96 protein-coding genes (1 of these 96 running past the window's edge) are annotated in these 115343 nt (G+C 40.7%); 38 read left to right on the plus strand and 58 right to left on the minus strand.

Annotated elements, in window-relative coordinates:
• Nucleotides 1-207 precede the first annotated feature (207 nt).
• The 9 genes from IE080_RS11760 to IE080_RS11800 all read right to left on the minus strand — a co-directional run bounded on the left by IE080_RS11760 (nt 208) and on the right by IE080_RS11800 (nt 7859).
• Nucleotides 208-897 (minus strand): hypothetical protein, encoded by a 690-nt coding sequence (locus IE080_RS11760; protein ID WP_189582570.1) that lies wholly within the window; start codon nt 895-897, stop codon nt 208-210.
• Nucleotides 898-1555: 658 nt separating this feature from the next.
• The gene (locus IE080_RS11765; RefSeq protein ID WP_229800610.1) at nt 1556-2284 is read right to left on the minus strand and encodes a DUF2326 domain-containing protein; all 729 of its coding nucleotides are present in this window, start codon (nt 2282-2284) and stop codon (nt 1556-1558) included.
• Nucleotides 2285-2371: 87 nt separating this feature from the next.
• Nucleotides 2372-3313: a hypothetical protein gene (locus tag IE080_RS11770; protein WP_189582577.1), complete on the minus strand. Its 942-nt coding sequence runs from the start codon at nt 3311-3313 to the stop codon at nt 2372-2374.
• Nucleotides 3310-3549 carry an ABC-three component system middle component 8 gene (locus IE080_RS11775; RefSeq protein ID WP_189582580.1) on the minus strand — a complete coding sequence of 80 codons (240 nt, stop codon included), beginning with the start codon at nt 3547-3549 and terminating at the stop codon, nt 3310-3312. Before IE080_RS11775 ends, IE080_RS11770 begins: the two co-directional genes overlap by 4 nt.
• Nucleotides 3542-4480, minus strand: coding sequence for an ABC-three component system protein (locus tag IE080_RS11780; RefSeq protein ID WP_189582583.1), 939 nt, complete (start codon nt 4478-4480; stop codon nt 3542-3544). Before IE080_RS11780 ends, IE080_RS11775 begins: the two co-directional genes overlap by 8 nt.
• Before the next feature lie 681 nt (nt 4481-5161).
• The gene (locus IE080_RS11785) at nt 5162-5767 is read right to left on the minus strand and encodes a Fic/DOC family protein (RefSeq protein WP_189582586.1); all 606 of its coding nucleotides are present in this window, start codon (nt 5765-5767) and stop codon (nt 5162-5164) included.
• Nucleotides 5760-5981: an antitoxin VbhA family protein gene (locus tag IE080_RS11790; RefSeq protein ID WP_189582589.1), complete on the minus strand. Its 222-nt coding sequence runs from the start codon at nt 5979-5981 to the stop codon at nt 5760-5762. The genes IE080_RS11785 and IE080_RS11790 overlap by 8 nt, the downstream gene beginning before the upstream one ends.
• Before the next feature lie 247 nt (nt 5982-6228).
• The gene (locus IE080_RS11795) at nt 6229-6387 is read right to left on the minus strand and encodes a VOC family protein (protein WP_308428171.1); all 159 of its coding nucleotides are present in this window, start codon (nt 6385-6387) and stop codon (nt 6229-6231) included.
• Between the two features lie 206 nt (nt 6388-6593).
• Nucleotides 6594-7859 (minus strand): M23 family metallopeptidase, encoded by a 1266-nt coding sequence (locus IE080_RS11800; protein WP_189582592.1) that lies wholly within the window; start codon nt 7857-7859, stop codon nt 6594-6596.
• A gap of 280 nt (nt 7860-8139) precedes the next feature.
• On the opposite strand from IE080_RS11800, the gene aspS reads away from it, so the two are divergent.
• Entirely contained in the window at nt 8140-9891 is a 1752-nt protein-coding gene (aspS, locus tag IE080_RS11805) for an aspartate--tRNA ligase (RefSeq protein ID WP_189582594.1), read from the plus strand.
• A gap of 195 nt (nt 9892-10086) precedes the next feature.
• The gene (locus IE080_RS11810; protein ID WP_189582596.1) at nt 10087-12954 is read left to right on the plus strand and encodes an outer membrane beta-barrel protein; all 2868 of its coding nucleotides are present in this window, start codon (nt 10087-10089) and stop codon (nt 12952-12954) included.
• 66 nt (nt 12955-13020) lie between these two features.
• Here IE080_RS11810 and IE080_RS11815 read toward each other — a convergent pair whose 3' ends face one another.
• Complete coding sequence (locus IE080_RS11815) at nt 13021-13587, minus strand: fasciclin domain-containing protein (protein ID WP_189582597.1); 567 nt, start codon at nt 13585-13587, stop codon at nt 13021-13023.
• Between the two features lie 125 nt (nt 13588-13712).
• Between IE080_RS11815 and pheS the strand changes: the two genes are divergently transcribed.
• Nucleotides 13713-14741, plus strand: a complete 1029-nt coding sequence (gene pheS, locus IE080_RS11820) for a phenylalanine--tRNA ligase subunit alpha (protein WP_189582598.1) — start codon at nt 13713-13715, stop codon at nt 14739-14741.
• Nucleotides 14742-14771: 30 nt separating this feature from the next.
• On the opposite strand, the gene IE080_RS11825 is transcribed toward pheS, so the two are convergent.
• The 5 genes from IE080_RS11825 to IE080_RS11845 all read right to left on the minus strand — a co-directional run bounded on the left by IE080_RS11825 (nt 14772) and on the right by IE080_RS11845 (nt 17985).
• Nucleotides 14772-15569 carry a phosphoglycerol geranylgeranyltransferase gene (locus tag IE080_RS11825; RefSeq protein WP_229800611.1) on the minus strand — a complete coding sequence of 266 codons (798 nt, stop codon included), beginning with the start codon at nt 15567-15569 and terminating at the stop codon, nt 14772-14774.
• Nucleotides 15529-15909 (minus strand): hypothetical protein, encoded by a 381-nt coding sequence (locus tag IE080_RS11830; protein ID WP_189582601.1) that lies wholly within the window; start codon nt 15907-15909, stop codon nt 15529-15531. Before IE080_RS11830 ends, IE080_RS11825 begins: the two co-directional genes overlap by 41 nt.
• Nucleotides 15902-16261, minus strand: coding sequence for a phage holin family protein (locus IE080_RS11835; RefSeq protein ID WP_189582604.1), 360 nt, complete (start codon nt 16259-16261; stop codon nt 15902-15904). Before IE080_RS11835 ends, IE080_RS11830 begins: the two co-directional genes overlap by 8 nt.
• 51 nt (nt 16262-16312) lie before the next feature.
• Nucleotides 16313-16924: a YkgJ family cysteine cluster protein gene (locus tag IE080_RS11840; protein ID WP_189582607.1), complete on the minus strand. Its 612-nt coding sequence runs from the start codon at nt 16922-16924 to the stop codon at nt 16313-16315.
• Between the two features lie 653 nt (nt 16925-17577).
• The gene (locus IE080_RS11845) at nt 17578-17985 is read right to left on the minus strand and encodes a GxxExxY protein (RefSeq protein ID WP_189582610.1); all 408 of its coding nucleotides are present in this window, start codon (nt 17983-17985) and stop codon (nt 17578-17580) included.
• A 235-nt stretch (nt 17986-18220) separates the two neighbouring features.
• On the opposite strand from IE080_RS11845, the gene IE080_RS11850 reads away from it, so the two are divergent.
• From IE080_RS11850 to IE080_RS11870, 5 genes are all read left to right on the plus strand, one after another.
• Nucleotides 18221-18961 carry an energy transducer TonB gene (locus tag IE080_RS11850; protein ID WP_189582613.1) on the plus strand — a complete coding sequence of 247 codons (741 nt, stop codon included), beginning with the start codon at nt 18221-18223 and terminating at the stop codon, nt 18959-18961.
• A 258-nt stretch (nt 18962-19219) separates the two neighbouring features.
• Nucleotides 19220-20776 (plus strand): SulP family inorganic anion transporter, encoded by a 1557-nt coding sequence (locus tag IE080_RS11855; protein ID WP_189582616.1) that lies wholly within the window; start codon nt 19220-19222, stop codon nt 20774-20776.
• Between the two features lie 69 nt (nt 20777-20845).
• On the plus strand, nt 20846-20950 hold the full coding sequence (locus tag IE080_RS11860) for an AraC family transcriptional regulator (protein ID WP_229800618.1): 105 nt from the start codon (nt 20846-20848) through the stop codon (nt 20948-20950).
• Between the two features lie 327 nt (nt 20951-21277).
• Nucleotides 21278-22597 (plus strand): VOC family protein, encoded by a 1320-nt coding sequence (locus tag IE080_RS11865; protein WP_229800612.1) that lies wholly within the window; start codon nt 21278-21280, stop codon nt 22595-22597.
• A complete protein-coding gene (locus IE080_RS11870) occupies nt 22582-23355 on the plus strand; it encodes a sulfite exporter TauE/SafE family protein (protein WP_189582619.1) in 774 nt (257 codons plus the stop codon). The genes IE080_RS11865 and IE080_RS11870 overlap by 16 nt, the downstream gene beginning before the upstream one ends.
• Before the next feature lie 27 nt (nt 23356-23382).
• Here the strand turns inward: IE080_RS11870 and IE080_RS11875 are convergent, their stop codons facing one another.
• Entirely contained in the window at nt 23383-24576 is a 1194-nt protein-coding gene (locus IE080_RS11875) for an ATP-binding protein (protein WP_189582623.1), read from the minus strand.
• A gap of 196 nt (nt 24577-24772) precedes the next feature.
• Between IE080_RS11875 and IE080_RS11880 the strand changes: the two genes are divergently transcribed.
• The 3 genes from IE080_RS11880 (at nt 24773) to IE080_RS11890 (ending at nt 27881) form a co-directional block, all read left to right on the plus strand.
• A complete protein-coding gene (locus IE080_RS11880) occupies nt 24773-25354 on the plus strand; it encodes a Crp/Fnr family transcriptional regulator (RefSeq protein ID WP_229800613.1) in 582 nt (193 codons plus the stop codon).
• 366 nt (nt 25355-25720) lie between these two features.
• The gene (locus IE080_RS11885; protein WP_189582627.1) at nt 25721-26944 is read left to right on the plus strand and encodes an MFS transporter; all 1224 of its coding nucleotides are present in this window, start codon (nt 25721-25723) and stop codon (nt 26942-26944) included.
• 103 nt (nt 26945-27047) lie between these two features.
• Nucleotides 27048-27881: a DUF4382 domain-containing protein gene (locus tag IE080_RS11890; RefSeq protein WP_189582630.1), complete on the plus strand. Its 834-nt coding sequence runs from the start codon at nt 27048-27050 to the stop codon at nt 27879-27881.
• A gap of 23 nt (nt 27882-27904) precedes the next feature.
• Here the strand turns inward: IE080_RS11890 and IE080_RS11895 are convergent, their stop codons facing one another.
• The 9 genes from IE080_RS11895 to rfbC all read right to left on the minus strand — a co-directional run bounded on the left by IE080_RS11895 (nt 27905) and on the right by rfbC (nt 36783).
• On the minus strand, nt 27905-29113 hold the full coding sequence (locus tag IE080_RS11895; RefSeq protein ID WP_189582633.1) for a tetratricopeptide repeat protein: 1209 nt from the start codon (nt 29111-29113) through the stop codon (nt 27905-27907).
• Nucleotides 29114-29176: 63 nt separating this feature from the next.
• Nucleotides 29177-30433: a pyridoxal-dependent decarboxylase gene (locus IE080_RS11900; protein WP_189582636.1), complete on the minus strand. Its 1257-nt coding sequence runs from the start codon at nt 30431-30433 to the stop codon at nt 29177-29179.
• Between the two features lie 26 nt (nt 30434-30459).
• Nucleotides 30460-31200, minus strand: a complete 741-nt coding sequence (locus IE080_RS11905) for a shikimate dehydrogenase family protein (RefSeq protein ID WP_189582639.1) — start codon at nt 31198-31200, stop codon at nt 30460-30462.
• Nucleotides 31197-32132, minus strand: coding sequence for a polyprenyl-phosphate transporter (locus IE080_RS11910; protein ID WP_189582642.1), 936 nt, complete (start codon nt 32130-32132; stop codon nt 31197-31199). The genes IE080_RS11905 and IE080_RS11910 overlap by 4 nt, the downstream gene beginning before the upstream one ends.
• A 51-nt stretch (nt 32133-32183) precedes the next feature.
• Nucleotides 32184-32954, minus strand: a complete 771-nt coding sequence (locus tag IE080_RS11915; RefSeq protein ID WP_189582645.1) for a phosphosulfolactate synthase — start codon at nt 32952-32954, stop codon at nt 32184-32186.
• Nucleotides 32955-32997: 43 nt separating this feature from the next.
• A complete protein-coding gene (locus tag IE080_RS11920; protein ID WP_189582648.1) occupies nt 32998-34395 on the minus strand; it encodes a tetratricopeptide repeat protein in 1398 nt (465 codons plus the stop codon).
• Nucleotides 34396-34526: 131 nt separating this feature from the next.
• Complete coding sequence (locus tag IE080_RS11925) at nt 34527-35486, minus strand: NAD-dependent epimerase/dehydratase family protein (RefSeq protein WP_189582652.1); 960 nt, start codon at nt 35484-35486, stop codon at nt 34527-34529.
• Nucleotides 35483-36232, minus strand: a complete 750-nt coding sequence (locus IE080_RS11930; protein WP_189582655.1) for a tyrosine-protein phosphatase — start codon at nt 36230-36232, stop codon at nt 35483-35485. The genes IE080_RS11925 and IE080_RS11930 overlap by 4 nt, the downstream gene beginning before the upstream one ends.
• Nucleotides 36232-36783 (minus strand): dTDP-4-dehydrorhamnose 3,5-epimerase, encoded by a 552-nt coding sequence (gene rfbC, locus IE080_RS11935; RefSeq protein WP_189582658.1) that lies wholly within the window; start codon nt 36781-36783, stop codon nt 36232-36234. Before rfbC ends, IE080_RS11930 begins: the two co-directional genes overlap by 1 nt.
• Before the next feature lie 104 nt (nt 36784-36887).
• Between rfbC and hflX the strand changes: the two genes are divergently transcribed.
• Nucleotides 36888-38159, plus strand: coding sequence for a GTPase HflX (gene hflX, locus IE080_RS11940; RefSeq protein WP_189582661.1), 1272 nt, complete (start codon nt 36888-36890; stop codon nt 38157-38159).
• On the opposite strand, the gene IE080_RS11945 is transcribed toward hflX, so the two are convergent.
• Genes IE080_RS11945 through IE080_RS11955 form a run of 3 tightly spaced genes read right to left on the minus strand, consistent with a single transcriptional unit; the run spans nt 38156 to nt 42201 of the window.
• Nucleotides 38156-39538 carry a methyltransferase RsmF C-terminal domain-like protein gene (locus IE080_RS11945; protein ID WP_189582664.1) on the minus strand — a complete coding sequence of 461 codons (1383 nt, stop codon included), beginning with the start codon at nt 39536-39538 and terminating at the stop codon, nt 38156-38158. The genes hflX and IE080_RS11945 overlap by 4 nt on opposite strands.
• A 39-nt stretch (nt 39539-39577) precedes the next feature.
• Nucleotides 39578-41098, minus strand: coding sequence for a P-loop NTPase family protein (locus IE080_RS11950; RefSeq protein ID WP_189582667.1), 1521 nt, complete (start codon nt 41096-41098; stop codon nt 39578-39580).
• Nucleotides 41098-42201: a vWA domain-containing protein gene (locus tag IE080_RS11955; RefSeq protein ID WP_189582670.1), complete on the minus strand. Its 1104-nt coding sequence runs from the start codon at nt 42199-42201 to the stop codon at nt 41098-41100. Before IE080_RS11955 ends, IE080_RS11950 begins: the two co-directional genes overlap by 1 nt.
• A gap of 62 nt (nt 42202-42263) precedes the next feature.
• Here IE080_RS11955 and IE080_RS11960 point away from each other — a divergent pair, with 62 nt between their 5' ends.
• From IE080_RS11960 to IE080_RS11970, 3 genes are all read left to right on the plus strand, one after another.
• Entirely contained in the window at nt 42264-42476 is a 213-nt protein-coding gene (locus tag IE080_RS11960; RefSeq protein WP_189582672.1) for a hypothetical protein, read from the plus strand.
• A 139-nt stretch (nt 42477-42615) separates the two neighbouring features.
• Nucleotides 42616-43689 carry a peptide chain release factor 1 gene (gene prfA / locus IE080_RS11965; RefSeq protein ID WP_189582675.1) on the plus strand — a complete coding sequence of 358 codons (1074 nt, stop codon included), beginning with the start codon at nt 42616-42618 and terminating at the stop codon, nt 43687-43689.
• Nucleotides 43690-43786: 97 nt separating this feature from the next.
• Nucleotides 43787-44326: a GNAT family N-acetyltransferase gene (locus tag IE080_RS11970; RefSeq protein ID WP_189582678.1), complete on the plus strand. Its 540-nt coding sequence runs from the start codon at nt 43787-43789 to the stop codon at nt 44324-44326.
• Nucleotides 44327-44384: 58 nt separating this feature from the next.
• On the opposite strand, the gene IE080_RS11975 is transcribed toward IE080_RS11970, so the two are convergent.
• A complete protein-coding gene (locus tag IE080_RS11975; protein WP_189582681.1) occupies nt 44385-45635 on the minus strand; it encodes a cystathionine gamma-synthase family protein in 1251 nt (416 codons plus the stop codon).
• Nucleotides 45636-45965: 330 nt separating this feature from the next.
• Complete coding sequence (locus IE080_RS11980; protein ID WP_189582684.1) at nt 45966-48779, minus strand: YCF48-related protein; 2814 nt, start codon at nt 48777-48779, stop codon at nt 45966-45968.
• Nucleotides 48780-48943: 164 nt separating this feature from the next.
• Here IE080_RS11980 and IE080_RS11985 point away from each other — a divergent pair, with 164 nt between their 5' ends.
• From IE080_RS11985 to IE080_RS11995, 3 genes are all read left to right on the plus strand, one after another.
• Nucleotides 48944-49597, plus strand: coding sequence for a Tll0287-like domain-containing protein (locus IE080_RS11985; protein WP_189582831.1), 654 nt, complete (start codon nt 48944-48946; stop codon nt 49595-49597).
• Between the two features lie 12 nt (nt 49598-49609).
• Nucleotides 49610-50644 (plus strand): WD40/YVTN/BNR-like repeat-containing protein, encoded by a 1035-nt coding sequence (locus tag IE080_RS11990; protein WP_189582686.1) that lies wholly within the window; start codon nt 49610-49612, stop codon nt 50642-50644.
• Nucleotides 50645-50817: 173 nt separating this feature from the next.
• A complete protein-coding gene (locus tag IE080_RS11995; RefSeq protein WP_189582689.1) occupies nt 50818-51558 on the plus strand; it encodes a 1-(5-phosphoribosyl)-5-[(5-phosphoribosylamino)methylideneamino]imidazole-4-carboxamide isomerase in 741 nt (246 codons plus the stop codon).
• A 48-nt stretch (nt 51559-51606) separates the two neighbouring features.
• On the opposite strand, the gene IE080_RS12000 is transcribed toward IE080_RS11995, so the two are convergent.
• From IE080_RS12000 to IE080_RS12025, 6 genes are all read right to left on the minus strand, one after another.
• Nucleotides 51607-53016 carry an efflux transporter outer membrane subunit gene (locus IE080_RS12000; protein WP_189582693.1) on the minus strand — a complete coding sequence of 470 codons (1410 nt, stop codon included), beginning with the start codon at nt 53014-53016 and terminating at the stop codon, nt 51607-51609.
• Nucleotides 53006-56185 carry an efflux RND transporter permease subunit gene (locus tag IE080_RS12005; protein WP_189582695.1) on the minus strand — a complete coding sequence of 1060 codons (3180 nt, stop codon included), beginning with the start codon at nt 56183-56185 and terminating at the stop codon, nt 53006-53008. Before IE080_RS12005 ends, IE080_RS12000 begins: the two co-directional genes overlap by 11 nt.
• A gap of 5 nt (nt 56186-56190) precedes the next feature.
• The gene (locus IE080_RS12010; protein WP_189582697.1) at nt 56191-57324 is read right to left on the minus strand and encodes an efflux RND transporter periplasmic adaptor subunit; all 1134 of its coding nucleotides are present in this window, start codon (nt 57322-57324) and stop codon (nt 56191-56193) included.
• A gap of 67 nt (nt 57325-57391) precedes the next feature.
• Nucleotides 57392-58633 carry a serine hydrolase gene (locus IE080_RS12015; RefSeq protein ID WP_189582699.1) on the minus strand — a complete coding sequence of 414 codons (1242 nt, stop codon included), beginning with the start codon at nt 58631-58633 and terminating at the stop codon, nt 57392-57394.
• Between the two features lie 4 nt (nt 58634-58637).
• A complete protein-coding gene (locus tag IE080_RS12020) occupies nt 58638-59714 on the minus strand; it encodes an aminotransferase class I/II-fold pyridoxal phosphate-dependent enzyme (RefSeq protein ID WP_189582701.1) in 1077 nt (358 codons plus the stop codon).
• Between the two features lie 187 nt (nt 59715-59901).
• Nucleotides 59902-63198, minus strand: coding sequence for a TonB-dependent receptor (locus IE080_RS12025; protein WP_189582703.1), 3297 nt, complete (start codon nt 63196-63198; stop codon nt 59902-59904).
• A gap of 352 nt (nt 63199-63550) precedes the next feature.
• Here IE080_RS12025 and IE080_RS12030 point away from each other — a divergent pair, with 352 nt between their 5' ends.
• From IE080_RS12030 to IE080_RS12040, 3 genes are all read left to right on the plus strand, one after another.
• On the plus strand, nt 63551-64231 hold the full coding sequence (locus IE080_RS12030; RefSeq protein WP_189582705.1) for a lysoplasmalogenase: 681 nt from the start codon (nt 63551-63553) through the stop codon (nt 64229-64231).
• Between the two features lie 356 nt (nt 64232-64587).
• Entirely contained in the window at nt 64588-65934 is a 1347-nt protein-coding gene (locus tag IE080_RS12035) for a PhoH family protein (protein WP_189582708.1), read from the plus strand.
• A 395-nt stretch (nt 65935-66329) separates the two neighbouring features.
• Entirely contained in the window at nt 66330-66629 is a 300-nt protein-coding gene (locus tag IE080_RS12040; RefSeq protein WP_189582711.1) for a hypothetical protein, read from the plus strand.
• A 37-nt stretch (nt 66630-66666) separates the two neighbouring features.
• Here IE080_RS12040 and IE080_RS12045 read toward each other — a convergent pair whose 3' ends face one another.
• The 8 genes from IE080_RS12045 to rimP form a co-directional block, all read right to left on the minus strand.
• Entirely contained in the window at nt 66667-67422 is a 756-nt protein-coding gene (locus IE080_RS12045; RefSeq protein WP_189582714.1) for a LytR/AlgR family response regulator transcription factor, read from the minus strand.
• 136 nt (nt 67423-67558) lie between these two features.
• Nucleotides 67559-68296 carry a LytR/AlgR family response regulator transcription factor gene (locus tag IE080_RS12050; protein WP_189582717.1) on the minus strand — a complete coding sequence of 246 codons (738 nt, stop codon included), beginning with the start codon at nt 68294-68296 and terminating at the stop codon, nt 67559-67561.
• Nucleotides 68297-68311: 15 nt separating this feature from the next.
• Complete coding sequence (locus IE080_RS12055; protein WP_189582720.1) at nt 68312-69364, minus strand: sensor histidine kinase; 1053 nt, start codon at nt 69362-69364, stop codon at nt 68312-68314.
• A gap of 89 nt (nt 69365-69453) precedes the next feature.
• Entirely contained in the window at nt 69454-72306 is a 2853-nt protein-coding gene (uvrA, locus tag IE080_RS12060; protein WP_229800614.1) for an excinuclease ABC subunit UvrA, read from the minus strand.
• 666 nt (nt 72307-72972) lie between these two features.
• Nucleotides 72973-73164 carry a hypothetical protein gene (locus IE080_RS12065; RefSeq protein WP_189582722.1) on the minus strand — a complete coding sequence of 64 codons (192 nt, stop codon included), beginning with the start codon at nt 73162-73164 and terminating at the stop codon, nt 72973-72975.
• 55 nt (nt 73165-73219) lie between these two features.
• Nucleotides 73220-76273, minus strand: a complete 3054-nt coding sequence (infB, locus tag IE080_RS12070; RefSeq protein WP_189582725.1) for a translation initiation factor IF-2 — start codon at nt 76271-76273, stop codon at nt 73220-73222.
• Nucleotides 76274-76335: 62 nt separating this feature from the next.
• Entirely contained in the window at nt 76336-77583 is a 1248-nt protein-coding gene (gene nusA / locus IE080_RS12075) for a transcription termination factor NusA (RefSeq protein ID WP_189582728.1), read from the minus strand.
• A 5-nt stretch (nt 77584-77588) separates the two neighbouring features.
• Entirely contained in the window at nt 77589-78059 is a 471-nt protein-coding gene (rimP, locus tag IE080_RS12080) for a ribosome maturation factor RimP (protein WP_189582731.1), read from the minus strand.
• 213 nt (nt 78060-78272) lie between these two features.
• Between rimP and IE080_RS12085 the strand changes: the two genes are divergently transcribed.
• The 5 genes from IE080_RS12085 to rodA are packed head-to-tail and all read left to right on the plus strand — an operon-like array spanning nt 78273 to nt 83733.
• The gene (locus IE080_RS12085) at nt 78273-79301 is read left to right on the plus strand and encodes a rod shape-determining protein (protein WP_189582733.1); all 1029 of its coding nucleotides are present in this window, start codon (nt 78273-78275) and stop codon (nt 79299-79301) included.
• Nucleotides 79302-79307: 6 nt separating this feature from the next.
• Nucleotides 79308-80141, plus strand: a complete 834-nt coding sequence (mreC, locus tag IE080_RS12090; RefSeq protein WP_189582736.1) for a rod shape-determining protein MreC — start codon at nt 79308-79310, stop codon at nt 80139-80141.
• The gene (locus IE080_RS12095) at nt 80134-80655 is read left to right on the plus strand and encodes a rod shape-determining protein MreD (protein ID WP_189582739.1); all 522 of its coding nucleotides are present in this window, start codon (nt 80134-80136) and stop codon (nt 80653-80655) included. The genes mreC and IE080_RS12095 overlap by 8 nt, the downstream gene beginning before the upstream one ends.
• On the plus strand, nt 80655-82454 hold the full coding sequence (gene mrdA, locus IE080_RS12100) for a penicillin-binding protein 2 (protein WP_189582743.1): 1800 nt from the start codon (nt 80655-80657) through the stop codon (nt 82452-82454). Before IE080_RS12095 ends, mrdA begins: the two co-directional genes overlap by 1 nt.
• Before the next feature lies 1 nt (nt 82455).
• Entirely contained in the window at nt 82456-83733 is a 1278-nt protein-coding gene (gene rodA, locus IE080_RS12105) for a rod shape-determining protein RodA (RefSeq protein ID WP_189582745.1), read from the plus strand.
• A gap of 5 nt (nt 83734-83738) precedes the next feature.
• On the opposite strand, the gene IE080_RS12110 is transcribed toward rodA, so the two are convergent.
• From IE080_RS12110 to IE080_RS12135, 6 genes are read right to left on the minus strand one after another with little or no spacing between them, the layout of a single operon-like run.
• On the minus strand, nt 83739-85076 hold the full coding sequence (locus IE080_RS12110) for a DUF58 domain-containing protein (RefSeq protein WP_189582748.1): 1338 nt from the start codon (nt 85074-85076) through the stop codon (nt 83739-83741).
• Nucleotides 85076-86077, minus strand: a complete 1002-nt coding sequence (locus IE080_RS12115; RefSeq protein ID WP_189582751.1) for an AAA family ATPase — start codon at nt 86075-86077, stop codon at nt 85076-85078. Before IE080_RS12115 ends, IE080_RS12110 begins: the two co-directional genes overlap by 1 nt.
• Nucleotides 86064-87278, minus strand: coding sequence for a DUF4350 domain-containing protein (locus IE080_RS12120; protein ID WP_189582754.1), 1215 nt, complete (start codon nt 87276-87278; stop codon nt 86064-86066). Before IE080_RS12120 ends, IE080_RS12115 begins: the two co-directional genes overlap by 14 nt.
• The gene (locus IE080_RS12125; RefSeq protein WP_189582757.1) at nt 87275-87985 is read right to left on the minus strand and encodes a DUF4129 domain-containing protein; all 711 of its coding nucleotides are present in this window, start codon (nt 87983-87985) and stop codon (nt 87275-87277) included. Before IE080_RS12125 ends, IE080_RS12120 begins: the two co-directional genes overlap by 4 nt.
• Before the next feature lies 1 nt (nt 87986).
• Nucleotides 87987-88826: a glycerophosphoryl diester phosphodiesterase membrane domain-containing protein gene (locus tag IE080_RS12130; protein WP_189582762.1), complete on the minus strand. Its 840-nt coding sequence runs from the start codon at nt 88824-88826 to the stop codon at nt 87987-87989.
• Nucleotides 88801-89781: a stage II sporulation protein M gene (locus IE080_RS12135; protein WP_189582765.1), complete on the minus strand. Its 981-nt coding sequence runs from the start codon at nt 89779-89781 to the stop codon at nt 88801-88803. Before IE080_RS12135 ends, IE080_RS12130 begins: the two co-directional genes overlap by 26 nt.
• A gap of 33 nt (nt 89782-89814) precedes the next feature.
• On the opposite strand from IE080_RS12135, the gene IE080_RS12140 reads away from it, so the two are divergent.
• Nucleotides 89815-90519 carry an RDD family protein gene (locus tag IE080_RS12140; protein ID WP_189582768.1) on the plus strand — a complete coding sequence of 235 codons (705 nt, stop codon included), beginning with the start codon at nt 89815-89817 and terminating at the stop codon, nt 90517-90519.
• Between the two features lie 169 nt (nt 90520-90688).
• Here the strand turns inward: IE080_RS12140 and IE080_RS12145 are convergent, their stop codons facing one another.
• Together IE080_RS12145 and IE080_RS12150 are read right to left on the minus strand one after the other, a co-directional pair.
• Nucleotides 90689-93415, minus strand: a complete 2727-nt coding sequence (locus IE080_RS12145) for a M14 metallopeptidase family protein (protein ID WP_189582771.1) — start codon at nt 93413-93415, stop codon at nt 90689-90691.
• Nucleotides 93416-93518: 103 nt separating this feature from the next.
• Entirely contained in the window at nt 93519-94658 is a 1140-nt protein-coding gene (locus IE080_RS12150) for a DUF8457 domain-containing protein (RefSeq protein WP_189582774.1), read from the minus strand.
• Nucleotides 94659-94699: 41 nt separating this feature from the next.
• Here IE080_RS12150 and IE080_RS12155 point away from each other — a divergent pair, with 41 nt between their 5' ends.
• The 6 genes from IE080_RS12155 to IE080_RS19645 all read left to right on the plus strand — a co-directional run bounded on the left by IE080_RS12155 (nt 94700) and on the right by IE080_RS19645 (nt 103854).
• Nucleotides 94700-95026, plus strand: a complete 327-nt coding sequence (locus IE080_RS12155; protein ID WP_189582777.1) for a 2Fe-2S iron-sulfur cluster-binding protein — start codon at nt 94700-94702, stop codon at nt 95024-95026.
• A 3-nt stretch (nt 95027-95029) separates the two neighbouring features.
• The gene (locus IE080_RS12160) at nt 95030-95614 is read left to right on the plus strand and encodes a thymidine kinase (protein WP_189582780.1); all 585 of its coding nucleotides are present in this window, start codon (nt 95030-95032) and stop codon (nt 95612-95614) included.
• Nucleotides 95614-96306 carry a DNA repair protein RecO gene (gene recO, locus IE080_RS12165; RefSeq protein WP_189582783.1) on the plus strand — a complete coding sequence of 231 codons (693 nt, stop codon included), beginning with the start codon at nt 95614-95616 and terminating at the stop codon, nt 96304-96306. Before IE080_RS12160 ends, recO begins: the two co-directional genes overlap by 1 nt.
• A gap of 205 nt (nt 96307-96511) precedes the next feature.
• Complete coding sequence (rho, locus tag IE080_RS12170) at nt 96512-98311, plus strand: transcription termination factor Rho (protein WP_189582786.1); 1800 nt, start codon at nt 96512-96514, stop codon at nt 98309-98311.
• A 162-nt stretch (nt 98312-98473) separates the two neighbouring features.
• Nucleotides 98474-101461 (plus strand): T9SS type A sorting domain-containing protein, encoded by a 2988-nt coding sequence (locus tag IE080_RS12175; protein ID WP_189582790.1) that lies wholly within the window; start codon nt 98474-98476, stop codon nt 101459-101461.
• Between the two features lie 248 nt (nt 101462-101709).
• The gene (locus IE080_RS19645; protein WP_189582792.1) at nt 101710-103854 is read left to right on the plus strand and encodes a T9SS type A sorting domain-containing protein; all 2145 of its coding nucleotides are present in this window, start codon (nt 101710-101712) and stop codon (nt 103852-103854) included.
• Nucleotides 103855-103947: 93 nt separating this feature from the next.
• On the opposite strand, the gene IE080_RS12185 is transcribed toward IE080_RS19645, so the two are convergent.
• The 3 genes from IE080_RS12185 to IE080_RS19505 form a co-directional block, all read right to left on the minus strand.
• Nucleotides 103948-104376, minus strand: a complete 429-nt coding sequence (locus tag IE080_RS12185; RefSeq protein ID WP_189582795.1) for a nuclear transport factor 2 family protein — start codon at nt 104374-104376, stop codon at nt 103948-103950.
• 361 nt (nt 104377-104737) lie between these two features.
• The gene (locus tag IE080_RS19500; RefSeq protein WP_229800615.1) at nt 104738-106072 is read right to left on the minus strand and encodes a prolyl oligopeptidase family serine peptidase; all 1335 of its coding nucleotides are present in this window, start codon (nt 106070-106072) and stop codon (nt 104738-104740) included.
• A complete protein-coding gene (locus tag IE080_RS19505) occupies nt 106065-106862 on the minus strand; it encodes a prolyl oligopeptidase family protein (protein ID WP_229800616.1) in 798 nt (265 codons plus the stop codon). The genes IE080_RS19500 and IE080_RS19505 overlap by 8 nt, the downstream gene beginning before the upstream one ends.
• A gap of 106 nt (nt 106863-106968) precedes the next feature.
• On the opposite strand from IE080_RS19505, the gene IE080_RS12195 reads away from it, so the two are divergent.
• Together IE080_RS12195 and IE080_RS12200 are read left to right on the plus strand one after the other, a co-directional pair.
• A complete protein-coding gene (locus IE080_RS12195) occupies nt 106969-108759 on the plus strand; it encodes an ABC transporter ATP-binding protein (RefSeq protein ID WP_189582798.1) in 1791 nt (596 codons plus the stop codon).
• 151 nt (nt 108760-108910) lie between these two features.
• Complete coding sequence (locus tag IE080_RS12200) at nt 108911-109513, plus strand: nitroreductase family protein (RefSeq protein WP_189582801.1); 603 nt, start codon at nt 108911-108913, stop codon at nt 109511-109513.
• Between the two features lie 550 nt (nt 109514-110063).
• Here the strand turns inward: IE080_RS12200 and IE080_RS12205 are convergent.
• Nucleotides 110064-110591 carry a DinB family protein gene (locus tag IE080_RS12205; protein WP_189582803.1) on the minus strand — a complete coding sequence of 176 codons (528 nt, stop codon included), beginning with the start codon at nt 110589-110591 and terminating at the stop codon, nt 110064-110066.
• A 63-nt stretch (nt 110592-110654) separates the two neighbouring features.
• On the opposite strand from IE080_RS12205, the gene gldD reads away from it, so the two are divergent.
• From gldD to guaB, 3 genes are all read left to right on the plus strand, one after another.
• A complete protein-coding gene (gene gldD / locus IE080_RS12210; RefSeq protein WP_189582806.1) occupies nt 110655-111236 on the plus strand; it encodes a gliding motility lipoprotein GldD in 582 nt (193 codons plus the stop codon).
• Nucleotides 111237-111366: 130 nt separating this feature from the next.
• Entirely contained in the window at nt 111367-111810 is a 444-nt protein-coding gene (locus IE080_RS12215; protein ID WP_189582808.1) for an ABA4-like family protein, read from the plus strand.
• Nucleotides 111811-111951: 141 nt separating this feature from the next.
• Nucleotides 111952-113430, plus strand: a complete 1479-nt coding sequence (gene guaB, locus IE080_RS12220) for an IMP dehydrogenase (protein WP_189582810.1) — start codon at nt 111952-111954, stop codon at nt 113428-113430.
• A gap of 251 nt (nt 113431-113681) precedes the next feature.
• Here the strand turns inward: guaB and hflC are convergent, their stop codons facing one another.
• Nucleotides 113682-114620, minus strand: a complete 939-nt coding sequence (gene hflC, locus IE080_RS12230) for a protease modulator HflC (RefSeq protein ID WP_189582812.1) — start codon at nt 114618-114620, stop codon at nt 113682-113684.
• Nucleotides 114617-115343: the 3' portion of an FtsH protease activity modulator HflK gene (gene hflK, locus IE080_RS12235; protein WP_189582814.1), read on the minus strand. 254 nt of this gene lie beyond the right edge of the window; the window shows 727 of its 981 coding nt (coding positions 255-981); its start codon lies off the right edge, out of view; its stop codon occupies nt 114617-114619. Before hflK ends, hflC begins: the two co-directional genes overlap by 4 nt.

The following is a 115343-nucleotide window of genomic DNA, read 5'->3' on the forward strand; positions in this document are numbered from 1 at the left end:
TGGTCAAGATCATCGGATTGATTGGTTAAGATGGTTTGGGCACAGCATTCGTTTAATCCCCATAGCTAAACCAGCTCTGAACAGCGCTACACTTCTGTCAACGGTTTGCATATGACTTGTGGCGGTTTCGAAGCGCTTTCCTGTCTCCCAAAACCAAAGCTAGCTACAAAGCGAAAACCTTGCTGGTAGCCGTTCACCCTCCATAAGCTATATGCGTTGTTGTAAAGCATTTTTATTTATTTCATTTTCAATCAATGATTTGAATTTTTTAAGTCCGTGTTCATATTTTTTGTTGTGCCAGTATCGTCCACCTGTTCCAGGATGGCATACAAATTCATATCTTACTCCTGATTCATATTTTGGAATTTTCCACCTCAATTTGTCCCAAGATAGTTTAGATACAAAAATTACTAAATCAGGTTCTATAATTTTCACAACTTCATTAATTGTTTTTGCTCCAATTGTATAGTCAATTGATTTACAAAAGTTCTTTATTGAATCCCCAGTTTCTGGTGCTGGTCTTTGAAAGCCATTCATAAAAGCTACGTTTGTCATAGCTCTAAATTCCTCAACTTTCATAAATTCAGACATTCGAGTATTCAGTTCTCTGAATATCATATGTCCAGCTGGTTTCCAGTTTCCTTTCAGTATGACCCTTGTGTTTATCCATGCAATTTCTTCATCGGATAAGTCCGCTTGTGTGGAACTATACCATTTTTCGGGATTTTTGCTTATTGTCGATTTTGGTGGTAAATAATGACTTTCAGCAATCAGCATTATTTTCGGTGAATTGTTTTTTCCGTAATTTTTCCCGACAAAAGGTAGCATTGAAGGAAACCTTTGATAATGGTCAATTTCATTCAGTTTACTATCAAAAATTTCAGTCGATTCGTTCATAGTTTGTTGGTTTGATTAAATGTTTTACAACTTACTTATCCACCTGAAAAACCAACCCATATACACCCTACGGAAAATCGTGAATTCTAATTTTTTCAGCCGTATTTTCAACTCCCTAAACCTACTAAATACCCTCCAACGAAAAAATACCCTGATCAGGGTATTTATTTAGTTTTTTTACATAGGTAAATGACTCATTCCTTTATCTCATAACAACATACGCCATGTTTTGAAGATTGTCAGTAAGGCCATGCTGTTGTCCCGGTGACGAATGATCTGTTTTACTTATGGATAGTGATCGTTTTTTACTCCATGCTTTCCGGTGGTAGTGCTACCCTAAAGTAACTCATAACTGATCAAAATAAAGTGGTCAGGATCATCGGATTGATTGGTAAAGATGGTTTGGGCACAGCATTCGTTTAATTCCCATAGCTAAACCAGCTCTGAACAGCGCTACACTTCTGTCAACGGTTTGCGGCTACCCGAAGGTGGCGATTTCGAAGCACTACACTGTCAACCAAGCATAACTTGTCCCGCAAAAGCGGGAAACTTTGATAGAAGCACGACTTGTCCCGATTTCTCGGGAAAGCTTGATTTAACCACTGAACCGCCACTTTTGGGTAGGTGCTGTTACCAGCTGGCGTTCTTGTGTCTTAAATCAAAAACTATGAAGAAACAATTTACCTGAATCATCTTTATCGTTTAGTTCCAAGCAAATTTCACTTTCCAAAAATTCATACTTCATACCAGATTCCTCTGTAGGAATGTCTGAGTCAATCAATGATAAAATGTATTGTAAATTGTAATCCCTACATATTTCCTTGACCTTGTTTAGTAAGCGTATCTTAATTCGATTGTCAAGACCTTCTAAAATACCATCATGATATACAAAACGGAAGAATGAGTTATTTGAATAATGTATTATTAATGAAAGGTCGAAAGCCATACAGAGCAACTTTTTATATGTAGTACCTTGTGCTTCCGAAGTTGTATTCAAATCACTCGGGTTTTGATAGTCAGCACTATATTCAATATTACCCTGCTTATTTTGTACAATAGATATAAGTGCATTGGCACCTAAAATATCTGTTATTATCGAGTTGAATATTCTATTGATGTCAGCGTGTTTCCTTTTATTTACTGCTTCACGGATTTCGTTAACAGATTTTTCCACACCCTGCTGAATTTTCGAAATTTCTTTTTCAATTTCTATAGACTGATCAACTGCGGCTATTTTATCTTTAATACGCTCTACTTCCGCCTCTATCTTTGATAAGTTCTTCTGATACTCTTTAAATTTGATATAAGAATCTTTCTCCGTAAGAAAAGATAGCTTCTCGCTTTTCTCCAATTCCAAAATCTTTAATTCTCTGTTAACAGAAATCAATTCAGCTTTAAGGGTTTGAAGATTTTCACTTAAATATCTTTTTCTGTCTCTTGAAATTGCTTCGTTAAACTTAAGTAAATCTGAAAACTATTTTTTAAGTTCGACCGGGAAAAGAAGTTGTGCTTCATTATGAAGTTTTTGGAGTTCTTCAATATTTATTTGTTCTGAAATATTTGCTAATGATTTTTCAATTTTATCGATGTCGTAAGCTATTCTATATCTATCAGTACTTAGTATTTGTATTTGGTTGTCTAGACTCTCAATGAGTTCTTTATTTATATATTGGTCTTGTTGGAAAAAATTAAATTTATCAATGGTTGATTTAGCTTCATTAACCTCCAGCTCTTTTATGTCTAGCAAACCAGCAAGTTTATCACGGTCATTTACATTAATCCTAGCTTCATCTTTTAAAATCCTGATGATTTCTTTTTTCTTGTCAATGTCTTCTTCTAGCGATAGTTTTTTAATTATCAAATTACTATCATAACCGAGCAATTCAAATACGAAAGGTTTCCAATCAATATGCTTTCCTTTAAATTTATCTAGTTTATAAACGTCTAAGTAGTCCTGTTGAGTTCTTAGAAAATAGGTAATAGACTTTCTATAGTCGTAGCTTGGTACAACATCAAATCCAAGATGTTCATTAAGTTTTTTTCGAGCTTTATCAAAGGCTAAGTTTTCGTCATCCCAATTCTTGGGAATTAAAAAGCCCTTAGTTTTTGTATCATTAATTTTAAAAGAAATTTTTGTATTCGTATCTATTTCTCGTTTTATAATCAAATAGCTGCCATTATTTAAAGCTAATTCACCGTAAAAAGCAACGCCATTAAAAATTTTATTCCCGAATATTTTTTTGTTAAACGAACCAAGGAGAATGAAATTAATTACGTGAATTAATGAGGTCTTGCCAAGATTATGGGTGTCTTTTTTCTTTTGTTTTTCAAATATTGTAGCAATAACAACATTGAATTCAGGTTCAAATTCAATATTCTTGAAATTTTTATTAGCATATATTTTTACAAGTTTCATCCTTGAATTGCTTTTATTGAATCTAACTTATCTACATACTCAATTTTGCCAAGCATAAAGAGGTACGATAGGGTGTATTCGTAATTTTCGGTAATGCCTTTTCCGATTTTATCGACAAGACTGCTTTTTAAATCATCATATTTGATAATTCCACTATCTAGTATTTCTTTCATCATTACTGCTGAAAGAAAGACAATTGAATATTTTATGTCGGTATGTTTATCTGGTCTAAGCATCTACTTTCTTTCCTATAAAACAATTACAATACATATAGTTGATAAAGACTCTTACTAACCTCTTCCTTCCTGAACCAAAAAACTCTTTGTTATTCGAAATGACATAGTCATATAATTCATCAAGCAACCTTTCGAAAGCAAAATAATCATTTTGATAGATTGTTATCTTAGCGTTAAGTTCGTCAACTAAATCATCAAACTGTTCTTTCAACGGCTTGTTTATAGGGTCTTTCAAAAAAGAATCTATTGATTCAAAATGAGAATAATGTCTTTGCATCACATTATCAAAATAATCTTTACTCAGTTTATTCAATTCATTTTTTTTCGCCATATCTACATAACTGAAGTCAACAATATTTTTGTCAAGCGGATCGGTTGATGGCAAATACTTGTGAAATGCCTCAATTACGCTTTTTAAATCACTTTCGTCAAATTGAAGTGGTCTCAATAAATCTTGAAGTTTTGCTTCTTTTACAATATCAGGATATGATTGAAGCCACATCTGAATTTTTTCATCTGCAATAATTACATTGGGAATCCCTGTATTAGCATCAATCAAATCTTCAATTTTTTCGTCTTGTTTGCCTGTAAGTTTTGAATTTGTAAACAATAGATAATACTCGATTTTATCAATTTCCTTAAGTCTTTCAATTGCTGGTAAAACTTCGTTTTTCAATCTTCGCTGAAAATCGCTATCTGAACAGCTAGCGTTAATTTTATTCGTATGTTTAGCTTGTATTACTATTTTACCCTCCCAAGGTTTTGATTCGCTTGGAAATAAATTTGCTTTCCCATTAAACTTAGCATCCCTGCCACCATCTGTCCCTTGTGCAAATGGAATAACGCCTTCGCCAAGAATCTTTCTACATAACAGTGTAGTTAAATTCTCAAATTCCTTATCGTCAAGGTCATATAATGGGTATTTTCTCATTTTTTGCTCAAAGTTAATTAATCCAATGTCCGTTTCATAAAATTATGTCCTTTTACACTTTTCACTTGTATTTGTGTGTTCTATAGGCTTGCTGGTAACTTACTTATATGTCTGAAAAACCCACCCATATACACCCTACGGAAGCTCGTGAAGTCTGATTTTTGCAGCTATGTTTTCATCTCCCTAAACCTACTAAATACCCTCCAACGAAAAAAATACCCTGATCAGGGTATTTATTTAGTTATTTTCATAGGTAAATGACTCATTTCTTTACTCATAACATCATACGCCATGTTTTGAAGATTGTCAGTAAGGCCATACTATGGTCCCGGTGACGAATGATCTATTTTACTTATGGATAGTGATCGTTTTTTACTCCATGCTTTCCGATGGAAGTTATACCCTAAAGCAACTGATAACTGATCAAAAAAAGTGGTCAAGATCATCGGATTCATTGGTAAAGATACTTCAGGGTATACCATCCACTCCAATCGTTTAATCCCCATAGCTAAACCAGCTCTGAACAGCGCTACACTTCTGTCAACGGTCCTCAGCTTGGAGACGGCGGGCATTCGGAGCCGTTCTCTTCCAGTCTACTCCTAACTTCTTAAAGATACTGATTTTCATAGTTACTCTGAACCGCCCGCTGTCTTCCAAGGTGATGTTATGCACTGTTCTTTTTCATTTTTTTGAGGCAATAAGTTCAAAAATCAATTCTTTCAATATTTCTAAATCACTCTCTATTGTTCCTTTCATATATCTTTCAAACACACTTTTATTGTCCGGAGGGTTTAGGTTCAGAATCAACCCTTTTTCCAAGGCCAATAACCTTAAAAACTCTCTTTGTGCACGTCCGTTACCTTCTCTAAAGGGATGAAAATAATTTACATTATCTAAAATTTCGGCTAACTTCTCTGCTAATTCTTTTCTTCTGTTTTTTCGAATTTTCTTGTAGTCAGCTATTAAAGAATTAATGTAGCTACTGGCATTATCAAAATGGGTGGTGGGAAAAAATTGTTTTCCATCTTTACTTATTTCCACAACCCTCTTTTTGCCAGCCCAGACATATATGTCTTGAAACAAATGCTTGTGAATATCAAAAAGGTTTTCAATTCCTTTAATCTTAATGGGATTGTTGTAAAGTTCCTGAAGTCGTTTTGTCACAGCTCCACTTTCAACAAAAAGTAATACATCTGGGTCTGTAATTCCCGGAATATTTTTTAAAATTCCTGTTTTTGGGTCTACATAAGTATAATCAAAATCTATGTACTTATAGGAATCAGACATAAGCCCTTTCTTCCGCAAACTTCACTAATTCACTTAATGAAATTTTTCCTGATACATAATCCCTGATTATTTCAACCCCTTTGGGCGTAGGTTTAAAACCCTCAAACATATTACTTCCCAAAGCATTTGCCGTGCTTTCTAATGTCTTTAAATCAGAAAATTTCACTCCCATTATCGTCAGGTTATTCCTATCAATTTCGATTGTAGCAAACATATATTTTGATTTTAAACCTTTTACGAATTTACAAAATTTCCGTCATTATATCCTTAGGTTCTTCTTTTTTAGAATAGTGCACAACTTAAATATATGTCTGAAAAACCCACCCATATATGCCCTACGGAAGCTTGCTAAGTCTGATTTTTCAGCCGTATTTTCATCTCCCTAAACCTACTCAATACCCTCCAACGAATAAATACCCTGATCAGGGTATTTATTTAGTTTTTTTACATAGGTAAATGACTCATTCCTTTGCACCTTTCGGTCTAACCAAAACCCAACGTTTTGACTCCGAAAGCATAGTGTCTTCGATTAAGTCAAAATGTAATTTTTGTGTATAAAATTCTATTGCCTTGTCATAGTCGTCCACAACAATTGCGATATGTGTCAAGTTCTGCTTCATTCTTCTATATTATTGTTGCCCGATAAGTACAATTCTCTAAAAAATGACTAGTCATTAAATTCTGTTGGGATTCCTCTGGTATTTGAATGTAAAACTAAAACCATTCATTCTCTGCTTCTCCGCTCCTAAGCACAAAAAATCCCCTGAAGCTTTTTAAACCTCAAGGGATTTCTTATAACTCTCAAACCAATAATCCAGCTAATCAATCAATTATCCGCTAATAATTTCTCTTCTGACTGAATAGGGATCGCTGCTAAGACTCCTAATTTCTCTGCTTTGACCAACTCGAAAGCTGCTCTATTGGCAGGAGCAATAGGCTCGGATGGAGGGATCTTCTCCTGCAACCAGTCCACCTGCTTCCCATTTTTCCAGAATCTGAAACATAAATGCGGTCCAGTAGCTAAGCCTGTGCTTCCAACAAACCCAATTACCTGACCTTGCTTGACACGGGTACCAGGCTTCATACCTGAGGCAATCTTGGACATGTGCAAGTATTGAGTGGTGTAAGTATCGTTGTGTTTGATTTTAACATAATTCCCATTAGCACTCGTAAAGCGTGCCTCTACCACTGTGCCGTCTCCAACTGTACGGATTTCAGTACCTTCTTTAGCAGCATAGTCCGTACCCAAATGAGGCTTGTAGCGCTTTTGAACAGGATGAAACCTGTTAAGACTATATTTGGATGAAATTCTTGTAAATTTAACTGGATCCCTTAAAAATGCTTTTTTGAAGCTATTCCCTTCCTGATCAAAGAAAGAAACCTGTCCGTTCTGCTCAAACGGAATGGCAAAAAATTCTTCTCCTTTATATTTGAAGTAAGCTACTTCAATTTCTCCATTACCTACAACAATATCATCTACTACTTTTTCCTGAAAAATCACCTTAAACTCATCTCCTTTTTGTAAGGTTTTAAAATCAACTGACCAACCAAATAAATCGGCAAATTGATCGACTACATCGTAACTGATCCCTAATCCTGTCATGTTAGATGATAAGTTGGATGTAATCGTACCTCCGATTTCTACCGGACGATAAGTTATCGGACGCTCTTCTTTGTAGATGGCTACTTCTTCAAAATTAATGACAACGTACTCCAATGGATTGGGCTCATAAATAAAAAATTGCGCTTGCGAAGAGTCTTTTGCCGCTAAGACGGTGAATTTTTTATTGTACGCGATACGACGAACATCAAAAACTTCCTTGGATTTCTTGGCGATTTCGTCGATGATTTGAAAAGGAATATTGAAAGGAGCCAAGAGAGAGGAAAGCGTTTCATTTTTCCCGACCACTCCTTCGATGACATCCAAATCCTTGGCATTAATGCCAAATAAAACCAGGTCTTCTTCCTCTTCTTCGTAAACTTCCAGTTCAGTTTCCTCAAGGATGGTATCGGAATATACTTGGTTGTAGAGATAATACCCTGCACCTAAGCATAGCACCAAAATCCCAGTGCTGATCCATTTTTTATTCATGTGTAGTATTGTTGGCTGCGGATGGAATTCAAAGAAATTTAAATTCCGTTCAAATAGCAAGTTTTTCAAGGTTTTTATACCTAACAATTTCAACGAAGGTTACGAAATAAAAATTGCCCAATGTTCTTTTGAAATCATTTGATGAACTAGAAATTTTGAAAAAAATCAATTGTTCGGAACAATGCTTACAAAAACCATAAGGATTCGGTCATAATTATTCATTTCTGTCGTATACTTGGCGACTTTGCTTATCTTTGTCGACTTAAAAAAATAAAAACAAATGCTACGAACACATACCTGTGGAGAATTGAGACTTGACCACGTAAACCAAGAGGTAACTTTAGCTGGATGGGTACAGCGTGTACGCAATAAAGGGGGGTTGATTTGGGTGGATTTGAGAGATCGCTACGGAGTGACCCAATTGATTTTTGAAGAAGGATCTACGGACAAAGCTTTATTGGAAAAAGCAGCTTCTTTGGGAAGAGAATTTGTCATTACCGCCACAGGTGTAGTCATTGAGCGTGCCTCAAAAAATGATAAAATACAAACAGGGGCAATTGAAGTAAAAGCTGCTAACCTAGAAGTATTAAATCCTGCCAAAGTTCCTCCGTTCATTATCGAAGATGATACCGATGGAGGGGATGAACTTCGCATGAAATACCGCTACCTTGACCTTCGAAGAAATGTAGTTCGTGAAAAGTTGCAACTCCGTCACCGCATGATGCAGGAGACTAGAAAATATATGGATGCTGCGGACTTTATCGAAGTAGAAACTCCTGTATTGATCAAATCTACACCGGAAGGTGCCCGTGACTTTGTCGTTCCAAGCAGGGTAAATCCGGGAGAATTCTATGCATTGCCACAATCTCCACAAACCTTCAAACAGTTATTGATGGTCAGTGGATTTGACAGATATTTTCAGATTGTCAAATGCTTCAGAGACGAAGATTTAAGAGCAGACCGTCAGCCGGAATTCACTCAGATTGACTGCGAAATGTCTTTCGTTTCCCAAGAAGATATCTTGAATACCTTTGAAGGCTTGACCAAGCATTTATTCAGAGAGGTGAAAGGCATCGAATTGGAAGAGGTGAAGCGTATGACCTACGAGGATGCGATGAAATTCTACGGGAATGATAAGCCTGACTTAAGGTTTGACATGAAGTTTGTGGAATTAACAAATGTTGCACAAGGAAAAGGGTTCTCCATTTTTGATGTTGCTGAATTGGTAGTGGGTATCTGTGCCAAAGGTGCTGGCGAATATACCCGCAAGCAAATCGATGAGATCACCGAATGGGTGAAGCGCCCACAGATTGGGGCAAAAGGTTTGGTTTATGTGAAATGCAACGCAGATGGAAGCTTCAAATCTTCTGTGGATAAATTTTACAATCAGGAAGACTTAAGTGCTTGGGCAAAATTGGCTGGTGCCGAAGCAGGAGATTTGCTATTGATTTTGTCCGGCGAAGCCAAAACTACCCGCAAACAACTTTCCGAGCTGCGCTTGAAAATGGGTGAGGATTTGGGCCTAAGGGATAGAAATGTATTCAAACCATTGTGGGTAGTTGATTTTCCTCTACTTGAGTGGGACGAAGAAACCCAGCGCTTCCACGCCATGCACCATCCATTTACTTCCCCTAAAGCGGAAGATATTCCTATGTTGGAAACAGATCCAGGACTCGTTCGTGCCAATGCTTACGACTTGGTCATCAACGGGGTGGAGATTGGCGGAGGTTCCATCAGAATTCACGACAGAGCAACCCAACAATTGATGTTCAGACACTTAGGATTCACCGAGGAGGAAGCACAAAAGCAGTTTGGTTTCTTAATGGAAGCCTTCGAATACGGCGCCCCTCCACATGGTGGTATTGCCTTTGGATTTGACCGTTTGTGTGCAATTTTTGGAGGCTCCGATTCTATCAGAGATTACATTGCCTTCCCGAAAAACAACTCCGGAAGAGACGTCATGATTGACTCTCCAAGTACTATTGCTGAAGAGCAATTACAGGAATTGTCCATCAAGGTTGCATTAAAATAAAAACACTTCCACTCAAAAGCCTAGTTTAGCACGAAAAGGATCCCCTATTCTCTAAACTAGGCTATTTTTTTGCAAATTTTCAACCTGCTTTTTATCCACTTAACATCTTTTTTATCCATTCAAAACTTAGCGATACAGGTGATTAAACTATTCATTCACTTCGCAGTCTAAATTCTAGTTCAATAATTCTACCAAATGAAAATTTCTACCACTATTAAATTTTTGTTCGTGCTTTTGTTCATCTATTCTTTTGATGTTCAGGCACAAAGACCCGGAGGAGGACAAGCCCCCATATTAAAAGGGAAGGTCATCGAAGGTGACAGCAAAGAAGGAATGATCGGTGCCAATGTCTTGGTAAAAACGGTAACCGATTCCTTGCTAGTATCCACCGTTACAGGTGTGGACGGAAGCTTTGAAATCGAGCGTCCAAGAATTCCATCCGTAAAAATTGAAATCTCTTTCCTGGGCTACCAGAAAATCACCAAAATCCATGAGCGAGGGCAATCCTTAGATTTGGGTACGCTTATTTTGCTAGAAGACTCCAAGCTTCTTGGTGAAGTAGTCATCGAGGGTCAAATCCCCGTAGGTGAAGTCCGTGGTGACACTACTTCCTTCAATGCCAATGCATTTAAAACACGTGAAAACGCAGATGCAGAGGAATTAGTAAGAAAAATCCCAGGTGTAACCATTCAAAACGGTGAAATCCAAGCCAAAGGAGAACGTGTAGAACGAGTAATTGTGGATGGTAGAGAGTTCTTTGGTTCGGATCCATTTTTGGCACTTAGAAACTTACCGGCAGACGTTATTGACCGGGTTGAAATTCTAGACCAACGCTCTGATCAATCCAGGTTAACTGGATTTGATGATGGTAACTTTTCAAGAACCATCAACATTGTCACGCGACCTGACAGAAGAAACGGTCAGTTTGGGCGTGTGTATGGTGGCTATGGAACTGATGGAAGATATTCCGCAGGTGGTAACTTCAACATGTTTAAAGGAAATAAGCGTATTTCCATCATTGGTCTATTCAACAACATCAACCAACAAAACTTCTCCTCACAAGATCTAGTAGGTGTTGGTGGCGGTGGCGGTGGTGGCCGAGGAGGCTTTGGAGGTGGTCGTCCTGGCGGTGGCGGTAACAACAACTTCTTGGTGGGGCAAGATCAAGGGATTATTACTACCAACAGCTTGGGGGTTAACTACTCTGATAAGTTCGGAGATAAAATGAACTTCACTGCAAGTTATTTCTTCAACTCCACCAACAATAACCTATTCAGATTGACTAATCGGGAGATTATCCTATCCGAAACCAACCGTCAGTTTTACGAAGAAAGTTTGTTTAATACCATCCGTAACAATAACCATAGAATCAATTCCCGTATTGAATACGATATCACCCCTAAGCATGCGGTGATTGTGACGCCTTCGATTAATTTCCAGAATAACAGCACCTTCAATGATCGGGATGCGATCACCCGTACAGGAGTCTTGGCGCCACTAAGTGCTACACGGTCAATCTCAGATGCACAGACAGATGGGTATAATATTTCAAACAATTTGGTTTACCGCTACAAGTTTGATAAAAAAGGAAGAACACTTTCTACTACCATATTTACTTCTTGGAATAAGCGTGATCAATTATCAGAATTGATTGCAGCCAATCAGGATTTCATCCGAGACATCCGTGATACCTTAAATCAGGAGACCATTGGGCTTTCTGATGGATTCAATTACAGAGCTACTTTGCAATTTACAGAGGCATTGAGTGAAAAATCCTTATTGACAGCTTCTTACCAAGTGGGTAACAACAAAACATCTGCCGATCAGCAGACCTTCGCTATGCTTCCGGAATTAGGAATCATGGTTTTGGATACAGCTTTGAGTAACGTGTTTGAAAACAGGTTCATCATCCAAAGACCAAGCGTAGGCTATAGCTACAATTATCAAAAGTGGAATATCAATGCCAGCATGGACTACCAGTATGCGGTACAGGAAAACGATGCTCTTTTCCCAGTGGAACGTACCTTCAATCAGTCTTTTAGCAACTTCTTGCCAAGCATGAACGCATTCTATAGAAACATGCAAACGGGTTTTTCCTTCCGCATGCGTTACAGAACATTTACGCAGGAGCCTTCTGTGAATCAATTACAAAACGTAATCAACAACCAAAACCAGTTAGCACTTTCAGTGGGTAACCCGGATTTGGGACAGGCGTTTTCACACAATATCTTCGCAAACATTTCTAAAATAAACTTAGAAAAATCAAGAACTTTCTTCATGTTTGGTACTTTCTCGGTGACGGAAAACTTTATCGGAAACAGTACCTTCATTGCACAAACAGATACCTTGATCAATGGGGAGGTACTGCTGAGACCAGGTAGTCAGATCTCAAGACCGGAAAACTTATCAGGTCAGTTCAGATCACGTTTGTTTTTGACCTATGGAGCTCCGATCAAAAAAATCAAGACGCAGTTTAACACTAACTCCAGTGTGTCTTACAACAGAACACCAGGTATTATCAATGATCAGAAAAACTTCAATGATAACATTGACCTTGCACAAGGAGTAACCTTTACAAGTAATATCTCTAAGGATGTGGACTTTACCTTGCAGACGACAGCAACGTATACCATTGTTAACAGCAGTTTGCAACAGAATTTGAACAACAACTTCTATGTTCAGAGCTCCAATATCCGCTTCTATTACTCTCCTAACGGTGGTAAATTATTCATTTCCAATACTGCTCAAAACAACTTGTTCAGAGGTTTATCTGCTGATTTGGATCAGTCTGTATGGTTGTGGAACATTGAGGCTGGTATGAGATTCGCTAAAAATAACAAAGCAGAATTAAAAGTAACTGTATTTGACCTATTGAATCAAAACAATGCGATTGCAAGAACTGTCACAGACGTGGCCATCGAAGATACCTTTACCCGCGTATTGAACAGATTTGCCTTATTGACTTTCTCTTACAATATTGGAAACTTCAGAGCAGAGCAACCCGCTCAAGGAGGACCAGGGGGCATGCGTGGCCCTTGGGGCGGCGGAAGCAGAACTTGGTAACCTATTACCCACAAACAAAAAAAGAGGCAAATTGCCTCTTTTTTTGTTTCATCCCGTTGGTTACAATCAACCTTTTGGTAAAACTACTGTGTCAACCACGTGAATCACTCCATTCGATTGGAATACATCAGCAATAGTTACTTTTGATTTTCCACCATTTTCATCAGAGATGTACAAGTCTTTGCCTTCCATCCATGCAGTCAACTTACCTCCCTGTACTGTTGTCAAGGTTGCTTTTCCGTTTCCTTTCTTAATTGCTTCAGCGATTTCTTTTGCTCCCATTTTACCAGCTACTACGTGATAAGTAAGAATACCTGTCAGAGTTTCTTTGTTCTCAGGCTTCACCAAAGTCTCAACTGTACCTGCCGGTAATTTTTCAAAGGCAGCATTGGTAGGAGCGAATACCGTAAATGGTCCTGCAGACTGCAAGGTCTCAACCAATCCAGCAGCCTGTACTGCGGCTACTAGCGTCGTGTGATCTTGGGAATTTACGGCATTAGCTACAATGTTTTTGGATGGGTACATGGGTGCACCACCTACTTCTACTGTTTTCTCTTTTTGACCAAATGCCTGACCTGCGGTGAATATACAAAAAGCGATCAATGCGGATTTTAGAAATGTTGTTGTTTTCATGATTTTTAAATTTTGTTGTCTGCAGGGAATTACGAGGTCTTGGATAAATCTGGATTTAGCAGCTATTAAAAAATGTTTTTCCAGTCAATTATTTTAGATTTGTGCTTTCTAAGAATGAAAGATCCATGGTTCAGGAGAAAGTAGATAAAATAAAGGAAGCAATTCGTGCTGCCTCGGCAAGCAACCAAGAACAGTTGGAGGCCTACCGTATGCAGTTTATCAGCAAAAAGAGTGTGGTAGGTGAGCTATTCGCAGAAATGCGAAATATTCCCAACGAGCACAAGAAAGCGTTTGGTCAGGTTGTCAATGAGGTCAAGGAACTAGCAGAGACAAAATTCAAAGAACTGATTGAGCATGTTTCTTCTGCTACCAAGCAATCTAAGTCCGCTGCTATAGATTTGACCCTGCCTCCTTCGAATATTGCTGTTGGAGGAATCCATCCTTTGACTGCCACCCGTCAGCGAATCATTGAGATATTTGAACGTATAGGTTTCAACCTTTCCGAAGGCCCGGAAATCGAAGACGATTGGCATAATTTCACAGCCTTGAATTTCCCTGAAAACCATCCGGCAAGAGAAATGCAGGATACCTTCTTCTTGGAGAAAAATCCGGACATTGCGCTTCGTACCCATACATCTTCCGTGCAAGTACGCGTGATGGAAAACCAAAAACCTCCGATCCGTACATTATCTCCAGGTAGAGTCTATAGAAATGAAGCCATCTCTGCCCGTGCCCATTGCATCTTCCATCAGGTGGAGGGGTTGTATGTAGATAAAAATGTTGGATTTGCTGACCTGAAAAACACCTTGTACCACTTTGCGAAAGAAATGTTTGGTAAGGAAACCAAGGTACGCTTTAGACCTTCCTTCTTCCCATTCACAGAACCAAGTGCAGAAATTGATATTAGCTGTCACTTATGTGGAGGAAAAGGCTGTAACGTCTGTAAAGGTACAGGTTGGGTTGAAATTGGTGGCTCAGGAATGGTAGATCCCAATGTCTTGGAAAACTGCGGGATAGACTCCAAAGAATACACAGGATTTGCCTTTGGGATGGGTATAGAACGTATCGCCATGCTGAAATATCAGATCAAAGATCTCCGATTATTTACTGAAAATGATGTGCGGTTTTTACAACAATTCCGCTCGCTGATATAACCAATCAAGCTCTCCACTGGGGAGCTTTTTTTAATTGGATGAGATCCGGATAGTGGTCAAAAAATCTCCAATTTCATGTAGCAGACCTGGATTGCTTGCGGCAGCATTGCCAATGACAACCACATCTGCACCTGCTTGATAGGCAGTTTTTACAGCAGTCAAATCCCGTAATCCTCCTCCCACCAGTAAAGGCGCCTGAATATGCTTTTTGAATGATTTAATCAATGATGCAGGCACTGGTTGATGCGCACCACTTCCCGCTTCCATGTAGAAGTACTGTAAACCTAGATATTTCCCGGCTAAGGCAGTGGCGAGCATCAATTCCGGTTTATCGGCCGGCAGTGGTAAGGTCTGGGAAATGTACTGAACGCTGCTATGATTCCCACCATCTATTAGCATATAACCGGTTGGAAGGACCTCCAGCGTTGTTTTGGCTAGTAAAGGGGCTACGGTCACATGCTGCCCGATCAGCAAATCCGGATTTCGGCCAGAAATCAGGGAAAGGAATAAGATTCCATCTGCCAACTCTGAAAACTGAATAGCATTCCCGGGAAAAATAAGTACTGGAATATCAGAAAGTACTGATTTGATGCTCCGAATGACCTGATCTAAATTTCTTTGTTGTACCAAACTCCCACCTACCAAAATAAAATCAATGGGCGCTTCTGTTAAACTGATCAGCAGCTCTTGAAAAGCTATCAAATCCCTCACATCATCCGGATCTATTAGCCAGGCAAGGCCTTTATTTCCTGTGAGGGCAAATGATTGGAGACTTTGGGCAATGGCATTAGGATTCATCTTCGCTTGGGGCCACAGAGTCTTGTTCATTCAAGCGCTTTATCAGAAACTCTCTCCCATAGTTCATGGCAATAGGAAGCAAAGCCATCCCTATCCTACCCATTAAGCCCGGTTGGTTTTTTTGAGTCAGGCGATGTTGCAGTTCTTCGTCAAGTAAGCCTTCCTTTTCTAAAACTTGAAGAACTTTCTCTGTTTTCTTTTTCTTTTTGGAGCCTAAAATTTTAACTGTAGCCGCAGCAATCATGGCTGAACCAAGTAATACAGCACCCATTTTGATGTAATCCCCGGATTCATTTCTTGCTATGGAAAGCTGCATCTTGAGTGTCTGCTCCAATTCTTCGGCTTTTTTCTGAAGCTCTTTGTTAGTCATCGTCTCTCGGGGTTTTGTTTTCTCCAAAAATAAATGCCCGCAAAAATGCCTTCAATGAGCGCCCAAATGATCGGGAATCTCTTGCCAGAAAGAAAATCAGAAATACAATCAGGTATAGAATTGCTACCAATAAAAAGCCTTTATAAGATGAGTACATCAAATCACTCAGATAAAAAGCGAGTGATAAACTCATGAATAAAAGGATCATAACAGAAAAAACACCCATCAGAACCAAGAGAAATATCCTAGTGAGGACAATGGAAACCTGCTCAGAGATTTCATTTTTCACCATATTGATCCTGACCTCAATGAGTTGCTTGATTGTCTGTACTATCTCAGAAATGTTGAACATGCGTCTTGCTATTGTTGGAAATTGAATACAATATACAGCAAAAATCGTGCATCAAAAAGTGTCGGTAGCCTCAGGTTCTTGGTTTTCCGTATAAAACTGATAGGTCAGTACTTTCTCAATGGCTTTTTGGATCGCCTGATTGATGGGCATTTGATCCGTGGTCAGCCCATGATCGATGTTGAATAATTGGGCATAATAGCCACTGCTGGATGGTAGATGCAGACCTTCATTGATAGCTTGAGCGGCTGTTTTAAACTGGGTCTGCTTTTGGGTTTTTATATTCTTGCAGGTGATGATTTCTTTTTGTCCGTGCTTATTTGTGCGATAGGAAGAACTAAAGAGACGGCAAATCATACCTCTATTGTGATAATCTGAGCAAAAGCCCATGGATCCATCTTCCGAAAAGCTTTTATATACGATACACCAATCATCCGCTGTCTTGCTTTCCAACAACTCAAGTGCTGCCTCGGCCTTTCCCTTATCATAGAGATCGAAGGCTAAGGGTATAAATTCCATCACTGTGGCACTTACTTTGGGATTGGAGCAACACTTCCCACAGCCACTGATACAGGTCAATTGGCTCACATCCATAAACGCTTTGACATCCTGATCCAATTGATCAAAAACCTTTCTCACTTCTGCTGATTTTTCCCTTAAGTTCATAGCTTTTAAATAAAAGTTTGCGAAGGTACAGAGAGTTTATAATATCTACAATAGCCTACCTTGAGCATACGCATAAATTGCTAGGAAGTTAATTTTCAGAAAATTATGATCAAAGATGTGATTTTTTTGTAACCATTAAGGGATTAAGGAAATTAAGACCCCTTAATGCCTCTTCACTTCTTAATGGTTTCTCTTTTATTAAAGAATTCCACTCCATGTTTTTTACCATGAAGGAATTAAGAGGTTTAAGTTTCTTCTTAATGACTCTTAACTCCTTAATGGTTTTTTCTCACCATTAAGGGATTAAGGAAATTAAGACCCCTTAATGCCTCTTCACTTCTTAATGGTTTCTCTTTTATTAAAGAATTCCACTCCATGTTTTTTACCATGAAGGAATTAAGAGGTTTAAGTTTCTTCTTAATGACTCTTAACTCCTTAATGGTTTTTTCTCACCATTAAGGGATTAAGGAAATTAAGACCCCTTAATGCCTCTTCACTTCTTAATGGTTTCTCTTTTATTAAAGAATTCCACTCTATGTTTTTTTTACCATGAAGGAATTAAGGGGATTAAGTTTTTTCTTAATGATTCTTAACTCCTTAATGGTTTTTTCTCACCTTTAAGGGATTAAGCTAATGAAACCTTTCTTAATAATTTACCCATCAGGAAGTTGCGCAAAGTATTCATTCACAAATGGTTTCTTGCTACGTGTAATGTTATCAGTAAAAAAATTTATCAAAAGCCCTTGAGGCTTCTTTAACAACTTCATATACGTCAATAATTGTGCTTCGTGGACTGGAAGGATATTCTCTATTGCTTTCAATTCTACTACAACCATTTTGTTAACTAGTAAATCAACCCTCAAATTAACCTCCATTTCTAAGGTATCATAAATCACAGGGACTCGCATTTGCTGATCAACTTCGTATCCTTTTTTAATAAGTTCATGCCTCAGACAGTGCTCATAAACACTTTCAAGCAATCCCGGCCCCAGTTCCTTATGGACTTTAATCGCTAACCCCACAATTTCGTAGGACAGCTGAGTTACCTCTCGTTTTGTCATAAGCAGCAGTATTTCTAAAAAACAATAAACTAATCACACCCATCAATTTAGTGATTTTTTTTGTAACCATTAAGGGATTAAGAAAATTAAGAACCCACTTAATGAACCTTAACTTCTTAATGGTTTCCCATCACGGAAAATTTAAAACTACTTTATGAAATCACCATAGTTTTTGCTATCATTGAAAGGTTAAAATCTTCTTCAGTACCTTTAATTCCTAAATGGTTTTCTAATCATGCGAAAATTTTTCATTTTTCTACTCACACTATTCATCAGTTTCCAAAGCTTCAGTCAATCCATTCTTTACTTGAACGAGTATCGCGTTCCAATTCAGCCTAGCAAAAAGTCCCCTGCCAGTTATTTTATGATTAAAACAGCTTCGGGCCTATCAGAACTGATCCTCACCTTCACGATGGATACAGTAAAAGTATTTGAAAAAAGAGAGGATAAAAATGAAGAAGGAACAGTCATCAAAAAAATTCAAACTGAATACACTGACCAAGGAGCATTAAAAGCTAGAACAGTGAAAGACTTGTTGACATCCACCAACTCCACTGAAACCTTTTTCCTCAATGGTCATCCAAAAAGTAAAACCACCTCAAAAGCAGGAACAATCGTAGAAGAACTGTACTTTGATGAAGATGGTCAGGAACTATCCAAGGCAACCAAGATCGCACCATTACCCAAAGGAAATATGCAAGGCTGGTATAAGTACTTGGCTAACAATATGCGAATGCCAGAAGATGTCAAAAGATCTGGTTTGAATGAAACAGTATATGTAAAGTTTGAGGTAGCCACCGATGGAAGTCTTGACAACATTCACGTATTGAACCCAGAAGAGGTCCATACCTCCATTTCCAAAGAAGCCATACGACTCCTTACAAAATATCCCCATCAATGGACACCTGGAACACTCAATGGAGTAGCCACTGCAATGGATATGATACTTCCATTGAGGTTTAAGTATGGAAACTAGCTGTTTATCGAAGCAAGTATCCCATAGCATATTCAAAAACAATCGATTACGTAAGCGCTATCTGAAATTTTTAAAACTTATATCGATAAAATTTAGAATAAAATTCTGTTTTGGCTTTAGATTGAGTAGTTTTGTAGCTTGTAATTAGCAGGTTAGGAACTAACATGCATGAAGTTATCTTGATTTCACCATCAAGCTTTCATCCTAACCTCTAATTTTTTCATTCGAAAAAGTTGCTTTCCCAAACCTATTGAATTCATGACACAATTATTTTACCGTCTATTTAAACCTACACAGGCAAATTTAAAAGATGAAGTTTTATCTGGTTTAACAGTGGCCTTAGCATTGGTGCCCGAAGCAGTTGCCTTTTCGTTGATTGCGGGTGTCAGTCCATTGATAGGTTTATACACTGCATTTATCATTGGATTGATTACCTCGATTTTGGGAGGAAGACCTGGCATGATTTCAGGCGCAACTGGGGCAATCGCCGTAGTAGTAGTTGCTTTGGTCGTATCTCATGGAGTTGAATATCTTTTTGCCGCTGTTGTTTTGATGGGATTGATCCAAATTGCAGTTGGCTTACTGAAGCTGGGTAAATTGATTCGCTTGGTGCCACATCCGGTAATGTTCGGCTTTGTCAATGGACTAGCTATTGTCATCGGAATGGCGCAGTTTGAGCAGTTCAAATTCACTACAGCAGCAGGTACTGTGGAGTGGATGACTGGGAATCCATTATATTTAATGATTGGTCTGGTGGGTTTGACCATGGTCATCATCAAGTTTTTCCCTAAAGTTACTACCGCAGTTCCTTCGGCATTAGTAGCTATATTAACCATTTCCGCAATTGTCATCTTCGGAGGAATTGATACCCGAACAGTGGGTGACTTGGCTTCTATCAGTGGTGGATTGCCTGAATTTCATATTCCGTTGGTTCCGTTCAATTGGGAAACCTTTATGATCATTCTGCCCTATTCTGCTATTATGGCTGGGGTTGGTCTGATTGAGAGTTTGTTAACCTTGACTTTAATCGATGAAATCACCGAAACCCGAGGACATGGAAATAAAGAGTGTGTCGCGCAGGGTGTCGCTAACCTGACTACTGGATTATTCGGTGGCATGGGAGGTTGCGCCATGATAGGACAATCGTTGATTAATGTGAATGCAGGAGGTCGTAACCGGATTTCGGGGATTGTGGCATCTGTTGGATTATTAATCTTTATCCTATTTCTTTCCAGCTACATTGAAATGATCCCTATGGCTGCATTGGTTGGCTTGATGTTTATGGTGGCTATCGGTACTTTTGAATGGGCTTCTTTGAAAGTATTCAGAAAAGTACCTTTTCATGATGTCTTAGTAATGGTAGTAGTTACCCTAGTGACAGTCTTCTTACATAACCTTGCCTTGGCCGTGTTGGTAGGAGTAATTATTTCAGCCTTGGTATTTGCTTGGCAAAATGCTAAAATGATCCGCACAAGAAAGCGTGTGGATGAAAATGGAGTGAAACATTATGAAGTATTCGGTCCTCTATTTTTTGCATCAGCTATGACATTCGGACAAAAGTTTGACCCCATCAATGACCCTGAGGAAATAGTCATTGACTTTGCTGAAAGCAGAATTGTGGATCACTCCGGAATTGATGCCATCCATAAGGTAACCGAGCGCTACCATAAAATGGGGAAAACCGTTTATATCCGACACTTGGATAGTTCTAGTAAAGTCCTTTTGAACAAAGCAGAAAAGATCATCAATGTAAATTACACCGACGATGATCCTTCTTTCAAGATTGTATTAGATGAAGAAAAAACGATGGTGTAGTTATTATCTCAATAAATGATTGAAGGCCTTAGGTGAAAGCTCAAGGCTTATTTTGAAAACATCAACCAAATCGCCGATTTACTTCAATTTAACGATGCCTCCTACTTCGTTAAGTTCTTTAAAAAACATACTGGGGAAACCCCACATCAGTTTAGGGGGAGGTATTTCGGATAAAAAAGATAGTTTCTCGCAGCGATCGCAACGATTAACGCAGGGCTCGCTGCGTGAAAATATTTAAATACCCCCCGCTGCGCTCGTTGCGAATTTCTTTGCGCTCGCCGCGTGAAATAGTTGAAAACCGAGGTGCTAAATGACCTCAAAGGTTAAACCCCCACCCATTTTTACCAAAATACCTGTATATACCTAGGTTATTTTTGTAATCGGTGAATCATCTTTAAGTTTTTCATCCATCAACCTATGTTTAAAAAATGCACCTGGTATCATTTGAACGTTAAGCATTCTCATTTTTTCATTAACTTCCTGTTTCAATCCATCCCCTTTATGAAAAATATTCTCTACTTATTACTCCTAAGCCTTTTGTTCAGCTGCCAAGCCCCCACTGAAAAAGCCAAACACTTGGGCCACATGCATGCTTTCATAGAAATGGTTGCTGCGGATGTGAAGCCCATTGCCCTAAGCGAACCCATGGACCCGAAAATGGTGGATAAACTATGGGAGGAAGTCATGACCATGGCGGAGAATGCGGGCGTTGGGGTATTTAGAGAACCTGAGCTTATTCAAACTTCCTTATTTCCTTCGTCTGTTGCTTCGGGAAAAGAAGTGCTGATTTTCCACAAAGAAAATTCTCTCGCAGCCTATTTGGATTTAAAAAGCGATCTCTCCAAACTCGACCCGGAGGCAGCGGCAAGAAGATTCGGGAGATTATTAGGCTATCCTTCGCATTACATCAACCACTTACTTTCCAAGAATACAGACTTTCAATCGCTGCCTGATTTCGGTATCCAAGCAACCAATATCTTCCTGTACTACAAAGACCTTGCAAATGCATCAGACTTTTATGGAAGTCTCTTGGGTTTGGAAAAAGTCACAGACTATGCATTTGCCAAAACCTTCCGCATCTCAACGGATGCTTACCTCACATTGGTAGACGAAGCTGTTGGCAGACATAAGGCGGATGAACCCAAAACTGTAGCCATCGCATTGTTAACCGACCAATTGCCCGAGTGGTATGCGTACCTGTTGGAAAAGAATGTTCCCATCAAATACACCTACAAACCAAAAACTGATAACGCCCACGATGGATTTGTGGCTATAGATCCAGAAGGTTACTTATTGGAATTTGAAACCTTCAAGCAGCATCCTGAAAATGAATTGCTGATGCCTCAATTGAAAAAATTTGAAGCACTTCCAACAACCAACCCTTCCATCGCAGCAGGTTTGGGTTTCTATGGAGCAGTATTTTGGACCTACTATGAGGACTTGCAAGAAGCAGATATCTTTTATAAAGAAAAAGTTGGCCTTCCACTAATCGTTGATCAAGGTTGGGCAAAAGTATATCAGGCATCGCAAACAGGATACATTGGTTTGGTAGATGAACGTAGAGGCATGCACAACTTTACCGAAAAAAAGGGAAGTAGTATAGCCTTTATAATGCAAGACTTAGAAGGTTGGTATGCATATGTTCAGGCACAAACTCCCTTCACTCTACACCGGGAATGGTATGAAGGTGCTGACAAGCGTTACCAAGCATTTGTTGGCATAGACACGGGAGGTTATTTCTTAGAATTTAATAGCTTCAATCCACATCCTGACAACGAAGCATTTCTAAAACTACTGCTGCCCGAATGGAAATTTTATTGATAGCCATTGCTGCATTTTTCACAGCTATTCTCACCTTCTTTTCAGGGTTTGGCTTGGGAACCATATTGACTCCTGTTTTTATGGTCTTTTTCCCAGTAGACCTCGCGATCGCCTTGACTGGAGTGGTTCACTTTTTCAACAATATCTTCAAGCTTTTATTGGTTGGAAAAAATGCAGATAAAGCTGTCCTGATAAGATTTGGAGTGCCTGCGGTGATCGCCGCTTTTGCAGGTTCTTGGGTTTTACTCAATATCACCAAATTGGATCCTTTATTCAGCTACGAGCTTTTTGGAAAGACCTTTTCGGTCGAGCCGATGAAGTTTATTGTCGCTATCCTTTTGATAATTTTTGCTTTGATGGACCTTATCCCATACTTTCAAAATTTTCAGTTTGGAAAAGAAAAATTGCCTTTCGGCGGATTTCTAAGCGGGTTTTTTGGAGGACTTTCGGGGAATCAAGGAGCACTTCGTGCAGCATTTTTGATTAAGGCAGGATTATCCAAAGAAGCATTTATCGGCACAGCAGTAGTCGTATCTACCTTTGTTGATTTTACCCGACTGAGTGTGTATGCTACACGCTTTGTAAGTACGGATTTAAGTGATAACCTGACTGTGGTAGTGACTGCAACCCTTGCAGCAATTACAGGTGCATACATTGGAAACAAGCTCTTGAAAAAAGTGACACTAAAATCTATTCAAATGACAGTAGCGATTTTACTGATTGTGTTATCCATCGCTTTAGGTGCGGGGTGGATTTAGAAAATGATTGCATTGATAGTAATCCTATCAATATAAGAAACCAAAAAGCCATAAAGGAATAGATTTCCCGACTGGATATTCAAGGTCATCTTTGACAAGCCAAGAGTTTTCAATTGCACTGACTTGCTTAGCATCTTTATTTTTACCTCCAATCTCAAAAATATATTTTCTATCCACCAAAAAATCACCTGCTTTTGGATATGAAATGGTATGGTTAACCCCCACTTGATTGTTAAAAAACAATTCTCTTACCGTACCGATTGCTGGAGATTCTTCCGAAAGTGCATACAACAGATTGGTATTTTCAAGAAATATTTTTTCAGGTTTTTGAAGAATTGCGGTACTGTTACCACTGCTTTGAAGAAGACTTAAAAGCCGCGCTTCCTCCAAAAAATACAGATAATTATTAATCGAATTTCTATGGATGCCCGTCTTCTCCGCAAGTTTATTAATATTAGGTTTAAAGGGCACTTGCTGCGCTACCACAAAAAGCAACTGTAACATTTTTTTTGCATGCCTAATATCGAATCCTTTCAGTTCGGCCATATCATATTCTACAATCAGCCGTGTTTGCTGCTTGATTCGTTGATAATACCCCAACTTATCTTCAGATTGATAAGGGTAGTAACCTTGCTTGAGATACTCTTGAAAATACCTCAAGGGCTTGAAATCAGTTGGGAAGTTGCTCCGAATACTTTCTTTTTCAAACAAAGGCTTTTCTAACTCAATAGAAGGTAAATCCAATCCATAAGTATATGTAAGATATTCACGGTAGGAAAGCCCTTTCAACTCATACATAAGCGCTCTCCTGCTCAAATCCCCTTCCTGCTTGGCGATATCAATAATGGATGAACCAGTAAAGATTATTTCTAAATCTCTATACCGATCATAAAGATTTTTGATTTCCTGTGACCATGTAGGATACTTATGCACCTCATCCAATACCAACAGTTTACCCCCCTGCTGATAAAATGTTTTTACTGTGTCAGTCAACCGATTCCCTGAAAAATATATATCATCCAAAGAAAAATACGCTTTCTGTGAAATCGGAAGCTGGGATTCTTTTAATCTCTGGAGTAAGAGCGTAGTTTTACCTGTTCCCCTGGCACCTTTGATACCTATCAATCTGTTTTCCCAATTAATTTGAGCAAAAAGATATCTTTTAAAGTCTAGAGAGACTTCATGAATCAATTGTTCGGAATTTAACAATAGCTCTTCCATAACTGTACATATACTTGTGCAAATATAAACATTTAACGCATTTATACTTGTGCAAAAAATAAATATTTTGCATATTTGAACATGCATTAGTTGAAAAGCCCTTCTTTACACACGATAGAAAACAGCTTTAAGAAAATCTGTTGAGTTTAAACCCATTAATCAGCTAAGCAATCCTAACAACAAAACCATCATCCCTTTGACAGAAGACTTTTCAACTTTGATCCACTACTTTGAAAGACTCCAAAAACTTTCACCTGCCTCTCAGGAAGCAATTAAGGCTATTTGTTCAGCTGTACATATTCCCAAAAACCAGGATCTCCAAGCCATTGGGCATACCTGTAAGACTATATACTTTGTCAAAAAAGGGATAGCCAGGATCTACTACTACAAGGATGGAACTGACATTACAGAATCCTTTGCCTTAGAAAACTCGCTGATTGCGAGGGTAGAGAGTTTGTTTACAGGTAAGCCCAGCAAAAAAGGCATTCAAGTATTGGAAGATGCTGATTTCATCGGAATTCATTCCCCTGCCTTGTTTGATTTATATGATGCTTTCCCTGAGATTGAGCGCCTGTTTCGGAAAATTTTTGAAGCTGCCTATGTAGATACCGTTAATCGAATAGAAAGTATTCAATTCCATACAGCCGAAGAGCGCTATCATGACCTTATAACCTCTTCGCCTGATATTTTACAACGTGTTCCCCTCAAGCACATAGCTTCTTACCTCGGAATCACCCAAGTCAGCCTAAGTAGGATACGAGCAAAAGGAGCCAGGTAACTTATTTCCCATCAAGTTCCTTCCGCGAGCCTACCCCCCACTTTGCGACAGCAAGCCCATCTGTGTCAATCCGTGATCATCACATTTACAATCTGTGTCAAAAAATCAATCTGGATACCTCTAAGATCTCAGGGCTACGCCCCTCTAATTCCCTAAAACTTAATCGTTACAAGGAAGTTATCAGGGCTACGCCCCTTTTACATTGGATTGCATAATACATTTCAAATCCCAAAAATCAACCCCAATTATCCTTTTTCATTTGATTTCCTTCCGAGTATTCCCCACCCTCCGAGAGCCTACTTTTTAACATATGTAAAAGGAATCCGATGCTTAGCTTAGGACCTTTGTGTTTCAATTCTGAAATACATGGAAAAAGTATCATTGGGCTTACGAGAAAACTGGAAACAATTCACCCTTTTAGTCATCATCAATGCCTTTGTGGGCGGGATGGTTGGTTTGGAGAGAAGTATCCTTCCCCAAATAGCAGAAGCCGAATTTGGCATTGCCGCAAAATCCGCCATTCTATCATTCATCATTGTTTTTGGTATAGTTAAAGCCGTTTCCAACTATTTCGCAGGGACATTTGCCAATACGATTGGACGGAAAAACCTCTTAACCATTGGTTGGCTATTTGGGATTCCTGTTCCATTTATTCTCATGTATGCTTCCTCCTGGGACTGGGTAGTGGCCGCTAATGTGCTGTTGGGGATCAATCAAGGTTTGGCTTGGAGTAGTACTGTGGTCATGAAAATAGACTTGGTGGGAGAAAAGCAGCGTGGATTTGCCATGGGACTCAATGAATTTGCCGGTTACTTAGCCGTGGCTGTTGTTGCTTTTTTGACAGGATACATAGCTTCTGAATATGGCCTACGTCCATATCCTTTCTATTTAGGGATCGGATTGGCCATACTCGGGTTACTCTGCTCAATTTTTTTGATCAAAGACACTCAAAAACACGTTCAGGCCGAAAATACTGTAAGTACCATCCCCCGTTTGGAAAACAGTTTTTGGGACACAACATGGAAGCACCCAAATTTAGGTTCAGTTACCCAAGCAGGATTAGTCAACAACTTAAATGACGGAATGGCTTGGGGCTTATTTCCAATTTTGTTAGCCAGCAAAGGCTTCAGTTTGGAAGCAGTAGGTATAGTAACCGCCACTTATCCTGCTGTATGGGGATTCGGGCAATTGATTACTGGAAAGATGGCTGATATGTATTCCAAAAAGGCATTGCTTTTTATCGGTATGCTTTTACAAGGGCTAGTGTTATTGATATTTCCCTGGGCTATTGACCTCTCCCATTATATCATATTATCCGCTTTATTAGGATGGGGTACAGCTATGGTATATCCCACATTTTTGGCGACTGTTGCTGAAAATACTCACCCAGAAGACCGGGCAGTATCTGTTGGGGTATTTAGGCTTTGGAGAGATTTGGGCTATGCCATAGGCGCAATCCTTACAGGAATTATTGCAGACAGACTAGGAATCAATTATGCGGTGTTTGTGATTGGAGTATTGACAATTTTCTCGGCTGGAGTTTTGGGGATTCGGATGAAAAAAACAATTTACCCCTCTGATTTTAAATAGTTTAAGCAAACTTCTTAGAGTCATTTAAGACCAAATAATGGTCAATAGGGAAGTATTTGGCATTTTTCTTGATTTGAGTAAAGCTCAACCAACTATATTACCTATGTTACAATTCAAAAAATTTAACTGGATTTTGGGTCTTTTAATGTTGCCTTTCTTGGCTTGTGATAGCCTAGACCGAGATGAGAGTATCTCTGAAGGTATGGCCAGAGTAAACGTTTTTCTTGTGGATGCACCCGCCGCTTTTGATGAAGTTTGGGTGGAAGTAGTAGCTGTAGAAATTTTACCTAAAGGTGGCCGAGAAGAAAACGAAAGTGCTTGGCTGAACTTACCCTACGAACGAAATAATGGTAAAATCAACCTCTTAACATTGACAGGAGGAAACTCCGAAAATTTAGGTGCTATTGAAGTACCAGCCGGAGAAATTTCCCAGATCAGATTGATCTTGGGTAATGACAATTACATTATTTCCAATGGACAGCGACTTAATTTAACTACACCAAGCGCCCAACAAAGCGGTTTGAAATTGAAAGTGGATAAACCAATCCAAGCAGGTGTAAGTTATGATTTGGTTATTGATTTTGATGTGGCACGATCTATTGTGAGGGCAGGTAATTCCGGACAGTTTATTTTAAGACCTGTCTTACGTGTTGTAGCAGAAGCTTTAGCCACTTTAGAAGGTACAGTATTGCCTTTGGAAGCAGGACCAGTATCTGTACAGGCAATTCTCGGACAGGATACCGTAGGTACCTTCACGAATGAAAATGGAATTTTTGTGATGAGAGGATTAAGAGAAGGAACGTACAATGTATTGTTGACTCCAAATGAAGACTTTGAACCTTTACTCTTAGAAGGATTGGTATTGACAGCGGGTGAAACCAAGCGATTGGAACCTGAACAATTAATCCCTGCAACAGAGGAAGTGGAAGGAGATTAATCCCAAACAATGCAGCAAGAGGCTCATGGACAGATACGCTCCTGAGCCTCTTTTGCTTGTATAACACCCAAACCTACAGCCTTGTGAAGGTCTTGGCAGGCATCTATTTTTTTACCCAATCGATACCTGGTTATCCCTCGCTGATAATAGGCAGGACCAAATGCAGGGTCCCAAACCAATGCCACGGAATAAAAAGCAATGGCCTGCTCCCATTGGTCATTTCTATACAATGCATTCCCCTTTCCAAAATTGGCACGTACATGAGTCGGATCTATCGCCAACACTTCTTCATAAGTTTTTACCGCTGCCTCCCACTGATCCAATTTTTCCATTACATACCCTAGGTTAAACAAGACCTCCACATCCTTGGGTTGAAGATCATTGGCCATGTTCAAATCCATGAAGGCCTCTTGCCAGTTTTCCTGTTGTATCCATTGAAAACCCCGTTGCTTATACGACAAATAAAAGTCAGGTTCATCCGCTATGGATTGGCTATACAATTCGACAGCCTTTTCCCAATCCCCCGTTTTCTGAGCCAATTCCGCCAAATACTGATGCGCAACTGGATGATAGGGATCCAACTCCAATGCCCTCAAAAAATACCCTTCTGCCAATGCTAGCTCTCCCATTACTTGATAAACCTTACCCAAATTAATGAGATAATCAGGCTGTCTGGGATTGAGCTTAATTGCCTCTGAAAATGATTGGATGGATTCTTGATATTCCTGCATCTGAAAAGCCACTAGGCCTAGCTGCATATAAATATGATCTTTTTTACCACTTTGCTGGGACACGATTCCTGTAATACCAGTCGCAAAAGTTGGTCGCTGATACAAAATAGTGGTAGTCTCCCGTGTAGGCATGGACAACAAACTTCTAAAATCGTTCTTTGCTAATTCATATTGCTTTAATTGAAAGCGTACCATCCCCCGATTAAAAATCCCCTCCGTGTGCATGGGGTCCAACTCCAAAAGAATATTCAAATCCGTCAAGGCACCTTCCAAATCCCCAGCCTTTTCAAATACCATAGACCGGTAAAAATACACTTCTGCAAAATACGGACGCTCTTGAATGATGCCGGTCAAAATTTCAAATGCATCAATCAGTTCACCTTCGTCTGAGAGCTTGAGCGCTTTTTCCATCTCTCGGTCCAAAGCTGCATATTGAGCCATAAGATTTCCATTCAAACAAAGAAACCCAAACATCAGCCAATATCTTAGCGTCGCACTCATGGTCCAATGTTACGCAATTTGAATCTGAAAAAAAAGAGGCACCATCCAGTGCCCTTTCCCTACTTATACTAATTTTTTTGTTTTCAGCTCACCCGCCAACTCCATCAGAAATGCATCAATTGTCCCTTGCTTCACATGTGGCATAACAACGATTTTATACCATTCTGCTTTTCCGTCATAAGAATTAGCTACGAGATAGTATTTATGCGCCAACTCCTCTGACATATACTTGGACTTGATCGCGATAATATTCAAATAGGGATTTCGAAAATACTGCACACCCATATTTTCCAACTTCTTACAGATGCGCTCGGTGCGGTCACATAGTGTTTCCATCTTATACTTCCAACCCTCCGAACCATGGATTTGTAAAATCATCCACATAGAAATGGCATTGGCTCCAGAACGGCTTCCACTGACGGTGTAATCTTTGCCCGGAATATATTTGGCCTCATCTGTCTTTACGTAATCAAAAAATCCTTTTCGAATCAAAAACAAACCCGTACCGTATGGTGTCTGTAGCATCTTATGCCCGTCAGCTGTAATGGAGTTCATGTAGGGATTTTGGAAGGTAAATCGGCTCGTGGGATTGGTAAACGGATAGATAAACCCTCCGTAGGCTGCGTCTACGTGAATTTTGAATGGGACATTCATATTGGTAAAAAAGTCCCCAAGCATATCAATATCATCCACTGATCCAAACATCGTAGTGGAAAGGTTAGCGATGACTATAAAGTATTTGATCCCCTCTTCGGTTGCCTGCTTGAATTTTTCTTCCAAGGAAGATAATAGAATCTCCCGAGTATCCATATCCACCTCCAACATGATATTGGTCAAGCCAAGGATATTCGCTCCCTTTGGCATGGAATAGTGTGCATCTTTGGAATAGACCAAAGCGATTTCTCCCAATCGGGCATCATATTCTTTTTGAAAATAATTACGGTACACCCACATAGCCTGAATATTGGCTTCCGTTCCTCCGGTGGCAACATAGCCATCTACAGAATCAGGGTCTCCATTAAAAATCTCTTCTGCTGTCAGCTTGATCAGCTCTCGCTCAATTTTCTGGGTACCTTCAAAAACCTCCAAAACAGATTCCTCACTTAGGGTATGCACACCAATATGATTAGGATTTCTCACCATTGCGGACATATAAGGAGCGTCTTGCAAAAAAGGAGCATCCGGATAAAACTCGGAAGTATCCAAATAGGTCCCCGGGATACCTAAGATTGGTCGGTCACCTCTGTAATCTAAATTTTTTTCTAAGGCATCAAATACACGAGCCTTTACTTGTTCGTGGGATAATTTTTTCCAATACATGGTAATTTTTTAAATGAATTGTAGAATCAGTTCCAAATTTTCCAGGCAGCTTCGGCCTGTAATTCGAGCATTTCCAATCCATTTTTTACCAATGCACCGCGCGCTTCCAAGGAGCGCATCAAAAATGTTTTTTCAGGATTATACACTAAATCATACACCTTATGCTTCGCCGTAATCCAATCAGGATTGATTTGAGGCATTTGCTCGGTGTTGGGATAAGTTCCAAGAGGGGTTGTATTGATGATCAACTCATGGGCATCTAAGAGTTGAGAATCTTGATTGAGCTGTTGGTAATCGACTCGGTTTTTTGAAGCATCTGCTGTACGGGATACTACCGTGTAGCTAATTCCTAAATCCTTCAAGGCTTGATTGACGGCTTTGGAAGCACCACCGGTACCCAGTACCAATGCTTTGGGCCGCTGACCTTCCAGCCAGACATCCAAGGAGTCCTTGAAGCCAATATAATCGGTATTGTAACCCGTAAGTTTTCCGTCTTTTATCTGTATACAATTCACTGCGCCAATTGCAGCACAAGCAGGATCCAAGGTGTCTAAAAAAGGTATTACTTGCTCCTTGTAAGGAATCGTGACGCTAAGACCTTCCAGATCAGGATTTCCCTTGAGAATTTCTGGAAAATCTGCAATCTGAGGAATTTCGTATAAATCAAACTGACAGTCAGCCAATCCTTCACGCTCAAACTTGGCGCTGAAGTATTTTTTGGAAAAGGAATGTCCCAAAGGATAACCGATCAATCCGAATTTTCTCATTTTCTATTGATATAATACGCTGCCCGCTCAATTCCTAAAACTAGGATGATGCCAGATGAAAAAGCAACGATCGCATACAAAAATAAGGATTCTTCTCCAGTTACGGCCAAGTAATTTTGAGGAAGGATATTTTCTGTCAAAAAAGGCTTTTGCACACCAGAAGATGACATTCGGTAAGAAATAACTTCTTTCCAAGGCCAAATCTTATTGATTGAACCCAACATAAAACCTGATAAAAGCGCAATCGTCAAGGCATGGAAGTTTTTCAATAACCAGGAAATTAAACGGCTAAATGAAAGTAAACCTACTACGCAACCTGTGGCAAAAACCGCCAATGTCAGCACATCCTTAGAAGATACTGCACTCAATACACGCTCATATTGACCCAATATCAGAAGTAGGAAACTACCGGAAATACCCGGCAGAATCATCGCACATATAGCAATAGCTCCTGCTATAAATACAAACCATGTGGCATCAGGAGTACTTGTAGGAGGCAAACCTGTAATCAGGTAAGCGACTACTGTTCCAATCAGCAACGCTGCAATCGAACCAATCGTCCACTGTTGAATATCTCGAAGGATGATGATCGCTGATATGATGATCAATCCACAGAAAAATGACCACAAGGGTATAGGATATTCATCCATCAAAAAAGTAATCACTTTGGATAAAGTGAAGATACTCGTCAGGATACCCGCAAGTAAAATAAGTAAGAAACCTCCGTTGACATGCTTCCAAACTTCTGTGAATTTCCCTTTCAGCAACAGCTGCAGGGCTGTTTTATCCACTGACTTAATGCTATCCAGGAGTTTTTCATAGATACCAGTAATCAAGGCAATAGACCCGCCTGATACACCCGGTACAATATCGGCCGCCCCCATGGACATACCCTTGAGAAATAACAATACAGAATTTTTAATTCCACTCATACGCGCAAAGAAAAGGCTTTCCGGCAGTACCGAAAAGCCTATCAAGATATTTTAAATTTTGTGAGTTCCTAAGAAATGATCAAAGGTATCGCCCCTCAATCCCAAACGGATAGTTTCCAACGGTATTAATTCATTGGGTGCAATATTCCCTAAATTTACATTCGCTCCCAAGAGCTTCACAAACCATACTTGCTGCTCTTTCTGTGGTGCTTCCCAAATGATTTTTTCTTCTGGAATTTTGGTAAGAATCTCCTCAACCAAGCCTTGTCTTACTTCCCCAGAATCTCGGAACAAACCAACGGTACCGCCTTCTCTAGCCTCACCAATGACCTTCCAGCTTCCTGCATCCAACTCATTTTGCATCTGCTCAATCCACTTGTACGGAGGAATGATTTTGGCTGCATCTTTAGATCCAACCTCTGATAATACGGTTACATCTTGAGCTAATGTGCGGATAAATTCACATTTTTTATCATGTGGCAAACTGATTGATCCATCAGATACTTCGGCAAACTGCAAGCCGTACTTATCCAAAACCTTTCTGTAATCTTCAAATTGACCACGGATGACGAATGCCTCAAACAAGGTTCCTCCAAAGTATACAGGAACACCAGCATCGCGGTAAATCTCAATCTTTTCTGCTAGATTTTTGGTCAGATAAGAAGTTGCCCAACCTAGCTTTACAATATCAACGTAGTCACTGTTAGCACTGAGAAAATTCTCTACTTCCCTGATGCTCAATCCTTTATCCATGACCATGGTAAAGCCTGATGCGCGTGGTTTTTCTGTTCGCACAGGGAGGTTTTTTAGAATGTAATTCATTCCAATATGTTTTGGTGAATAGACTTAAATTTACTGAGACACGTTACTTGTACTGAGAGATAATCTTGAAAATTGCCTTCTGCTGCTTAAGCTCGGGCATGAGTTCGAAGAGAATCGTGTGCCTTTCAAAGTCCAAAGTTAATGCATTTTCCAAATAATTAAAGGCTTCTTTGTATTTGCCGATTTTTAAGAGAAAAACAACCAAACGGTAGTACAACTCAGACTCTTCTGGAAGTTCTTCGATCCCTTCCTTCAAGACATCCATGCACTCTTCAAATCTATTTTGATCGTAGTAGATAATAGCCAAGTTGACATACGTCTCCATGATACCCGGCTCCAACTTGATAGCCTCCTCATAAGCTTCGGAGCTCGCTTGCAAATTGCCCAATTGATATTCTGCATCTGCTAAGCCCACCCAATAATTAGGATTCTCTCCGGTAATGGAAATAGCCTTCTTAAAATAGTGAATGGCCTCAAAAAACTTCTCTTTCTTAAGCATGCACATGCCTAGCCCAAACCAAGCATCATCGTATTCTGGATCAAGCTTTGCCGACTTTTTGAAATACTTGAATGCCATATCGATCTGATCGAGCTTTTCATAAGCAGCACCCATATAGCAACAGTTCTCGGCATTGGCACCTTCGCAATTGATGGTGTTTTGATAGGCTTCTAAAGCCAGGTCAAATTGCTGGGTGTTCATGTAGGCATTGCCTAAGTTGAAATAGGCACTGGCAAAGCTATCATCGATAATCAATGCATAGTCGTAGGCTTTGATCGCTTCATCATAGCGGCCCAAGCGATTATATACCACACCCAAGTTATACCAAGCACCAGCAGAATAGGGATCCTGATCGATAAATTCCTGATAAAACTGCAAGATTTCTTCAAAGGTTCCTTCCTCTTCGGTAATCATGGCCAACTGAAAAAGTGCATCTTCATGATTGATGCGGATTTTCACACACTCTTTGTAATAGTGAATGGCTTTTTCAGTATTGGATTCGGAGCGGTAAAGGTTACCCAGCAAATAAAACGCCTCCGCCTTATCATCTGCCAATGGTATAAAATCCTCCAACATTTCAATCGCTTCTTTTCCACTACCCGCCATCATCATGGCATTGGCATAGGCAAACACGATGTCCTCATTGTTTGGAGACAAATTATTGATGCTTTCCAAAAGCTCAAGACCTTCATCCAATTCATCGACAAAGATCAAACTTTGAGCCTTTAGAAGCTTTATTTCTACACTGTATGGAAATTTCTCTAGGGCGTAATCTGAGGCTTTGAGTGCCTTAACGAATTTTTGCTCTTCGAAATAGAAGCGAATAATATTCTCAAACTCTTCTTCTTCAAAATAGAGATCTAAATTCGACTTTTGGGAATTCTCAAACCTTTCTACGAGGTTTTTATCCTCTTCCCATTCATTTTCAAAGTCTCCTGTCATCGCAAGGGGTTTTGGTTTTCTTAAGATACCAAATAAATCACATCTCCAAAATCAATTGGCTAATATTTTTTTCAACCATCAGGTCGAAAAAAGCAATCATTGGTACCGCATATATCAACAAGGGAAAGGGTTTATTCGTTCGAAAGTGCCCAGTGAAAGGACTTTTCTAATGGTATAAACTCATAGGGAATCAAGGATTTGACTTTAGAGTTATCCATGATAACTTGAAGCTGGGACATCATGGCCACCTGCTTATTAAGAGGTGTTTTGACAAGGCCAAAAATTTTTCCAATTCCCTGAGTGAAAAGCGCTATTTTTAATAGAAAAGAAGTCACTGGTTTCGAAGGAGCTGTTTTTCCAAAGACTTTTGCCATAGTAGCAAAGAAATCCTTATAAGAAATGCTGTTTGCATTGAGAATTACTGATTCATTCCATACCTCTTTTTGAAAGAGTTGGAAGATCAAAGAAACCACATCGCGTACATCAATGTAATTAATCGTACCCAAGGGATAATAGCTCTTCTCAGTCAAGACATAATCATACACTTGCGCACTGGATCGCTGGTCTGAAATTTTGGTTAGAATCACCGAAGGATGAACTACTAAAGCCTGTAAGCCTTCCTGTACAGCTCTCCATACTTCCAAGTCACCAAAGTGCTTGGATACAGCATAGGGGGTATTCAAGGGAGAATTGATCCATTGCTGATTTTCATCAATGAGGTTTTGTTCCGGAGACTTTCCTAATGCAGCTACTGAACTGACATGAATGAGTTTTTTCACTCCTTTCTCCAGCATGGCATTGACCAAGTTAGCCGTCCCTTCCCAATTGACTTTATTCAACAGTTCGCGGTCTTTGTTATCAAATGAAACCAATCCAGCAGCATGAATCACCAAATCTATTCCTTTTAAAGCATCTTCCAAGCTAATTGGATCTAAAAGGTCTCCTTCATGCCATATGATTGGGAGGTTTTTCTCGATTAAGGAAAAATTGGCATTAGCTCTTTTCAGTCCATGTATTTGACCAACTTGACTAAATTTTTTGGCTAATTTACTTCCGAGAACCCCCGTAATTCCCGTAATCAGGATTTTCATAAAAACTTATTTAACACATTTTGCTGCTGAAGCTTTTCGTAGTATTTAGATTTTGGTAAACTCTCCAACATATCCAAATAACGATGATTGTGACAATCTGTTCCAAAGAATTTGACTTTTTTCTCATCTATTAGCATCTCAGCAAAGCTTTTAATCGGCTTGGAGTAAAACCCTGTCAATGAAAGAAGATTTATCTGAAAATAAACTTCTCTGTCAATCAAATCAGACAATAATTTTTTATCTTGAATAAGGTATTGATAACGTTCTGGATGAGCAAAAACTGGCTTATAACCACGCATTTCCATAGCAAAAAAAATCTCAAATAACATCTGTGGTTTATTAATGAATCCAGTTTCTACTAAAACATAGTTATTAGCAATAGGGAGAAGCTTTTCTCCATTTTGAACTTTATCCAAAAAAATTTCATCTAAATAATACTCAGCGGCAGCCGTTAATTCAACATTGATTTTTTCCATGATCAATGCCTCTTGAACCAATTTTAAACCTGCAATAATAGACTCAGGAGTATTTTTATAAAATTCAGACATTACATGAGGAGTCGTAATTATTTTACGCAATCCTAATTCATGCATTCGTCGAATCAAAGAAATTGATTCTTCAATAGTCTTTGCTCCATCATCAATTCCTGGAATCAGATGAGAATGAACATCTACCTGCATCCAATCCAATCGTAATGGTTCAAATTCGGCCTCTCTTTTTTTAATCAAGAAATTTAATAATCCCATTATAATCCACCTTCACTTAATATTACAAACTCTTCCAAAGTTGGCCAATTTTTATCTTTATCGGAAAGTATAGGTTCTGAAACTTTCCAATCAATTTTTAGTGCTGGATCACTCCAAAGTATACCACCTTCGCTATCCTTATTGTAGTATGATGAACACTTATATGAAAAAACTGCATCTTCCAAAACAGAAAACCCATGCGCAAACCCTTGAGGTATGTAAACCATGTTATGAACTTTAGAGTCGAGAACTTGGGAAAAGCTTTGCCCAAAAGTCTCTGAACCTTTTCTCAGATCAACAACCACATCTAGCACCTTTCCTGTTATTACTCTAACCAATTTAGCTTGGGAATGTAGCCCTTTTTGAAAGTGCAGACCACGTAGTGTTCCTGCTTTGGAAAATGACTGATTTTCTTGAACCCAAGAATTTTCTATACCTGCCTCTAAGAAAGCATTACTGCGAAATGATTCAAGAAAATATCCTCGATTATCTTCATACACCTGAGGATAAATCTCAATCAATCCTTTAATAGGGGTTTCAATGACTTTCATCTTTTTTTTTAATATTCAAATATAATAGCTTTTCAACTGAGGTTGATAAATTTGCGCGGAGAACTTGAGGAACTATTCCTTATTTGAAATCCTTATATTCATCTATGAACAAATATTCACGAAAAATACAAAAACTTTATGATACTGCCCCCAAGCAAGAAACAGCTGTTTTAGTGGCATTGATCAATCAAGGACAAACAGAGCAACAAGTCAATGAATATTTGGAGGAATTAGCTTTTTTGACTGAAACGCTTGGTGCAAAAACAGTATACCGCTTCACCCAACGAATGGAACGTCCAGATGTAAAAACCTTCGTGGGATCCGGTAAACTTGAGGAAATTCAATCCTATGTGGAGCACTTCCAAGTCAATATGGTCATTTTTGATGATGACTTGAGCCCATCCCAAATGCGAAACTTAGAGAATGAGCTCAAAGTCAAAGTCTATGATCGCTCTTTATTGATTTTGGATATTTTCCTGAATCGAGCACAAACAGCACAGGCCAAAACCCAAGTAGAATTGGCAAGATTCCAATACTTGCTACCACGCCTGACGAATATGTGGACTCACTTGGAACGTCAACGAGGGGGCACAGGAACCCGTGGTGGTGCTGGGGAAAAAGAAATTGAAACAGATAAGCGGGATATCCGAAATAAAATAACCTTGCTCAAAGAAAAACTCCGGGAAATTGAAAAGCAGGGAGTTACCCAACGTAAAGGAAGAAAAGGAATTGTCAGAGTAGCCTTGGTAGGCTATACCAATGTGGGTAAGAGTACCTTAATGAACCTGATGACCAAGGCAAATATCTTAGCAGAAAATAAGCTTTTTGCTACCGTTGATGCAACTGTCAGAAAAGTAGTCTTGGACAATATTCCATTTTTGCTTTCGGATACGGTAGGGTTTATCCGTAAACTACCGACACACCTAATCGAATCCTTTAAGTCAACCCTTGAGGAAGTGCGTGAGGCCGACTTATTGGTACATGTAGTCGATATTTCCCATCCGAGCTTTGAAGAGCATATTGCAGTAGTGCAACAAACGCTCAATGAAATCGGTGCAGGGGATAAAAGTATGCTTTTGGTATTCAATAAAATTGACCTAGTCCCACCAATGCCTTCTGAGGAGGAGCGCCTCCTCATGAGTGACATCGAATTGGAACAACAGCAATACCTGGATTTTGAGAAGCTTTCTGAGGCTTATGCCAAAAAGACTGGGATTGAGCCGGTATTCATGGCAGCACAAGAAGCCCTGCATATTGAAGAATTCCGAACAGCTTTAGTGAAAGAAGTTAAAAAGCAACACTTAAAAATCTATCCTCATTATTTGCAGGACGAAACCATTGATTGGAGTTCGTACTCGGATGAATCAGAGGTTTAAAGATTTCGAATTCTCCATTCTTTAGGATAATAATTATTGGTGCGGTTCCCGAGGTTTTTGAGCAAGCCTAAACTCAACCCTTGGTACTGCACCAATATCCATCCCTCTGGCAAACCTTCAATGATAAATTCTTCCTTTCGAAGATAATCCTGGGCTTGTGCGAGTGTTAACTCTTGTACCGCCAAGCCTTCTTTTGGTAAGGTACTCAGTGCCCACTCATGACTGGGTATCCACTGGCCTTTGTTGATTTTACCGAGCTCTATCCCTACATATTTGATATTTAAAAACTTACTCAAGTGCTCAAAATTGAGCTGATGTTTTTTGGGTAGGTAGAAATAACTGTCTTGTAAGCTGTAAAAAGCAGAATCCTCAGGAAGACTGATCAGGGAATGTAAGAGTTGCGCATCCGAAGCGGAAACTTGCTTGAGATGCGGATGTTTGAAATCCTTCATTCTCCTCGGACTTCCTATATAGGCATCTTCCGGCCTTTTGAAAACCACAATAAAAAATCCTTCTCCACGGACCTTATGCGGTAAAAACCGGTAACCATAAAAATTATCATCGGCACAAGAGATACTGACTTCTTCTATTCCCCAAGCAGGGTCCAAAGGAATCTGAACTGGTTTATAAGAAAACTCTTCCGTAATAAACTGTACAATTTCCTCATTTTCCTGAGCGTTGAAGGTACAGGTACTGTACAACAAATAACCTCCAGCTTTGACAAGTGCAGCCGCTTGGTCCATGATGCGTTGCTGCCGGAGTGCACACAAAGTAACATGATCTTGGGACCATTCTTGCATGGCCGCAGGATCCTTTCTAAACATGCCTTCTCCAGAACAAGGGGCATCCACCAAGACTACATCGAATAATCCTTCCAAATCCTGAAAATGCTCCGGATCGTTATTGGTTACCAAGGTGTTTCCAAGTCCCCATTTGATGATATTCTCCTTTAAAATGGAAGCCCTGCTTTTGATTACCTCATTGGCCACCAAAAAGCCTTCTTCTCCTATGTAACTGGAAAGCAAGGTGGATTTACCACCTGGTGCAGCGGATAAATCCAAAAACAAACCATCAGGACTGATAGCCTGACTTCTCAGGATATGATCGATAAACATGGAAGAGGATTCCTGTACATAGTATGCTCCTGCATGAAATAAAGGATCTAAGGTAAATGACGGTCTATCCTGTAAAAAATAACCATCCTCCACCCAAGGAATTTGTTGGGCAGAGGATGGTATATGAGCTGTTTTCCCAGGATTGACCCGAATAGAAACAGCCGGATCTTCCTGCAAAGCTTCGCAAAAGTTTTGAAATTCAGCTTCCCCAAGAGAAGCTTGCATGCGTTTTGAAAAGTCTGCTGGAAGTGGGAATGTTGACATGTGATGAGTTGATAAGACTGCGAAAGTACGCAATTTCACTTATTCATCATCCTCATCAAAATCATCCGAAGGATTTCCCATTTCAAACATGCTGCTAAACAAGTCTTTGAACTGCAATCCTGTATCCAGCATGCGCTTGCTCAATTGGCTGTATTCCGCAAGGCCGTGTAGCAAAAACTCCATGAAGAATTCTTTTTCTTTTTCGGCTAATCTTGGGATTGATTTGGTCACTAATGCTTCCAAACCTGGCACTTGATGCAAGAGCTCTTTGTAAGATTTATCCGACTGGGAGGTTAATAAGTCCAACGTGTTTCCTTCCCCAAACCAAGCCAATGGCAGGACGTATGGATTACCTTCTTTATCTTTTTTCTTTTGCTCAGGAGAAGGGAAGTAATCCACAAACTGTGTTCGAATAGCTTTTCCAATCAAGTTATAGGCTACCAAGCCTGCACCTTCTTGTTCGCCTTCATACACTAATTCCACTTTACCGGTAATGGCCGGTATTACTCCCATTAAGTCAGCAATTCGAGCAACTGTCTCTTGTTCATTATTAAGATACAAGCGTCTTTCAGCAGCAGATACCAAATTTTCTAAAGCTGAGATTGTCAAGCGTGCAGAGACACCACTTTTTTCATCCACAAACTCAGAGTTTCTAGCCTCGATTGCAATCTGCTCAATCAAATCCTTCAAAAGTTCAGGGATATGGATGCGTTCCATTGGTTTACCCTGCAAGTTGGCTTCCTGAGCGGTGATTTTTTTACCCGTATCAATTGACTTTGGATAGTGGGTAATGATTTGGCTTTCTATCCGATCTTTTAACGGGGTCACAATAGAACCTCTATTGGTATAGTCCTCAGGATTAGCGGTAAATACAAATTGAATATCCAAGGGTAAACGCAACTTAAAACCACGGATCTGTATATCACCTTCCTGTAGGATATTGAACAGAGCAACCTGGATTCTAGCTTGCAAATCCGGCAATTCGTTGATGACGAAAATGGAGCGGTGCGAACGAGGTACTAAGCCATAATGAATTACCCGCTCATCATTGTAAGATAATTTCATCGTTGCTGCCTTGATAGGATCTACATCACCGATCAAGTCAGCCACAGATACATCCGGTGTGGCCAGTTTCTCGGTATAGCGATCTGAACGATGCCACCAGCTGATAGGAGTTTGGTCTCCCTTATGGGCAATCAATTCTTTCGCAAATGTAGATAATGGAGCCAAGGGATCGTCATTTAACTCAGAGCCTTCAATTACCGGAACATACTCATCCAGCAATAAGGTCATCATTCGGGCAATTCTGGTTTTAGCCTGACCTCTCAACCCTAGCAAATTGATATTATGCTTGGATAAGATTGCCCGCTCGATATCCGGAATGACGGTATCTTCATACCCCCAGATCCCTTCAAAGACATTTTGCTTGGTCTTGATTTTCTGAATCAAATTTTTTCTCAGCTCTTCTTTGATAGAAACAGGCTGGTAACCGGAAGCTTTCAGTTCTCCCAGCGTTTTTATTTTCAATAAATCTTTTGAGGCAATAGCGTGGTAGTCCATTAGTTGAATTTTTTGGTTCTATTTCGTCTGTAATCTTCAAAAATCAAATCGCCCAAACCTTTCAGGCTACTGTAATAGGCATTTCCATTATTCACTTTGGTAAACTCCTTGACAAATTCTTTGAGATAAGGATCTGAAGCAATCATAAAGGTAGTTACAGGTATTTTGAGTTTACGGCACTGTGCTGCCAATTTCAAGGTCTCGTTCAAAATCTTACTATCAATACCGAAACTGTTTTTGTAGTACTTGATACCCACCTTCAGACAGGTTGGCTTGCCATCCGTTATCATGAAGATTTGCTTGTTGGGGTTTTTCCTTCTTCTCAATAAGTCCATAGCCAATTCCAGCCCAGCTACGGTATTGGTATGATAAGGTCCAACTTGTAAATAGGGCAAATCCTTGATTTCTATTTGCCAGGCATCGTTTCCAAACACGATAATATCTAAAGTATCCTTGGGGTATTTGGTTTTGATTAACTCTGCCAGAGCCATTGCTACCTTCTTTGCAGGCGTAATTCGATCCTCACCATACAGTATCATGGAGTGACTGATATCAATCATTAGTACAGTGGAAGTTTGGGTCTTGTACTCCTGCTCGACTACTTCCAAATCACCTTCCGTCAACAGAAAGTCGCTCGAAAATCCATGATTGATTTGTGCATTACGGATGGAGTCCGTCAACGCTATGTGATCCAGATTATCTCCAAAAGCATAAGGACGTCTATCCGTACCCTGCTCTTCTCCTAGGCCTGTGTGCGTAGTTTTATGTCGACCAGATTTTCCTTTTTTCAACTTTCCAAAAATCTCCTCCAAGGCACTCTTTCGGATGGTTTGTTCTGCTTTGGCAGTAATCTCAAACTTCCCTTGCTGGTTTTCTTCCGTTAGGTACCCTTTGGATTTCAAGTCTTCAATAAAATCTCCGATTCCATAGTTCGGATTAGTCAATTGATACCGCTGATCCAAGTTGGTCAACCAACTCAGTGCCTCTGCCACATCTCCTCCGGTCATAGTGACCAATTGGAGGAAGATATTGAGCAAGTTTTCGAAGGTATTTTTATCGGGATCTTGCGGAGGAATATATTGGGAAAATCTAAAGCCTTTCATAATAGCTATCTAACAAAATGTTAGCGCTTGTAGTTTAGCCTACGTACTAAAAAATGTCTCCCATGAAAAATTATCTCTTTCCAGTTTACTTGGTGACAGCCTTCCTAATCGTCTATGTCACAGCAATTCAGGCAAATTTAAGCACAGCGCTTATTTTGTTCATGTTTTCGATTTCTCCCTTGCCAATCTTGTGGATGGTATACAGAGTCCTCACAGCTGATGTAGAGGTAACCTCCACTTTTGAAGAAAAGTGGTACGAGGACCACGAAAAATAAAATTATAATTAACCGAAGAAAACATGTTTACGGGCGAGTTCAGGATGTATTCTTTCGAAAATCCACCTACGATAGGGGCAATGTATTTTTTACTCCCTAGGTTTTACTAATTTTACGCCTCCAAAAATCAACAAACATTATGCTTGATAAGCTACAAGCGCTCAAGGACAGATTTATAGAAGTCGGACAACTCATCGTTCAGCCGGAGTCCATGTCCGACATGAGTAAATATACCAAACTTACCAAAGAATATAAGGACCTTGAAAAAATCGTTGCCCTGTACGATGAATACAAATTGGTCTTAGACAATATTACGAGTACCAAAGAAATCCTAGAAAAGGAGAAAGATCCCGAGTTCCGGGAAATGGCGAAATTGGAGTTGGATGAATTACGAGCCAAAGAACAAGAACTCGAGGCAACGATCAAGCAACAGCTTATTCCTAAAGACCCTAATGATTCCAAAGATTGTATTTTGGAAGTTCGCGCAGGTACAGGAGGAGACGAAGCAGCGATCTTTGCCGGAGATCTTTTTCGAATGTATCAGCGCTTTTGCGAAAAGCAGCAGTGGAAACTCACCGTTCTTGACCTGACCTTTGGGTCTTCCGGAGGATACAAAGAAATCATCAGTACCATTACAGGGGCAGATGTCTATGGAATGATGAAATACGAATCCGGAGTCCATCGGGTACAGCGCGTACCGGCTACTGAAACTCAGGGAAGGGTACATACCTCAGCAGCCACTGTAGCGGTACTACCTGAAATGGATGAAGTTGAGGTAGAACTAAATATGAATGATATCCGAAAAGACACATACTGTTCTTCAGGACCAGGTGGGCAATCGGTTAATACCACGTATTCTGCGGTACGACTGACTCACAATCCAACAGGGTTGGTAGTAACCTGTCAAGATGAAAAGTCCCAAATCAAGAACTTTGAAAAAGCACTAAAGGTACTTCGTTCACGTCTATATGAAATAGAGCTTGCTAAACATAATGATGCAGTTGGTGCGCAAAGAAAATCAATGGTGGGTAGTGGAGACAGATCGGATAAGATCAGAACGTACAATTATCCACAAAGTCGGGTGACAGACCATCGTATCAATAAGACTGTCTACAATTTGCCAGATGTGATGGATGGTGACATTGTAGATTTCATTCAAGCCTTGCGTTTGGCCGAAAATCTGGACAAAATGAATGAAACTGGCTTGGAGTAAGTTTTTTTTGAAAAATAAACTTATCTTTAAACTTAACGAGCCATAAAAGAATAATCGTCTCTTGGGGCCGTTATAACAGTTAAATCCCAGAGTATTCATGAAAATTCAAGGAAAAGGAAATGTCAGTCTTGTTCGTTGGCATGATGGTCACTTTCACGCACTTTACCCTATTGCAAACAATCCAAAGATCGCAGCTAATCTAAAAGACATCTTCCCTTCTCCTTATACTATTCACGATGCCCGTCATTGGATCGAGCATAACATCAAGTTTACTCCACCACAAAACTTCGCTATCGAGTATGATGGGCAACTAGTAGGGTCAATAGGTAGTGAAATTGGCAAAAATGAGCTGAGGACCAATATGGAAATTGGGTTTTGGGTGGCAGAACCTTTTTGGGGAAAAGGTATTGCTCAAGAAGCCTTGCAATTATTCACGGAATATTTGTTAGAGAATTTTCCTAACATCAAGCGCTTTTACGCACAGGTATTTGATTTCAACATCCCGGCCATGAAAGTTTTGGAAAACTCTGGCTATGAAGCAGAAGCTATTCTTCGTCATGGATACATAAAAAATGGCGTGGTAGGAGATCTATTTCAATTCGTCATCATCCGGGAAGAGGTAGAGAAATATACATGATTATATCGATTAATCAACCATAAAAAAGGCTCCTTGCTAAACCAAAGAGCCTTTTTTATTAGATCTGATCCAAAGCCTGCGAGATATCCCAAATAATATCATCAAAGTGCTCCACTCCAATAGACAGTCGGACCAGCTTCTCGGAAATATGTATTTCTTCCCGATCTTTTGGAGAAACATCGCTATGTGTCATAGTAGCAGGATGCTCTGCCAAGGATTCTGTACTTCCCAAGGAAACAGCTAGTTTCATCAATTTCAGGCTGTTCAAAAACTTAAAAGCTTCTGCTTCTCCACCCACAATATCAAATGATAGCATAGCCCCAGCACAAGAAAGTTGCTTTTGATAAATCTCATACTGACGTGTTCCTTCAGGAATAAAGCCTAGGTAATACACCTTTTCTACCTTTGGATGACTTTCCAGAAAGTTGGCAACCTTTACAGCGTTTTCAGCCTGCTTATTCATACGGACTTTCAGCGTCTCCAAGCTTCGCATCAATAACCAACCTGTCCAAGGTCCTGCCATGTTACCTAAAAAGGTTCGAAGAGTTCGGACTCGCTTCATGTATTTGGATCCTCCCAATACTGCGCCAGCAATCAAATCTGAATGACCGCCGATATACTTGGTTGCCGAATACACCACCAAATCTGCTCCATGCTTCAAAGGGTGTTGCCATAAAGGTCCCATGTACGTATTGTCCACCACCACTACCACATCCTTCTCAGCAGTAGTCAATGTGTCCGCTACAAATTTACAAGCTTCTAAATCAAAGAGGGCATTGGTTGGATTAGCAGGGGTTTCTACATACACCATTTTAACTTTTTCACGAAGATTCAAGGTATCCACCATAGCCAAAATCTCTTCAGCTTCCTGATCTGATGTAAAACCAAGTCCCACTATACCGTATTCCGGCAATACTTTATTGATAAAATGATCTGTACCTCCATATACAGGCTTGCTATACAAAAGCACATCTCCCGGTCTCAAAAATTCTAACATAACCGTAGAAATCGCAGACATGCCACTTTCAAACACGGCACATTCATCTGCTTCATCCCATAGACAGAGGCGCTCTTCCAAGATTTGTAGATCTGGATTATTCAGTCTACTGTAGATCAACCCAAGCTCCTCATTGGGTCTTTTCTCACGCTGTCCATACGCTACCTGAAAAAAAGCCTTTCCTTCTTCAGCTGATTTGAAAACAAAGGTAGATGTCTGGAATATCGGGCACTTCACAGCACCTTCGGATAACTCCGGCTTGTAGCCATAGGACATCATCAAACTCTCGGGATGAAATCTTCTATCGTCCATTGTATTTGGGTTTATTGTGCAAAAGACATCAAAAGCCTGAAATAAAACAAGCAGGGAGATAAAATAATATTTTGCAAATGAGTGATATCACGGGTATATCTTTTGCAAATGAAAAATTATATTTCGAAAAAACTGAATATACAATCAAATATTGTTTTGTCAGTCTTGAAAATCAAGCTTCGATTCCTGAAAGTTTTGAGAGGCAATCAATGAAAAATACAGCTACTTCTTACAAGGTAAGTTAAAATTTCGCTGCTTCGATTTACTCAAAAATCAAAGCAGCAGTAGGTTGACATTTCACACACTTAAACAGCTCCAAAAAAGTGCTGATTAATTGACAATTAACTTTCTGCTGAAGGTTTGTTCCCGTGTTTGAATGAGAATCGTGTACATCCCCCGGGGCAGCTCTTCCACCCGCACGAGACTGGTTTCAGCAGCAGGTGCTATTTCTCTGCTAATTTGACCCAGTGCATTCACAAAGGTGATTTTCCGCACATCCGATACGCCCGCCAAATCGATGTTAACCTGTCCTGGAGATGGATTTGGATACACTTTAATTCCTCCTCCTATAGCCTCCCTACCGATACTGGTAATCAAATTAACCATTACAGAGAAACTTCTTTCCGGGCCCATCTCACACTCATTCATTGGAACAACAATAACTTCGAATGTTCCTTCACGCTCCCATAAAATTGTAGCTCGAGCTGTTCCTTGTCCTGCTACGACCCGACCACCGTTAGAACTTACCCTCCACTGATAATTAATACCGGGTAAGGCCTGTACTTCATAAACCTCCTCAGTTAAAGCCACAATTTCTGGACCTGTTATAATCGAAGTTTGAGAAGGTGGTTGTAGTACACTAATAGACTTTGAGAAGGACTGACCTCTTCCACAAGGGTTTTCGGGGGTTACTGTTAATGTTTGTTGATTAAGACCTGTCCATTGAACCACCACTTGATTAGTTCCTTGACCTTGCATAATCAAACCACCTGTCACGGTCCAAATGTAAGTACTACCAGGAATATCTTCCAACTCATAGGTTTCCATTGTATTTACACAAACTACCCCTTCACCAGCAATATCTGGAACGATCTGAGGGGTAGTGGAAACAACCACTTCTAATCCACGCGTAGCTCCATTTCCACATTCATTCTTTACTCGAACTAATACTGCATTTCTGCCAGGTATATCCCATTGTACGACTATCCTATTGGTTCCCTGCCCTTCCATAATAGTACCTCCATCGACTCTCCACTCAAACTCTTCATCGATTCCTGCTGACTCTTGTATTGAGTAAACCTGTTGACTCAAGCAAATCCTATCTTCTCCAAAAATCAATGTTGGGGTAGACGGAACTTGACAATCATAGTCAAAGAAAGTTCCTTTTTCTCCCACTGCAAAACCCTTACTTAGGTTACCAAAACTTATCCCTGTGAAATTTTGAAAGGTCCCTGTTTGCATCTGTTCCCATGTTTCTCCGGAATCACGTGTTCTCAAGATCAATCCTCGCTCACCAGATACAAAGCCTACCTGCTCGTCTAAAAAGTCAACTCCTGTTAGGTTTTGGGTAAATGGAACATCAATTTTTCTCCAGGTTTTTCCCTCATCGATGGTTTTGAGGATGGTTCCACGATTGCCGACCACAATCCCAGTGGTGTCATCCATAACCTTGATAGCATTCAAATCCTCCGTAGTAGAAGAAGGAATTTGCTCCCAATCACTCAATTCAAAAGATCTTCCTATGTATCCTCCTTTCCCAATAACAATCCCTACCAAAAAACCAAATCCTCCAAAATCAACCAAATCAACCTTTGTGTTTGATTCAGACAATTTTTGCCAGGTAACCCCACTGTCCATAGTTCTCACAATATATCCTTGATCACCTACTGCATAACCTACTGAGTTAGCATAAAAAAATAAGCCATTTATATTCCTACTGTTGTCCAAATTTAAGGAAGTCCAGTTGGTACCAGAGTTAGATGTACGCAATACTGTGCCCATATCCCCCGAAATATAACCGAAATTATTACTTGGAAAATCAATATCTCTGAACGTGACTGACAAAGGACGGGAACGATCCACTAAAGTATTACCCCCATTTGAAGTAACAAAAAAACGCCCATTTGTACCAATAACATAACCGAGGTTATCCGTACGGAATTTTACACCTGTGTAATCAACATCAATTCCTGAAAGCCGAAGTGACCAACTATTTCCAGCATTTATTGAGGAAATAACAAACCCATTCGTTCCCACTGCAAATACTACGTTAGAATTATCTCTAAATTCTACGCTATTATAGTCTTGTGAATTATTTACATTAATTCCTTCTAGTGTTAACCCTCCATTAGTGGTCCGAATTAACGTCGCACCTTTACCAGTAAAAACTCCTGAATTGGGGTTTATTTTTGAAAAACTAACTGCTAATAGATCACGCTCTGTTCCCGAATTTAATCGAGACCATTGTTCGCCGGCATTTTCTGTTTTAAGAACAATTCCTCGATTTCCAACGGCATAACCCACAGTGCTACTAACAAAGTGTAAGTCATTAATACTCTGACTTTGCTCGGTAGAAATCAGAGTCCAGTTATTCCCACCATTGAAAGTTCGGGCAACTTGTCCATTAGAAGCAGCTATGTAACCCGTATCCTGATTGTAGAAAAAGAGATTATTTAAATCGGCAGTCAAATTTATATTTTGACGGCCCCATGAAAGTCCCCCATTTGTAGAACGATAAACATCACCATTAGAACCGACAGCATAGACCCGGCTTTGATTAAGAAATGCCACACTTCGCAACTGAGCATTGGCAGCAATTTGAATCAACTCCCATTGAGCACCACCATTGGTAGTTCTGTAAATCTCACCATTTTCTCCAACGATTAATCCCAAGTTCTCGTCAAAAAAATCAATTCCATTCATTTGGTTCTTGGTAGGAGGTTCTTGTTCTACCCAACTTAGACCACCATCTATGGTTTTCAAAATAATCTGTGGGCCTGCAATAAACCCAACCTCATCATTAACCCATGAAATACCTGTAAAAGAGTTTCCCCATCCACCTAACCGCTTCCATGATTGCTGAGCAAATGAAATGTTGTAAGTCAATAACAGTATCGCAAAAGCGGTTGATAACGTATATTTCATCGAAGAACTATGCTGATATACAAATTTATGATTTCTCCCCATAAAAAAAATTTATTTTCACAGGTATCAGAAATAAGTTAGCCACATAAAAATCCCCCTTGATGGAAAATGCATTTTTGATTTTTCTAAATGGTTTTTGTCAGCTATTTTTAAGAAAAAAAGAAATGAAAAAATTTGGTATCATTATCCTTTTCCTCCTCATTTTCAGCGCTTGTGGAGGCAATGAGCGGGTAAGTAGAGAAGTTTTCGATGAGGTCAACCGCAGCATGGAGGCCAAAAAACTCAGCGAGGCGCAAATCTTACAAGCTGCCATGGAATGGGGAGAAGAAATCAGTACCGAAGCTCAACAGCAGCTAATTGGCGCATTGCAAGCCGCCATAGGAGAAAAAGGATTTGCGGGAGCAGTAGACTTTTGTCATGTCAATGCGCTGCCCATTCTGAAAGAGGTGGATGAAAAGCACGGAGTCAAGATTAAACGAGCTTCTCTCAACTACCGAAATCCTTTAGATAAGCCAGACGATACAGAAGAAGTGATTTTGGATGCTTATCAATACAATGTAGAAGAAGGCATCCCTGCTGATCCGAATATTCAAAAAATAGAAGGAGGAGAAGTGTATTTGTACACGAAAGCTATCATGATTCCTAACGCTTTGTGTTTGAATTGTCATGGTGCTAAGGATAGTGACATCGCTCCCGATACTTGGAAAGTCTTGGAAGAAAAATATCCAAATGATCAAGCCATCAACCACAAAATTGGAGATTTAAGGGGTATGTGGAGTATCCGTATCCCCAAAAGAGCTGTGGTCAACCGCATGTAATTCTGTACCCTTATGAGAAAGTTTTTGCCCTTCCTCTTGCTAATCCCATTGCTCTTAGCCTGTGATGAAAACCGTAAGCATACAGTCATCGAACGGCCCATTGGTTGGCAACTAAAAGAAACTCCAACGGACGCCTCCTTGAGAGGGCTATCGGTCTTGACCAATAATATTATCTGGGCAAGTGGTTCTAAAGGAACGTGGCTCCGTTCCTTGGATGGAGGGGAAACTTGGAATACAGGAATTATCGCCGGAATGGATTCGGTAGATTTTCGTGATATCATTGCCTTTGATGCGAGTACAGCAGTGGTAATGTCTTCAGGACAGCCCGCAGTCATCTATAAAACTATCGATGGCGGTCAACATTGGGATTTAAAATACCAAGGACCATCCTATGCCTTTTTGGATGGAATGGCCTTTATCGGAGATCGTGGGTACGCGATAGGAGATGAAGTAGAAGGCAAATGGATGGTCTTATTAAGCAAAGACAAAGGAGACACTTGGACTTGGCTAGAAACGAGCCCACAAGCACCCAAGGGAGCAGGTTCCTTTGCTGCAAGTGGAAGTTCTATTGTAGCAGACCAAGAAAATGTATGGTTTGTAGCTGCGGGTATGCATTCAGCCATCTATCATTCAGCCGATAGGGGTACTCGGTGGACAAAGCAAGTGCTACCGTTGGACAGCTTGAAAGAATCTGCTGGCATATTTTCCTTATTCAAGGTGAGCGATCAAACACTTGTAGGCGTGGGTGGTGATTTTTTATCGGCAAATGAACGGAGCAATACCTTTCTTGCATCGGACAACGGAGGGAAAGATTGGTCCTTTGCAACTGAAAATGCACCTTCGGGCTACCGTTCTGGTGTGGTTTACTACCCTTTCCAACATTGGTTGATTGCTGTCGGACCCAATGGAACGGACTTTTCTAAAGATGTAGGAAAAAACTGGGAGCGATTATCTGAGGAAGGTTTCCATACAGTAAAATTATGTAGATCGTACAAAAATGTGTGGGCTTCTGGATCCGGTGGAAAAATAGCACGTTTAGAATTTTGAGCATCAGAAAAAGTATCCTGTTTGGCATAAAGAAATCTCAAAAAATCAAAGATTTTTGTAGATGATTGTTAAAAATATCCGTCTTGTAGTATATTTAAGATTCCGATAGGCGAATTTTTAATAACCAAGGCCCTTAAGGAAGCGTAAAACTCTCTAACTAGCACAAAAAGAATATGTTTGACTTAATTCCATCCATATACCTGATCAACGGAAAGTGTGTCCGTCTAAAAAGGGGTGATTTTGCCACCGAAAAGGTGATTTCCAACAATCCTCTTGAAATTGCACAAGCCTTTGAGGATCATGGCATCCGATGGCTACATTTGGTGGATTTAGACGGTGCACGCAGAGGGGAACCTAAGAATTACCACATCTTGGAAGCCATTACCGGTTATACCAATCTCAAGGTAGATTTCACCGGTGGTGTTTCTACGGATGGAGATGTGTTGAAAACATTTGAATTCGGAGCAGCGGGCATTACTGCGGCTACTGTAGCAGCTTTACATCCCGATAGATTTGCACAGTGGATCCTATCCTACGGCCGAGAAAAAATCAATCTTGCAGCCGACACGGACCCTCAGCATAATAAAATCAAAGTTAAAGGCTGGACAAAAAAAACTGAAATTGACTTATATGATCATATCGAATACTTCTATGAGCGTGGCTTGAAATACCTCAAGTGTTCAGATATTACAAGAGATGGTGTCATGGAAGGGCCAAACTTTGAAATGTACAAAGAAATCCTCCGACGTTTCCCAAATATCCGATTAGCTGCCAATGGAGGTGTTAGAAATATCGATGACTTCAAAAAATTAGTAGATATTGGCGTAACAGCTGTAGTCTTTGGAAGAGCATTCTACGAAAATATCATCACGCTCCAAGACTTAGATAAATTCATGGCTGAGTACGGTCAATAACCAAACTTTACTCTAAAAAAGGCTTTTCCGATTTGGAAAAGCCTTTTTTTATAACTTTCCTCCCGTAGCCTTATACAACTTTGCATAAGCACTCATCAAAGACTGCTTCAAAGCCACTAATTCCAACTCCGCGTCAAATGCCTGTCGCTGGGATTCCAAAAACTCCAAATAACTGGTAACTCCCTGGGTATAGCGGGCACCACTTAAGTATTGAGCATTGAGAGCTGCGTCTTTCCTTGTACGCATAATTTCGATTTCTTGGAGCAAGGTACGAATCTCAATCTTAGCATCCTCTACCTCCCGAAAAGCATTCAATATGGCATTCTCGTAAGCATAAAAAGCCTGATTGTTTCGGCTGCTGGCAATATCTACTTGCCTCCTCAACTGACCCCAAAAGAAAATCGGACCGATGATTTGACCCCCAATGTTCCACAAAGGGTTACGCAAACTCCAATCGGTAAAATCATTGGTGATGATGCCTCCCGTTCCAAATAGGCTTATTGTAGGCAATTGTTGGGCCCTGGCGGCACCTATGAGGGATTGACTTTTCATCAATTCATACTCTGCAGCCAATACATCGGGACGGAAGCGTAGCAAATCCATAGGGTTAACCTGCGTGAAATCCAATTCCACAAGATAACTCGGCAATGTTTTACCCACCGCTATGGAAGAGGGATTACTTCCGATCAAAAAGCTGAGCAGATTTTCCAACTGATTGGTTTTTCGCTCAAACTTTGGGATCGCTCCATGTGCGATGGCCTTTAAAATGAGCGATTGATCCACATCGGTCTGCTGAATAATCCCCCTATCAAAACGCGCAATGATAATCTGATGCATACTATCCCGCAAAGCAAAATTTCGCTCTGCAATTTCCAGTTCATCCTTGGCACGCAAGTATTGAAAGTAGGTAGAGGAGACTTCAGAGACCAAGGATAATTGCACACTCTGTAATCCAAATTCACTTGCCAGCAACTCAAATCGGGCAGCATCAGACAAGTTTCTCAGCCTTCCCCAAAAATCAATCTCCCAGTTTAAGCCCGAACCTGCAATAAAGAGTTCATTTACCTGACCTATTTGATTGAAAAGAAAATTCCCTCTTTCGGCGGAAGCCTGTACTCCCAACTTTGGTAACAACTCCGCATTTTGAATACGCAAAGCATACCTACTTTGCAATATGCGCTCTGCTGCTATCATCGCATCTCTATTGTATCGCAGGGCACGGTAAATAAGTGTGTCTAAAACTGGATCCTCAAACTTCCTCCACCATTCTAAATCGGGATTTCCCAACTTTTCCAAATCTGACGTATTGAGCACAGAAGCATCCGGGTCTGTAGCTTCCATGTTGTCTACCCTAAACGAATCCGGAACCAAAATTTCAGCACCTTGGTAAGGTTTTCCCACTTTACAAGAAACGGCCAACACAGCCACAATGAAAAAGAATAGTATCTTAGCTTTCATGGTCGGACGATTTTAAGGGTTGAATAATTGCACGCTTCTGCTCGTACTTAAAAACCTTCCCCACCAAAATGAATAACAAGGGGTACAAAAACAGCCCCAGAAATGTAGCCATCCCAATTCCTCCCAAAAGTGCCATCCCGATCACTTTCCTAGCCTCTGCCCCCGAACCTGAGGCCAATACCAAGGGGAGAATTCCCAAAATAAAGGAAAATACCGTCATCAAAATGGGTCTGAAACGCAACTTGGCAGCTTCCAAAGCAGCGTCTACCAGACTGAGCCCTTCATCAAACTTCAACTTAGCAAACTCTACAATCAAAATGGCATTTTTGGCAGCCATCGCAATTAATAGGATAAGGGAAATCTGAGCGAAAATATTGTTTTCAAAGGATAAACTGAAAATACGTGCTATTTCCAAAAACAGAAAGGCACCAAATATCGCAAATGGTGTTCCCAACAAAATACTGAAAGGTAGGGACCAGCTTTCATACTGAGCCGCTAGGATCAAAAACACCAAGAAAAAGGAAAAGACGAAAATAATGGCGGCTGAGCCAGCTGACTTTTTCTCCTGAAAACTCATCCCGTTCCAACTGTAGGTCATATTTTCGGGCAGTACTTGCTGCGCAACCTCCTCCAAAGCATCCAAGGCCTGTAAAGAACTGTAGCCCATAGCCGGCACTCCCGTGACCTCTGCTGATCGGAATAAATTGAAGCGATTGGTGTATTCAGGACCACTGGACTCCTTTACCTCAATAAAAGTACTGATCGGGACCATATTTCCCTGATTATTCTTGACATGGAAGAGCTCTAATCCATCCGTGTTTTGCCTATACTCGGATTCTGCCTGGATATAGGCTCGATAAATCCGACCAAATTTGGTGAAATCATTCACATAGGCACCACCGAGAAAGGCACCAAAAGTTTGGTACACCTCCGGTAGCTGAACTCCCGTCTGCAAAATCTTATCAATATTCAAATCCACCGAACGCTGGGGAACAGATGCCTGATATTGCGTAGAGGCCCGACCAATCTCTGGACGCTGATTGGCTGCTTGGATAAATTCCATGGTTTTTTGCTGCAAGTAAAGCGGGTCTTCCCCCAATTTATCTTGGATCATGATACTGAAACCCGCCCCGGAACCAAGCCCTGGAATGGCCGGTGGACCAAAAGCAAACGCAATTCCATCCTTAATTTGTCGGGATACAATGGCATTTATTTTTTGGGTAACATCTTTAGCAGTAATGCCTTTTCGCTCCTCCCAATCCACCAATGAGATGAATAAAAACGCAGCATTGGTACTCAAGGCATCCGCCAGCATATTGTACCCAACTGCGGTGGCCACGCTTTCTATTTCAGGAATTTCTTTCAAGAGCGTTTCTACATGGGTAGCTACCAAATCCGAGCGCTGCAAACTTGCCGCACTGGGAAGTTGAACAGCCAAAAACACATAGCCCTGATCTTCCTCCGGAATAAAGCCACCAGGTAACCTTGAACCCAAAAAAGCACTAGCAAGCACTGTCAAGAGAATAAATACCACTCCTCTTTTCAATTTTCCAGAAACGACCTCTGTGTAGCCACTGTAGCGCACCGTCACCCGATCAAACTTCCGATCAAAAGCATTAAAAAATCTTCCTAATAAGCCTGTTCGCTCACTTGCATCCTTTTTAGGTTTCAAAATGAGCGCACATAAAGCAGGGGAAAGTGAAAGTGCATTGATGCTGGAAATAATCACAGATACCGCAATGGTAATCGCAAACTGCTGGTAGAGGTTACCCGTAATCCCTGGAATACCCACTACTGGAACAAATACCGCTACCAAAACTAAACTCGTGGCGATAATTGGTGCTGTTACTTCTTTCATAGCTGCGGTGGTGGCCTCCTTGACTCCCAAGCCCTCTTCCATTTTCACCTGAACTGCTTCTACAACTACAATCGCATCATCCACCACAATCCCGATGGCCAACACCAAGCCTAGCAGGGAAAGTACATTGATACTGAATCCCAAGAGCGGAAATACCATGAAAGCACCTATCAAGGATACAGGGATAGCCAAGGTTGGGATAAGCGTAGCTCTCCAATCTTGGATAAATATAAACACAACCACAATCACCAACAAGAGGGCAATAATCAGCGTTTCTACAATTTCAGCAATACCAGCAGTGATAGGCTTGGTAGCGTCCAAAGAGATTTCATGTGCTACTCCTTCCGGAAAATTGATGGCCATTTGATCCAATTCCTTTTTGATGTCCTCTGCCACTTGTACAGCATTGGAACCGGGGGACTGATAGATTGAAATCAATGCAGCATCCGACCCATTGGTACGGGTAAAAGCACTGTAACTCTCAGTCCCCAATTCTACCCGTGCTACATCTTTGATGCGCACTTGGGACCCATCATCGTGTGTCCGCACCACGATTTCCCTAAACTCCTCTTCTGTTTGCAAACGCTCTGGCAACTTGACCACATAGGTAAACTCTGTACCCGGAGGGGCTGGTTCTGCGCCCAATTTTCCACCGGGAACTATCACGTTTTGAGAGCGGATCGCTTGGCTGATTTCATTGATGGTGATGCCCATTTTAGCTAACATATCAGGCTTCACCCAGATGCGCATAGAATAATCAGACGCTCCAATCACACTAACGCGGCCTACCCCAGGAATCCTCGCCAAGCGATCCCGAATATTGATCATGGCATAATTTCCCAAAAATTGCTGATCATACTGACCATTAGGAGATAACAAAGAAATCAATAAGAGGGTATTGGACATGGATTTTTCAGTAGTCACCCCCATTCGGGTTACCTCTTCGGGCAATTTGGCCATCGCAGAAGAAACCCGATTTTGGGTAAACACAGTATTCATGTCCGGATCTGTGCCGATGTCGAAAGTAACTTGGATACTAACTGTACCATCGTTGGAATTGGTGGATTTCATGTAAATCATATTTTCCACCCCGTTGATTTGTTGCTCCAAAGAAGAAGCAACGGCTTGCTCTACCGAAATGGCATTGGCACCTGTGTACTTGGCACTCACCCGCACTACTGGTGGGGTAATGTCAGGATACTGTTCAATCGGTAATGTACCTAAGGAAACCAAGCCCACCGTCACGGTAATGATAGCAATTACGATTGCTACAATCGGTCTTCTAACAAAGAAATGATGCTGACTATCCATACCGCTTATCGTTGGGAGTTAAAAGTCACCAATTCGGTAGCAATTTGATTACCTGGCTTGACGGTCATCAAGCCTTCTAGCAAGACTCGTTCACCTGCACTTAGGCCTGATTGCACAATGAAATAATCTTGGTAATTTTCTAAAATTTCAATCCGCTTCTGGCTAACCAATCCATTGGCATCTACAACCATTACATTGAAAAACCCTTGTAATTCAAACACACAACGCTGAGGCACCAACAAGGCAGCAGGCAAGATATCCACTACACCTCTCACTTTGGCAAATTGTCCCGGTCTGATTAGTTTATCAGGATTTGGAAACTTACTTTGAACCAAAATAGCTCCGGTAATTGGATCAATATTTCGATCTAAAAAAGTAATTTCCCCCATGTAAGGGAATCGCTCACCATCTGCTAAAAAAAGCTCTAAAGATTTACTCCTCAGATCTCGTTGATTTTTATTATCAACAATAAACTGCCTGGCAAAAGCCAAGTAATCCTTTTCATTCAAAAAAAACTCTACGATTATACTATCGATTTGAGAAACGGTATTCAAAATAACAGGATTGGGGCTTCTACCGACATATTCTCCTTGTTTAGCCTTGGTTTTGCCGATGACACCATCCAACGGAGCTAATATTTTAGTGTAGCTCAAATTCACCTTGGCCAAATCAAGGTTGGCACTTGCTGCTTTGACAGATTCCTCGGCAGCACTTTTTCTTGCCTTGGCAGCATCCCAATCCCGCTCGCTAATGGCCTTGATCCCGACTAAAGGCTCTAATCTGGCAACTTCGTTGCTGGAATTGACCAAATTTACCTGTGCTTCTGAAAGTCTGGATTGCTCACGGGCTACATCTAAGCGAAAAGGATTATCATCGATCGTATATAGGAGTTGGCCCTTTTTGACTTCCAATCCTTCCTGAAAATGGATTTTTTCTATAAAACCATCTACACGGGCTCGGATGGGTATATCCGCTTTTCCATATACCTGACCCACAAATTCCTTGGATAGGGGAACTTCTTGGGCAATAATTTCCACTACTTGAAAGGATGGGATTTCCGCAACAGTCTGCGTTTCTTTCTTGCAGGCAAAAAGGCTAACTGAAATGATCAGTGCATTCCTAATACTACGAATCTTCATAAAACTGAGGCTGATAACAAGCCTCAAAATACAAAAACCTTTGGTAAAGGAAAAGAATCAAAAACGATTATTCTAAAACAAACAATCCTTTCAAGGAATTCAAGTGACTTTTGTTAGTTTTTGTAAAATTTAGTTGACGCTGATATAAATAATCCCCCAACTCAGCGAAGAAAGGCAATCCTATGGTCTCATATTCGTAAGTATCATCGTTCAAGGTTTCATTTTCATTGACATAGATAATAGCAGAAACTAAAAATTCCACTCCCTCTTTAAAATCTACGAAGTAAGCTCCATCGAGTAAGTGTCCATAGGCCCATCCCGTTTTATTCAAAATTCGGATATGTTTAGGCATAGGAGATTTATCGGTGCCAAACTTGAAAAACTTGGAATACGAATCGTAATAATCGGGGAGTTCATAGCTAGGGAAATCTGATTCTCCAGGAAGCATACCCATATATCGGAGCACAAATTGCCGAGTTTCTTCACTTATCTGAAACTGTTCTTCTGTTGAGAAAGCCTCTGGAAAAACAATTCTTTTCACGACCCCATGTAAATCTGATAAGGCAAATTTATTCTTATAGGTAAAATCCATGGGTTCATCTACCAAGGTGCCTTTTTGAAAATACGCTCTTCCAATAGTTGGATTCCCTGCATTGGCATAGACCGTATTTGTATGACGGGCAGGTACATTATGAAGTAATTCACCATTTTCAGCATAAAAGCGAATAGGGTTGTAATGCCTATTTTCCTCTTCTGACATCGGCAAACTCAAGCGGTGATTGATAACTGTATGCATCAATCCTTTGGTACGTAATTGCTCATTGATGTACTCTTGACCAAGCAATTCATAAAGTCTATTATAGGCATCATTATCGCTTACCAAAAGGATTTTCTTAACGTAATGTGCAATACTCGGCATCAAATTGGCAGCCGTACTATCTACTAAAGCAGGAAACTGGGAAGGTCTCACGGAGTCAGTCAGCATGATGCTTTCAGCTGATAGGCCTGCAATGCCTTGGGCCTCTAGCCATTCCAATGCAAGAACAGCAACTGGTAATTTTACCGTAGAAGCAGGATAAAAGTAGCGCTCATCATTTAGATTAAATGGAAAATCCACAAAACTCAATGTTCCCGATTCCCCATGATGGATGGTAGAAAAAAGGATTTGAACCTGATAAGTTTCAGGGTTGCTAAGCACTTTTTGAAGGGTAGGATAGGTATCAGGGATATCCTGAAAAGGCTCGGTTACTTGAGGACTATTACAATGAATAAAAAAGAGAATGGTAAATAAATTTAGGAGCCTTTTCATAATTTTAAATACATGATTCTTCATTGTTTTCAATTTCAAATAAAGTTTTTCCAAGAAAGTCTAAGTCCGACTTGGTATGATTAGCATTTAATACTATCCGATTTATCCAAGGATCTGTTTGGGCCGGATAAGGAAATGAGGAAACAATGATTTGATTTTTTTCTAAATGCTGTACCCATTTTTGATTTGCTATGGAAAATATAGGAAGATTTTGATTATAACTTATTCCTTCTATTCCAGAAATAAGTAATTTAAAGAAATTCAAATTATCAGTTAATGCGCTTTGTTGTGTATCATACAACTCTTGTGACTTCAAAAAAGCGTAAAGGAATGCGGCTGTTGGTGGAGATGCTCCTCGAAAAATAGGTTGATTTGTTAATTCATTCATTGATGAGTATTTACCAATAGAAATACCGGCTGGTATTGCTAAGCCTTTAGCCAAAGACCCTGTTACATACAAATCTACAGACAAATGTTTCCATTTTGAATAGGTTCCAAAAATACCCTTTCCCGTAACTCCGAAGGCATGACTATCATCCAAGAGCAGCATATAATCATGTTTTGCAGGAAGATTATGTATCCAGTAAAAATCATAAACTTCTGGTACCAATGGATTCACTGAGTTAGATAAAATGAGAATTCTTTGTGGCGATAATTCTTCACAGGTGTTAAATACTCGCTCTTGCCACTCTTTAAAGGTTAGTTTAGCCTCAAACTTGTAACCTATAGGTAAAATTGCTGGATGTGAATCAGGAGAACAAATAGTATAATCACTTCTTTGAAAGAGATACATAAGCATTGCTTGACCAGCCAAATATCCACTGCTCCAAACAAGAGATTTTTCAGCACCCGCACCAAAGGCAAATTTTTTTTCAAACTCATCAAAAATGCTTAATCGTACATTATTTACCCTGCTCAAACCATGATTCATCCCCAACTTTGAAAAGCCTTCAACAACTAACTTTTCAAAGTCAGGATGCACACTCAAACCGAGGTAGTCCGTACCACTGAAACATAAATACTGCTCTTCATTTATATTTATTTCTCGACTAAATTTACTGTTTATATTGAATACACTCATGCGATATGGGTAGGATGGAATCTATTGATTAAGAAATGTAAGGTATAAAAATAAACTTATCAAAGAATACAGAATAGATACTATTGCAAGTTTCCAATCTTTTCGCTCCCTTATAAAAACACTGTGAAATATAGTATCAAAAAAAAAGCCCCCATTTCTGGAGGCTTTTATTATATGTTAAATGGAATTAGTTGAAGCTGTATCTGATACCAACTTGCATTCTCCACAAGCTACCGATACCATTGGTAGGTCTGAAAGTTTCATTAACCAAATCAGAAGTACCTGGGTTGGTAGCAAGTCTGAATACTGGCTCACCCGCATCATTTGTACCTCTATAACTCAAGATATTTTGCTGCCAAGGGAAGAATGGAACACCCCACTCTGGATTCAACAAGTTACCAAAGTTCATGAAGTCAAATCTTGCTTCTAATTTATTTTTCTTGTCATTCGTAATGTTAATTCTTTGAGCAAAGCTCAAGTCAAAGGTATGAACCCAAGGCTGAATGCCTTCATTTCTTCCAAAGACTCTACCTCTAGCATTTCTCAAGAATCTATCTTGCTCGATGAACGCCTCAAATGCAGCAGCTTGCTCTTCAGCAGTAACTGTTCTGCCTGCTAATGGGAATGGCTGCCAATTTAATTCATTTGCATTGTTCGGAACATAAATCAAACGAGCTTGACCATCACCGATATTTCCTCGAGTATTTAACCCCTGAGCATTGGCCATGGTATAGCTAAATCTGCCATTAGGACCACCTTCGTAGAATAAAGAGATAGTGGTATTTTCCGTAGTGTAAGAAATATTAGAAATAATTCTGTGAGGCTGATCAAAACCAGCAAAGCTCAACTCAGGCTTATTTCTTTGCTCTGTAACTACAGTAGGAACCAATGACTGCGCTTGAGAACCACCTGTAGCATCCAAATCTCTCGCTCTAGAAATGGTGTAAGCAGCCATGATGTCCAAACCGTTATTGAAAGATCTGTTCAAAGTAAGCGTACCAGAAATATAATCAGGGTTTTGGTCAGCATTCGTCAACCAGAATACTTGTCTGAAGAATGGATCACTTGAAGGACCGAAGAATCCATCTTGAGGAATCCAGATAGGACGTTGGTCAGGTCCATTCCAATTCGTGTCAGGCTGTCTGAAAACAATGTTCTGTGCCAAAGGAGCAGAAAGATCTCTCGAATAGATAAAGTCAAATGAACCTATGATACCACCTGGTAATCTGAAATCAGAACCCAAGGTAGTTCTCCACGTTTGAGGCAATTTAAAATTAGGATCAGTCAATGCTAATTCAGTACCCAATGTCTGGCTAGGGTTAGTAGGATTCCACGCAGTTACATCTGGGCTGAATGTAATACCTTGATTGATTACTTCTTGACCTTCAAATCCGAAAATACCTCTTACCACACCTGAACCATTTACTTGGTTAGACAACCATACGAATGGAAGACGACCAGAGAACACCCCAGAACCACCTCTTAATACGAATGATCTGTCACCTTTTACATCATAGTTGAAACCAACTCTTGGAGACCATAATGGATTAACTGTAGGGAAAACAGACACATCAGGAACGATTGTTTGTCCGTTTGGAAGAGTAAAGGTGGTACCTCTTTCAGCTAATAATTGATTTTGAGGCAATTCGATTGGGTAGTAAGGAAGGTCAATTCTCAAACCTGCTGTTACTTTCAATCGAGAGTTTACTTGATATTCATTTTGGGAATACAAGCCTAACTGTCCAAATCTTGTTCTGTCAGTTGGAGGAGTATTTGATCCATCCAAAGCAAAGCTTTTTGCAAACGCATCCGGGAACACATTTGGATTTCTATTAATCACAGCTTCAACGAAGTTATCAAAACTTAAGAATCTGTAGTGACCGTTAAATACTGGGTTGAAAGCGTTATCGAATGTAAAGAATTCGAAGTTACCACCAAAGGTCCATGTGCTTTTGCCTTTGAATAGGGTAAAGTTGTTAGTGATGTTAAAGATGTTGTTTTCCAACAGGTTACCAACTGAGAACAATTCATTACCCATAGACATGAAATATTCTAATTGTCCTTGAGGGTTTGGCTCTAGTACTTCAATGAAAGGAAACGCTTGTCCACCAGGAATACCTCTTCTTGGATCAGCTATTGAGGTATACCCAATGTTCAACTGATTGGCAGCATTGTTACCAATTCTTGTATTCAATTCAGCAGCGATGGTCTCAACCAAACGATCGTTGGTGTAGTTCGCATTTCTGAAGTTGATTGCTTCAGGACCAATTCTGGAAGTATTGTTAAATACAGACATGTTTCTAGTAGAACGCACATTTGTAGGCACATCTGAGAAAGATGAGAACCTGTTATAACGAACAAACAATTTGTTATTTTGATTGATGTTATAATCCAAACGGATATTTAAACGAGTCTGCTCAGAAGCAAATGGATAAGAATCTGGAGCACCTGTATCATAACCATAGATATCCAATAAGCTCTGTCTTACAAAGTTTGCATCTTCAATAGATACTCTGGAGATAAACTGTCCATCAGGAGTCTCTCCTGGTCTTCTAGCTCTTCTCAAAATAGATGGAGTATCTTCTTGCTCTTCTTCATAGTTTACAAAGAAGAATAATTTGTTTTTAATGATTGGACCTCCCAAACGGAAACCCATAATTTCATTTCTTGCATTATTCTGAGGTACGAAATTGTCAACAATTCTCGTAGCTCTCATTTGGTCAGTTCTTAAGAAATAGTATGCAGAACCTTTGAATGTGTTATCACCAGATCTTGTCACCGCATTCACACCAGCTCCAGTAAAACCACCTTGTCTTACATCATAAGGAGCCAAGTTTACTTGAATCTCTTCAATCGCATCAATAGAGATAGGGTTACCACCAGCAAGCTGAGCATTCCCCAATCCAAAGTTGTTGTTCAAGATGTTACCATCCAACGTAAAGTTGTTGAAACGGGAACTTGTTCCAGCAAAAGAGTTACCATTAGACTGAGGAGTCAAACGGGTAAAGTCATTCACACTTCTGTTTACAGTAGGTAGCGCATTTACCTTATCTGCACCCACGTTCAAGCCAGCACCTGTTCTATCAGCATCGAAGATTCCTCCTCTAGAGCCAACTACTTCTACTGCTTCTAAGTTTACACCATCTGTCATTACTGCATTGATGTTGAAGTTTTGACCAAGTGCAAGATTGATACCTTCGATCACTTGATCTTCATATCCAACGAAACTGATGGTTACTTGGTAAGGACCACCTACCCTTACGTTAGGGATAATGAAACGACCTTCCAAATTGGAAACCGCTCCATATCGTGTACCGGATGGCATGTGGACCGCAACAATGTTAGCACCTGGAAGCGTTTCTCCAGAACGGTCTGTTACCAAACCTTGCATACTTGATGTAGTCACCCCTTGCGAAAACGCAGTCGTTGATACGAAAATCAACATTACTGCCGCAAAAAGACTCTTAAGTAATGATTGCCTCATAATTTTAGTTTTTTGTGGAAATAAATTTAGTTTAGGAATAGTTTTTTTTCCGCTACAAATGTAGGCCTCATATCCTAGTTATTTTTTTTCGAATTGTTAAATTTTAACATTTATTCACAAGCAAACTTAACAATTCCTTAACATTGGAAAAGAACGATATTTCCCATTGCTTGAATTAGCCTATTTCAATCGGTTGAGAACATTCACTAAATGTTAAAAAAGCAAATTTCCTTCGTTTCACTTTCTTTTTGTTAAGAAATCTTTAACCAAATGTTAACTTCAGCAAAATCTTATTTTTACCAAATAAAAGTGAGTGGATTGCTTATATTTGAGGACGAACGAGTTTCCAGCGATGAAAAAGAAAAATATACTTTGGCTTTATTTGTTTCTGTTGGTATCTATCCTTGATATCTTCCTGACAGCCAATGGACAACAAGAAGAAAGATTATACACGAAAACATTGATTATTCCATTTTTAGCCATCTATTTTTGGCAAGTAAGTATTGCCTTGAAGGGCACCTATATACGAAAGGCCATGATAGGAGCATTGATTTTCTCTTGGCTGGGGGATACCTTATTGTTATGGCAGCCTTTTTTCCTATACGGATTAGGGGCATTTTTGATGGCCCATATCTGCTACATCATTGCATTTAAAATCAGCCAAAGGCAGCCTTTCCGCGTGGGGACGGTTAATTTTCTCCAATTATTTTTTTATAATTTGCCTATTTACCTTCTGGCAGCAATTGTATACTTCCTTGTAAATCCCGGATTAGGCTCTATGAAAATCCCTGTGGTCATCTATATCATCATAATTGTTATGATGGCCACCACTGCAAGAGAACGGTTTAAAGAAACAGCTCCGGAAAGTTTTTGGCAGGTATTCATTGGGGCGGTCCTATTCATGATATCAGACAGCATGATCGCCATCAACATGTTTTTCAAACCCTTCCCCGAAGCATCCGTCCTTATTATGGGAACCTATGTATTGGCACAGCTGCTGATTGTGAGAGGGATTCAGGCGCATTACCAATGAAAGCAGAAAGCTCGCAGAATTCACGGAAGACGCAGAAAAATTTGTACTTAAAAAGAGAAATTAAGATACAGCTGCTTAAATCCATCAATTGTCCCAATAACTGATTGGAAAGAACATTATGAAACTGCACCGTGGATGATAAAAATTGAACCAAAAAACAATAATGGATTTCAGTACCAACGTTATTTCTAACTAGGAGCAAACTCAATTTCAGCTTGAAATGACTTTCAAAAATTATACGCTTGATAGTCAAACAAATAAACCCATCAATCGGATTTTTTTGGCTTTCAATGGTAATCTATTATTTATTTTTCTAACTTATTCCACTGTATTGTACCACTAATAGCTTTCAAACCATGCCAAGAGCGAAAACCGACCAAGACCGCAAAATTTTTGTTTTAGACACCTCGGTCATCCTATACGCCCATAACTCCATCATGAATTTTGCAGAACATGATGTGGTCATTCCGATTACTGTTTTGGAAGAATTGGATCAGTTCAAAAAAGGAAATGATACCAAAAATTTTGAGGCTAGAGAGTTTATACGCCTACTGGATACCCTTTCCAAAGATCAGATGATCCATAATTGGACTCCTCTAAACGGAAAAACAAAAGGAAATTTCAAAATCCACATGAATCCTGATAGCAGCATCAATGCCAACATGATTTTTGGGGAAGAAAAAAATGACCATAAAATCCTCAATTCAGCCCTACACCTCAAGCAGACCGAGAAAAACAGAAGGGTAATTCTCGTAAGTAAAGACATCAACCTGCGGCTCAAAGCCAAGTCACTAGACATACAGGCGGAAGATTACGAAACAGGTAAGATCAAAAACCTTTCTGAAATTGAAAATACGGGCAAATTTATTTTAGAAGGTATAGCACCCGAAGTAATCAACACGCTTTACGATCAACACTCAGTCGAGGCAAAACATATTTTGGGCACTCGGAAGCGCAAATCCAATGCTTTCTATATTCTCAAAAGTGAGAAAAATTCGGTTTTAAGCTATTACAACGCAGAAGACAACCGTATCGAGCGGGTAGATAAGCGATTGGCTTACAATATTAAACCAAAAAATGCGGAGCAAACTTTTGCGCTCCATGCCATTCTAAATCCTCGCATCAAGCTGGTTTCGATTCAAGGGGTAGCGGGAACTGGAAAAACACTCCTGGCATTGGCAGGAGCACTGGAACAACGCCGGGATTATAAGCAAATCTTCTTGGCAAGACCTATTGTCCCTTTAAGCAATAAAGACATCGGTTACCTACCAGGAGATATTAAGTCTAAACTTAATCCTTACATGGAGCCTTTGTGGGATAATTTGAAATTTATCCAAAATCAGTTCAAGGAATCAGACAAAGAATACCAAAAAATCACCGAACTGGTTAACCAAGAAAAATTGGTTATCCAACCATTGGCATATATCCGAGGTCGATCCTTATCCAATATCTTCTTTATCATCGATGAGGCACAAAACCTTACCCCTCACGAAATCAAAACGATCATCAGTAGAGCCGGAGAAAACACGAAAATCATTTTCACAGGAGATATTTTCCAAATTGATACCCCTTACTTGGATAGCCAAAGTAACGGACTATCCTACCTCATAGACCGCGTCAAGGATCATCCACTCTATGCCCATATCAAATTAGAAAAAGGAGAACGCTCAGAGTTGGCTAATTTGGCAAATGAACTCTTATAAATTGAACGCGGATGACACAGATGCGGGCTTATTTTAGATTTTAGAGGGTAGATTTTAGATTTTAGAGGGTAGATTTTAGATTTATGATTTAGTAGTGGCTTAATAAAACCATTCGAGGCGACCTTTGTGCTTAATCTTAGCGTCTTTGCGCCCCTGTCTGCCGACAGGCAGGTCTGCGTGAAACTCATCCCGTTTTTCAGAATATTATTTTGCTTTATAGGTCCGTATATAATATTTTCAAATCATTGACCATCATATTTTTTGAAAACAAAATTATCTACTGAAAATTTTTTTTAAAAATCTGAAACCTTTTTATCAACTCTGCTGTATATACTATGCTTTCGACAACGAACGAACGACAAAAAATCGAAATAAATAAAGGTTAATATACGGTTATGAAAAAGATGATTCTATTTACAGCGAGCTTTTTGCTAGGAAGCCAATTATTATTTGCTTCTACAAACGAAGAGAACAAAACTATAGCTTTTGAAGATTTGGTGAGAGATTTGAAGATCGAACTTCTTGAGCCTGTTACCAAGAAAGCTCCTTCCATTGTTTTTATCAACAAATGCGGAGAGGTTGTTGCAGAATTATACGGAAACACTAATGAACTGAATGAGAAATTTCAGGAGATGATCCAAAAAGGACACTTAATGTCAAAATCATCCACACTTTCTGTGTACTTAGTACAGTAAAAAATAAAAGCTGATCTCTCGATCAGCTTTTATTTTTTTAGCTTTCTGTAATGGTATTCAATTTCGCCAAGAAACTGTTATAGTACTGTCTCCCTACCTGTACGACATCACCTGTTTTTAAAGTGATATCCCGGGTATTGAAACTTTCAATTTGATTCAATTGCACAATAAAGGATTTTTGAACCCGTAAGAACATGGATGGAGGTAACTTGTCCTCCATATCCTTCATAGACTTACGAATGGTATAATTTTTTGCTTTTGTAAAGATGGTAACCATATTCCCATTAGCCTCTACATAATAAATATTATCATAAGGCACGCGCTCAAAAGCATTATAAGATTTAATAAAAACTGCATCAGTTACTAAATAAGGGCTCTCATCAGCTGCTTTTGATACAACCGATTCAGAAGCAGGCTTCATCCTTTTGTTATAAAGAACTATCTCTACAATTGCATGGATATCATTTGTATTAAACGGTTTTACAATAAATCCTGCTGGATTGATCCGCTTAGCACGCTCGATGATGGTAGGGTCGGAATAAGAGGTCACAAATACAATCGGAACATCTACCATTTGATGTACAATCTCACCTAACTCGATACCATCTTTATCTCCCTTCAATTTGATATCCATAAATACCAAATCAGGTTTATATCTTTTAATAATCTTAACAGCCTGATTAGCAGAATTAGCTATGTCAATATTTCCATAACCTAGTAACTCCAAAATCTCCTCGATATTCTCTGCTATGTTGACATCATCTTCAACAATAAGGATTCTTTCTTCTTTCATAGATTAATTTGAGTTTAGTTACTTCATCCGTAACACAAACCATATTTTTATGTATCCTAACGACAATATACCAGTATTTATCCAAAACATTAAACTAGCATAAATAAAACTGAGGAAATTTTATACATTATACGAATCACAAACTCATCATATCTTTAAATCTAGCTGCTTGTCTCCTGCTTACCTCTATTCGATCCCCACCTCGGAGTGTTACTACAAGCCCACCATTAAACCATGGCTCAATGCCTTCTACCCAGCTTAGGTTGATGATGTGTTTTCGACTTGCTCTGAAAAAAGATTTCTCATCCAATCGCTCATCCAAAGCATTCAATGACTTATGAATCATAGGCTTAAAGTTATCAAAATATACTTTTATATAATTCCCATCTGATTCAAACAGTCGAACATTGGAGAGCCTGACAAACCAACACCGGTCTCCATCTTTTACAAAAACCTGATCGTTGAGCGTTAGCTTTTTATCAGTAGAGGAAGACTCTTCCTGAGACGCTTTTTCTACATTTTCTTGCAATTTTTTCTGTAGTCGTTCAATTGTCTCTGCTAATCTTTTTGGCTCAATTGGCTTCAATAAATAATCCAAGGCATTCACCTGAAAAGCCTTTATCGCATACTCGTCATAGGCAGTGGTAAAAATCACATATGGTACATTATCCAACTCTTCCAATAAGTCAAATCCCGTTTTCTCAGGCATTTGAATATCCAAGAAGACCACATCAGGTGATAGGGCTTCGATTTTTTCTTTGGCATCGTCCACATTGTTGGCTTCACCCACAACTTCTACCTGCTCAAATTGAGAAAGGAGACTAATCAACTCTTTTCTTGCTAATCGTTCATCATCTATGACAAGTGCTTGCATGGTTTTTATTAATTTTTAGCCTAAGGTAAGGTTTTGTTTTGGAATTTTTATTTCAGTGATGACAAAATCACTTCCCGAATTGTATATTTTAAAGGAAGCGCGTTGCCCATAAATTAATTTCAATCGTTGGATAGTATTGGTAATCCCATGGCCTTCTCCATTCTTTCGCTTGGGATTAACCGCATTTTTTAATTGCCCTGAATTTTTGACCTGAATCACCAAATCATCTGAAATCCCTTCAAAACATTTAACTTCAATAAGTCCTCCCTTCACCCGATTGGATATGCCATGCTTGATTGCGTTCTCCACAATCGTCTGCAGCATCATAGGAGGTATTTTGTAATCATAAGCTTCCGTCTCAATCAAATAACTTACCTGCAAGCGCTCCTCAAATCGAATCATTTCTAAGTTGAGATAATCTTTTACAGTATTTAGTTCGTTCTCAAAGTCAATCACCCTCTTTTTATCCATCATTAAGGAAAAACGTAAAATATTTGACAACTGAGTAATAGCAATTTTTGCTTTTTTGGGGTCCTCATCAACCAAAGCTCTGACAGAATTCAACGCATTGAATATAAAATGAGGATTCAATTGGCTTTTTAAATGATTCAATTGAATCTCATTGATCTTGGCTTGGTACTTTAAAGTTTGGTTATAATTATCCAAAAAATGAAATAAAAAATATAGCATTGCCCATAAGGCGTAAAACAAGAAACTCACAAATGTGTTGACTGCAATAACCAAGGGTCTTAAATCCTCCTCCGGTCTAAGTGTTCCAAAAATTATGTTCAGAATTATCTGAGCTAACGTATTACCAAGAGATAATACCGTTAATGCAATTAAGGTGTAGGTCAGAAGCCTGCTAAACTCCAAATTGAACCAACCATACTTTTTTATAACGTATCTGAGGAAATGGGTCGATAATAAATAAATAGCAGCCAATGCCAAAAATGCCCATACCTGAATTATCGTCAAACCCCTATCCAAGGATGCAAAAAACAAGTTGATCAGCGCATAACTTGACCATCCAAGTATTTGTAATATCCAATAGAGCTTGATTTTGTTCATGATAATACAAATATACCCTGAGCTATTGAGTCTAGGAAAACCAATTTACAAAAGGGTACAGAATCAGAGATAACAGGTTAAATGCTCATTCAAGCAAGTTCAGCACGAAGAAACTTGGCCGTATAACTCTTTGGATGTTCTGCTACCACCTCAGGTGTTCCTTGCACAAGGATGCTGCCACCTCCATTACCGCCTTCAGGCCCTAGATCCACCACATAATCCGCCACCTTGATGATATCCAAATTGTGCTCAATGATCAAAACCGTATTGCCTTTGTCCACCAACTTATGTAGTACCTGCAATAAATGTTCGATGTCCTGAAAATGCAGTCCAGTCGTAGGCTCATCTAAGATATAGAAGGTATTTCCAGTATCCTTTTTGGATAATTCAGTAGCTAACTTCACCCGTTGGGCTTCCCCTCCGGATAGCGTGGTGGCATGTTGGCCCAAGGTAATATAACCCAATCCTACATCGTTGAGGGTCTTGATTTTTCGGAGAATTTTCGGTTGATTTTCAAAAAACTCCACAGCCTGCTCCACAGTCATGTCCAACACATCGGAAATGGATTTTCCTTTAAAGCGAACTTCCAAGGTCTCCCGATTGTACCGCTTGCCCTTGCAGGTTTCACATGGAATATGCACATCCGGCAAGAAATCCATTTCAATCAATTTCATCCCTGCACCTTCGCAATCCTCACATCTTCCTCCTTTGACATTGAAACTGAATCTTCCCGGTTTGTATCCTCGGATTTTAGCCTCTGGCAGCTCAGTAAATAGGGTTCGAATATCTGAAAAAACACCTGTATAGGTTGCCGGGTTAGATCGCGGAGTACGACCGATAGGAGATTGATCTACTTCGATGACTTTGTCCAATTGCTTTAACCCTTCAATGGAAGCATAGCTCAATGGTTCCTTTTTCGAGTTGTAGAAATGCTGATTCAGGATAGGATACAAGGTCTCGTGAATCAAGGTACTTTTTCCACTACCGGACACGCCTGTCACACAAATCATGGACCCCAAAGGCAGTTTCAAATCCACCTTCTTCAAGTTATTCCCGGAAGCTCCTTTCAGTGTTAAGAAATGTCCATTTCCGGTCCTTCTCTGAGCTGGGATTTCAATTTTCAGTTCACCAGACAAGTATTTGGCTGTAGTACTTTTCTTCTGCAAAATTTCTTGAGGAGTTCCCGCTGCTACAATGGTTCCCCCATGCCTACCGGCACCAGGCCCTATATCCACCACATAGTCCGCATCCAACATCATATCCTTATCATGCTCCACTACCAAGACGGTATTTCCCAAATCCCTCAAATCCTGCAAGGCTTTGATCAATTTGACATTGTCCCGCTGATGCAAACCAATGCTCGGTTCATCCAAAATATATAAAACACCGACGAGTTGGGTACCAATCTGCGTGGCCAGACGAATCCGTTGTGCCTCGCCTCCGGAAAGTGTTCTCAAAGGTCTATTCAAGGATAAATAGTCCAAGCCTATGTCCAGCAAAAAGCCAATTCGCTTCCTGATTTCTTTCAAAACCTCTTTGGCAATGACATTTTGCCGCTCAGATAGGCGCTCCTCCAAATTCTCAAACCAGCTTCCTAGGGTCTGAATGTCCATCATCGCCAACTCCCCAATATGCTTTTCAGCAATTTTGAAATGCAAGGCCTCTTTTTTCAGACGATAGCCATCGCAATCCGGGCAGGTTTTGGTAATGGTGAATTCGCTGACCCATTGCTGGATTTTGTCAGAGCTTCCTTCTTGGTATTTCTGTAAAAAATTGACAATACCTTCAAATGTGGTATTCCATTGGGTGCCCGGATACTTTACGGAGTCCACAGCCACTTCAATTTTATCCCCATACAACAACACATTGATCACCTCTTCGGGCAATTTACCGATTGGGGTACTCATGCTGCATTTATAATGCTTAAGGATGGCTTCAATTTTTTTGAAAATCCAAATGTCCCTATACTCTCCCATAGGAGCAATGCCACCACGGGTGATACTCAAACTTGGATCTGGAATGATACTTTCTTTGGTGATTTCTTCAGTAACCCCGAGACCATTACAGGTTGGACAGGCACCATATGGGCTGTTGAACGAGAATGTATTGGGAGCAGGTTCATCGTAGGATAAGCCTGTGGTGGGGTCCATCAAATATTTAGAAAAATGGTGAATAGCACCGGACTCATCGCGCAACATGATCACACCTTTCCCTAAATTTAAGGCAGTTTTCAAGGATTGGGAAATCCGGAAACGGTCTTCTTCCTCTGCTACTATACGATCAACCACAATTTCTATATCGTGGATTTTATAACGGTCTACCTGCATTTTGGGGACCATCTCCATCACCACACCATCTACACGCACCTTGGAGTAGCCCATTTTACGTATTTGCTCAAATAGTTCTCGGTAATGACCTTTTCTACCCTTCACTACCGGGGCAAGAATGTATAATTTCTTTCCAGAAAAATTTTCAAATAACTGTTCGATGATTTGGTCTTCGGTCTGCCGGATCATTTTGATACCGGAGAGGTAAGAGTAGGCTTCACCTGCCCGCGCATACAACAGACGCATAAAATCATAGATTTCTGTAACTGTGCCTACGGTGGATCGGGGGTTTTTAGAAGTAGTCTTTTGCTCAATGGAAATAACCGGTGAGAGCCCATTGATTTTATCTACATCGGGACGTTCCATACCTCCCAAAAAAGAACGGGCATAGGCAGAGAAACTTTCCATGTAGCGCCGTTGGCCTTCTGCGTAAATGGTATCAAAAGCCAGAGAACTTTTCCCACTTCCACTCAGACCTGTAATGACTACAAGTTTGTTGCGGGGAATGGAAAGGTCTATATTTTTGAGGTTATGTTCACGAGCTCCGAAGATCTCGATATATTCTTGTTTTTGCTCCGTCAGGGTGTCTGTATCAGGCATGTAGGATTGTTGCATGAGATTCAAATGGCAAAAATACGCATTATAAACTGCACATCACAGGAGATGCTACAAGTAAAACTTGGAAAGAGGGACAAAGTTTGGATAGATGGTTTAATAATGGAATAAAGAAGACGACCTATTCTTTCGTGTTGAATTGGTCATGGCAGTCGACTTGTATCCTGCCAGGCAATGATCGCCATAATTTCAACTGTAGAATCACTTTCCAAAATTCTAAAATAAACAGTATCTGATCCACAAATAGCTCTCCTGTAACCGGGCCTAATGTAATCTACTGCTTCACAAGAAAAAGGTCTAATTGAAATTTCTTCGAAGCAATTAAAAATACTTCTATCCTAAAATCTCTTATTACCTGCTTTCCTGTGTTTCACGCCAAAACGCAGTTTTTGAATTGGGAACAAAATTTTTCAATCCGAATTTTTTTGCGTTTTCTGTGTATTCTGCGAGCTGTCTCGTCCTGAAATTACATGACACTTTTTTTAAGAATAATTTTCTTTCCTATTCACAGCTATTATATCACCGAACCTGTCTACCACAGGTAGAGGTTTATTTCAATTTATATTGCGTTAGCATATTTCACCTCTTTTCTCGCTACTGCCTTGGCTCTAATTTCCAAATTCGAAAAACCAATCCCCTACATGGTACATGTAATACAAACCAATTTCACCCTAATCCCAACAACCACCACAGCCCTCCTGCCAGCAATCCTAACAACCCATAATACTTCAGAACCATCAAGCGATTCATTCGGTCCAAGAACCAAAGGACTAAGACCGGTTTATACAGGCCTGCTAGGATGGAGATTAGGCTCCAGCCAAGTAGGATCAAACAAAACCATCTGATTGCTTCTAACATCTTTGAATTAAAAAAGCATAAAAAAAGGAGCTCGAAGGCTCCTTTTTATGATCAATTATTTCTTCTTTTTGATTTCCTGCATCATGTAGCCCTCAATGATATCGTCGATTTGGATATTATTGAAGTTTTTGATAGAAATACCACATTCATAACCAGCTTTCACTTCAGCAACATCGTCCTTGAATCGCTTCAACTGATCGATCTCTCCGTCGTGGATTACGATACCATCCCGGATAATACGAATCTTATTTTTCCTAGTTACATAGCCGTCCGTAACATACGACCCTGCAACGGTACCGATCTTTGAAATCTTAAATACCTCACGAACTTGTACGTTACCTGTGATAATTTCTTCAAATTCAGGCTCCAACATACCTTCAATAGCATCCTTAATTTGATTGATCGCATCGTAGATGATGGAGTAATGTCTGATTTCAATCTCCTCATTTTCAGCAAGCTTCTTCGCATTTGAAGATGGTCTCACATTAAATCCGATGATGATCGCATCTGAAGCAGAAGCCAATAATACATCGGACTCGGAAATCTGTCCAACCGCCTTATGAATAATATTTACAGAAACTTCTGCTTTTGACAATTTCAATAGGGAATCAGAAAGTGCCTCTACTGAACCATCCACATCACCTTTGATAATGATATTCAATTCCTTGAAAGATCCAATAGCTAAGCGACGACCAATTTCATCCAAGGTAATATGCTTCTTCGTTCTCAAGGATTGCTCTCTTAGGATTTGCTCTCTAGAATTAGCAATGTCTCTTGCCTCGCGCTCGTTATCGTAAACTTTAAACGTATCACCTGCCTGAGGTGCACCACCTAAACCTAATACTTGTACGGGAGTTGATGGACCGACCTCCTTCATGCGTTTACCTTTGTGATCAAACATGGCTTTTACACGGCCATAATGAGGTCCGGCTAGCATGACATCTCCTATTTTCAAGGTCCCTGCTTGTACCATTACAGTGGCAACATATCCTCTTCCTTTATCCAAAGATGCTTCAATCACAGTACCCATGGCATTTTTATTTGGATTAGCAGTCAGTTCAAGAATTTCAGCTTCTAACAATACTTTTTCCAATAATTCGTCTACACCTGCTCCTGTTTTTGCGGAAATGTCTTGAGACTGATATTTACCACCCCAATCCTCCACCAACAAATTCATATTGGCCAATTCCTCCTTGATTTTTTCAGGATTAGCATTTGGCTTATCCACTTTATTGATGGCAAAGATCATCGGTACACCCGCTACTTGCGCATGGTTGATGGCTTCTTTGGTTTGAGGCATGATACTATCATCCGCAGCAATTACAATGATAGCGACGTCCGTGATTTTCGCACCACGGGCACGCATAGCTGTAAAGGCTTCGTGACCTGGCGTATCCAAAAATGCAATTTTATCTCCATTGGTGGTCGTTACATCATAAGCACCAATGTGCTGAGTGATACCTCCTGCCTCATCAGCAGTCACTTTTGACCTTCTGATATAATCGAGCAAGGATGTCTTACCATGATCTACGTGACCCATGATAGTAACAATCGGGGCTCTATGTACTAATTCCTCTTCGCTGTCAATTTGTTCTACCTCATCAATTTCTTCATCCGGCTTAGAGAATTCAACTTCGTATCCAAATTCATCTGTGATGATTGTAATGGCTTCCGCATCCAATCGTTGATTGATAGACACGAACATCCCGAGAGACAAGCATGTAGAAATCACCTCGTTAACAGACACATCCATTAAGGAAGCCAAGTCGTTAGCGGAGATAAATTCGGTTACTCTTAGGATTTTGCTTTCCTCTTCTCCCTCCATTTCCTCGCGCTGACGCTCAGCACGTTTGTCTCTTCTTTTGGATTTACCACCAGACTTACCACCACCCTGCAATCGTGCAAGTGTTTGTTTGATCTGATCTTGGATTTCTTTCTGAGTAGGTTCAGCTTTTTGTACTCGGTTGGTGTTTTGAGCAGGACGTTGATTTCCACGACCTCCTTGTTGAGGTCTTCTATCTCCAGGTCTTTGACCACCTTGTCCTCCCCCCGGTCTTGGACCTTGTCCTTGACCAGCAGGTCTTTGGCCTTGACCCTGACCTTGTGCAGGCTTGTTGGCATCTCCTCCAGCTGCTGCTGGACGATCTCCTTGTCCTGGTTTTTTATCGATTCTCTTACGAGGTCTTTTCTTTTTGTTGTCTTTGTTCTTCTCATCAGAAGACGCTACTGGCTTACCTCCCTTTTTCTTGGAACGCTCATCAGGAAGTACAATTTTTCCTAAAACTGTCAAACCCTTTAATGCATCTGCTTTTGCTGAAATCAATTCCATAGGAACGTTTTCTTCCGCAGTCGGGGCAGGTGCAGCTGGAGCAGCAGCGATAGGCTTCTGTTCTTCGGATGGTTTAGCCGGTTCCGAAGTAGGAGCTGTTTCCGCTTTCGTAGGAGCAGGCGCTTTAGAAGCAGCTGTCTGAACAAGAGTTTCATTTACGCGAGTGTCAGGAGACTGAGGCTTCACAGCCTGAGGTTGTGGCGCAGCTTTTTCCTCCGAACTAGCAGTTTTTTGTTCAGGGGCTGGGCTTGGTTTTGGAGCAGGGGCTGGCTTGCTAGCTTCAGGTGCTGGAGCAGGTTTAGCTGGCTCCACCTTTGCTTGTACAGGCTCAGGTGCAGGTTGCTCTTTTTTCGGATTCAAATCGATTTTTCCCAAAACCTTGATTCCTTGCAGCTTAGGCGCATCCACTGCAACTTTTTCCTTTTCCGGCTCAGGAGCTTTTTCTTCTTTCGCCGAAGGCGCTACAGGTGCCGACTTTGCTGCTGGCTTAGGTTCTGGAGTAGGCTCAGACTTTTTCTCTTCCTTCGCCTCGGATTCTGCCTCTATGGTGAAATTTTCATGATGACGTTTCCCAATATGCAAATGGGACGCTTCTTCTTTCTCCATAGCGGAAGATTTGAATTCCTTGGCCAACATATTAAACTGCTCTATGTTGATCTTAGAATTCGGGTTGTTTTCTACATCGAAGCCTTTTTTGCCCAAAGAATCTACCAATGTGGAAATACCCACATTTAGTTTTCTGGCTACTTGGCCCAATCGCATAGTTTTATCTTCTGACATACGCTAAAAACTCTCTCTCTTAATTTTTTACAAATATAACCCAATAATTGGGGAATATTTTTTTATTCCTGTTCAAATTCCTGTCTGAGGATTCTAAAGACCTCCTCAATAGTCTCTTCTTCTAGCTCTGTTCTTCTCAACAAATCATCTTTAGTCAAAGTCAAGACACTCTTGGCAGTATCCAAACCTGTCTTCTTAAATTCGTCGATAATCCAGTGCTCGATTTCGTCGGCGAACTCTTCCAAGTCCACATCTTCATCTTCCAACTCACCCAACTCTCTGAATACGTCAATTTCATATCCAACTAAGCGAGAAGCCAAACGAATATTGAATCCTCCTTTACCAATCGCCATGGATACTTGATCCGGCTTCAAGAATACAGAGATTCGCAATTTATCTTTGTCCACGTTGATTGAAGTCACTTTTGCAGGACTCAAGGCACGTTGTACATACAATTCAAGGTTATCTGTGTAGTTGATAACGTCAATATTCTCATTTTGCAATTCACGTACAATTGCGTGAATTCTACTCCCTTTCATACCTACGCAAGCTCCTACGGGGTCGATTCTATCATCGTAAGATTCTACCGCTACTTTGGCACGCTCTCCTGGTTCTCTAACGATCTTTTTAATGGTAATCAAGCCGTCAAAGACCTCAGGAACTTCGTTTTCAAACAAACGCTCCAAGAAAATCGGAGAAGTTCTGGATAAAATGATCTTTGGATTGCCATTAACCATTTCTACCTTATGTACGATAGCGCGGGCATTATCCCCCTTTCTAAATCTATCTTTCGGGATTTGCTCACCTTTGGGAAGAATCAATTCATTGCCTTCTCCATCAATCAACAATACCTCTCTACCCAATACTTGGTACACTTCTGCTGAAACAATTTCACCTACAAGCTCCTCGTACTGATTGAATAACAAGTCTTTTTCCAAATCTTTGATTTTTTGAATCAAAGTCTGTCTTGCCATTTGCACTGCTCTTCTACCGAAATCTTCTAACTCGATTTTCTCGTACACTTCCTCGCCAACTTCGAAATCAGGCTCAATTTGTCTCGCTTCAGTCAAAGAGATCTTATCTAAATCCCAAATATCTTCGGAGTTATCATCGACGATTTCTCTAATTCTGAGGATTTCCAAGTCTCCCTTATCAGCGTTGATGGTCACATCAAAGTTTTCATCGTTCTCATACTTCTTGCGAATCATCGCCCTGAAGACATCTTCCAGAATACGGATCATGGTAGGTCGATCCACATTTTTAGATCTTGCAAACTCTGCAAAGGAATCTATTAGAACTTTAGCATCCATCGTTGTTATTTAAATGAGACTAATACAATTGATTTTTTTATTTGCTCAAATGGAAGGGTCATTTCCTCCTCCACTGATTTCTTACCTTTTTCTTTCACCTTTACCTTCAGCTGAAGACCGAAAGTCTCCACGCCTATCAATTCTCCTTGAATCTCTTTACCGTCATCTAATGTAACTTTAAGAGATCTGCCAATATTTTTCACATATTGCCTTTTAGAGTTTAATGGAAAATCCAACCCAGGGGAGGATACTTCTAAGATATATGCATCACTTAAAATCTCTTTGGCTTCAATTTCCTCACCCACTGCTCTACTCACAATAGCGCAGGTGTCGATATTAAGTCCCTGATCTGCATCAATTAAGATCTTGACTGAAGTCTTCGAGGACTTTTCCAGTACTTGAACATCCACCACAAAATGAGTTTCATCTGGCAGATGCTTCAATACTATTTCTTCTATGCTTTCCTTGACATTCATAACTTTTCAATCCTAACAAATGAAAGAGGGGACTCAAGTCCCCTCATGCATTCGGATATTATTTCACAAATGTAAGAAAAATATTCCCACAAAAAAAAACAGCATTCTTGTAAGAAATTGGGAATTAGATAATAATTTTGCCGACCCACAGGGAATATTTGGCATTATTAATGCTAAATTAGCGGCACAAACGAGACATAATTTAACAACAGAATGGGTTTATTCGACTTTTTTTCAAGCGACATTGCCATAGATTTAGGAACAGCCAATACACTAATTATACATAAAGATAAAATTGTTGTAGACGAGCCTTCCATTATTGCTATTGACAGATCTTCTAATAGAGTGCTGGCAGTAGGGAGGGATGCAATGAACATGCATGAAAAAACGCATGAGAATATCAAAACCATCCGTCCATTAAAAGATGGAGTGATTGCGGACTTCTACGCCGCAGAACAAATGATCAGAGGATTAATAAAAATGATCCCAGGTCATAATAAAGGGATGTTTCCTAAATCCCATAGAATGGTAATATGTATACCATCCGGGATAACCGAAGTAGAAAAAAGAGCGGTACGTGATTCTGCAGAACATGCAGGAGCCAAAGAAGTGTATATGATTTACGAACCGATTGCGGCGGCTATCGGTATCGGTATTGATATTGAAAAACCGATGGGCTCAATGATTGTGGACATCGGGGGAGGAACAACAGAGATTGCCCTTATCGCTTTGTCCGGTATTGTCGCCGATCAATCGATCCGGGTGGCAGGAGACACCTTCACCAAGGACATTTTGGACTATATGCGCAGACAGCACAATCTGCTGATAGGAGAGCGCTCTGCTGAAAAAGTTAAAATTGCAATCGGCTCTGCCTTGACGGAATTGGACGATGCTCCGGAAGATTACGAAATCAGAGGGAGAGATCTGATGACAGGAATTCCAAAAGTTATTAAAGTATCATATTCTGAAATTGCATTCGCTTTGGATAAATCTGTATCCAAAATCGAAGAAGCGGTACTGAAAGCCTTGGAAATCGCTCCACCAGAGCTATCTGCTGATATTTATGATAACGGTATTCACTTGACTGGTGGTGGTGCCTTATTGAAAGGTTTGGATAAACGATTGCATCAAAAAACGAAGCTTCCTATACACATTGCCGAAGATCCTTTAAGAGCGGTGGTGAGAGGTACAGGTACAGCTTTGAAAAATATTCATAACTTCAGGACAGTTTTGATGACTTAATGAAGAATGCAGCGGATTTTCCTGTTCTTATATCGAATTCGGGCCTTTTTGCTATTCGTAGCATTAGAGGCCATTGCTATTTTTCTGATAGTTTCCAATAACTCTCAGCAGGGATCAGCTGCACTTAACAGTGCCAATCAACTCAGTGGTTCTATCCTGAATACGCAATCCAACGTGTTGGACTATTTCTCTTTGGCTACAGTCAATAAGGCACTGGTAGATAAAAATGCCAACCTATTAGCCGAATTAGAAAAATTCAAAAGACCTGCAGACTCCGTGTATATTGAATTGGATAGTGTCTTGAGCGCAAGTTTTCAATTTAAGGGAGCAAAGGTCATCAATAACTCCATCCATCACAGCCAAAACTACCTGACCATCAACCGTGGTTCGGCCCATGGTATCAAAGAAGGTATGGGAGTGTTTAATGAAGAAGGAGTAGTAGGCAGAGTGAAAGCCGTGACCAAGAATTTTGCTTCTGTCATATCCTTGCTACATACCGATTTATTGGTTTCTTCCAAGGTCAAATCATCTGAGGTATTCGGCTCTACTAAATGGGACGCCGCAGATCCAAAGCGTGCAAAAATGCTCTATGTTCCTCGACACGTATCAATTGAAATCGGGGATGAAATCGTAACCTCCGGATATAATGCAGTCTTTCCTGAAGGAATCTCCATAGGAAAAGTCATCAATGTTCAGCCGGGGAAAGAAACAAACTACCTAGATATTACTTTAGAATTATCAACTGATTTTACTAGAATTTCATATGTCTACTTAGTAGAAAACAATCAGGAGCAGGAATTGGATGAATTATACGAATCAAGCAGCATAAGTAATGAATAGTAGAAAGATTTTTTATCTCATAGTAAGCTTTTTCTTATTCCTGCTAGTTCAGGTTCTGATTTTGAAAAACATGGTCATATTTGGGGTGGTGTTTTGCTTTTTGTATGTGCTGTACCTCTTATTACTTCCATTGGAATTTAAAGTTATAACGATGCTTTTGATTTCTTTTATAATTGGTATCTCTGTTGATCTTTTTTATGATACGATGGGGATTCACACAGCAAGTTTATTAGTGATAGGCTTTATCCGTAATCAATGGATCAAAATTATCACTCCTACGGGAGGGTATGATGAGGATTTGCAACCTACATTTTTAAACATGGGCTTTGGTTGGTTTCTCACTTATAGTATACCGCTTTTTTTAATTCATCATTTTCTGTTTTTTTCAATAGAAATGTTGGGCACAGATTTGTTCATACCTGTGATTCAAAAAACCGTATTCAGTGCTACCTTTGTATTTATAATTAGTATAATTGTTCAACTGTTATTTTACAGGAGAAGAAGGGGTGTTTAATGAATGAACAAAGACCTATCATCCTCAGCATCGCAATAATATTGGTGGGGTTGATAATTGTAGCAAGATTATTCTCAATTCAGGTATTGGACGACAGCTTTTTGAAAAGGGCTGAAAGGAACGCTATTCAACGAGTGGTAGACCACCCATACAGAGGGCTTGTCTACGATCGTACAGGCAAAATCTTGGTATACAACAATCCGATTTTTGATTTGATGGTCATTCCACGGGAATTCACGGTGAAGGATACAGCCCGCTTTTGTGAAATTTTTCAAATCAGTAAAGAGCACTTGATTGAGAACTACACAGCTGCACGAAAATATTCAAGTGTTAAACCTTCTCCTTTGGTAAAACAGATATCTACAACTGATTTTGCCAGAATTCAGGATTATCTGATAGATTATCCTGGACTTTTTGTAATGACCCGTTCGGTACGATCTTATCCACAACCAGCGGCCGCTAATGCCCTTGGTTATATTGGGGAGATTTCTGCACGGCAGCTCGAACGTGATACTCTAAAATACTACAGACAAGGAGACTTTGTAGGTCTTAGTGGTATCGAAGGATACTACGAAAATACCCTTCGTGGAGTCAAAGGTGTCAAATATAAAATGGTCAACGTTCGTGGCGTTGATAAGGGGCCGTTTAAAAGTGGAGAATACGACACTGCTTCGGTGGCAGGCCATAACATCACCTCTACCATTGACCTTGCTCTCCAAGAATACGGAGAATTATTGATGGCTGGAAAGCGGGGATCTGTGGTTGCAATTGAGCCTAAAACTGGAGAAATCCTTGCCATGATTTCAGCACCTACCTATGACCCTAATCTATTGACAGGTGCCAAATTTGGGTCCAATTATTTACTGTTGAACCGGGATGACAGCAAGCCTTTGTTTAACAGGCCTATCATGGCCATGTACCCTCCAGGTTCGATCTTTAAGGTTGTACAATCGCTGATTGGTTTGCAGATGGGCGTATTAAATCCCAATACGACACTTTCCTGCAATCGCTCCTTGGTAGCTTGTCATAATCACCCCAATCCTGTTAATCTTTTTGGAGCAATCAAATACTCTTGTAATCCTTACTATCATCAGGCCTACAGAATGATGATCAATCGTGAGGTATCTCGTAATACCTTTAAAGATACAGAAATTGGTCTCAATGAATGGAGAGAAAAGGTAATGAAGTTTGGTCTTGGCGGGCCTTTGGGGATTGATTTATTCAATGAAAAGGGCGGTTCCATCCCTTCAAGCAAATTATACGATCGGGTTTATGGACCCAATCGTTGGAAATACTCCACCATTTATTCTCTTTCCATTGGTCAGGGAGAAATGCTTGTGACACCTTTGCAGATGGCCAACTTAGCTGCAATTTTCGCTAACAAAGGCTATTATTATACTCCTCATTTGATCAAGGCAATAGATGGAGATCCAACGAAAATCGATATCAAATACCGAACAAAAATTGAAGTAGGGGTAGATTCTCATCACTTTGATATGGTACAAGACGCCATGGCAGAGGCCATCTATGGTACAGCGGCGAGAGCAGCTATCAAAGATATTACTGTCGCCGGAAAAACAGGTACAGCCCAAAATCCTCAAGGAGAAGATCATTCGGTTTTCGTGGCTTTTGCCCCTAAGGAAGACCCTAAAATCGCCATCGCAGTGTATGTAGAAAATGCAGGCTGGGGTGGTCGTGCAGCTGCAAGCACGGCGAGCTTGATGATAGAAAAGTATATCCGAGGCTACATTACCCGAGAGGCATTGGAAGAGTATGTGCTGGTAGGAAAATTTATGTAAGGTGAGAAATAAAGACGACTTATATTTAAATAAAATCGATTGGTTAACAGTCAGTATATATGCCTGTCTTGTAATTTTTGGGTGGTTCAACATCTATGCTGCTGTTTTTGACGAGCAATTTCCAAAAAGTATTTTTGACCTTTCCATCAATTCAGGACAACAGTTAGTCAGAATTGGTGCGGCATTCATAATTATTTTACTGATTATGGTCGCAGATTATAGAGCATTTGATAATCTAGCCTGGATTTTATACATATTATTTTTAGTCTTGCTAATTGTTACCCCATTTATTGGAAAAGAAGTCAACGGTCAAATTCTTTCCATTGGTGTTGGTTCATTTCGAATCCAGCCATCTGAATTTGCAAAATTTACAACTGCTTTGGCATTGGCTAAGTATATGGAAAGACCAAGTTTTGATCTCTCCCAAGTCAAGCACCAACTACAGGCCGTAATTATTATCATGATACCGGTGATTTTGATCATGTTGCAACCCGACACAGGGACTGCAATGGTGTACTTTGCATTCTTTATCATGCTTTACAGAGAAGGGATGCCTCAAACATACTATATCTTAGGCCTGGCTTTTATTGCAATCTCTTTGCTTGCATTAGGGATTGAAAATAACCTATACCTAGTTGGTGGAGTTTTTGCCATTATTTTATTATTGATAATAACAGGGAAAAAACGAATTGGGAGGATCGTTGCACTTGTGGGAATTGGAATTTTCACAGTAGTTTACATCTACAGCTTAGATTACGTGGTATCCAAATTACCAGAACACCAACAAAACCGAATCATGGTGTTATTCAATCCTGACCTAGATCCCCTAGGAGTAGGCTGGAATGTCACACAGTCCAAAATTGCCATTGGTTCGGGTGGTTTTTGGGGCAAAGGCTACCTAGAAGGAACCCAAACAAAATTTGACTTTGTTCCCGAGCAACATACGGACTTTATCTTCTGTACTTTAGGAGAAGAGTTTGGTTGGGTTGGAAGCACAGTGGTTTTAATTCTTTTCTGTACGTTACTCATTCGGTTGATTTTTCTTGCTGAGCGCCAAAAAAATAGATTTTCAAGGATCTATGGGTATTGTGTAGTTTCTATTCTACTCTTTCATGTGATGGTTAATATCTCTATGACCATCGGACTGTTTCCTGTGGTCGGGATACCACTCCCATTCTTTAGCTACGGAGGCTCCTCGCTTTGGTCTTTTACGATTTTATTGTTCATCTTTATCAAACTGGACTCCCATAGGATTCAGTTGTTGGGAAGGATGAATTAGTTAATTTAAATCAAGCCCCTCGCCTTCAATTCTAAGTACTTGTTGATCGTATTAATGCTCAAGTCCTTGGGTTTGGTCAAGATGGTTTGGATGCCATGACGGTTGAGTTCTTTGGCCATCAGCCGCTTATCGTAAAGAAACTTACCTGCAATGGTTTGCATCAATACATCCGAAATACGTTCCGATGGCTCGGATGCCACAGACTCAAGCAAGGTATTTTCGAACATGACCACTACCAGTAGGTGCTGCTTGGCTATTGCCTGTAGGTAAGGCATCTGCCGCTCCAATGCAGATTGATGCTCAAAATTGGTAAAAAGAATGACCATGCTTCGTTGATTGACCTTGCGCTTTAGCCAAGTGTATAACAGCCCAAAATCCGTGTCCAAATAATCTGTCTTCAGGCCATAGAGCATTTCCAAAATACCCAACAAATGAGTTTTGCGGTTACTAGCTGCGAGTGATTTATGGATGGTATGGGAAAATGTAACCACCCCTGCTTTATCTCCTTTCTTGATGGCAATATTGGAAAAAGCAAGGCAACTATTGATCGCATAATCCAAAAGACTCAGGCCTTCAAATGGCATCTGCATCACCCTCCCCATGTCCAAAATGGAATAAATCGGCTGAGACTTTTCATCCTGAAACTGATTGACCATCAGATTCGCCGCTTTAGCTGTGGCTTTCCAATTGATCGAGCGCACATCATCCCCAAGGCTGTATTCCTTGATTTGCTCAAATTCCAAGGTATGTCCGATTCTTCGGATCTTCTTTAAGCCCTGATCCACTCTTTTGGTATCATTGGCCAAAAAATCATATTGCTGCATTTGAATAAAGGAGGGATATACCTTGACCAATTGCCCCCGCTGGAAACTCAACCTTCGTTTGACCAACCCCAACTTACTTTGCACAAATACATGCAAATCCCCGAAATAATATTCTCCTCTCTCCAAAGGAATCAGCTGATACACTAATGTTATTTCTTCTTTGGACGGTAGCTCCCCTTTAAGTTCAAAATCTCTTTTTTGAAATTGTACAGGTATCTCATCGATGATGGTGTAGGTAATTGGAATGGCCAAGTGGTTATCCAATAACAACCGGACCTCATTCACATCTGAATTGGAAAACTTCTCTGGCAATAAGCGTTGAGCAAACAATGCATCCTGTTTTCGAAAAAGGATAATCGTATCCAATACCAACAAAAAAGCCAAGCTCCAAAGCAGGATAATCCCAACGGGAAACAAAAAAGCAATCCAATATGAGAGCAAAAAGATTACACTCAATCCAAGCAGTACCGCATAAAGCCGATACCCTAAAAATAACTGTTGGATAAACTTTTTAAGCATCAGCGAGGGATTTCTACAGATTGAACGATGCCTTCAATGACAGTATCAGTACTGAGTCCTTCCATCTCCCGTTCGGGACTTAGCAGGATTCTGTGACGTAGCACAGGAGTGACCACTTTTTTGATATCTTCGGGGATCACAAAGTCCCTTCCATCTATGGCAGCCATCGCTTTGGAAGCATTCATAATCGCCAAACTCGCACGTGGTGAGCCTCCCAAATATAGGCTTGGATGGTTCCTCGTACGCACGACAATTTCAGAAATGTATCTCAAAATCTTCTCCTCCACACTTACCTCAGCTGTCAGCTCCTGATAGACAATCAAGGCTTCTGGCTTTAGCACGGATTGAATCTGCCCCAAAGCATCTGCTGATTTTCTGGCATGATGACTCTTGAGTATCTCAAACTCCTGATCTAAATCTGGGTAATCCAATGTAATCTTGAAGAGAAATCTATCCAATTGGGCTTCGGGAAGATTATAGGTTCCCTCTTGCTCGATCGGATTTTGCGTGGCTAAGACCATAAAAGGAGCCTCCATCGTGTACCGAATCCCGTCCATGGTTACCTGTCGCTCTTCCATCACCTCAAACAAGGCCGATTGGGTTTTGGCTGGGGCCCGATTGATCTCATCAATAAGAATCAAATTGGAGAAAATTGGCCCCTTCTTAAACTCAAAGCTTCCCTTTTGCATATTCAGAATCGAGGTACCCAATACGTCACTGGGCATCAGATCCGGCGTAAACTGAATTCTGCCAAACCCCACTTCCAAGCTCTTGGCAAATAGTTTGGACGTAATCGTCTTCGCAATCCCGGGGACCCCTTCTATCAACACATGCCCCTTGGCCAACATGCCCACCAAAAGCAAATCAACCAACTCATCCTGTCCTATAATTACCTTTCTGATTTCTGCCTTGATTGCAGTTACGGCTTTGCGCAATTCCTGAAGCGGCAACCTGCTTTCAAAAGCCATTTCACCTGAATCTTGTTCTTTATTTTCTTCCATGTTGAACCAATTTAAACTCGTTGATTTTTTTATGTAATGCAATCACATCTGCCTGTGTGCTTTCTTTCTTATGTTCTAAGATGGCTACATAGGCAAATAGCTCTCTCGTTTTTTCCAAAGGGTAGCCGGATCTAGCGGCGATTTTTTGAATGACTTCCTCATCAATTGTCTCCGTGGAAACCCTAAATGTATTCCTACAATACTCCAAAAAGAGGGTAATCTGTTGCAGGATGTTCTCATGATAGGCCTTTTTCTCCAGATACATGGAGGCAATCGTCTCTGCAAAATCCACCGTCTGATTCGCCAATGGCTTGATTACGGGAATACTTCGTTGCTTCCGTCTACCTTCAAATACGATCCAACACAGGAGCATAGCAACGACGGAGTAATAGGCCCATTTCAAGTGCTGATTGGAAAGAAAAAGGTACATGGGTGAAGCAAAAATGGATTTCCCGTTTTTAATGTAATGGTCATAAAAAATCGGCTGATCCATGGGTAAGTATCCAAGAATGGCTTCTGTATAGGTTTTATTTTCTTTGTCTAACAAGAAATAATTGCTGAATGCCAAAGGGAATAAATGCAACAATACCTGGCCCTCTCCATACGACAGCTGAATAAAATTTGGCAAAGCATCCTTGGTAGAATCTGCAAACTTATTGCTCCCCAGCACTTGAATGGCTAAGGAGTCAGTAAAGGAAAAATAGGTAAGTGGGGTGATTCGTTCGAAGCGAAACTCATTGCTTGTGCCCCCCTGCTCTTCCCCTACAAAAAGGCTTGAATGCTCCCGGAAATTTTCAAGTTCAATGATAGATTGAATTTTTATTCCTAAGGAATCCAAAAATCGCTCTTCCATGTACCGTGCAGAAATAAAGGCTGTGTTTCCCGCTTCTATCCACTGCAAAAGCCTCTTGGTCGTTTCCTTATCCGAGTAAAATGAGCTATTGAACACCAACAAAGTACCATCCCCCGGCTCTGAACGAAGCCACTCATACGTGGACACATGGATTTCTTTCACAGGAGTTGGGTCTATAGCTTTGAGAAACTGCTCATAAAACACCCTCCCTCCATAGGGAGACTTATCCATGCGATCATAACTTTCCTTCCAATTGAGGGGCGGCTTGGCAGTTGCCTGTAGGATTAAAATAATGAGGACAAGAGCCAATAAAACCCCTACCAAAACCTGTTGCTGCCTTGTCTTCATAGTTCCTTTTCGACTTGATGGAAACTTCTTCGTACGGCATCAAAGCCCGACCGGTCCAACTCAAACCCTCCATACCAAATGTAATCGTAGACCCTTGTCACTTGCGCAAAACTTGCTTTTAATCCTCCCTCTGGAAGTTCCGATACATACTCATGATTTGTTTTTTGAATTTTCCAATCGATGAGGGTTTGCTCCTTCATTTTCTTCAAAAGTTGCAAATAAGAGTACCGAACTGCCGAACGAAAATCCCCTCTTGCCACTGCCTCTTCTATCAGTTGCTGAATATCCGACCGCTCCATAATCGCTTCATCATCGGAAATGCCCACTTGGATAGGAGAAAGTTTTTTGTCCCTACCGGGATACATTTCGTATTTGCTGACCAACCAAATTAAAAGCCCTGAAAGCACAAGGATTGCAATGTAGGGTAAAGCCTGAAAAATGAATTCTGCAGCAGTATCAAACCTCCCATCTCCCAAAAGCCATCTAAGAAACTTCATGACAACCTGCTTCACCTTTCGCTTCAACTTCTCAAACCAGTTTTCTCCATCGTTCAATTCTTGGTAATTATAGTCGGAATTGGCCAGGTACTCATCGATATAAGTATCGCCAAGGCTCAAAGGTTCACTGACAGGTGCAGCGAAGCTATCCTCACAACCTACCATGGCAAGGGAAAGCATAAGCAACAAAAAAATCACCCGTTTCAACATATCAACGATCCAGCTCTTCTATTTTTTGTCGGAGGCCTGTTCTGTTCTTTTCTTCATCCAAATCATAATAAATAAACGCCAAGGCCACTAACAAAACGATTGATAAGAGATTGCTGGCGGCTGTTCCAAGCGCATTCAGTACCAAATAAATGAAATCCCCCCTTCCTGCTTCGGCAAATGTCATTTCAGATGAATTGAGGATAAACTTCACTATATTGTATAACAGAGCTGGAACTGAGAAAGCAAAAGACATCATGGCAATCACTATAACCAACACGATGATGGTACCAAAGGTAACCCACCAATAGCCTGAGGTTAGTTGAAAGCTTTGTTTGACTGCTCCAAAGACTGTCGTATCTCTAATGACCATCAAAGGGATAACAAGTGCCAAAGGAACTAAGAAATAAAAGCCAGGTATCAGAAAGAACATAAAACCAAGAATCAACATCACATAGGTCACCAAGTACAAGCCAATCATGGAAGCGATTTTTCTTTTAGCTTCGGGGACCACCAGATCCAAATTTACCTCCGTCGATTGCCCTAAGTCGTATTGCCTGATAAAGCTAAAAACGGTAGCACCGGCAGTAGCATAAAACAGTAAACTAGCCAATAAAAGACCTCCAAGGCCTAAACCTATATCCGTACCACTATTAGCCAAAAGATCAATAGAAAGGTATTGATAATAGACGGAGGCCAAGACTACCAAGATAAAAGGAATCAAAGAGGTACGAATCAAGGCCTGAAACAACTGCTTATACGTACTCCTTACGAATGCAAAAGTGTCAGATAGGATTTCTCCCAACTCTCGACGTTTTTTAAATTGAATGTACGGTGCTGTCATGTATAGATTGGTTGTGGATACGAATAGGATAAAGAATATAATAGTAGCAAATCAAAGCCATTGAACCCAGGATAATGCTGAGATTGAATAGATCCGGGAAATGTGTGATTCTAGTAATAAACCCTTCTAAAAATCCGGCAAGAATAAAGAAAGGAATGGTGCTGATAAGGATTTTAAGCCCATCTTTTGCTCCCCGCTGAAAAGAAGCTAAGCGTGTATACGTCTTAGGAAACAAAATACTGTTACCCAAAACAATCCCGGCTGCTCCAGCCACGATGATCACAGCGATCTCGATCGTCCCGTGAATCCAAATGGTACGGGCAGACTCCCATAATAGACCCTGATCATAAAAGAAGTATTGAAAAGAGCCCAGCATGATAGCATTTTGCATCAAGATGAAAAACGTCCCTATTCCCAACAAAATCCCCGCAGAAAAGGCCAAAAGAGCAACCCTAATGTTGTTGATTGTGATGCCCAAAAACATATCTACCTCGTTCATTTGCTTGTAAACTGCCATAGGGTCACCTTGCTCGATATTTTCCAAGGTCATGTTGACGTACCCATCGCCCAAGATGCTTCTGACAAAAGCTCCATCAGTAGCTGCCGAATAAGCCCCAATCAAGGAAAAAATCAAGAATATAAGAAAAGAGGCTCCTAACTGAGGAAGATATTTGTAAAACATTGCCGGAAACTCATGTAGATAAAAATTTACAAATCTTCCCTTGGATTCTTTCTTGGTTTTGTAGATTTTTTGGTGAGCTTTAGCAGCAAGTTGGTTGAGATAGAGATGGGTATTACTATTGGGGTAAAATGTCTGCGCATAACTGAGATGGTCAGTAACTTCAATATACAAATCTCCTAACTCAGCCGGGGAGATAGCCATATCGGTCATCAGGACATTTTCAAACCTTGTCCATTTATCTTTATTTCGCTTAATGAAAGTGGCTTCCCTCATCTGATTATTCGACTTTATCAAAGGAACTAATAAATGAAAGAATTTCAAATTAAGACTGCCCAAAATATTAGTATTAATCAAAATACTGCAAATGTAGGCACTCGGATCTTGGCCTATCTTTTAGATGGGGCAATCATGGTTTTTTATCTGATTTTCATCTTCTATATCGGTTCGGAATCCTTATTTACTTGGTCAGTATATTCTTTACTGTTTTTACCCGTGTTACTTTATCATTTGCTGTTTGAGGCCTTTATGGATGGACAGTCCCCTGGGAAAAAGATTATGAATATCCGGGTGGTTCGCCTGGATGGCTCCAAGCCTACCATGAGCAATTACTTGATTCGATGGCTCCTCCGCTTTGTAGATATTTCCTTGACAAGTGGTGGAGTGGCCATTATTACTATTTTGATTACTGGAAAAGGGCAGCGCATAGGTGATGTGGCGGCAGGCACTACGGTCGTATCAGAAAAATTCAACATTGGACTTCATGAAACTTTACTACAAGAAATTCCCGAAGACTATGTGCCCAAATACCCACAAGTGATGAACCTCAGTGATCAACAAATCCAACAAATCAAGCAGATCAAAAGTGAAGCACTCAAATCTGGGGATTTCACACTTATCAAACAACTAGCAGAGAAAACTGCCTCCCTGCTACAGCTAAAACCTGAGGAAAAGAGTCTGGCATTTTTGGATCATATCATCAAAGACTACAATTATTATGCGCAGAGGGGGTAAATAACGAAAAGAATTTGAACTGCTAAAAATGTTAACAGAACCCAAAGGGCCAACCCTCGAAAACAAAAATAGCCTGCTGTTAAAGTTTCAGCAGGCCATTTCTTTTTGACGATCGTGAAGTATTAATCGCTCAACTAAGCTCGATTAACGCTCACGACCCACTCACGAATTACTTATACAAATTATTGAACAACATCTTGAAGGTCCCATGAGATTGCGCTCTGTAGGTAATTTCTGGACCATAAGCCACTAGACTACCTTTTCCTACAGGAGCGGAGAAAGCAGTGATTCCATCTTCCAAATAGGACTGCCCCCAAGCCCAACCGGACTTCAATGGTGTTTTGGTATCAAACCAGGACAAAATCTGGAAACCTTGCAGCTTCGCCTCAGGTCTGATTTTGAATACTGGGCTATTGTTGAATAAAACATCTGTATGCGTCTTCAAACCCCAGTTGAGAGGTAAGGAAGTGTCTACTCTTGTCACCAACACAGAACCTGGAACAAAGTATTTTTCACCCGGAAGTGTACGTTCTGTACCATCCGGCTGTATCTCAACCAATGCATTTCTCACCGGAAGGTCCAAATGATAAGCCAATGCAGTTGCGGAACCTACGGTTACCACTTTACCACCTTGCTCCATAAATTTCTTCAACTGTGGAATGGACTTATCTGCTGAAATACTACCGATCATGTGCTGATACTCCGCAGGAATCGATGCAGCATCCATCCCGAAACCTCCACCTCTACTACCCACCGGAGGAATACCTCCGGAGATAAAGAGAATGACATCATATTTTTTATTCAAGTCTCCCGCATCAATTTCCTTAGGGAAGATGAGTTGAAAGTCGAAATTATACTGCTCCAACATCCAGCGAACCCATCCACTTGGCATGGAACCTCCATACTGGTCAAACAAGGCTACTCTTGTCGGCTGAATGGAAGTGGTCTGCGCAGGTTGACGTCGAGCAGCAGTAACCGTAATGCCATATTGCTGTACCAATGGTGCAAGTCTACGCTCTGCACTGGAAGGAATGAAGAAAGAACCCGCTGGGATATCGCCCTCTGCTTGTTGGACTCTGGAAACCCGTACTCCTTGCTTCAATAATTCATTGACCACAGGGAATGCATCATTCTGAACAGCGCTGATCAAATAGCCATTACCGGAAGAAGGCAATCGCGTAGCTGGAGGAGCCAATAATTCACCGTAAGGCAAGGTTTCAAAAGGTCCATCAAAAGCATCCAAAACCCGGTCAAACTGAATACCCATTTGGTAGGCCAATGTCCAACCTGCGGCATCATACGGACGAATAGGAGGCCCCCCTGGATACTGGAAATCATTCGGATAATCCTGTGGTTCAAACATATCCAAGACGTGAGGTCTAAATGCCTGATCAGTTTTTACTACAAATGAACCGGCTGGATATGTTTTCCCTTGGAGACTGTAAGAAGCTGTGGTACGCTCAATTCGGATACCTGTTTTGACCAAGGCATTGATGAATTTTACCACGGTTGCCGGATCATCCTGATTGGCAGGAATGATAAACCCTCTAGGATCCCGCTGATCTGCTGCTTCGTATACCTCCTCATAAAATTCAGAAGGAATTGCCCCGCCTCTTCGCGTGAAAGGATTAGAGGATAACTGATACTTATCTTTGTTAGCCTCGTAGGCTGCCTTGATAGCATCGATTTTTCTTGGATACGGTGTCCAAAAATCTGATGAACCTCTGTCTATCGAGCGCTGACCCATGTTGTACATATTGTACAAGAGATGATCACTGTTTCTCGCTGCATAATCCAATACAGCAAAGTTCATGGAAACGGAATAGTCAATGGACTGCTGGAACACCCATGTCTTTTGAGGGGTTACTGGGAATGGGGTATTGCTATTTGGTAATAATCTATCCGGAACCAACGGCACTTCCTCCGGATTTGGACCACCGATAATTTCTGTCAAAATCCCGATGATGTTGTGAAAATGCGTGGTCGTACGCAAGCCACCATTATACCAGGTGGAGAATACCGATCCATTCATACGGGTAAAACCCGGTTTGTTTTCTGCATTCAAACGGTTGTACATAGCAGCACCCACGGCATCAATACCTGTGACCATCATAGGATCAAATACATGGTTGAATGGGTCACGGTAAGGAGGTCCTGCCAATACTGAACCGGCCGGTCCTCTTTGGTGGTGATTATACATCACCTGAGGAATCCACTCCACAAACAATTGATAGCCCAGATTCGTAGATTCCTTCATATTTTGGATATAGAAATCCCTGTTGTTATCATGGCCGATGTACTTTTGATACAATACAGGCAGACCGGACAAGCTCCTTTTTTCAGGAGTAGGCTCACGCATGTACCAATTGCCTATTTTTTCATGCCCATCCGGATTGGCATGGACAAAAAGAATCACCACATTTTCCAGAATACGTTTGGTCTCATCGTCTTCTCTTGTCAAGACCTGATAGATAGTTTCTGTCAATTGGTGGATTCCGACTGTTTCTGTAGAGTGCAATCCTCCATCGATCCATACCACTGCCTTGCCTTCTTTTGCCAAGACTTTGGCTTCTTCATCAGAAATTCCCTCTGCTCGGGCCATATTGATGGAGATTTCCCGCAATCGGTCTAATCGGGCATGATTTTCAGGGGAAGTCACAATCATCATGTACTGCTCTCTTCCTTCCTCTGTTTTTCCAATGGAGACCAATTTGGCCTTATCACTTACCTCAGCCAATTTCTTGAAATAGGTCTCTGTCTGGGTATAATTGCTCAACATGAAATTATCTCCCATACCGAAGCCGAAGTGATCCCTAGGCGTAGGGATACTTTGAGCAAAGGCTAGGAATGTCCAACAGAACATGGCTAGAAAAGCCATGAGTTTGATTCGCTTCATAGTATTCAAGTGTTTTTGATTCAATCTCCTATGCTACTAAAAAAAAATTACACCAATAGATGGATTTACAGAAGCGGTCGAATAGGTATAAAAAAAAGGGGGATTACCCCCTCTTATCAAATTTTCTAAAGATCAATTGTAGAAACTCATCCAATGCATCTGATTGAATATCCCACTTTAATTCATCTACATATCGTAAGTTAAGTAAATTGATAGCCTCGTTAAATGTCTCACATTGATCAATTGACTTTAAGGCATGCCGCAGCAAATCCGGGTTTCCATCAAAGAGTTCTTTGGTAAACATAAAACGTTGATTGATACCAATACTTTCGTTTAGCTCTTTGATATTCATTTTCATCACCCCATATTCTTCGGATTCAAAACGAGACCAAATTACCTGGGCATCTAATTTCCCCTCTTTTAATTCCAACGGTTTCGTTGCTTCCGATTTCGCAGAGGACTCTATAACGGCTACTTCTTTGACTTCTATTTCTACACTATAACTAGGAACTTCCTTTTTTTGCTCAACTATAGGCGTAAATAAAGACGATCTTTTCCCTTCTACGGCTGAATCAACCATTTCCTTTGAAACAGGAAGCTCTTTCGGGCTGTCCTCTTTATTTGCTAAAAACAATTGATTGAAATCAATACTCACCTCCTTATTTAAAGAAGTCAGTAATTCCTCAGAGGTTCTGAGGGTGGATATCTGCTGTTCGTAGTTATTTTTTAGAGCGGCGATATACGCTTTGTGGGAAAATCCTAAAGCAGCCCTGTCTATTAAATTCTCTACAAGAGCACTGTGCCATTTGAAATACCTTTTGTTTTCTTTAAAGTAATTGTTCAACTGTTCTTCTGGACATTTTTCAATTTCTGAGCTAAAAAACAAAACTGGGTCGGTGGCAAGATAGATAGAGTCAATTACAGCCGCTATCAACAGGGGTTCAAAATTTTCCCTATCAATTTTTATTGTCCTAGATAATACATTCATGAAGTCTTTTAGTGCGTCATGAACTGCTTTGTCCCGATAATCAAAAAAAGGACTAGCTTTGAGCTTTTCAAGTTCCTCTTGCCATGCAGCAAATAAGGCTTTAATCACAAAAAAATTTATTTGTTCTGATGCCGTTAATTGAACGATTTGCGGTCCTGTTATGTATTTAAACTGATTAAAATACCCATCACAAACTTTGTTGGTGAAGTTTTTAACATAATTTTCTAGGTATAGTTGATTTAATTGCCTTTTCATATAAACCTTGCTAATTAATTTGTGGAGTAAAGAGAAAACCTATGGTGAAAATTATAATAGAAAATTTAAACCACGAAGAAATAAGCTCTAGTTCCTCTGGTCGTAAAGTTATTGAATTAATTCATGAAAACTACATTGATTGGATGCATGCTTGTGGAAAAAAAGGACGATGCACCTCTTGCAAAATGATTGTTATAAAAGGTGGCGAAAATCTTGACGAACTTACAGACCGGGAAGAATTTTTCAAATCGAAAGGTCGATTAAAAACCAATGAACGCTTAACTTGCCAAACCAAAATTAAACAAGGGGAGCTGCTTATACGAGTAGCTGATGAAAATAAATTTCCACATATCTCATACTCAGATTAATATATGTTTATCGAGCCTTCTTTAGGTAAATTTCACTCCAAAGAACGAAAAGGACAGCTGGAAGTCATTTGCGGATCTATGTTTTCTGGTAAAACGGAAGAACTTATCCGCAGATTAAACCGTGCGCTGATTGCCAAACAGAAGGTGGAAATCTTCAAGCCATCCATTGACAAGCGCTACCATGAAGAAGATGTGGTCTCTCATAACGAAACAGCCATCCGATCCACTCCGGTAAATTTTGCCGAAGATATCTTATTGCTAGCAGGCGATTGCGATGTAGTGGGAATCGATGAAGTACAGTTTTTTGATAACCGGATCGTTCACGTAGCAACGGTATTGGCCAATTCTGGCAAGCGGGTCATTATGGCAGGGTTGGATATGGATTTTGAAGGCAAACCTTTTGAGCCCATGCCACACTTAATGGCTATAGCAGAATACGTTACCAAGGTACATGCCATCTGCATGAAATGCGGGGAACTAGCCGCCTATTCCTTCCGATTGATCGAACAAAAGGACAAGGTAGTCTTGGGAGAAAAAGAAAGTTATGAGGCACGCTGCCGCAAATGTTTCAATGAAGGTAATTCCTGATGTTGGTCAAAACACAAGGTTTGGTACTCTCATATATCCGCTTTAAGGATACTTCAATTATTGTAAAAATCTTTACTCGGGAGCTTGGCCTGAAAAGCTACATTGTAAACGGTGTTCGCTCGAGCACCGCCAAAAGCAAAATGGCCATGTACCAGCCCATGACCTTGTTAGACTTAGTAGTATACTTCAAAGAAAGCAGCGCTATCAACCGCATCAATGAGGTAAAACTCCTACATGCCTATCAGCGGGTGCCCTTTGATTTCAAACGCTCGGGTATTGCGATGTTTATGGCAGAAGTGCTGAGTAAAAGCATTTACGAAGACTATCAAAATGAAAGCTTTTTTGACTTTTTGCATGAGTCTCTTTTGTTAGTGGATAGCACACAGGTACAACTGGCACATTTCCCGATTGCTTTTTTGCTGGAAAGCTCCAAATACCTAGGCTTTGCTCCTGAAACATCCGAAGCCTTTTTTGAAGAACTCAATTTGGATTGGGCTTCCATCCGGGATTTTCAACTAGAGGCAGCGTATCTGGCAAACATGTTGGATCAGGCATTTGACTTTGGTGAACAGGTACCGGGAATGGCTCGGAGAAATCTTTTGGATATGTTGTTAAGCTTTTACACAAGGCATTTGGAACAGGAAAAAGAATGGAAATCCATCAAAATTCTGCGTCAAATCATGCTGGAATGACAAAATTTCTGCTTTTTGAGTAGAGAAAAAACATAAAAACTTGTGTAATCCAAAGTCTTGGCTTATTATTGTGGCGTTACAGTATCCCAAAATCCTCTCCCCGTGGATTTTATACTCGCCTGAATACCTTTTTCATTCAGTTCAGTAATACTCAATACACATTCAAATTATCAATTACATCATTATCTAATTTCATAAGCTTTTTATGTATAACATAGAAGAATTAAGGATCAGACTTCTCTCTGAATTGAAGGAGATTGCTGAGGAGTTGGGTGTCAAAAACTTTAAGACACTCAAAAAAGACGACTTGATTTATGCCATTTTGGATCAGCAAGCGATCACCCCCGAATCAGCCCTCCCCAAAAAGAAACCTTCTGTCGTAGAAGTAGAAGAGAAAAAATCACCCGAACCCACCGCTGAAAAAGCACCCAAAAAAGAAGACAAACCTACAGAGGCTCCAGCCAAGCCAAAATTCAAACGAGAAAATGTAGGTGTTATTCCACAGGAGGAACCAAAGGCAGAAGCCAAAGCCCCTCAAAAAGAGCGTGAACGAACTCCCAAAAGAGAAGAAAAATCAGAAGCGCCCGCACCGGCACCCAAGCCAGTCACTACCGTAGCTACTCCAGAAGAAGAGAAACCAAAATTTATCAGACCTCGCAGAAAGGTGGTAGAAATTGAGCCTTCCTTGGATCCTGTGGCCTCTTCTGATACGGTAGAAGAAAAAGCTGCTCCCGAAGTAGAAAAGAAAGCTGCCGAACGATTCGAACCGAAGGCAGAAGCAGAGGTGGAACTGCCAAGAAGAAAGAATTTCCGTGACATAGAAGAAGCACATATTCCTACCGCGGAAGTAATCCCATCTAAGAAAAAACCTTATGTAAGTCCAAGAGAGTTTGAGGGAATCATAGAAAACGAAGGCGTATTGGAAATCATGTCTGAGGGCTATGGATTCCTACGTTCATTGGATTACAACTACTTGGCTTCACCGGATGATATCTACGTATCTCCTTCCCAGATCAAGCTTTTTGGTTTGAAGACTGGTGACCATATCAAAGGTACTATCCGTCCTCCAAAAGAGGGAGAAAAATACTTTGCCTTATTAAAAGTCATTACTGTCAATGGCAAGACTACCGAGGAAATCAGAGACCGTATTCCATTTGAATACCTGACTCCATTGTTCCCGGAAGAGCGCTTGAATCTATCTACCAAGCATGACAACTACTCTACCAGAATCTTGGATCTATTTGCTCCTATAGGTAAGGGTCAGCGTGGGATGATTGTAGCGCAGCCAAAGACAGGTAAGACTGTGTTATTGCAACAGATTGCCAATGCCATTGCAGAAAATCATCCGGAAGTACACTTAATGGTCTTGTTGATCGATGAGCGTCCGGAAGAAGTGACGGATATGGCCCGTTCTGTGAAAGGAGAAGTTATTTCTTCTACTTTCGATGAGCAAGCAGAAAGACATGTGAAAGTAGCCACCATCGTGTTGGAAAAAGCCAAGCGAATGGTAGAATGTGGTCATGATGTAGTGATCCTATTGGATTCCATCACCCGTCTGGCAAGAGCTTATAATACCGTGGTACCTTCTTCCGGAAAAATCCTTTCTGGTGGTGTAGATGCCAATGCCCTTCATAAGCCGAAGCGATTCTTTGGTGCAGCAAGAAATGTAGAAAACGGTGGTTCCTTGACCATCATCGCTACAGCCTTGGTGGAAACAGGTTCCAAAATGGACGAAGTAATCTTTGAAGAATTCAAGGGCACAGGCAATATGGAATTGGCCTTGGACAGAAAGCTCTCCAACAGAAGAATCTACCCTGCGATCGATGTACCAAGTTCCGGTACACGAAGAGAGGATCTATTGATGGACAAGGAAGAGATGCAGCGTGTATGGATTCTGCGCAAACTGATGTCCGATATGACTTCTCAGGAAGCTATGGAATTCCTCTTGCAACGAATGCGTGGTACCCGGGATAATATTGAATTCCTGATCAGCATGAATGGGTAAAAACCTGAATGATCACTGAAAAAACTCCAACTTTTAGTAGTTGGAGTTTTTTTGTAACTAAAAAATTGCAAATTGAATTAATTTTATTGTTTTAAAAAAATAAAATTTGGTAATATTGTTAGTAGTTCACATTTTTATACTCATTTATTCACCACGATTGGCATGAATACCTTCCTCAAAACTAAACTTGCTGCGCTGTTAACAGTTTTTGGAATTGTCGTACTTATAACTTTTTATACCGCAATTACGGTAAATCAAGCAAAGGCAGAAGGTTCGGGCACTTGGGGTACGGCAACAAATAGACAGAGTATGTTATGGATGCCAAGTGCAGGAAGGCGTCTTGTAACTGAACCTGTTGGAGAAGGATGGTTTACCTCCGGGTATAATTATAGGGGTTTTATGTTGCTCCCTTCGACGGCAAATACCACAAATTATCCAAATTACAACACAAACTATAACCCTCAACACCGGGTATTTGTGTATGTGAGAAATGGCGAAACGGTATTTTGGGGTTTCAGATTAACAGCTGCAATTAGGAGAAGAACTAATCTCTCCACCAGTAACAATATACGTGTAAGATGGTATTATGATGCCAATGATTCCGGCTATTTTCCAACAGCTAGGACGGTTGGCGAAGGAAGAACTATGATTCAATATCAGGAGTATAATGCTGTTGGAGGAGGAGGGGCCAGTGGCAGGCCGGCCAATGCTGCTGCAGCAGCGAATGGCCCAAGTCAAGTAACCAATACAGGTTATACTGGATTTTCATTTACTAATGACACTGGTCAAGATCGTGCATTTTGGATAGAAATAACGGATATATGGAATGAACCTATTTGGGACGGTGCAAATATTGATTTTTGGGACGTAACAGTAGCCTCAGGTACTCCCGGTAATTACACTCGCATCAATGGACGTCTGTATTGTAAATTTTGGAGCATTGCCAATTCACGAAGTGATAAAACAGCTTACGCTAGTGGTGTTTCCTTTAGCATAGCAGAGAATTTCAGATTCCATACAGACTTTGGTTTTTTCGTACCGGTTGATAACACATTCACACCTGACCCAAATGACTATTTTGTTAAAAGAATAACTTTTCCCCAAGCAAGTGGTGGGTGGACAAATTTTTTCGCTAATGAAAATGGCCCTAGAAACAACCTGAGCTTTGATGAAAACCGAAGGTCAATTACAAATAACCCCGTCACCAATCAACCCCCACCACCCAATATCCAGTATCCTTTATTTTTAAATGATCCTGACCCATCGATTTGGCAGACAACTGAACCACCTACCGTAGGTTTGGATGTGGTATATGATGAAAAAGAAGCCCCTTTAACAGGAGGTGAAGCATTTATCGATATTGATGTATCATTACCCGCAGTAGTGGATATTTTGATCGATCTCAACGGAAATGGAATCTATGATGAAGGAGTGGATTTACTCATATCAAGAAATTTTACAGAGCCAGGAGTTTACCAAATCTATTGGAATGGAGAAGATTCCAGTGGTAACGAAATTGAAAGTGGCGCCGAAGTTGATTTTTATGTAGCGGTAATTTTCTTCCCTGTGCATTTCCCAATTTACGATCTAGAATATAGCAATGGAATCTTTGTACGAAATATTCGACCAGGAAACCTCAATGAACCCAATGATATCTATTGGGATGACTCCTTGATTCCGAGAACTGGTCCAGGAATAACAGGAAGTCCCCAGTCTATTCCTGTAAACCTTACAGGAGTACCAAGCCCCGACCACCGCTGGACAGCAACAGGTGATAACGGCTTTGGAAATAACGTAACGATCAATACTTGGGCGGCATCTTACTATACAGAAGTAAAAGAAAGTTCTTCTTTTTCTTTTTACAGAATTTATGGGAATGTATTCAATGATGTCAATGGACTTGCCGACAATCTAATCAGTGGACCAAGTTCAGGCCTTACAAATCTTAGAGTAGTCCTTATCAATGAAGCGAATCGGGTAGTGAGGTCTTCGCCAGTACAAGCAGATGGAACATTTACACTACTAAGAGTGCCTAATGGAACTTTAAGTATAATGCTAACCACTCGTTCAAGTGTACTTGGTGCAGCTCCCCCCGAACAAAGGATTCCGGCAGCTTGGGAAAGTGTAGGTGAAAATTTAGGACCAGGCGAAGGTAGTGATGGAATTGTCGATGGAATTCTTACAGGTGTTGTGGTAAACAATGCCACTTTATTTCACGCTAACTTTGGTATAAGGCTTATTAATGCAGATTTAACAGTTTTAAAAATTGTAAATGAAACTTTCCCAAGAATCGGTACGCCAGTAGAATTTACAATTATTGCGGGAAATAATGGGGTTAGTGGATATTCGAATGCCAGAGAGGTCGAAGTACAAGAAAATATGCCAGATGGCTATGAATATATTAGCCATACTGTAAGCAGAGGCTCATTTGACCCTACCACAGGAATATGGACACTGGGCGATATGAATTATGGTGAATCAGCAACTCTAAGCATTACAGCTATGGTTGTAGACCATACGGATTATGAAAATACCGTATCAATCACTACGCCAACATTTGAAGAAGATCTGACCAACAACTTTGCGGCTGCCAGTACGATTCCATTTGTCATTGTATCTCTAGAATGGTTATCCTTTGAAGGTTGGGCCAAAAACAATAGAACTATAGAATTGAAATGGATCACCTCTGAGGAGAATGAAAAACATTTATTCAATGTATGGAGGTCTCCCAATGGCAGGGATTGGAGGAAAATAGCAAGTGTCCCAAATGAAATTGATGCAGGCAATAAAGGAAGATATACGATTATCGATCAAAACCCTATGCTGGGAATTAATTTTTACAGGCTTGAATACCAAGATCTTACAGGGCAAGCTGATTTTTCAGAGGTCATTCGTGTAGACTTATTTAAAGAGCAAGCGTTCACCGTTTTTCCCAACCCTCACAAAGACAGCTTTCAGATTCAAGCACTGAATTTGGAAAACTACCAGCTAGAATTATTCGATGCTATGGGGAAGACTTTACAAGTGCCCATGACAGCCATTGATAGTCATACGATACAAGTAAAAACCCAGCATTTACCCCAGGGAGTCTATTTTATTAGGGTCTTTAATCAAGAGCAATCATTGATCAAAAAACTGCTGAAGGACTAAATCCCTTACTTTCACATAGTAATTTTGATTTTTTTAAAAAAATAATTTTAAATGCATTTTTTTTTGTTTGAAATACATTTAATATTCGCTAACTTTGTGATACTAAAACAAATAGAGAAACAGTTCGCCCAAAAAATAACATGTTTTTCAGAGCAATTTGTTTTTTATCAATACAATTAAGTTTCATCCCTAGAAAAATCATATTCTTTAGCAATTAACCAAGACGCTAAAGAACACCCTTAAATACTATGAATCTAAAATTTAGTTTGTTTAGTACGCTAGTTTTTTCATTGATTCAAGTGATTTTCACTGCTGGTAGCTTATTTGCGCAGACCCCTATCACTTTTAACACTCCAGGACAGTCCTTTTTTTATGTTCCCGCAGGAGTGACAAGTGTTACAGTTGATGTAATTGGTGCAGGTGGCGGTGGAGCAAATAGAACAACCAATAACCCTGGCGGCGGCGGCGGCGGCGGAGCATTTGCAAGATCAACGATAGCTGTTGTACCAGGTCAAGTATTATTTATCAATGTGGGTGCAGGAGGGAGAAGCGTTCCTTTTGCCAATGGTGGTGATTCTTGGGTTTCTTTAACCCCAAGTGTAGCCAATGCCATAGTGATTGCAGGCGGAGGAAATTCAGCGTCTGAAAACCAAACAACAGGAGCAGCGGGCGGTACGCCTTCTGGAAGCTTTGATATAGGTACCAGCGGAGGCTCGGGCGGTAATGGCCAAGCAAGTCCAAGAAGGGGCGGCGGCGGCGGCGGAGCTGGAAGAGCAGTAGGCAATGGTACAAATGGTGCAGTAGTAAACCAAGGGGCTCCTAATGGTGGACAAGGTGCAAGTTCAAATGGAGCCAATGGTTCAGCAGGTTCCACAGGTGGTGGAGGTGGCGGTTCAACCAGAAATGGGAATATTATTGTTACGGGAGGTACTGGAGGTGCTGGTGGCAATGGTGCCGTAACTGTAAGTTACAGTATGGCACCAATAACAGATGGAACAATTCTAGATGATGGCGCAACTTCCGACAATGCCCTTATTTCTTTCACTACTAGCGGTACATGGACACCCCCTGCTGGGTTGGAAGCTTTTGAAGTATTGGTCATCGGCGGAGGCGGCGGTGGAGGTAGAGGTACTTCAGCTGGTGGAGGTGGCGCAGGTCAGGTCCTCGTTCGCAGCTTTTCAAATATCAATGGAGGTGCTGGATTTAATGGTACTGAAAGTTTTGCAATCGAAATAGGTACAGGAGGCAGTGGCTCAGGCAATACTAATAACAGAGGAGTAAATGGAACATCTTCAAGCTTTGATTTAGGCGGAATCTATGAGGCAATTGCCGTAGGTGGTGGTGGTGGAGCCTCAGAAAATAATACTACAGGAAACTCAGGCGCTTCTGGCGGAGGAGGCTCAGGTCCGGGCAATGGAGGAAATGGGACTAATGGGAACAATGGAGGTAATGGCGCTCAACCAATCGCTTTTAGAGCAGGTGGTGGCGGTGGCGGTGCTGGTTCTAGCGGATCAAATGGAATTGTAGTACCTTTTACCTCATATACCACTGGCGGTAATGGTGGAGCGGGTGTTAACCCTACTGGATTTCCAGGTCCGTTTGCTGGAGGAGGAGGAGGTAACGGGATAATTTTCTTAGCACTGGGAGGCGGTGGATCTGGCGGTTCTGGCGGTGGTGGTAATGGCGGTGGTAATGGTAATGGTGGCTCCGGAGCGGCAAACTCAGGTTCTGGAGGTGGTGCTGGCGGAGCAGGGGGCGGCAATGGTGGCTCTGGAAGGGTAATCATCCGTTATCAAAACACCAGAATTCTTCCGGTCGAATATGTACATTTTGATGCACAGTTTGACCCCATCAATCGAGTAAATATCCTAGATTGGGCCACAGCTAAAGAATGGGAAAACTCCCACTTTGAAGTGGAACGTGCCCACAATCAAGTGAATGAATTCGTAAATATCGGTGAAGTAGAAGGTGCAGGATTTTCAGATGCCATCCTTTCTTACCAATTTAAAGACGATCATTTGCCACTTGCGGGAGGCATGCTTTACTATCGATTGAAACAGGTAGACTTTGGGGGTACTTTTTCCTACAGTGATGTGGTAGGTGTACGTGTCGATCCAATTCAAAGTACTGGTAAAACATGGAAAGCCTATCCTAATCCTACCAATGGTACCAATCTGAAAATCGAACTTACCAAACGGCAGGACTTCAAAGATGAAATGATACAATTACGACTAACAAGTCCATCAGGAGTCAGTCATGGTTACCTAGGAAGACGGATGGAAGAACTAAATCTAGAAGTCAATCAGGTTTTGGAGCGCTCTTCTCCAGGAGTCTACATCCTAGAGATTCGATGGGGTAATGAAGTTGAATATCATAAGATTTTGAAAAAATAAAATCAACTTTTAAAGAGCTCTTTCATTCAATTGAAAGAGCTTTTTTTCTTAGAATAAAATTAGTTTTCGATCAAATGTTAAGGGATTGCCCTTTTATCGTTTTTCCTCATACCAAGACTTATGTACGATCTTCCAGTGCCCATCGATCTTGAGTAAAGTCAGGTAATCGTAGTAATATACTCCCGGCCAAAAGAGTTCGGTGGTGGCTAAAGCCATGTAGCCTTTGAATTCGATATTGATCAAGCGATTATCAAAATCTGCTGGATTACGGGGAGTTCCTTGGGCGGTACCGGAAGCCCATTGTTCGTAGGGGGTTACGGTAAAGTTTTCCCCCCGGAAACCGATCAGGCGGGCATTGGCATCAAAGGCTTGATCTAATTTACTTCTATCCCGCTGCACCATTCCATCAAAGTAGAGCTGCACAGTAGCCGCAATCGCCTCCCGCTCCTCCACCTCCGTCTGCCCAACAACAGCCGAAGCAAACAAGAACATCACCAAAACCAAGCTTCCAATTTTTCTCATAATTTTCTATTTATTTCTCCGAAAAAGGGTTCTCGCAACGACCGCTACGATTATCGCAACGAACGCAAAGTTTTAGGATACGCCCCCCTAATATCCATTCAATCCCGAGGTCTCGGGACAAGTTATCTAAGTATCAATCAATATCCTTTTTCAGCCACTGATTTTCACAGATAAACACAGATGCTTTGCTGACGCAAATTAGTATGGAACAACACCATCCACTATTTCAATTTATTTCCACCTTATTTCAAAATACAAGTTCACGCCAAGCCCGCCACGATTATCGCAACGAGCGCAAGGTTTTAGGATACGCTCCCCAATATCTTATTATCCAATATCAACAAATATCCACCAATATCCCCTAATACCCCACCCCCATAGCATACAACCCAAATGCAAAAATATCCGCTATCTCTGCTATCTGCATGGCCGTAGGTTTACCTGCACCGTGGCCAGCGTTGGTTTCGATACGGATAAGCACTGGATTGTTGCCTTGATGGGCATCTTGTAGGGTGGCAGCAAATTTGAAGGAATGGGCTGGAACTACTCTGTCATCATGATCCGCAGTAGTTACCAAGGTAGCAGGATAAGCTGCCGGACGTAAGTTATGCAAAGGAGAATAGCCTTTTAAATAACGATACATTTCCTCGCTATCATCAGCCGTCCCGTAATCATAGGCCCAGCCAGCACCGGCCGTAAACTGATGGTAACGCAACATATCTAAAACCCCTACCGCTGGGAAAGCAACTTTGGCCAAATCCGGTCGCTGGGTCATCACCGCACCTACCAATAAACCACCGTTACTGCCTCCACGCAATGCCAAATAATCGGAAGAAGTATAGCCTTTTTCAATTAAATATTCCCCAGCAGCAATAAAATCATCAAAGACATTCTGCTTGTTCATTTTGGTGCCAGCCAAATGCCAATTTTCACCGTACTCTCCTCCTCCACGAAGGTTAGGCACGGCATACACCCCTCCATTTTCCAACCATACGGTATTGGCGATGCTGAACGATGGTGTCAAACTCACCCCAAAACCTCCATAGCCATATAAAATCGTTGGGTTCTTCCCATTCAATTCCAGTCCCTTCTTGTGAGTGATGATCATCGGAACGCGGGTACCATCTTTGGAGGTATAGAATACCTGATTGCTTTCGTATTGGCTAGGATCAAACTGAATTTTTGGTGCATTGTACAACATGGATGCTCCCGAGGCAATGTCGTAACGGTAAGACGAACTCGGATTGATGTACGAAGTGAAAGAATAATACACATACTCTGCATCATTTTTTCCAGAAAATCCTCCCGCAGTACCTACACCCGGCAGTTCAATCACACGCTCTTCATTTCCTTGGTAATCAAACTGACGAACTTCTGAAATGGCATCTTTCAAATAGGATGCGAAAAACTTTCCTCCTGCTTTCGAAATATCCAACACATTGTCTGTTTCTGGAATAAGGTCTACCCAATTGGATGGAGCGAATTTGCTGACGGAAGTTTTGACAAGTTTATTATTCGGTGCACCCAAGTTGGTGAAAATAAAGAAGTCTCCTCCAGCATGGTCCACCACGTAATGGGTATTGTCCATATTGTTGACGATCGGAATGATAGGCGTACTACTTCTAGTCAAATCCTGAAAATACAATTCATTGCCAGTCGTGCTATTCGCAGCAGTAATGATCAGATACTTACCCATCCTCTGTTACGCTCGCACCCACATACCTCCTAGGATTGTTATCATCACCAAAAACCAATACGTCTTGACTTTGGTCCGTGCCGAGTTTATGGTAGTATAATTTATGATTATTGGTAAATGCGGACAACTTGGAGCCTCCCGGCTTATCGTAGGTAGAATAGAAAAATCCTTCATTTCCCTTCCAGGCGATTCCGGTAAACTTGGCATCTAAAACCTTATCCTCCAAAGGCTCCTTGGTCAAGGCATTCATCACATAGATATCCCGCCAATCTGAACCCGCAACAGATACTGCGTAGGCAAACAAAGAACCATCAGAAGTAAAAGCAGCACCTCCCAAAGAGCTTGTCCCATCTTCCGATAATTTATTTGGGTCTAAAAAGAGTTCCTCTGCACCACCTTCGTAAGGTCTTCGGTACAGGATGGATTGATTTTGCAATCCATCATTTTTGTAGAAATACTCAAAATCCCCATTTTTGGACGGGGCAGAGATACGTTCGTAATTCCATACTTCTTCCAAGCGCTTTCGGATAGCTTCACGAAATGGAATTTGCTCCAAATAAGCGAAGGTCACTTCATTTTGGGCCTGCACCCAGGCTTTCGTTTCGTCGGCATAATCGTCTTCCATCCATCGGTAAGGGTCAGCAACTGACTCCCCCCAATAACTGTCTACATGGTCGGATTTTTTGGATTCAGGATAGGTCATGTCAATAGTTGGGAATTTTTCTTGGGGTTGGCAAGCAAGGGTAACAAGCCCTGCCGCTGTAACATACAAGATACTTTTAATGTTCATGGACTGTAAGTTTATGGGTTTATGTACAAAAGCAGTGTGAATTTAGGAATGTTTAGCGATGTATTCCTTAAATTTGCGGGATTGATTATCATGTAGGTAGCTAAAAATGGCAAAAAGAAGAGGCACAGCCCTTGAAGAACACGAAAAACGAAAGCTCAACAAACAGAATCTGAGTAAGCTGGGAGGGATATTTAAGTTTGTATGGCCGTATCGGTTCTCCTTTGTTATGGGAATGGTCTTCTTACTATTTTCCAGTCTTACGCTGCTGACTTTTCCCTTTGTAGCCGGTAAACTCATCGATACTGCCTCCGGAGAATCCTGGCTGGTAGAAGACATCAATGTCATTGCCTTGATGCTTGTAGGCATTTTGTTGATTCAAAGCGTTTTCTCCTTTTTCCGTGTGTGGCTTTTCGCTAAGGTCAATGAGCGGAGCATGCGGGATATCCGAAAGGCACTTTACTCCAAACTCGTGCAGCTTCCGATGACCTTCTTCGATAAGCGAAGAACGGGAGAACTTATCAGCCGAATTACATCCGATGTTAGCATGTTGCAGGAGGCTTTTTCCACGACATTAGCTGAACTCTTCCGTCAATTGATTACGCTTTTGGCAGGGGTCGCATTTTTGTTTTTTACCACACCCAAACTGACCTTATTTATGGTGGCTACCTTCCCCGTATTGGTCATTTTTGCCATGGTATTTGGTCGCTTTATTCGCAAACTCTCCAAGCAAACGCAAGATGAGTTGGCTGCTGCAAATGTAATCGTAGAAGAAACCATGCAGTCCATTATGACTGTCAAATCATTCGTTGGGGAAGATTATGAATCCAAGCGTTATGAAAGTGGCTTGAATCGCGTGGTCAGTGTAGCTTTGAAAGCTGCCGGATTTAGAGGGGCTTTTATTTCCTTTATCATCTTTGCTTTGTTTGGAGGGATTGTGGCCGTTATGTGGTACGGGGCAACTTTGGTAGCTTCTGGAGAAATGAGCGTGGGTGATTTGGTTTCCTTTGTTTTGTACACCACCTTCATTGGGGGTTCCATTGCTGGGCTAGGAGATATTTACGGACAAATCCAAAAAGCCATCGGTTCGTCCGAGCGGGTATTGGAGATTTTGGATGAGGAACCAGAAGTTTCTACAGCAGATTTTCAGCAAGTACCTGTATTTGGAAACATTGCTTTTGACCAAGTGACGTTTGCCTATCCTACACGAACTGAGGTAGATGTACTCAAAAACATGAGTTTCGCAGTAGAAGCGGGACAAAAAATCGCCCTAGCGGGACATAGCGGGGCAGGAAAATCCACCATTATCCAGTTATTGCTCAAGTTTTACGAAGTAAGCAAAGGGGAAATCCGTGTAGATGGAAAACCATTGAAGGATTGGAATTTGAAACAACTGCGCTCCAATATCGGGATCGTACCACAAGAGGTGTTATTGTTTGGTGGAAGTATCCGTGAAAACATTGCCTATGCAAAGCCTGATGCAACAGAGGAAGAAATCATCGAAGCTGCGAAAAAAGCCAATGCATGGCAGTTTATTACCAAACTTCCGGAAGGTTTGGACACTTTGGTAGGCGAGCGAGGCATCAAACTATCCGGAGGACAGCGTCAGCGGGTAGCGATTGCACGGGCAATCTTGAAAGACCCGGCTATTTTGATCTTGGACGAGGCAACCTCTTCTTTGGATGCGGAGTCGGAATCCTTGGTGCAGGAGGCGTTGGATGAGTTGATGAAAAACAGAACCACCATCATCATTGCGCATAGACTTGCTACCATCCGTAAGGTGGATAAAATCTATGTACTATCAGAAGGCAAAATCGTAGAACAAGGCTCTCACGAATCGCTGGCTTCTCAGGAAGAAGGCTTTTATGCCAACTTGGTACGATTGCAGTTTGCGGAGTGATTTTTTGACACAGATAAAGACAGATTTCGCAGTTTACCACAGTTTGTACCTGAATGGAGGTTGAGGTTTTACCCTTAAGAAATCATTCAGTAATCAAACTTTTTTTACTGGAATTGCATTCTTAAAACGAATCAAACTCACAACAGCGATCATGGAAAGACCAGATTTCAATATAGCAGAAGTAAACAAAATCATCCGTGGACGTAGGTCCATGTTTGTAGCACAATTCAAGGAAAATGACCCTGTAGATGATGCCATCATCGAGGAAATGCTCACCAATGCCACATGGGCACCTACCCATAAACTGACGGAACCATGGGAATTTACCGTGTTTTCGGGAGAAGGCTTGAAGCGCTTTTCAGAATTCCAATCAGGCCTTTACAAGGAGCGAGCAGAAAAAGCTGGCAATTTTATCGAAGCTACCTACCAAAAACTGAAAGAAAACCCACTCAAAGCCTCCCACATCATCGCCATACAGCTCAAGCGTGACCTTCGTGCAAACTTACCTGTGATGGAAGAAATTGCAGCTGTTGCCATGGCTGTGCAAAACATGTACCTAACCGCCTCTGCCCACGGCCTTGCTGCCTACTGGGGAACCGGCGGACCAACATTCTGGCCGGAAGCCAAGGAATGGTTTGGTTTGGGCGAAGAAGATATGTTGATGGGCTTCTTCTACGTAGCCAAACCCGCTACAGACAGATGGCCAGCAGGGAGAAGAAGACCAGTTGGGGAGAAGGTGAATTGGGTTAGGTAATGATATATGCTAGCGCGATATAAGTTGAAATAAGCCTATTGGCGATATATTGGTGGCGTTTAAATAAGGAAATTATTCTTTAAAAAAACGTCAAGTGATTTCAGGACGAGACAATGGAGGGAGGAATGGTAGAATGAAGGTGGAAGGATGAAGGTGGAAGGATGAAGGATGAGGGATGAAGGATGAAGGATGAAGGTGCTGCAAGCAGGAGGCGAGAAGCGTAGGGAAATGTAGAATGAAGGTGCCACGGTGGCTGAGCGGAGTCGAAGCCAGTGAACAGTGAGCAGTGGGAAGTGAACAGTGGCAAAAAAAGATATCCTTAAAATCAAACAATTGCATTTTTAGTAGAAGACCCGGCAGGTTTTTAAAACCTGCCGGGTCTGGATTTTCGATGTAGAAGTGAAGTCCACAGAGCAAAAATCCATCATTCCCTTGGCGAGCGTGGCGGAAAAGCGTTGCGCTCGTGGCGTGAAAAAAAGCGCCTCCTTTCGCAAGTCTGAAGACTTAAACCACACCGTGGACAGTCGACCGACCAACCGTGGACCACTTCTTACATTCCACTGAATCTTGGAGGCTCGATGCCATTGGCTCTAATGTAGGAAATTGCCGCCCCTCTGTGGTGGGTAGTGTGGTCATCGATCAAGGCTAATACTTGTCTGCGACTAGCTGTACTACCAAAGATTTCTACATTCTCGGCAAACTGGGCAGCAGTCAGTCCACTGGCAGTGATCTTTACATAATCATAGCTTGCGGCAACTAAGGCTTTTAATTCCTCCTTGGTTGTTGGCTTTACACTCGGATCAAAAGATGGATCTGCTCCCATCATAAAGTTCTTCGCGATCATCACCATCGCTCCAGAAAGGTGTGTCACTTGCTCATTGAAACTCATAGCAGAAGCATGCGGCTTGTAGTCTAATAAGTTATCCGGCATTTTATCTACCACGTCCAGGGTAAACTGCTTGCCATTGTCCCATTTGGCAACAAATTCTTCCAGGGTTGTTTGTGCGGATACAGAAAATGCTGAAAAAACCATCAGCAAACTAAGCACAGTTCCGAAAATTAAATGCATCTTTTTCATCGTTTAGCGTGTTTTGTACGTTTGAGTTAGGAAAACTTTTGATCAAAGTACTACCTTTGACCTATGCATAACAGAATACTTTGCACGCTTGTTTCCATTTGCTTCCTTTTCTCATGCGGACAGGATTATTTACCCAAACCCAATGGCTACAACCGCATTGATCTACCCGAGCGGGCATTTGATGTGCTAAGCATGCCCCAGCCATATATTTTTCAACATTCAGCGCATGCACAGGTAGAACCTGATTCCTTCAATTTGGCAGAAAAAACATGGATTAATCTGAATTATCAGGATCTAGGTGCCAAGGTCCACCTCACTTACCTAACCCTAGAATCCAAAGGCAAAGACATCAAAATGGTCTTAAATGATGCCATCAATCTGACAGCCAAGCACCAAATCAAAGCCTATGGTATTGAAGAATCCATTTTGCTGACACCGAAAGGCTACACAGGAGTAGTCGCGGAGTTGACAGGTGAAGTGCCTACGCAGTTCCAGTTTTTTGTGACCGATTCTACCGAAAATTTCCTTCGGGGCGCTTTGTACTTCAATACGGCTATGAAAAATGACTCCCTCTCCCCTGTCATTGAATACATCAAGGTAGATTTGATCCATTTGATCAATACCTTGGAGTTTAAGAAGTTGTAAGAGTTTCCAAAAACAGACTCGAAAACTTTTAAACGATTATTCAACTGTGTTCATTGGAGGAATTATTTGCCATAGTGGGGAAAGAAAAGCGAATTTACTATCTTAGTAAACCAATAAACCCCTTCCCGCTATGACCTTAGAAGCTGTTTTTGCCATGGCAAGCACCTTGGCATTCTTTGCCTGGATAGGCTTGTTTATCTTTTACGCGCAATCCTGGATTTACAGCACATTGTTTTCCGGTGTCCTGATTCTCCTTGGTGGAACATATATTTTCTACCTCATCTACGGTATCAGTTCGGGAGACATGGAAGGAGCTGGATTTGGAAGTTTAGCAGAAGTGAAAGCTTTAATGAGTTCAGATGAAGCCTTACTAGCGGGTTGGATTCATTATTTGGCCTTTGATTTATTTGTAGGCATGTGGATAGCCCATGATGCTTGGAAAAAAGACATCAGCAGGTGGCTATTGTTACCGGCCCTGTTAGGCACCTTTATGGCAGGACCTTTGGGATTAATGCTCTACTTTATCATCCGGGCGGGTAAAACAGGTAAATTGGTCCAATCCACGATTGACTAGCAAAGGTTGAATACCAAATTTTATTTTAATTCGGACAGAAATTTTTGGCTAAACTTTAAATTATTTTGAAATGGCCTTGAGCCACAATGGAAAATGTTTGTATCTTTGACGGGCAAATAGGGTTACCTAACCACATTTGCCATGAACAGAAATTCAGATAAATTCCTCTACGAAGCACTCACCTACGACGATGTGCTTTTGGTTCCCGGATACTCAGAAGTATTGCCGAGAGACACCAACACCTCCACTCAACTTACTAAGAACATCCGATTGAACATTCCGCTTGTGTCCGCTGCTATGGATACCGTGACGGAATCTGAATTGGCCATTGCGATTGCATTGGAAGGAGGACTTGGATTCATCCACAAAAACATGTCCATTGAGAAGCAAGCAGCGCAGGTTCGCAAAGTGAAGCGTTCTCAGGCAGGGATGATTTTGGATCCAATCACGTTAGCTATCGAAGCAAAGGTGAAGGATGCAGAAGCCATCATGCGTGAATATCATATTGGTGGTATTCCGGTGGTTGATGAGCATAGAATTTTAAAAGGAATCATTACCAATCGTGACCTTCGCTTTATCAAAGATCCCAATGTCAATATCAAAGATATCATGACGGTGGATGGCCTGATTACCGCCAAAGCGGGAGTCTCCCTCGAACAAGCAGAAGAGATTCTTCAGGAATATAAAATCGAAAAACTCCCCATCGTAGATGAGGAATACCGATTGACAGGGTTGATTACCTACAAGGATATCCTGAAAAGAAAAGATAAGCCACACGCCTGCAAAGATGAATATGGTCGTCTGAGAGTGGGTGCGGCAGTTGGCGTAACGGCTGATATCGTGGAGCGTGTAGAAGCATTGAAAAATGCAGGAGTAGATGTAGTATCTATTGACACAGCACACGGACATTCCAAAGGTGTGATCGATACCTGTAGAAAAATCAAGCAGGTATTCCCTGACCTGGATGTAATCGTAGGTAACATTGCAACTCCTGAGGCGGCGATTGCATTGGCTGAAGCAGGTGCTGATGCAGTAAAAGTAGGGGTTGGACCAGGTTCCATCTGTACTACCCGTGTCATTGCTGGAGTGGGCGTTCCTCAACTTTCAGCGGTGTTTGAATGTGCTGAGGCTTTGAAAGGTCGAAATGTACCCGTAATTGCTGATGGAGGTATCCGTTATTCTGGTGATTTGGTGAAAGCGATTGCAGCAGGAGCAGGTTCTATTATGATCGGATCACTCTTAGCAGGGACCGAAGAAGCTCCTGGGGAAATGATTATTTACGAAGGAAGGAAATTCAAAACCTACAGAGGGATGGGCTCCTTGGAAGCTATGGAGTCAGGGTCCAAAGACCGTTACTTCCAAGATGCGGAAGACAATATCAAAAAACTGGTACCGGAAGGAATCGTTGGTAGAGTTGCTTACAAAGGTCAGGTTGCGGAAGTATTGTACCAATTGGTTGGAGGTCTTCAGGCCGGTATGGGCTATTGCGGTACCCAATCCATTGAAGACTTACAGCGTGATGGTAAATTTGTCAAAATCACCGCTGCCGGTGTAAAAGAATCCCATCCACACGATGTAAGTATTACTAGAGAGGCTCCGAATTATTCGGCGAAGTTGTAATCTCAAGTGCAATTAGTAAAAAAGGGTCACAAAGGACCCTTTTTTTACTCTATCTCAAGACACCCTAATTCGTCCCAGTCTTTATGGAATAAAAACTTTTCAATTAAGCTCTTGTTTGATGTTCTCTATCCGCAGCGTAAGCTAAGCAAGCCAATATATCTTCAATTGTCAACTCAGGAAAATCTTCTTGCACGTAGTATGTAAGAGGCTGTCTCAAAAGACTTCGCTTTTAAAACAGCCTTGATTAGGATCTAATTCAACCTCCTCAAATACCTGAAGAACTCACTGTCCGTAGACAAGACCAAACTGGTATTTTCATCCAATGATTTTTCGAAGCTTTCCATGGATCGAAGAAACTTGTACAAGTCTACTGCCTGACGATTACGGTTATAGGCTGCAGCATAAATATTGGTTGCCTCAGCATCCGCTCTACCTTTGATTTCTTCTGCCAGCTTAAATGCCTCTGACTGGATCTGGGCTAAATCTCTTTCCTTGTTACCTTCGATTTTTCTTGCCTCTCCTTGACCCTCTGATTTAAACTGATCAGCTATTCTCACACGCTCGGAAATCATTCTATCATACACACGATCTCTAACCTCGTCCACATAGTTCATACGCTTGAACCTGAAATCCAAAATCCGTACGCCCAAATCTGTTGTACGTTCATTCGCTTTTTCCAAAATAATTTTCTCGATTTGCGCACGACCTACTGATATATCCTCAAGGATTTCTATTTCTTCCATAAAATCCTCGGTTACCTCAGGATCTCTATTGGTTGAACGCACCAAATCCAACAAGTCATGGCTCGCTACCGCATTTCTGGTTTCCCCATCCAGGATATCATCCAATCGGGACTGGGCAGAGCGCTCATCGCGTAGACGGATAAAAAACTGCAAAGGATTGGTAATCTCCCAACGGGCGTAGGAATCCACAAAGATGAATTTCTTGTCCTTGGTAGGTACCTGATTTCTATCTCCGTCCCATTCCAAGTAGCGCTTATCAAAAAACTGCACCTTATGCAGGAATGGAATCTTGACATTAATTCCCGGCTCTGTACGTGGCTCTCCTACCGGCTTACCAAACTGAGTAACAATTGCCTGCTTGGTTTCATCCAAGATATATACACTATTCCACAAAAGAATTGCAGCAATAGCTCCAACGATGATCAATACTGTTCCTTTCGTACTCATGGTGTATTCGTCTTTACTTTATCAATATTCAACAAAGGCAATACATTATTACCTTTTTCATCCACAATAATCTTATTGCCGATTTTAGGAAGCACGCGCTCCATGGTCTCCAAATAGATCCGCTGCTTGGTTACTTCCGGTGCTTTGACGTAGGCATCAAACAACGATGTGAAACGCTCTGCTTCCCCTTTCGCTCTGTTAACCCGATTTAAAGCATAAGCTTCTGCCAATTGAATCGTTTCTTCCGCCTCACCTCTTGCACGTGGGATAACACGGTTGTATTCTGCTTCAGCTTGATTGATTAAGGTTTCACGTTCCTGCTGGGCCTGGTTTACTGCATTAAAGGAAGGTTTTACTGGCTCAGGTGGATTCACATCCTGCAATACCACTTGGTCAATACGGATGCCATTTTCGTATTCATCACACATTCTCTGTAAAAGAACTTCCACCGAACTCGCTACTTCCTGCCTTCCCACTGTCAATACTTCATTTACGGTTCTGTCACCCACAATTTTACGCATAGCTGCCTCAGACATGTCTCGCAAGGTTTTCTCTGCATTGCGCACGCGGAACAAGTAACGATAGGAGTCTACGATTCGGTACTGTACAACCCACTCCACATCGGACAGATTCAAATCACCTGTCAACATCATACTCTCATCACCATAAGAGCTCTTCGTATATTGAGTAGGGGCACCTGAACTATCAGTAGATCTAAACCCA

The organism is Mongoliitalea lutea (genome assembly GCF_014652135.1).
GTDB classification, from domain to species: Bacteria; Bacteroidota; Bacteroidia; order Cytophagales; family Cyclobacteriaceae; genus Mongoliitalea; species Mongoliitalea lutea.

Excerpts from the sequence above, each read along its gene's own strand:
- guaB (WP_189582810.1), top strand. The coding sequence starts at position 111,952 with ATGAACAGAAATTCAGATAAATTCCTCTACGAAGCACTCACCTACGAC.
- IE080_RS12035 (WP_189582708.1), top strand. The coding sequence starts at position 64,588 with ATGCCAAGAGCGAAAACCGACCAAGACCGCAAAATTTTTGTTTTAGAC.
- aspS (WP_189582594.1), top strand. The coding sequence starts at position 8,140 with ATGCTACGAACACATACCTGTGGAGAATTGAGACTTGACCACGTAAAC.
- IE080_RS12120 (WP_189582754.1), bottom strand. The coding sequence starts at position 87,278 with ATGAAGACAAGGCAGCAACAGGTTTTGGTAGGGGTTTTATTGGCTCTT.
- IE080_RS11780 (WP_189582583.1), bottom strand. The coding sequence starts at position 4,480 with ATGAGAAAATACCCATTATATGACCTTGACGATAAGGAATTTGAGAAT.
- IE080_RS11995 (WP_189582689.1), top strand. The coding sequence starts at position 50,818 with ATGTTTGACTTAATTCCATCCATATACCTGATCAACGGAAAGTGTGTC.
- IE080_RS12110 (WP_189582748.1), bottom strand. The coding sequence starts at position 85,076 with ATGCTTAAAAAGTTTATCCAACAGTTATTTTTAGGGTATCGGCTTTAT.
- IE080_RS11845 (WP_189582610.1), bottom strand. The coding sequence starts at position 17,985 with ATGACAAAACGAGAGGTAACTCAGCTGTCCTACGAAATTGTGGGGTTA.
- IE080_RS11875 (WP_189582623.1), bottom strand. The coding sequence starts at position 24,576 with ATGGAAGAGCTATTGTTAAATTCCGAACAATTGATTCATGAAGTCTCT.
- IE080_RS19505 (WP_229800616.1), bottom strand. The coding sequence starts at position 106,862 with ATGAACATTAAAAGTATCTTGTATGTTACAGCGGCAGGGCTTGTTACC.
- IE080_RS12155 (WP_189582777.1), top strand. The coding sequence starts at position 94,700 with ATGGTGAAAATTATAATAGAAAATTTAAACCACGAAGAAATAAGCTCT.
- IE080_RS12150 (WP_189582774.1), bottom strand. The coding sequence starts at position 94,658 with ATGAAAAGGCAATTAAATCAACTATACCTAGAAAATTATGTTAAAAAC.
- prfA (WP_189582675.1), top strand. The coding sequence starts at position 42,616 with ATGCTTGATAAGCTACAAGCGCTCAAGGACAGATTTATAGAAGTCGGA.
- IE080_RS12000 (WP_189582693.1), bottom strand. The coding sequence starts at position 53,016 with ATGAAAGCTAAGATACTATTCTTTTTCATTGTGGCTGTGTTGGCCGTT.
- IE080_RS12145 (WP_189582771.1), bottom strand. The coding sequence starts at position 93,415 with ATGAAGCGAATCAAACTCATGGCTTTTCTAGCCATGTTCTGTTGGACA.
- IE080_RS11815 (WP_189582597.1), bottom strand. The coding sequence starts at position 13,587 with ATGAAAACAACAACATTTCTAAAATCCGCATTGATCGCTTTTTGTATA.
- IE080_RS12005 (WP_189582695.1), bottom strand. The coding sequence starts at position 56,185 with ATGGATAGTCAGCATCATTTCTTTGTTAGAAGACCGATTGTAGCAATC.
- IE080_RS11790 (WP_189582589.1), bottom strand. The coding sequence starts at position 5,981 with ATGTTTGCTACAATCGAAATTGATAGGAATAACCTGACGATAATGGGA.
- IE080_RS11990 (WP_189582686.1), top strand. The coding sequence starts at position 49,610 with ATGAGAAAGTTTTTGCCCTTCCTCTTGCTAATCCCATTGCTCTTAGCC.
- IE080_RS12045 (WP_189582714.1), bottom strand. The coding sequence starts at position 67,422 with ATGAAAGAAGAAAGAATCCTTATTGTTGAAGATGATGTCAACATAGCA.
- IE080_RS11955 (WP_189582670.1), bottom strand. The coding sequence starts at position 42,201 with ATGAAAGGCTTTAGATTTTCCCAATATATTCCTCCGCAAGATCCCGAT.
- IE080_RS11930 (WP_189582655.1), bottom strand. The coding sequence starts at position 36,232 with ATGGGATTATTAAATTTCTTGATTAAAAAAAGAGAGGCCGAATTTGAA.
- IE080_RS11775 (WP_189582580.1), bottom strand. The coding sequence starts at position 3,549 with ATGCTTAGACCAGATAAACATACCGACATAAAATATTCAATTGTCTTT.
- IE080_RS11970 (WP_189582678.1), top strand. The coding sequence starts at position 43,787 with ATGAAAATTCAAGGAAAAGGAAATGTCAGTCTTGTTCGTTGGCATGAT.
- recO (WP_189582783.1), top strand. The coding sequence starts at position 95,614 with ATGTTGGTCAAAACACAAGGTTTGGTACTCTCATATATCCGCTTTAAG.
- IE080_RS12040 (WP_189582711.1), top strand. The coding sequence starts at position 66,330 with ATGAAAAAGATGATTCTATTTACAGCGAGCTTTTTGCTAGGAAGCCAA.
- rimP (WP_189582731.1), bottom strand. The coding sequence starts at position 78,059 with ATGAATGTCAAGGAAAGCATAGAAGAAATAGTATTGAAGCATCTGCCA.
- IE080_RS12160 (WP_189582780.1), top strand. The coding sequence starts at position 95,030 with ATGTTTATCGAGCCTTCTTTAGGTAAATTTCACTCCAAAGAACGAAAA.
- IE080_RS11835 (WP_189582604.1), bottom strand. The coding sequence starts at position 16,261 with ATGTTCAACATTTCTGAGATAGTACAGACAATCAAGCAACTCATTGAG.
- IE080_RS11770 (WP_189582577.1), bottom strand. The coding sequence starts at position 3,313 with ATGAAACTTGTAAAAATATATGCTAATAAAAATTTCAAGAATATTGAA.
- IE080_RS12125 (WP_189582757.1), bottom strand. The coding sequence starts at position 87,985 with ATGTTGAAACGGGTGATTTTTTTGTTGCTTATGCTTTCCCTTGCCATG.
- IE080_RS11980 (WP_189582684.1), bottom strand. The coding sequence starts at position 48,779 with ATGAAATATACGTTATCAACCGCTTTTGCGATACTGTTATTGACTTAC.
- nusA (WP_189582728.1), bottom strand. The coding sequence starts at position 77,583 with ATGGATGCTAAAGTTCTAATAGATTCCTTTGCAGAGTTTGCAAGATCT.
- IE080_RS12055 (WP_189582720.1), bottom strand. The coding sequence starts at position 69,364 with ATGAACAAAATCAAGCTCTATTGGATATTACAAATACTTGGATGGTCA.
- IE080_RS11850 (WP_189582613.1), top strand. The coding sequence starts at position 18,221 with ATGCGAAAATTTTTCATTTTTCTACTCACACTATTCATCAGTTTCCAA.
- uvrA (WP_229800614.1), bottom strand. The coding sequence starts at position 72,306 with ATGCAACAATCCTACATGCCTGATACAGACACCCTGACGGAGCAAAAA.
- IE080_RS12135 (WP_189582765.1), bottom strand. The coding sequence starts at position 89,781 with ATGAGGGAAGCCACTTTCATTAAGCGAAATAAAGATAAATGGACAAGG.
- pheS (WP_189582598.1), top strand. The coding sequence starts at position 13,713 with ATGGTTCAGGAGAAAGTAGATAAAATAAAGGAAGCAATTCGTGCTGCC.
- IE080_RS11920 (WP_189582648.1), bottom strand. The coding sequence starts at position 34,395 with ATGACAGGAGACTTTGAAAATGAATGGGAAGAGGATAAAAACCTCGTA.
- IE080_RS12095 (WP_189582739.1), top strand. The coding sequence starts at position 80,134 with ATGAATAGTAGAAAGATTTTTTATCTCATAGTAAGCTTTTTCTTATTC.
- IE080_RS11890 (WP_189582630.1), top strand. The coding sequence starts at position 27,048 with ATGTTACAATTCAAAAAATTTAACTGGATTTTGGGTCTTTTAATGTTG.
- IE080_RS12200 (WP_189582801.1), top strand. The coding sequence starts at position 108,911 with ATGGAAAGACCAGATTTCAATATAGCAGAAGTAAACAAAATCATCCGT.
- IE080_RS12195 (WP_189582798.1), top strand. The coding sequence starts at position 106,969 with ATGGCAAAAAGAAGAGGCACAGCCCTTGAAGAACACGAAAAACGAAAG.
- IE080_RS11840 (WP_189582607.1), bottom strand. The coding sequence starts at position 16,924 with ATGAACTTAAGGGAAAAATCAGCAGAAGTGAGAAAGGTTTTTGATCAA.
- IE080_RS19500 (WP_229800615.1), bottom strand. The coding sequence starts at position 106,072 with ATGGGTAAGTATCTGATCATTACTGCTGCGAATAGCACGACTGGCAAT.
- IE080_RS11950 (WP_189582667.1), bottom strand. The coding sequence starts at position 41,098 with ATGGACTACCACGCTATTGCCTCAAAAGATTTATTGAAAATAAAAACG.
- IE080_RS12010 (WP_189582697.1), bottom strand. The coding sequence starts at position 57,324 with ATGAAGATTCGTAGTATTAGGAATGCACTGATCATTTCAGTTAGCCTT.
- IE080_RS11985 (WP_189582831.1), top strand. The coding sequence starts at position 48,944 with ATGAAAAAATTTGGTATCATTATCCTTTTCCTCCTCATTTTCAGCGCT.
- IE080_RS11925 (WP_189582652.1), bottom strand. The coding sequence starts at position 35,486 with ATGAAAATCCTGATTACGGGAATTACGGGGGTTCTCGGAAGTAAATTA.
- IE080_RS11865 (WP_229800612.1), top strand. The coding sequence starts at position 21,278 with ATGAAAAATATTCTCTACTTATTACTCCTAAGCCTTTTGTTCAGCTGC.
- IE080_RS11800 (WP_189582592.1), bottom strand. The coding sequence starts at position 7,859 with ATGAATAAAAAATGGATCAGCACTGGGATTTTGGTGCTATGCTTAGGT.
- IE080_RS12175 (WP_189582790.1), top strand. The coding sequence starts at position 98,474 with ATGAATACCTTCCTCAAAACTAAACTTGCTGCGCTGTTAACAGTTTTT.
- IE080_RS11915 (WP_189582645.1), bottom strand. The coding sequence starts at position 32,954 with ATGAATTACATTCTAAAAAACCTCCCTGTGCGAACAGAAAAACCACGC.
- hflX (WP_189582661.1), top strand. The coding sequence starts at position 36,888 with ATGAACAAATATTCACGAAAAATACAAAAACTTTATGATACTGCCCCC.
- mrdA (WP_189582743.1), top strand. The coding sequence starts at position 80,655 with ATGAATGAACAAAGACCTATCATCCTCAGCATCGCAATAATATTGGTG.
- IE080_RS11960 (WP_189582672.1), top strand. The coding sequence starts at position 42,264 with ATGAAAAATTATCTCTTTCCAGTTTACTTGGTGACAGCCTTCCTAATC.
- IE080_RS12015 (WP_189582699.1), bottom strand. The coding sequence starts at position 58,633 with ATGAAAAGGCTCCTAAATTTATTTACCATTCTCTTTTTTATTCATTGT.
- mreC (WP_189582736.1), top strand. The coding sequence starts at position 79,308 with ATGCAGCGGATTTTCCTGTTCTTATATCGAATTCGGGCCTTTTTGCTA.
- IE080_RS12020 (WP_189582701.1), bottom strand. The coding sequence starts at position 59,714 with ATGAGTGTATTCAATATAAACAGTAAATTTAGTCGAGAAATAAATATA.
- IE080_RS11905 (WP_189582639.1), bottom strand. The coding sequence starts at position 31,200 with ATGAGAAAATTCGGATTGATCGGTTATCCTTTGGGACATTCCTTTTCC.
- IE080_RS12085 (WP_189582733.1), top strand. The coding sequence starts at position 78,273 with ATGGGTTTATTCGACTTTTTTTCAAGCGACATTGCCATAGATTTAGGA.
- IE080_RS11975 (WP_189582681.1), bottom strand. The coding sequence starts at position 45,635 with ATGGACGATAGAAGATTTCATCCCGAGAGTTTGATGATGTCCTATGGC.
- IE080_RS11830 (WP_189582601.1), bottom strand. The coding sequence starts at position 15,909 with ATGACTAACAAAGAGCTTCAGAAAAAAGCCGAAGAATTGGAGCAGACA.
- IE080_RS12030 (WP_189582705.1), top strand. The coding sequence starts at position 63,551 with ATGAAAAAGAAAAATATACTTTGGCTTTATTTGTTTCTGTTGGTATCT.
- rfbC (WP_189582658.1), bottom strand. The coding sequence starts at position 36,783 with ATGAAAGTCATTGAAACCCCTATTAAAGGATTGATTGAGATTTATCCT.
- rho (WP_189582786.1), top strand. The coding sequence starts at position 96,512 with ATGTATAACATAGAAGAATTAAGGATCAGACTTCTCTCTGAATTGAAG.
- IE080_RS12185 (WP_189582795.1), bottom strand. The coding sequence starts at position 104,376 with ATGAGAAAAATTGGAAGCTTGGTTTTGGTGATGTTCTTGTTTGCTTCG.
- IE080_RS12050 (WP_189582717.1), bottom strand. The coding sequence starts at position 68,296 with ATGCAAGCACTTGTCATAGATGATGAACGATTAGCAAGAAAAGAGTTG.
- infB (WP_189582725.1), bottom strand. The coding sequence starts at position 76,273 with ATGTCAGAAGATAAAACTATGCGATTGGGCCAAGTAGCCAGAAAACTA.
- IE080_RS11785 (WP_189582586.1), bottom strand. The coding sequence starts at position 5,767 with ATGTCTGATTCCTATAAGTACATAGATTTTGATTATACTTATGTAGAC.
- IE080_RS12205 (WP_189582803.1), bottom strand. The coding sequence starts at position 110,591 with ATGAAAAAGATGCATTTAATTTTCGGAACTGTGCTTAGTTTGCTGATG.
- hflC (WP_189582812.1), bottom strand. The coding sequence starts at position 114,620 with ATGAGTACGAAAGGAACAGTATTGATCATCGTTGGAGCTATTGCTGCA.
- IE080_RS11900 (WP_189582636.1), bottom strand. The coding sequence starts at position 30,433 with ATGTATTGGAAAAAATTATCCCACGAACAAGTAAAGGCTCGTGTATTT.
- IE080_RS12140 (WP_189582768.1), top strand. The coding sequence starts at position 89,815 with ATGAAAGAATTTCAAATTAAGACTGCCCAAAATATTAGTATTAATCAA.
- IE080_RS11825 (WP_229800611.1), bottom strand. The coding sequence starts at position 15,569 with ATGAACAAGACTCTGTGGCCCCAAGCGAAGATGAATCCTAATGCCATT.
- IE080_RS12065 (WP_189582722.1), bottom strand. The coding sequence starts at position 73,164 with ATGTTAGAAGCAATCAGATGGTTTTGTTTGATCCTACTTGGCTGGAGC.
- IE080_RS19645 (WP_189582792.1), top strand. The coding sequence starts at position 101,710 with ATGAATCTAAAATTTAGTTTGTTTAGTACGCTAGTTTTTTCATTGATT.
- IE080_RS11870 (WP_189582619.1), top strand. The coding sequence starts at position 22,582 with ATGGAAATTTTATTGATAGCCATTGCTGCATTTTTCACAGCTATTCTC.
- IE080_RS11945 (WP_189582664.1), bottom strand. The coding sequence starts at position 39,538 with ATGTCAACATTCCCACTTCCAGCAGACTTTTCAAAACGCATGCAAGCT.
- IE080_RS11760 (WP_189582570.1), bottom strand. The coding sequence starts at position 897 with ATGAACGAATCGACTGAAATTTTTGATAGTAAACTGAATGAAATTGAC.
- IE080_RS12130 (WP_189582762.1), bottom strand. The coding sequence starts at position 88,826 with ATGACAGCACCGTACATTCAATTTAAAAAACGTCGAGAGTTGGGAGAA.
- IE080_RS11910 (WP_189582642.1), bottom strand. The coding sequence starts at position 32,132 with ATGAGTGGAATTAAAAATTCTGTATTGTTATTTCTCAAGGGTATGTCC.
- IE080_RS12025 (WP_189582703.1), bottom strand. The coding sequence starts at position 63,198 with ATGAGGCAATCATTACTTAAGAGTCTTTTTGCGGCAGTAATGTTGATT.
- IE080_RS11810 (WP_189582596.1), top strand. The coding sequence starts at position 10,087 with ATGAAAATTTCTACCACTATTAAATTTTTGTTCGTGCTTTTGTTCATC.
- IE080_RS11795 (WP_308428171.1), bottom strand. The coding sequence starts at position 6,387 with ATGAAGCAGAACTTGACACATATCGCAATTGTTGTGGACGACTATGAC.
- gldD (WP_189582806.1), top strand. The coding sequence starts at position 110,655 with ATGCATAACAGAATACTTTGCACGCTTGTTTCCATTTGCTTCCTTTTC.
- IE080_RS12215 (WP_189582808.1), top strand. The coding sequence starts at position 111,367 with ATGACCTTAGAAGCTGTTTTTGCCATGGCAAGCACCTTGGCATTCTTT.
- IE080_RS11885 (WP_189582627.1), top strand. The coding sequence starts at position 25,721 with ATGGAAAAAGTATCATTGGGCTTACGAGAAAACTGGAAACAATTCACC.
- IE080_RS12115 (WP_189582751.1), bottom strand. The coding sequence starts at position 86,077 with ATGGAAGAAAATAAAGAACAAGATTCAGGTGAAATGGCTTTTGAAAGC.
- IE080_RS11855 (WP_189582616.1), top strand. The coding sequence starts at position 19,220 with ATGACACAATTATTTTACCGTCTATTTAAACCTACACAGGCAAATTTA.
- IE080_RS11895 (WP_189582633.1), bottom strand. The coding sequence starts at position 29,113 with ATGAGTGCGACGCTAAGATATTGGCTGATGTTTGGGTTTCTTTGTTTG.